The organism is Gallibacterium genomosp. 2 (assembly GCF_000771895.1).
GTDB lineage: Bacteria > Pseudomonadota > Gammaproteobacteria > Enterobacterales > Pasteurellaceae > Gallibacterium.
Map to the genome: position 1 here is coordinate 1 of NZ_JPXY01000033.1, position 95,479 is coordinate 95,479.

Genomic DNA, 95,479 nt, shown 5'->3' on the forward strand with positions numbered 1-95,479 from the left:
CCTATATGCCATTAAGCAAGATATTTTTCTTTTAGCTCTTTCGCAAATGCGATTTTTTCCGGAGTTAATTCTTTGGTCATCGGTTCACGGCAATAACCGGCATCCACGCCGTCCAATTTCAACAACTCTTTAATGGTGAGATAAAGTCCATTAGATAAAATGCCTTCGATCAAGTCGTTGGTAACGTGTTGAATTTGACGAGCTTCTTCGATCTTACCTTGTTGAGCCAATTCAAAAATTTGTCTTGCACGCACACCATTGACATTGAAGGTACTACCGATTGCACCGTCCACGCCTAATACTGCCGCTGAAAGCATCATTTCATCAAAACCAGCCCAGATAAGGTGGTTCGGATAAGCTTTACGAACGCGTTCCAATAAATAAAAATCACCAGCTGTGAATTTTACACCGATAATTTTAGGATTTTTATAAAGTTCACCAAACTGTTCCACGCCGATATTCACGCCGGTTAAGAACGGAATCGAGTAAACAATCATATTATTACCAGTTTCAGCCACAATGGTGTCGTAATAGTTTTTGATTTCAGCAAAACTAAATTTGTAATAGAAAGGTGTTACCGCAGAAAGCGAATCGTAACCCAATTCAGTTGCATATTTACCTAATTCAACCGCTTCTTGTAAATTAACGCTACCAACTTGTGCGATTAATGCTACCTCATCTTTCGCTTCATCTTTGGCGATGCGGAAAATCTCTTTTTTCTCAGCTGTTGAAAGCATAAAGTTTTCGCCGGTGCTGCCACCAACATATAAACCGTTCACTTTCATTTTATCAATGTTGTAACGGATAATTTCTCGCAAACCTTTTTCGTTGATTGAGCCGTCCACATTAAAAGAAACTAATAATGCACTGAAGATACCTTTTAAATTTTTCATAAAATTTTCCTTTATTAACAGAGTTATTTAATTCGTTGTTCCAAAATAACATTAATGGTTTTCTGTTTCGCTTTAATCGCTTTTTGTTCTTCTTTACGCACCAATAATGCATAAATCAAATCCATTACAAATAATTGCGCAATTTTTGTGCCAATTGAATCTCCTTGCATTTGTCCCTGGCGATTACCGTTAATCAAGACATAATCTGCCTCTTCAGTAATTGGAGAACGTAAATTGTGCGTTAAAGCTACCGTTTTTGCACCAGCTTTCTTAGCGATGCGTAATGAGCGGATAATCTCTTCTGAATAACCGGAGTGACTAATACCTATTACAACATCTCCTGCTTTCATAAGAGATGCTTGCATGTACATAAAATGGTTATTCGTGGTTGCATCCACCTGCAATCCGATACGCATTAATTTATGTTTTACATCTTCAGCGGTAATGCCTGATGAACCGACACCGAACAAAAAAATACGTTTGGCTTTATGAAGCTCATTAACCACTTGATCCAACTGATCAAAATCAAGCAAATTGATGGTTTCCCCTACTACGTTTACTAATGCAGTTTGTAATTTTTTGGCAATTTCAAATGCATTATCCTCTTCCGATACTTCTGTATCCAACAAGGTTTGGTTCTGTTTTTCTTGTGTTGCCAATTCAATGGCAAGCTCTAATTTGAAATCGGTATAACCTTTAAACCCGAGTGTGCGACAAAATCGAATAAAAGTTGCTTCACCCACATTGAGTTGTTCTGAAACCTCCGACAAGGAGGACTGGCTTAATAAGTTAGGTGAAGCCAAAATCGCTGCTGCAATTCGCTTTTCCGTTTTAGTTAAACTGGTTTGCAATGCACCAATCGTATCAAGAATTTTTCCGCTTTCAGACATAATAACTCTCTTTACTTTAAAGCAAGGTAACTGGAATTTTTACCACCAATTTTTTCAAATGTTGCACTTTACCTTCGACATTACAGCCCGGTTTATGTGGTTCATAAGGAAGAAAAATTGCAAACATTTTCGGACGCAACACAATTTCACTTTTAGCGTCAATATCCGGTGTTAATTGGTAATCATCTTTTTCATCATATTCGCTATAAAGTGATAAATCAGGATAAACAGGGCTACATTGAATTGCCTCTTTACCGCTAATTAAAACTTGAATATCTAAATATTGACGATGAATTTCCGCTTGTTTACTGCTAGCATCGGTAGTATCAAACTCCATTACATTCATATAAATTTGATCGGTAATATGATGTTTACCCAATTCCAAACCTGCTAAATCAAGTGTCTGCAAATGATCCAAAGCCTCTGCAATCACTTTTGGCAAACTCAATTTATATTCCGCTTTTGTTAAATCTCCAATAAACATATCTGTTCCTTATTTTAATGTTGTTAAATTCTGCTCAACCCACCACGCTGCACCGATCAAACCGGCATCCTGTCCGTGAAATGCCTGTTCAACCGCACATTGATAAAATTTAGGTTGTTGTTGTAAATAGTTTTTCACCAGTGGTAAATAACCCTCTGCCAAGCCGACACTACCACCGATAACTACTTTTTGAATATCTAGCCCAATGACTAAATCAGCGATCAAATTAGCAATAGTTTTCGCTGATCGATGTACTACAGCTGTGGCTTTCTCATCTTGTTGACGAAAACGTTCAAACACCTCTTTGGGTGAGCAAGGGCGTTCCCAAACGCTTGTAGCTGCTTCAATTGCTCGTCCGGAAGCAATTGCCTCCACGCAACCTTGTCTGCCACAACCACAAATCGGTCCATTCGGGTCAGCCAATGTATGACCAATATGACCAGCTATACCATTCGGTTCCGTTAATAAATGTCGTTGTAAAATAATGCCACCACCAACGCCGGTAGAAACGGTAATAAAGACAAAATTTTCCACTTGATCAGCATTCTGTTCTTTATATTCGGCACAAGCCGCCGCCTGTACATCATTTAATAAACCGATCGGTTTATCGGTATGACGCGCAATGCTCTCTTTTAATGGAAACTCTGCCAATCCGCCTAAATTTTTCGGATTTAATGCCGTTAAGATGCCATTATTAATAATGCCGGTGGAAGCAACCGCCACGCAGTCAAATTGCCCTTGATACTGCTGTACAATCTCCGCCAAGACCTTATGCATCTCATCAACCACATTTTGTGTCGGTGTTGCGATTTGACGGCGACAAGTTACCGTCCCATTATTAACCAACGCTGTTGCAATTTTGGTGCCACCGATATCTAACGCTAAAACTTGCATAGGTTTCTCCCTATTTTGCTGATTTGACTGCATCCGCAAACCAGCTGACAATATGTTCCAAACGAGTCAATGCTGATCCGACCGTAACTGAATGCGCGCCGATTTCAATCGCTTTTTTCGCCAATTCAGGTGTGTTGTAACGCCCTTCCGCCATCACGCGGCAACCGGCTTTTGTCAGATCAATCACTAATTGATAATCCGGCTCTGACGGCACGGCACCACCGGTATAACCGGACATTGTGCTACCAATCAAATCAACACCTAATTTTTGGCAGAATATCCCCTCATCAAAAGTAGAGCAATCTGCCATTGAAAGTTTGCCCAATGCTTTAATTCTTTTCACAGTTTCTTCAATCGTTGTCGGGCGAGTACGAAAGGTGCCGTCAAAAGCGATGATATCTGCTCCTGCTGCTGCAAGTTCTTCAATATCGTCTAAAAATGGCGTAATCCGCACCGGACTGTCTGGCAAATCGCGTTTAACAATGCCAATAATTGGTACATTGACGGTTGGTCTTGTTGCTTTTAAATTATCAATCCCCTCAATACGTAAACCAGCGGCACCGCCAATCACTGAAGCCTGCGCCATTGCAGCGACAATTTCAGGATGATCCATTGGACCATCATCGACCGGTTGACAAGAAGCAATTAAACCGTGCTTAATTGCTGCCAAAATTTCTTGTTGATTTAAATTTGACATATAAACTCCAGTAATTTTATTAAAATAGAAGTTAGACTTCATAATGGGTGTAATTTACTCTTATGTCATCTTAAGAACAAGCAAAATAATTTTTTTTTGAGATCAAGATCTCACTTTTTTGCAAAAATGGAGGGATTTTACAATCAAATGGAGGAGAAAATTAAAAAATTATGCAGAGTAAAATTCTCTGCATAATTTGCTGCTATAAGATTTAAAGATATTCCAACTCAACGTCATCAAACATTTTGCGAATCATATCATTATCACGAATCTGTTCAGCAGTTTCCACTTGGGAGCGTGTTAGATGTGGTGCAAAAATATTAATAAAGTCATAAGTATAACGGCGTAAAAATGAGCCTTTTTTGAATGCAATTTGCGTCATACTGGCTTTGAAAAGATGGCTGGCATCAATTGCAACCAAATCGCTATCCTGATCGCTATAAGCCATCGATGCCATAATGCCAACACCCAAACCAAGACGTACATAGGTTTTGATCACGTCTGCGTCTGTTGCTGTAAAAACAGTATTTGGCAAAATACCCTCACGATTAAAGGCATAATCAAGATCGGAACGCCCAGTAAAACCGAAGATATAGGTAACGAGCGGATATTTCCCCAACTCTTCTATGGTTAAATGTTCAACTTCCACTAATGGATGGTCTTTCTTTACAATCACAGAACGATTCCACATATAACAAGGCAACAAAATCGCATCTTCAAATAGATATTGCGCTTCAGTAATAATCGCCAAATCAATTTCACCTGAAAGCAACAACTCATAAATTTGTTGCGGTGAACCTTGATGAATATGCAAACTCACATCCGGATAACGTTTGACAAACTTTTTCACCACCTCCGGCAATTTATAGCGCGCTTGCGTATTGGTGGTGGCGATACGCAAAGTACCGACATCCGGACGTTTATGCTCATCGGCAATCGCTTTAATGCTCTGCTCTTTCACCAATAATTCACGAGCAATCGCAATAATTTTTTCTCCGGTCGGCGTTAAACTCTGAATATGTTTACCGTTACGCTCAAAAATTGGCAATCCCAGCTCATCTTCTAACAATTTAACCTGTTTACTAATACCGGGTTGGGAAGTATAAAGTGACTTTGCCGCATCAGTAATGTTTAAATTATTATTTGCAATTTCAACAATATAACGTAATTGCTGTAACTTCATTCTTCCTCCCTTAATACTGCTTTAACGTGTTTGATAACGTTTTTTAAGTGAATGTTGTTTAACCGCTTTACGAATTTGGTTTGATTTGAATGAACGTGAATTTTTAGTATCCACTTTGCTTTCCGTTTCGAGCGGTAAATCAACTAATTGACGCAAATAGTTCACTTTTTCTAACGGTAATTCAATCCAACCGCCACGCGGCAAACCTTTCATCAAATCAATGTTGCCGTAACGGGTACGAATTAATCGGCTCACCTGAATACCTTGCGACTCCCATAAACGGCGCACTTCACGATTCCGCCCTTCCGTTAAGGTTACAGAAAACCATTGATTCATTCCTTGCCCACCTTGTGCGGAAATCTTTTTAAAACTTGCCGGACCGTCTTCCAACTGCACACCTTTACGCAGTTTTGCCAACATTTGCTCTGTCACGTGACCAAATACACGCACTGAATATTCACGTTCAACTTCTTTGCTCGGATGCATTAAACGATTAGCCAATTCGCCATCGGTAGTAAACAATAATAAGCCTGAAGTATTAATATCCAAACGTCCAACCGACACCCAACGAGCATTGCTGATTTGTGGCAAACGCTCAAAAACGGTCGCACGCCCTTCCGGATCGTGACGAGTACAAAGTTCTCCTTCCGGTTTGTAATACATCAACACGCGACAAATATCTTTGCGCGCAGCAATTAATGAAACCAGCTCACCATCGACACGAATTTTGGTATAGTTTTTCACTTCGACACGATCGCCTAGTGAGGCAATTTTACCGTTCACACTCACACGCCCGGCGGCAATAATCGTTTCCACCTCACGGCGCGATCCGACTCCGGCACGAGCCAATACTTTTTGTAATTTTTCACCGACAATTTTGCCTGTGTTTTTTTTCTCATCTTGCTTGAGTTGCATAAATCTCCTTGTCGTCTTCACAGACGTCTAATGATTAAATAAAAGGTTCAATGCTGCCGCTGCCTTCTCTTAAAATCACCGGCGGCTCAACTGTTAAATCAACTACTGTGGTCGGATCTTGTCCAAGATAACCGCCGTGAATAATTAAATCCACTTGATTTTCCAACAAATTACGAATTTCTTCCGGATCGGATAAGGTGAAATACTCCTCGCCCGGCAGCATCAATGAACAGGAAAGAATCGGCTCACCTAATGTTTTCAATAATGCCAACGCAATATTATTATCCGGCACACGAATACCAATCGTCTTACGTTTGGATGTCATTAAACGTCTTGGTAACTCTTTAGTTGCCGTTAAAATAAAGGTATAACGTCCCGGCGTATTATTTTTGATCAAACGATAAATGGTATTGGTCACCAATGAATAATTGGATAACTCCGACAGATCACTGCACACCAAAGTAAAATTATGCCCTTCCGGCAATTTACGAATGCGAATAATGCGATCCATTGCGTGTTTATCACCGAGCATACAACCTAACGCATAGCCGGAATCCGTTGGATAAACGATGACACCGCCGTCACGCAAAATATCGACAGCCTGATTGATCAAACGTTGTTGAGGATTGTCCGGATGGATATAGAAAAACTGGCTCATAACACTCTCCTGTATTGTGACAACAAAAACGGCTTATTATATAACGCATTCAATCTTAAAATCACAAAAGATTTACACTATCGTTGCCAAACCGTTTTAACATTTTCAGGAATAGTTAAGTTTTTGCCTAATTCAATCCAACCGCACGGATAATGAAAGTCTGAACCGACAGAAGCAGACAGTGATAACTTGTCCAACCACTGAATTAACATTTTTTGCTGATTGTGATCAACACCACCGGCAATTTCGACCGCATCACCGCCCCACTGTTGGAAATCCTCAATCAGCGTGCGGATTTTATTATTCGTCATCTGATAACGCATCGGATGTGCCACCACCGCAATACCGCCGGCTTGATGGATAACCTCTATCGCGGTCGGAATATCACACCAATTTGCTTTGACATAGCAAGGTTTTCCTTGTGAAAGATAACGCTTAAAGGCTTGTCCTTCATTGCTTACCATACCGATATTGACTAAATAACGTGCATAATGCGCTCGTGTTACTTCACCACTGGTCAAAGCCTGCGCTTCGGCAAAAGCATTTTCCAATCCAAATTTTTTAAACCTTTCGCCAATTTCCACCGCTCTGGCATAGCGCAACTGCGCTTGTCGCTGTAACAACTCCGTCATTGCCGGATCTGTCTCATCAAAATCAAGTCCGACAATATGAATGGTTTTGCCTTGCCACACGGTCGAAATTTCAACGCCGCTGATTAAGGTAATCTGTTGCTGTTGAGCTGCCGTTTTTGCTTCGGCAATGCCGTCCACCGTATCGTGATCGGTCAATGCCAACACTTCAACGCCTTGTTCTTTGGCGCGTGAAATGAGTGCTGTCGGCGACAATACGCCATCTGAAGCATTGCTGTGGGAATGAAGATCAATTTTTGTTGCAGAAATTTGTGATAACTTTTGCATTATGCTCTTAATTTAATTATGCGTACTGTTGGAATATTGCTTGCGGTGCGGAAACTTCAATCATCAGCGATTCAAGTCGATTAATATTAATCCGGAAAACATCACCGAACTGAAGTTGAGAATGCGGTAATTTTATCTGTTCATCTAAAACAATCACGCTGGCAATATTTTCTTCAATATCGGCAACTAACAAGGTTGCCCACATCTGACTTTGCGAAATCAGACATTTTGCCAAACCAATGTCTGTCGGCATTTGAGATTGTTCAAGTAAACTAAAAAACCAATTTTGTTGCTGTTTAGGTAATAAAAAATGGCGACAGGCAACGGCACTATAAGCTAATTGATGACAAATATCTTCCGATAATTGCAATGGCGCTAGAACATCAATAAAGCGATTGACCAAATCAAAGTCATCCACTTCAAAGCTAGTGCTTCCCATTCCATCTCTATTCAACACCTCTTTATTCAGCGTTGTTTCAATAATCGTATAATTAGGCAGTATCGCAGTGAGACGATCACGTTCACTGTCATAGCTCCATTTACACTTATTATTGAATGCCATAGAAATAACTTACCTAAAAATAAAATAATAATGCTGTTGATTATATGATAAAAAAAGAGAAAAGTGCGATTTAAATAACACTTTTCTCTAAAATTTCTTTTATTATGCAATATTTTTTACTAATTCCTGCACCAATTTTGGTCCGTGATAAATTAAACCGGAATAAATTTGCAATAATTCTGCACCTGCCGCTATTTTTTGCTGTGCATTTTCCACACTATCAATACCGCCACTGCCAATAATTGGAATATCACCTTTTAATTCTTGATATAAACGCGCAATAATTTTTGTGCTTAAATCTTGTAACGGTTTACCGCTTAATCCGCCCTGTTGATCGGCATTTGCTAAACCGACGACCGTATCTCTTGATAAAGTAGTATTGGTCGCAATCACGCCATCAAATTGATGTCGGCGCAAACTGTCTGCAATCGCTACCAACTCTTCTTCTGTTAAATCTGGTGCAATTTTTAAAGCTATCGGAACATATTTATTTTGTTGTGCTGCTAATATTTTTTGTTTCTGTTTTAATGCGCCTAATAAATCTTCCAATAACTCGCCATATTGTAATTGACGCAATCCCGGAGAGTTCGGTGATGAAATATTGACAGTAATATAATCAGCATATGGATATACTTTTTCTAAACAGAGCAAATAATCATCTCGTCCTTTTTCTACAGGTGTAAAAGTATTTTTACCAATATTAATTCCCAATACGCCGTCATAGCGAGATCTCTTAATATTTTCGATTACCTTATCCACGCCATCGTTATTAAAACCGTTTCGATTAATTATTCCTTCTGCAGAAATTAAACGAAATTGTCGAGGTTTTGCATTACCGGGTTGAGGTAATGGCGTTACCGTTCCCACCTCAATAAAACCAAAACCTAATGTGCCGAAACCGTCAATTGCTTCAGCGTTTTTATCTGCACCTGCTGCTAATCCAATCGGATTTTTAAAAGTAATTCCCATACATTGTTTTGGTGTTCCTGTAACTTGAAAATATTTCTCAAGCAAACATTTTGCCGGACTGCGACCGACCATCCCCAATAAATGAATTGTTAATTCGTGGGCTTTTTCCGCATCTAATGAAAATAGGGCTTTGCGGATTATTTGATACATACTCGTACACCTCGCTGGATAGTTAACTGTAATATTTTAATAGAAAAAGAGAGGCTAGTGCCTCTCTTTTAGTTTATTGTAATGCCTTGTCTATTTTCTCAAATAAATCACGAGAAAGATTTTCTACTTCTCTCAAACGTTCCAAACCGCGCTTCATCAAGGTTTGTCGCTGATTGTCATATCGTGACAAACGAATTAATGGTTCAATTAAACGTGCTGCCACCTGTGGATTTGAACTATTTAAACGAATCAAAACATCAACTAAGAAACGATAGCCTGAACCATCAATTGCGTGGAATGCACTTGGATTTTGTGAACAAAAACTACCTACTAATGCACGTAACCGATTCGGATTATTAAAATTAAAACTTGGATGTTTCATCAAATTCTGCACAATTTCTAACACATCCTCATCCGGACGAGTTGCCTGCAACGCAAACCATTTATCCATCACTAATCCATCGTGTTGCCATTTTTGCTCAAAATCTGTCAATAACTCATCACGGCAAGCTAGTTGTGCTTGAGTTGACATAGATAATGCCGCCAAAGTATCAGTCATATTATTAGTGTGGGTATAATGTTTATACACTAACGTATTACCTAATTCGGTAAAGGCTAAATAACTTAAACAGACATTATTGAAGCTACGTAAAGCGATACTCTTCTGATCAATATGATATTCATCTTGCTGTGTAAAGTTATATAAACGCAATAGTTGATCTTTCAAGGTAGAAGCAATCTCTTTCTGCATAAAACTATGCACTGCACGAATACCTGATGGATCAATGGTTTTGAATAACTCTGCAAACTCAGTTTCTTTCGGCAATGCCAAAATTAATGCTGTCAATTCAATATCTTGATTATAATTATCCAGCAAATAGTGCAGTGCCTGAATAAATTCCTCCGAAAGTTGCATTGTTTCATTTTGTTGATAATGCTGTAAATTTTGGCGTAATTCATTAGCCAATAACATCTGGCTAGCATCCCAACGAATAAAACCGTTTTCCGCAAATTTCATTAAGGTAATCAACTGTTGTTTACTATAAGGAAATTCTAATTTGACCGGCGCAGAAAATTCGTTTAATAATGCTGGAACCGGTTTTTTGTATACTGGTGAAAATTCAAAAGTCTGTTCATATTGTGTAATATTCAGCACATCGGAACTTAATTCAACACCTTGCACTTTCAATGGCCACACTTGTCCTGCTTCGTCATACAGGGAAACACGAACTGGAATATGTAGATTGACTTTATCCATTTGATCCAAAGTTGGCGGAGTCATTTGATTGATATGCAGGCGATAGGTCAAAGTATTGGTATCATATTCATCTGTTATGTTTAATTCCGGCGTACCAGATTGACTATACCAACGACGGAATTGAGTTAAATCGACCCCAGAAGCACGTTCCATTGCAGAAACAAAATCCTCACAAGTTGCTGCTGTTCCATCATTTTCTGCAATATACAATTTCATTCCTGCTTGGAATTTTTCTTCTCCTAGAAGCGTATGAATCATACGAATTACTTCCGCCCCTTTTTCATAAACAGTAACAGTATAAAAATTGTTCATTTCAATTACTTTTTCCGGACGAATCGGATGTGCCATCGGACTGGCATCTTCAGCAAATTGCACTGCACGTAGGAATTTGACATTATTAATGCGATTTACAGTACGAGAACCGGTATCGGATGAAAACTCTTGATCACGGAAAACGGTCAAGCCCTCTTTTAAACTAAGTTGGAACCAATCACGACAAGTAACACGGTTACCTGTCCAGTTATGGAAATATTCGTGGGCAATCACTCTTTCAACATCAAGATAATCATTGTCGGTTGCAGTTTGTGGGTTCGCCAATACAAATTTAGAGTTAAAGATATTTAAACCTTTATTCTCCATTGCGCCCATATTGAAGAAATCAACAGCGACAATCATATAAATATCAAGATCGTATTCGAGATCAAAGCGATCTTCATCCCATTTCATTGCTTTCTTCAAACTGACCATTGCCCAATCAGCACGATTTAAATTACCTTTATCAACATAAAGTTCCAATGCCACTTCGCGTCCGCTACGTGTGGTGAAAGTATCACGCAATACATCGAAATCACCTGCCACCAATGCAAAAAGATAGCTTGGTTTCGGGAAAGGATCTTGCCATTCTACCCAATGAAAACCATTATCCAAATCCCCTTGACGAACACGGTTACCATTAGAAAGTAATATTGGATATTGAGTTTTATCAGCGATAATACGTGTGCTGTAACGTGCCAACACATCAGGACGATCCAACATATAAGTAATTTGACGGAAACCTTCCGCTTCGCATTGTGTACAAAGAGCTTCTCCGGATTGATACAACCCCTGTAACGATGTATTTTTCGCTGGAGAAATTAAGGTAACAATCTCTAATTCAAATTTGTCACGTACAATCGTTTCTAAATCTAAAATCAAACCATCATTTACTTTTTCATATTGAGAAAATGGTTCATCGTTCAGTTTGATTGAAACTAAATCTAAGCTTTGTCCATCAAGATGTAATTTGGTCGCTTCTGGATTTAATTTATGCACCAAGCTCTTTGCCGTGACTTTAGTTTGTTGTGCATCGAGTTGAAATTCAAGAAAAATATCACTAATTGTGTAATCAGGCTTTTTATAATCTTTCCGATATTTAGCTTTTGGTAACATAAATCTTCCATCCATAAAAACATAAAAAAACGTGTGCTAGGATAAAGTTTTATTCCTCAAGTTGCAATCTGATTTCAAGGATTTTCAATGGTTTCTTCCTATCGTCGCTATCTTTGATTTTAATTCAAATAAGATTGTCATATTTCACTGCTTATCAATAAATGCTATCCTTATACCCTCAAATTCACTACTAGGAAATTATGTTATGCCTCAAACTGAAATTGCGATTGTAATGGGTTCCAAAAGTGACTGGAATACAATGCAAGAAGCCGCCAATATTCTCGATCAATTACAAATTCCTTATCACGTTGAAATCGTTTCTGCTCATCGTACCCCCGATAAATTATTCCAATTTGCTGAAACTGCTGCTGAAAATGGCTATAAAGTTATTATTGCTGGAGCTGGCGGTGCGGCGCATTTGCCTGGAATGTTAGCAGCTAAAACTCTTGTTCCTGTACTTGGCGTGCCAGTAAAAAGCTCAATGTTGAGTGGTGTAGATAGTTTATATTCTATTGTACAGATGCCAAAAGGCATTCCGGTCGGCACATTAGCTATTGGCCCAGCCGGTGCAGCAAACGCCGGTTTGCTTGCAGCACAAATTCTTGCCGTTTTTAATGCTGATTTAAGCAATCGTTTACGTCAATTTCGCCAACAACAAACCGATGATGTATTAAATCATCCCGATCCACGAGTTATAGATCAATAATTATGCAAAAAAGTTCTCTTTATCCAACAATTTACGTTTTAGGTAATGGACAATTAGGTCGAATGTTACGTTATGCCGGTGCGCCTTTAGATATTAATGTTGTACCTCTTGCATTCCAACAAGCTCTGTTTGAATTGGAGCAACAAGCGTTGATAACAGCCGAAATTGAACGTTGGGAGCAAACACCATTAACCGAACAGCTTTCTTCTCACCCAAATTTCATTAATAAAAATATTTTTGCTTATCTTGCAGATCGCCTTACCCAGAAACAATTGCTTGATCAGCTTGAACTTGCTACTTCTCCTTGGCTACATTTAACGGCACAAACCTCGTGGCAACAGGTTTGGCAAAGTATTGGTGAAAAAGTGGTAGTGAAACGTCGTACCGGAGGTTATGATGGTCGAGGTCAATGGATTGTTGATCAACATAACACTGATGTTATTACGAAAGAATTATTCGATCAAACTATCGCTGAAGCTTTTATCCCTTTTGATAGCGAAGTTTCTTTGGTTGGAGCTAGATTCGCCGATGGTCGTACCTATTTTTATCCAATAACACAAAATTTACAGCAACAAGGTATTCTACGTTACAGTGTAATATCATCAACCAAGCTGCACCCGATGCAGACTGAAGCGGAATATATGCTCGGTAAAATTATGCAACATCTGGATTATGTTGGCGTAATGGCGATGGAATGTTTTGTTGTCGGTGATAAATTGTTGATCAATGAACTCGCGCCACGTGTCCACAATAGCGGACACTGGACACAGTTAGGAGCAAATATTAGTCAATTTGAATTACATCTACGTGCATTATTGAATTTACCAACTCCGCCATTAGTCGTAAGAATGCCAACCGTGATGGTCAATATTATCGGCACTGAACATCACAAAGAGTGGTTGGCATTGCCTTATTCTCAACTACACTGGTATGGAAAAGAGGTGAGGGCCGGCAGAAAATTGGGTCATATCAATATTGCACACCCTGATAATATGCAGCTGATAAAGATTTTAAACCAACTTGAACCGTTACTGCCGGATGATTACCAATCCGGTTTAGCTTGGGCAAAACAGCAATTACGAATTGCATAAAATGAAATTAAATCGCTAGAAACACTTGTCAAAGTCAACGCTTTAACGGTATAACTAGCACACTGTTAACGCAACAATTATGTAGAAGGAAAATCTGATGTTTGAACATATTGAAGCCGCTCCGGCCGATCCAATTCTTGGTTTAGGTGAAGCATTTAAAGCTGATTCACGTAGTAATAAAGTCAATCTTGGTATTGGTGTTTATAAAGATGCTAACGGACAAACTCCTATCATCAAAGCGGTAAAAGAGGCTGAAAAACGCCTACTTGCTAACGAAAATACCAAAAATTATCTCGGCATTGACGGTTTAGCTGATTTTAATCGCCAAACGCAAATTTTATTATTTGGTGCTGATCACGATATTGTAAAAAATAAACGTGCTAAAACAGCACAAAGCCTTGGCGGTACTGGTGCATTACGCATTGCAGCTGAATTTATTAAACGTCAAACTTCTGCAAAAAATGTCTGGATCAGTGCGCCAACCTGGCCAAACCATAACGCCATTTTTAAAGCGGTCGGAATGAATATCTGTGATTATCGCTATTATGATAAAGTTACTCACGGCTTGGATTGGGAAGGAATGATTGCTGATTTAGAAAATGCACAAGCAGGTGATGTAGTATTATTCCACGGTTGTTGCCACAACCCGACCGGTATCGATCCTACACCGGAACAATGGGCAACATTAGCAAAAATGTCGGCTGAAAAAGGCTGGTTGCCGTTATTCGATTTTGCTTATCAAGGATTTGCTAACGGTTTGGAAGAAGATGCGGTCGGCTTACGCACTTTTGCCGCAAACCATCAAGAATTGTTAGTAGCCAGTTCTTATTCCAAAAACTTCGGTTTATACAACGAACGTGTCGGCGCATTCACACTTGTTGCTGCTAATGAAGAAATTGCTACTAAAGCATTTAGCCAAATTAAAGTTATCATTCGTACACTTTATTCTAACCCATCATCTCACGGTGCGAGCGCAGTTGCGACCGTTTTAAATGATGAACAACTAAAAGCGGAATGGATTGCTGAATTGGATGAAATGCGTGGCAGAATCAAAGCAATGCGTCAAAAATTTGTGGAATTGCTGGCTAAACACGGTGCAAAACAGAATTTCGATTTTATTATTCAACAAAACGGGATGTTCTCTTTTAGTGGATTAAGCCCTGAACAGGTTGATCGCTTAAAAGAAGAATTTGCCATTTATGCTGTTCGTTCCGGTCGTATCAATGTCGCTGGCATCACCGAACAAAATATCGACTATTTATGTGAAAGTATTGTGAAAGTACTTTAATCACTGATTAGATCAAGTCGCTCCTCATCGAGCGACTTTTTTATGACATAGCAGCATATAAAATTTACAATTCAACCGAGTCAAAACTCATCCACCACAAACTCAAACCAATCAATCACATCCTGTTCGTGAATGCCGTTTGTGATCATCACTTTGGCTTTATGCATTTCAGATTGATTCCCCACTAACAGCGGATGCCATTCCGGTAAAGGTTTGCCCTCATACAGTAATCGATAAGCACAGGTTTTCGGCAACCACGTGAAATCAGGTAAATTTTTCTTGGTTAATTTAGTACAGTCCGGCATCAATTTAAAACGTTGGCTATAATTTTGACAGCGCCCAGTTTCTAAATCCAACAAATCACAAGCAATACGGGTAAAATAGAACCGTTGCCGTTTACCTCTTCCTTCAATAAACTTTCGATAACAGCATTTACCACAACCATCACATAACGCTTCCCATTCTTCGTCACTCATTTCCAATAAACTTTTTTGTTGCCAAAACTGTTCACTTAGTGCCATTTTTCAACCACTCCGTTTTTATCTTAATCTCCACTAAAATTGCAATTTTTATAAAATTATGTCTAAAAAAAGAAACCATTTATTAAAAATAATCTAACAAATAAATTTTTTTATTAAATAAATTAATTATCGTTTAACCTTATTCTCCTTTTTTTGTTATATCTACAACGATGGAAAGTGAAATGAGGTACAACAATGATCGAACAATATTCCGCAATGCGCAACAATATCAATATGCTTGGACATCTACTTGGTGAAACTATCAGCGATGCTCAAGGAAATGATATTCTTCAACTTATTGAAAAAATAAGAATTTTATCAAAAAGTTCTCGTTCCGGCGATGAACAGGCACGCCAACAGCTGTTACAAACATTAGAAAATATCTCACCTGATAATATCATTCCGGTGGCTCGTGCTTTCAGTCAATTTTTAAACCTCACGAATATTGCCGAACAATACCAAACTATTTCTCGTCACCATACTGATGAGGTAATGTCGGAACGTTCTATCGCCGCCTTGCTTGACCGTTTAAAACAGGATAGCAGCATTTCAAAACAGCAGATAATTGAAGCCATTCAACAACTGTTGGTTGAACTAGTATTAACCGCACATCCGACCGAAGTCACTCGCCGTTCTTTAGTGCATAAATATGTCGAAATCAATAACTGTCTGCGTAAATTGGAAAATGCCGATTTAACCGCTCTTGAACGCCAACAAATTGAACGCCGTCTATTGCAATTAATCGCTCAGGCTTGGCACACCAATGAAATTCGTACGCAACGCCCTACTCCATTTGAAGAAGCTAAATGGGGATTTGCCGTTATTGAAAATAGCTTATGGTCTGCTGTGCCACAATTTTTGCGTCAATTAAATCAGAATTTGGAACAACATCTACAATTTCAATTACCTGTTGATTTAGCCCCTGTTCGTTTCTCCTCTTGGATGGGTGGCGACCGTGACGGCAATCCATTTGTTACAGCTGAAGTTACGCAAAAAGTTTTATATTTGGCTCGTTGGAAAGCGGCAGAACTATTCCTCACTGATATTCAGCAGCTTTCTGATGAACTCTCTATGATTGAATGCTCTCCTGAATTTATACAAAAATATGGTGATCACGAGGAACCATACCGAACAGTAGTAAAAGATCTTCGTGTTCGTCTTAACAACACCCTAAATTATTTTGATGATAAATTGGCTAACCGTACACCAACAATTCATCTGGAACAGATTATTACTACTGATGAACAATTATGGCAGCCACTATACGACTGCTATCAATCACTATGTGCTTGCGGAATGCGGATTATTGCTAACGGCTTATTACTTGACTGCTTACGCCGTATTCGTTGTTTTGGTGTTACTCTCTCTCGTTTGGATATTCGTCAAGAAAGTTCTCGCCACGAACAAGCTATTGCTGAAATTACTCGATACATCGGTCTAGGCGACTATTCACAATGGAGTGAAGATGATAAACAGGCATTCCTGATTCGTGAATTAAGTTCTCGCCGCCCATTAATTCCACAAGATTGGCATCCTTCGGCAGAAACAAAAGAAATTTTAGATACCTGCAAAATTGTGGCACAACAACCACACGGTATTATTTCTTGCTACATTATTTCAATGGCACGCACAGCTTCTGATGTATTGGCTGTTCACCTTCTGCTAAAAGAAGCTGGCATTAAACGTGCATTGCCGGTAGTACCACTATTTGAAACTTTGGATGATTTGGATAATGCTGAAACTGTAATGCAGCAATTATTTGATATTGGCTGGTATCGGGGCATTATAAATAATAAACAGATGATTATGATCGGCTATTCCGATTCTGCCAAAGATGCCGGAATGATGGCTGCTTCTTGGGCGCAATATCGCGCTCAAGAAGCATTGGTCAATCTTTGTGAAGATCGCGGTATCGAGTTAACACTGTTCCACGGACGTGGCGGTACTATCGGTCGTGGTGGAGCTCCAGCTCACGCTGCGCTGCTCTCTCAACCACCTAAATCTTTAAAAAATGGTTTACGCGTAACCGAACAAGGTGAAATGATTCGTTTCAAATTGGGGTTGCCGGAAGTGGCTGTACAAAGCTTAGATCTTTATGCTAGTGCTGTTTTAGAAGCCAATCTATTACCACCACCAAACCCAAAACAGGGTTGGCGTGAAATTATGAATGAACTTTCCGACACTTCTTGTAAAATTTATAGACAAGTGGTTCGTAGTAATGCCAACTTTGTACCCTATTTCCGTGCAGCAACACCAGAACAAGAACTTTCAAGATTACCTCTTGGTTCTCGTCCCGCAAAAAGAAACCCAACCGGTGGTGTCGAAAGTTTACGAGCTATTCCTTGGATTTTTGCTTGGATGCAAAATCGCTTAATGCTACCAGCGTGGCTTGGCGTAGGTGCATCATTACGCACGTTATTTGAACAAGGTAAAAGAGAAACCATTGAAGAGATGTGTAAGTCCTGGCCATTTTTTTCTACTCGTATCGGAATGGTCGAAATGGTATTCAGTAAAACCGACTTATGGTTAGCTGAATATTATGATCAACGCTTAGTACCGGAAAATCTGTGGTACTTAGGAGAATCATTACGTGAACAACTGAAAGCTGATCTTCAAACCTTGCTTTCACTTTCACACGAAGACCGTTTAATGGCGGATCTACCGTGGATTGCTGAATCGATTAAATTGCGCAATATTTATACCGATCCTCTCAATCTGTTGCAGGTGGAATTATTGCATCGATTACGTAGTGGTGAAAATAACCACGCTTTAGAACAAGCTTTGATGATTACCATTACCGGTATTGCTGCCGGAATGCGTAATACAGGATAATTTTAGCAAAACAAATAAAACGGTGGTGAATTTTACTACCGTTTTTTAACTATATAAATCTGCCTAAATTCAGTAAAATATCGCCATTCTTATTTATCCTAAACAGTTATGGCGTTATCTCATACAATACTTTCAATTTTGGCACATCAAGCTGCCACCGGTTATGATATCAGTAAAAAATTTTCACAAACTTATGGATTAATCTGGCAAGCAACTCATCAGCAGGTATATCGAGAATTAAATTTATTAGAAAAACAGGGGTTAATCTCTTTTTCATTGCATTTCCAACAAGGGAAACCTGATCGCAAAGAGTATCAATTAACCGATCAGGGTGAACAACAGCTGAAAAAATGGCTATTGGAAAGCACGCTAACAAACGGAATTTTACGAGATGAGTTTATCTCTCGCATTTTGGCAGCATTGAAATGTCATCCGCAAATGGCATTCAGCGCAGTAAAAAAACGACAGCTTGCTCATCAGCAAAATATCCAAAATATGCAAAAATTGATGCAGGAATTAGAACTGCTTGAGGAAAAAACACTTTATGATACGTTAATGATTCTGTTGCTAAAGCGTAGCATTCGCCAAGAATATGTCAATCTACAATGGTTGGAACAGGATCTATTGCCTATGCTACAGTTGTTGCAACAGAAATAATAAAAGGAGAAAAAGATGCCTATTACGATTATTAGACCAGCACAACAGCAGGATTTACTAGCATTACTAGACATTTATAATCACGAAATCATTAATGGTGTTGCCACCTTTGATTTACAGCCTAAGTCACTTATGGAAAGACAAAGTTGGTTTGATGAACACAACAAAAATAATCATCCACTATTGATTGCCGAACGTGACGGTGAAGTGCTTGGTTATGCCTCACTCTCTCGCTATGCGGAAAAAGCAGCATACAATTCAACAGTTGAACTTTCTGTTTATATTGCACCATCGGCAAGACGGCAAGGTATCGCCTCACAATTAATGAGTGCCATTATTGAGCTGGCTAAAAAAAATTCCGCCACCCATTTAATCGTATCATTAATTACAGGAACCAATTTAGCAAGTATTACTTTACACCAAAAATTCGGTTTTAATAAAGTCGGAACACTGCATCAGGTCGGCTACAAACACGAACAATTTTTAGATGTTCATATTTATGAGCTATTAGTTTAATTTCACTTACACAGGTATTTTTATGACTGAAATTCAAAAACTCGATCCGGATACAGCAATCGATATCGCCTATGATATTTTTCTTGAAATGGCGCCAGAAAATCTTGATCCTGCTGATATTATATTGTTTAACCTTCAATTTGAGCAACGTGGTGCAGTTGAAATGGTTGAAACCAGTGATAATTGGGACAATGAAATCGGTGTATTGATTGATCCTGATGAATTTGCTGAAGTCTGGGTTGGATTAATTAATGATAATGATGAAATGGATGATATTTTTGCCAAAATTTTGATTTCACATCAAGAACAGGATCGTCAATATCACATTATTTGGAAAGAATAATATAAATAAAAATCTGCCTAACTGTTAACCGTTAGACAGATTTTTGTTGACTATTGTTGTGCAATACGCACTTCAACTGAATCATCCTGTTTAATCTTTTGATCAATCCGTGCAGTTTCTACACAAAGCATTGTGCGGTATCCATATTCGTTCATCGCACTGGTCGCTTTATGCCACGGATTCCATACCACAACATTGCTCGCATTATGATGTTCCACCTCAATAAAACGCGCATTTGCCTTATCTTCAATATGATTAATACGGTTTTCACCAGAATATATATAATCAGTATGTTGATGAATAGACAATGGTGATGCCACATCAATCTCCTCTTTGGCGGCAGAATCAAAGCAATGTTTAGGTAGCCCAAAAATTGTGGTTTTCTCAATATCACCAATATTAAAATAAGTATGCAATGCCACTTGTGCTTCGCTGTTATCCAATTGGGTGAATTTAACACGGCAGTCTTCAGAAAATGCCATTCTTACTCGCGCAATCGCAATATTATTTTCGGAATATAGCCCAAAAATTAACTTCACTTCGTGTTCGGATACTTGCCAATCACTCAACACCCATTGCCGCAAGCGCGCAAAACCGTGTGCCGGTTCGCCATTTGCACCAAACCACGGATAACAGATCGGTATACCACCACGAATTGCAATTCCTTGTTTAAAAGGTTCTGCATCACTCAACCATAATATATCCTGCGCCGCATACTTAGGTTGCCAGCTTAATAATTGCGCCCCCTGCAACGAAACAATCGCCCGACCGGTTTCGTGTTCCACCACAATCATCGAAATTTCATTATAGCGTTGCAGAGAAATATTGGGATGAATCTGTTCAATAAACTGCATTTTGTTTAACAGCGAAAATGTCATTATTTATACCTCAAAAAATAATCGGAAAATATTGGTGCTAGCATAGATCGATTAGTGCGTGAAAAAAAGTTATAATCTGAAAATTCTCCCATTTATTGAGATAGTTAAAACTTTTCTAAAAAATTACTGGTAAAAATGTCAAAAATCCAACAACTACAACAAATTTTCTCCACTGATGGCTTACTCAGTAAATCTATCGCCAAATTTCAACCTCGCCTTGAACAGCTTGAGATGGCAACAGCCGTATTAAATACAATAGAAAAACAATCACAACTCATTGTTGAAGCCGGCACAGGCACAGGCAAAACTTTCGCCTATTTAATTCCAGCACTGCTCAATAAAGAAAAAACCATTATTTCCACCGGTTCTAAAAATTTGCAAGATCAGCTGTTTCAGCGTGATCTCCCCACTATTATTAAGGCTATGAAGTTTGATGGTAAAATCGCTCTACTTAAAGGAAGAGCAAATTATCTCTGTTTAGATCGGTTGGATAAAATCTACCATCGCGGTATTTTAGGTGATCGTTCGCTATTAAAAGATTTAAAAGCGGTGCAAAAATGGCGCAATGCAACAAAATCCGGCGATTTAAGCGAGTGTAATGCACTGCCGGAAGACAGTGCCATTATTCCACAACTGACTAGCACTACAGAAAGCTGCCTTGGTGCGGATTGCCCGTTTTATAAAGATTGTTTTGTGTTAAAAGCTCGTCAAAAAGCGATTGAAGCCGATTTAGTCGTCATCAATCATCATCTCTTTTTCGCTGATATGGCGATTAAGGAGAACGGTTTCGGAGAACTCATTCCCAATGCCGATGTTATTATTTTTGATGAAGCTCACCAATTGCCTACTGTCGCCTGCCAATATTTTGGTGAAACTCTCAGTTCTCGCCAAATTTTTGAACTTTGTCGTGATGTGAATCTAGTTTACCGCTCTGAACTGAAAGATATGACGCAATTAGGCAAAGCAAGTGATTTATTGGAAAAAATTACTCAAGATTTCCGTTTAACTTTTGGATTGGATAACCAACGTGGTGATTTACGGCAACTCTTTGCCAAAGATGAAATTGTCAAAGCTTTTCAGCAACTACAAGATAAATTGAAATTTCTACTGGAAGTAGCAAAAAAAGGAGAAAAGCGTAACGAAACATTAGATCGCATTATCGAACGCATTGAAGATTTAATAAAATTAAGCGACCGTTTAGCACAGGTACAACAAGTTGGTTACTGTTACTGGTTTGAAACGTTTGGCAAACAATTCAGTCTACACATCACACCATTGACTATTGCCGATAAATTTCAGCTACAACTGGAAAAACAGCAAGCAGCGTGGATTTTCACTTCTGCCACACTAGATTCCGGCGATAATTTTTCCCATTTCGCTGCCGAGTTAGGCATTATCAACGCACAGAAGAAAATTTTGCATAGCCCGTTCAATTATGAACAACAGGCACTGCTCTGCATTCCACGTTTTCTGCCGGCAAGCAACCGTGGCAACACGCTACAACAATTAGCCCAAATACTGTTACCGATTATTGAAGCTAATCAAGGAAATTGTTTTGTGCTTTGCACCTCAATTTTTATGATGAAAGGCTTTGCCGATTACTTTCGCCAACACAGTCAGTTAAATGTGTTATTGCAAGGCGAAACCAATAAAAGCAAATTATTGCAACAATTCACACAAAACAAGCACAGCGTGCTGGTCGCAACCCAAAGTTTTTGGGAAGGCATTGATGTTCGTGGCGATGCACTTTCTTTGGTAATTATTGACAAATTGCCATTTGCTTCACCGGACGAACCGCTACTAAAAGCACGAATTGAAGATTGTCGTTTACAAGGCGGTGATCCGTTTAATGATATTCAAATTCCTGAAACCATTATTACTTTAAAACAGGGTGTAGGGCGTTTAATTCGCGATATTAATGATCGCGGTGCAATCATCATTTGTGATTCTCGTATTGTAACACGCCCTTATGGCCAGCAATTTTTACAAAGCCTGCCACCGGCGAAACGCACTCGGGATTTAACTAAAGTCATCAATTTTTTGCAAAAAATTAAGGATAAAACAGAATGAAACCAACTTTACTCGCATTGGACACTTCAACCGAAGCCTGTTCCGTTGCACTACTCTTTAACGATGAAATCACCTTTTTCGATGAAATCGCACAACGCACACATACACAACGTATTTTGCCGATGATAGATCAATTACTGCAACAATCCGGAATCAAATTAACGCAAGTTGATGGTATTGTATTAGGGCGTGGTCCCGGCAGTTTTACCGGTGTACGTGTTGGCGTTTCTGTTGCGCAAGGGTTGGCGTTGGGTGCAGATTTACCGCTCTACCCTGTCTCAACATTAACCGCTATGGCACAAGCCGCTTATGAGCAACAACAAGCAAAAAGCGTGTTAAGTGCTATTGATGCCAGAATGAATGAAGTCTATTTTTCACAACTGCAATATCAGGCAGTTATTTTGGACGGCGTACAATATGATCATTGGCAAACTATTATTGAAGAACAGGTTATTGCTCCGCAAAATTTGTTTTTACAATTAACAGGAGATTATAAGAACACCCTTAAAGTTGGTAGCGGTTGGTCAGCATATCCTGCTCTTTCCGTTGTTTCCGCAAAGGAAAGCGACATCATATTACCTTCTGCTAAATATATGTTATCTATAGCAAAATTATTATATGCAAAAAATGAGTCCATATCTGCCACCGCACTAGAGCCGGTCTATTTACGCAATGAAGTCACTTGGAAAAAACTTCCGGGAAGAGAATAATTAAAAAAATGATGGTTGCTAATTTACATACCATCATTTTTTGAATTTTAAGAGACTTATTTGCTCACCGGAGAATGAAAATTCATCTAAATGTTCTTTATTCTTTCTATAAAACTTCATACATTTTGATATTTAACAAACTAACCATCAAACAATAAATACTGATTAGAAAAGACTAAAAGAACAGCTAACCCTACCATAAAGAGCGAGGTTTTAAATTGTATTCAGAAAAAATTCGGGGTGAAATATTTCACCCCGTATTACCTCATATTTTGAAAATAACTAAGCAAGTTTTGCACGTCTAGCTTTCACGGCTTCGGCAAGATCATATAACAATTTTTCGGTATCTTCCCAGCCAATGCAAGCATCAGTGACGCTTTGCCCATAAACCAATGAGTTTTTACCATCAATAATATCCTGACGACCTTCAACAAGGTTGCTTTCAATCATTACCCCGAAAATATGGGTTGAACCTTCGCTTAATTGACGACAAACATCATCACACACTTCAAGTTGTTTTTTGAACTGTTTTGAACTGTTTGCGTGGCTAAAATCGATCATTACGTGTGGGATTCTGCCACTTTTTTCAATGTCATTCGCCACTTTTAAGACGTGTTCTTTTGAGTAATTCGGACCTTTATCGCCACCACGTAAAATAATATGACAATCATTGTTTCCTTTTGTAGCCACAATCGCAGAATGACCAAATTTGGTAACAGACAAGAAATAGTGTCCTGATTCTGCTGCACCAATAGCATCTAACGCAATTTTTACACCACCGTTAGTACCGTTTTTGAAACCAACCGCACAAGATAAACCAGAGGCTAATTCACGATGCACTTGAGATTCAGTGGTTCTTGCGCCGATTGCCCCCCAGCTCATAAAATCAGCAATATATTGTGGTGTGATCATATCTAAAAACTCACCGGCTGATGGCACTTCAAGATCATTAATATCTGATAATAATTTACGTGCCATTCTTAAGCCATCATTAAGAGCATAAGTGTGATCTAGATGAGGATCGTTAATTAAACCTTTCCAACCCACAGTTGTGCGTGGTTTTTCAAAATAGACACGCATAATCACTTCCAGTTCACCTTTCAATTCTTCACGCAACACTTTTAAACGTTTCGCATAATCCAATGCTGCTTCAGGATCGTGAATTGAACAAGGCCCAATAACAACCAATAAGCGATCATCTTCTTTGTGTAAAATATTATGTACTGCTTGGCGAGCCTGTTTAACGGTTTTTGCTGCGACTTTACTTGCCGGATATTTTTCCAATAATGCAATCGGGGGAAGAAGTTGCTCTACTTTTGCAATACGAACATCATCGTTTTCAATACGAATATCTTTTTTAATCACTGCCATTTAAATACTCTCTTGTTTTTATGTACTACTAAACTAGTGCAAATACTAGCATATAATGTTTTATTTTCAACACTTTTCTAATGATTATTTAAAACTTTCGCCGGTTGTAATTTTGCTGCACGAATTGCCGGATAAAGTGAGGCAAGCAAACTTAATAGCAAAGTAGCAACAAATACCAAACCAACATCACTGAAATGCAATTCACTCGGCATAAAATCAATAAAATAAACGCCATCCGATAAAATTTTAGTATGGAGAATTTTCTCAATAGTGTAAATAATCTCGGTTAAATTCAGTGCAACCACAATACCCAAAATAATTCCCAATAAGCAGCCTTTCATTCCGGAAAATAAGCCATACCAGAGGAAAATTCGGCGTATAAAACCACTGTTAGCACCTAATGTACGCAAAATGGCAATGTCCCCCTGTTTGTCTTTCACAGACATAATTAAGGTAGAAATAATATTAAAACAAGCAATACCAATCACCAACACCATTGCAAGATACATCACGGTTTTGATTAGCGAAATATCACGATACATATAACCGAAACGCTCTATCCAGCTGTGTGCTGTTAACACTTGTGGATAATCTGCTAGTGAGGAAAAATCAAAATTATTGACAGCAAAAGGTGAATAAACTGCGACCTCAACACCACTTACCTGTGTAGGTTGATAATCAAGATATTGTTGCGCCAATGCTAATGGAATAAACGCATAGCTGTGATCTAGCTGTCCGTCTAAACGCAAAATTCCAGCAACCTGCAAACGGTGGCGTTGAGGTTGTGTCATTTTGTTAAGTTCTTGCTGATTTTGATTAGATACCAATAACGACACCCAATCACCGACATTAACATTGAGATCTTTAGCAATGCCATAACCTAATATAATTCCTTGATTTTTTTCGGAAAAAGTTTGCCAATGCCCATCCAACACAAATTGCCCAACTGCACTCACTTGTTGCAATAATTTAGGCTCAATGCCTTTCACCTGAATCACTTTCAATTTACCGCCAGCTTCCGCCAAAGTAGTGAAAGTTACATAAGGCGAAATGCCTTTAATCTCTCTGTTCGTATGCAATGCTTGTACTAATTTTTGCCAATTTTGAATCGGCTCTTGCTGATAACCACTAATATCAATATGTGGCACAACCGCCAAAATGCGTTGATCCAATTCTCGTTGAAAGCCGTTCATTGCACTTAAGCCAATAATTAAAACAGCAACACCTAACGCAATGCCTAAGGTTGAAAACCACGAAATCAATGAAACCAAGCGATTTTTCTGTTTCGCTCGCTGATAACGCCAGCTGATAAAAAACGGCGTACTCATCATAAACATTCCTCTATGCTAAGTGTCCCGTCACGCATAAGATATCTTTTCTGTAATTTTGCCGCTAATGATAGATCGTGTGTCACTAATAAAAATGCAATGTTTTTTTCTTGATTAAGTTGTTGAATTAATTCAAAAATATTTTCTGTTGTTTTTTGATCAAGATTACCAGTTGGTTCATCCGCCAACACTAAGTCAGGATTATTCACCAATGCTCTGGCGATAGCAACTCGTTGTCGTTCACCGCCAGATAGTGCCGAAGGACGATGATTAATGCGATGCGTCAAACCCACTGCTGTTAACATAACCTCCGCCTGTTGGTAAGCTTCTCGGCGATCTTTTCCAGCAATCAATATTGGCATTGCCACATTTTCTAATGCAGTGAAATCTGCCATTAAATGGTGAAATTGATAGACGAATCCTAAATGGCGATTGCGTAGCTGTGCGACCTGACGGTCAGAAAGTGTAGATAATTGTTTACCGTTCAAAAAAACCTCACCCGAAGAGGGTTTATCCAATCCGCCCAACAGATGCAATAACGTACTTTTCCCTGATCCGGAACTGCCGACAATGGCGGTTAAATCGCCTCGATATAACTGAAAAGAGATATTCTGTAACACAGTCGTTGCCTTGTCGCCCTCTTGATAAGTCTTAGAAAGCTGCCGGCACGCCAACAAAGGTTGTATCTGATTAGTGGTATCTGTCATAAATTTACTCATAGCGTAACGCCTCCGCCGGTTCAATTTTTGCAGCTCGATATGCCGGATAAAGCGTTGAAATAAAAGATAAAGTTAATGAAAATAAAATGATCACGATAATCTGTTCCGGATCTATTACGGTTGGTAACGGAAAACTTAACGAATCAAACCAGCTAAGAACAGGTGTGAGGTAATTGGCGGATAATATGCCCAATATTGCTCCAATAAGAGTGCTTAAAAACCCAATCAACATCCCTTGATAGATAAAAATCGCCATCACCTGCAAACGGGTAAAACCTTGCGTTTGTAAAATGGCAATTTCACTCTGTTTGTCCAATACCATTAAGCTTAATGACGTTACAATATTGGCAATCGCCACCAAAATAATAAGACCGACCAACAGCGACATCATATTTTTTTCCATTTTCACCGACTGGAAAAATTCCCCTTTTTGACTGCGCCAATCATCGATCTGCCATTTATCACGTGGGAAATAGTGCGGTAATTCAGTAATTAAGAAAGGGTCTTGTAAAAACAGACGTTGCCCCTGCACTTGATCCGGCTTTAAACGTAATAATCTACCCACATCCTGCAAAGCAGCAAAGATCTGATTATCTGCACTCCAGTCAGGATAAATCGCTGCCACTGTGAACAGACGCTGCATCGGCATACGCCCTAACGGCGTATAAACACTGTTTTCCGGAATCAATAACCGTACTTTATCGCCGACAACCAATTTATTTTGACGCGCAAGTTGTGCTCCGATGATCAGATTAAACTCCCCCGGTGGTATCAGTGTTGCCAATTTCTCATCAACACCGCTTAATAACGGGTCATCCTGACGCTGTTGTACCCCAATTAATTGCGCTGCACTTAAACCATCACTGCTTTGCATAATCACATTTGCTCGATTAATCGGCACAACTTTAGTAACAAAATCTGGTAATTTCGGTAGTTGATCTTGCGTTAAAGAGAATGGCGACTGTTGTGGGGTAATGATCGCTTGCGGAATATTCTCCAGTACATTCTGTTTCTGGTAATCTTCTAATCCGTTCATTACCGATAATACAATAATTAATGCCATAACGCCTAAGGTAATTCCGACACCTGCCAAACGTGTAACTAAGCGACCAAAACGATCACCACTTTTGGATCGCCAATAACGTAATGCCACCATTAATGGGACGTTTACCGACATAATTTTCCTTATTTTTTACCCTAAATAGCTCTTTTGTTTAAATTTAATAAAAATTATGGGTGCAAAAACACACCCATTATTTCATTCGTATCTGTTATAGTGTCAATACTCATTTACCTGTTGCGACAAACTCTTCAATATTTTGTGTAACTTTATTCACCAAAGTGGTTACCGCAGAATCTGATGCCCACGCAATATGTGGAGTAATCAATAAATTTGGTAAACGTTTCGCCGCCTCCATTAAAACATTGCCTTTTTCCGGTGGCTCTTGACGCATCACATCCAATGCGGCACCTGACAATTTTCCGGAAGATAGTGCTTCAAACACTGCCTGTTCATCCACCAACGGACCACGACCGGTATTGATCAATAAAGCACCATCCTTACAAAGTGCCAATGTTTCACGATTGATTAAATTTTGTGTGGTTTCAGTCAATGGACAATGCAAGGTAATAATATCGGCTTGAGCCAAAACATCTTCAAATTTGGTATAGCCTTCACGGATAGTTTCTGCACCTCGATGTTCAGCGAACAATACTTTCATTCCGAGCAGTTCTGCCAAACGTCCGACTTCACAACCTAAATTACCACGACCCAAAATACCTAATACTGAGCCTTTTACATCTTTTATCGGATAATCAAAATAACAAAATTGCTTACAGTCCACCCATTTATCGCTGAGCTGATCGCGATACCACCCCATCAAACTGTGGCGTAAAGCATAAATCATACCAAGAACGTGTTCAGGTACGGTAACAGAAGAATATCCGCTAACATTTTTAACGGTAATACCCAATTCTTTTGCTGCATTAAGATCAACATTATTAGTTCCGGTCGCTGTGATAGCAATCAGTTTCAATTTTGGCAATTGCTGCATCACTTCTCGACTAAAAATCACCTTACTGGTGACTGCGATTTCCGCATTTTGCATTCGTTCAATCACCTGATCTGCCGAAGTATATTCATATTCCACCCATTCGTGTTCAAACTTAGGACGAGGAATCGGGATATGCTTAGGAATAGCGGTACTGTCTAAAAATACAATTTTCATATTCGGCTCCTTATATTAGTCAGAAATGATACACTTTTTATTTAACGTTACTAGTAAACGTAAACGCATTTCTATCGCATTGATCGCAAATTGTCTTAATTTGAAGTATCTAACTCCGCAAAACTTTTCACTAAATCATCCACCGCTTTCATTTGCGCTACAAACGGTTCAAGTTTATCTAAAGGCAATGCGGAAGGCCCATCACATTTTGCTTTTGCTGGTTCTGGATGAGCCTCCAAAAACAATCCTGCCAAACCAACTGCCAAACCAGATCTTGCTAATTCAGTAACCTGTGCGCGACGACCGCCTGATGCTGCACCAAATGGATCTCTGCACTGTAAAGAATGCGTTACATCAAAAATAACAGGGCAACCTTTCGACACCTGTTTCATAATACTGAAACCTAACATATCTACCACTAAATTGTCGTAACCAAAATTAGTACCTCGATCACACAAAATCACTTTATCATTGCCACACTCTTTAATTTTTTCAACGATATTTCCCATTTGCCCCGGACTTAAAAACTGCGGTTTTTTCACATTAATCACAGCATCGGTGCGTGCCATTGCTTCTACTAAATCGGTCTGGCGAGCTAAAAACGCCGGCAATTGAATAATATCCACCACTTCAGCAACCGGTTGACATTGATAAACTTCGTGAACATCGGTAATGATGTTAACACCGAAAGTTTGCTTTAATTCTTCAAAAATTTTTAAACCTTCTTCCATTCCAGGGCCACGATAAGAATGGATTGAAGAACGGTTCGCTTTATCAAAAGAGGCTTTAAAAATATACGGCACGTTTAACTTGTCTGTCACTTTAACATATTGTTCACAAACTTGCATCGCCATATCACGACTTTCCAACACATTCATACCGCCGAACAGCACAAACGGTTTGTCATTCGCAATTTCTATATTACCTACTTGTATAATCTTATTTTGCATAAATATTTCCTATAACTTATTGAAATGAATAAGGAATATGTTTTAAATCCTGTAATTGTAATCTGATTAACGGAGCTACCGGATCTTGTGGACATTGCTCAATGAAATAGGTTAAATCCGGCACTGCCAAATGAAAACATTCCATATTGCCATAAACCACCCCTCGATCTCGAATTTCATAAGGATCATCTGGCGTTTCCGATAAACGATGTTCAATCAATGCTAACGCCTGTTCATTACGTCCTTCCCGAATTAAGGCGCTTTTTAGCACTTGATACATTCTATCTTCCAAATCAATTAAATCACCTACACCAACATACTCTTCCGATAACGGTGTGCCAAAGCCAAGATAGCCTTCCAACCACGTTTGAATGGTTTCCTGAGAAACATATTTACCGTTCCAAGGGTCGATAAAAGCAACTTCATCATCCACATCCACCCGCAATAAAAATTGTGTTGGGAAATTCACACCACGTATCGGCAAATGAAAATTAGCGGCAATAAAAAGTAATATTGACCCTAACACTGCCGGCGTTCCCTCTTTGGTGGCAAAGACGTGGGGCAACATCAGATTGGAGGCGTGAAAATAGGTTTCACGATCACAAAAAAAGCCTTTTTCTCCATAGAAAAACTGAAGCAACAGATGTACTCGCATTTTGACATCTGTTTCCCCTTCAATAAATTTGCCAAATTCACGAATCAAATGCCCTAATCTGGAATAGATACTGCTTTTCTTGAAATCGGCATCAATAATTTGGTTAAAAGAGATAAGTTGATTTAATAAATATTTCCCTGCTTTTTCTCTTTCTAAAGCGATTCTAAGCGCCTCATCATTATCTATTATTCTATTTTTTTCCATACTACCTATCCCACTTTGCATAGGTGACACGCTGATTGCCACCATAATCTAAAACGGTTTTTACTGCACACCAATTATAACGTTTAAACAGTGCCTGCACTGCATCCGCCTGCTGCCAACCGTGCTCAATCAACAAATATCCGCCGGTATTCATAAAGGCAGTTGCTTGCTCAATAATTCGTTCAATATCCGCTAATCCTTCCTTTTTTGCTACCAGTGCGGATAACGGCTCAAAACGCACATCCCCTTGTTTAAGATGAGGATCATTTTCGGCAATATAAGGTGGATTACTGACAATAAAATCAAATTTTTGTGTTGACAAGGATGAAAACCAGTCACTTTGCATAAACTCAACATTGGTTAAATGGTTACGTTGCCTATTTTGTTTTGCCAACAGCACTGATTCTGCCACACGATCTACGCCAATAATGCGATAATCTCGCTTTTGTTGGGTTAATTCAGATGCCAACGCTAGCGCAATCGCCCCAGTTCCTGTGCCTAAATCTAAAATTGATAACGCCACTTCGCTTGAATAGAGCTGCAATAGCGATAACGCTGTTTCCACCAAACATTCGGTATCGGCTCTTGGAATCAGCGTTACCGGCGAAACCAATAAATCCAAACTCCAAAATCCTTTTTCACCAAGAATATAGGCGATCGGCTCCCCTTGCAGACGGCGTTGCAGCAACAGATCTAATCGCTGCTGCTGTTCTTCACTTAATAGCGTTTCCGCAAATGCCATAATTTGAGCTTTGCTTTTCCCAGTCACAAAACACAATAATGCGTTTGCATCTATCTTCGCTCCCTCACTACTCTGCTCTGCTCTTAATTGAGCTGACGCTCGCTGTAGCCACTGTTGATAACTCAGCCGTGAATTACTCATTTTCAGATAAAGCAGCAAGCTGTTCCGCTTGATATTCGGTGATAATAGGTTGAATTAAATCATCAATTTTGCCATTCATAATCTCATCCAAACGGTATAAGGTTAAATTGATGCGATGATCGGTAACACGCCCTTGTGGATAGTTGTATGTACGAATTTTATCGGAACGATCACCCGATCCCAACAAACTACGGCGTGTATCTGCCTGCTCTGCGGCTTTACGTTCCTCTTCCGCCTGCACTAATCGGGATGCCAACACCGACATCGCTTTCGCTTTATTTTTATGTTGTGAACGTTCATCCTGACATTCCACCACAATACCGGTTGGAATATGGGTAATACGCACCGCCGAATCGGTCGTATTAACGTGCTGACCACCGGCACCGGATGAACGATAAGTATCAATACGCAAATCGGCAGGATTAATTTCCGGCAAGGCAGATTCCGGCAATTCCGGCATTACCGCTACAGTACAGGCTGAAGTATGAATTCGACCTTGAGATTCCGTTTTCGGCACACGCTGCACGCGATGACCGCCGGATTCAAATTTTAATTGACCATAAACATTTTCGCCGCTGATTTTGACGATAATCTCTTTATATCCGCCCTGCTCGCTCTCATTCGCGCTCAGCACTTCTGTGCGCCAACGCTTGCTTTCCGCATAACGGCTATACATTCTGAACAAATCGCCGGCAAAAATACCGGCTTCATCGCCACCGGTTCCGGCACGAATTTCTAAATAACAGTTATATTCATCATTCGGATCTTTTGGCAACAATAGGATCTGTAACTGTTGTTCGCTCTCTTCGATGCCTTGAGTACAATGGGCGATTTCCTCTTCCGCCATCTCTTTCATACTCGGGTCATCAAGTAGAATTTGTGCCTCTTGCAAATCACTATTAAGCTGTTTCCAGCGAGCAAAACATTTCACCACCTCTTCCAATTGTGAATACTCTTTTGAATATGCTCTGAATTTCTCCTGATCATTGATTACTGAAGGATCGCCAAGCAATGCCTGCAACTCTTCATAACGCTCATCTAATGTTTCTAATTTACTGATAATAGAGGCTTTCATCATTCACCTTTTATAAATGTTATAACTTGAACTGAAAAATCTGCTTATTCTAACGAATAATCATAATGATGAACAGGTAAATCACATCATTCTTTTCGCTAGTTTCGTCCCGATTTTTGTTACAAAAAGAATAAAAAATAAGCTATTAAAACAATGAAAATCGGAAACTGTAAAAAATAGATTACATTGTAAACCTTTTTATATACAATCAAGGCTCTCATCCACTCTCAAAGAGACTTTATTATGAAAAATAAAACGTTAGGTAGTGCTTTAATCGTTGCCGGAACTACCATCGGGGCAGGAATGTTGGCTATGCCAATTACATCCGCTGAGATGGGTTTTGGTTATACTTTATTATTACTTTTTATCCTCTGGGCTTTGCTTTCTTACAGTGCGTTATTGTTTGTTGAGGTTTATCAAAAAGCGGAACGCAAAGATGCTGGAATAGCCACTTTGGCTGAACAACATTTTGGTATGGTTGGTAGGGTTTTAGCAACCTTATCTCTTGTGATTTTTATGTATGCTATCTTAACCGTCTATTCTTTGGGCGGTGGTGATCTTTTCGCACCATTTTTAACTATTTTCGGTGAACACGCTTCCACTGCGGCGATTATTGGTTTCGTGGTAATTTTGGCGATCGCAGTAACTATCGGTACAAACGCCGTTGATGGTTTTACCCGTTTATTATTCCTGATTAAACTTGTTGCGTTTGCTTTAGTGTTGTTTTTAATGTTGCCAAAAGTAACAGCGGAAAATTTAGGTGCTTTACCGCTTAATTACTTTTTAATTATCTCCGCCAGCCCGGTCTTTTTCACTTCATTCGGTTTCCACGTCGTTATTCCAAGTATCAACAATTATCTGGATGGTGATATTCGCCGTTTACGCATTGCCATTATCGGCGGAACCGCCATTCCATTGGTGGCATATATTGTGTGGCAGATGGCAACTCACGGTGTTTTTGAACAATCACAATTTGTGCAAATTATTCGTGATGATCCAACATTAAACGGCTTGGTTAACGCTACTTACAAAGCAACTGGTAGTGATTTAATCAGTGGTGCGGTGCGTACCTTCTCAACTTTAGCATTAATCACCTCTTTCCTAGGTGTATCGTTAGCATTAGTTGACTGTTTAGATGATTTGTTAAAACGCGTTCACATTACAGCAAACCGCTTCACTTTAAGCCTATTAACCTTTGTCCCGACGCTGTTATTTGCATTGTTCTATCGCGATTTCTTAGCGGTATTAACTTATGCTGGTCAAATGTTCACATTCTATGGTTTGGTGTTACCAGTTGGTATGGTGTGGATGTTAAGACGCAAATATCCAGATTTACCATATCGCGTTATCGGTGGTAATATCGGTTTATTGGTAGCGTTGGTATTAGGATTATTAATCATCAATGTACCATTCTTAATTGATGCTGGTTATTTACCGAAAGTTGCCGGTTAACGACTTTCCTCAAATAAATGACACAAAGACCGCAGAACATTGCGGTCTTTGTTTTTTATGCAGCATCTGCTTTTCGTGTGGTTTTCACTGCACAATTTCCACTAACTTTTCAAAACTCTCTACCACATCATATTGCACCTTTTCAGGTGTAAAACGGCGATTCATTTCGGCAAAGAATTTTTTAGCACATTCGATTTTGCTCTGCTCAATAGTGCGCAAATCCATACTCGACATCGATCCCTTCGTTTCAGCGACAAAATAGACGTGTTTCACTGCTCCTTCTTTAAAAGCGATTGCCCAATCGGGGTTGTAATCACCTACCGGCGTAGGGATAAAGAAGCCACGTGGCAATTTGGCATAAACCACAACTTCGGCACTGGTTTCCAAATGTTGGGCAAATTCACGTTCAATTTTGGAATCAGTAACTACATAATCATAAATATGATGTCTTGGCGTAGCAAGCGCATTTTGCAGTTTGGACGCATTTTGCCCTAAGGTAAAAATGCTTGGATCAAATTTTTCTTCAATCGTGTCATAGGCAAGATGCTCAATAATCGTCGTGGATTTTTGTTCATTAATCAGGCGAATCGCTTCGGTAATGAATTGCTCGGGATTGATTGCAAACTTCGCCAATGCGATCTTTTTCATTCCCATCAGCATCTTTGCTACCGTTTGTCGTGTCAACTGCGTACCTTCAGTGATTTTACCAATCAAATCATAACGCACGGCAGAATACGCTGAATGATAGCTCTCTTGTGGTGTGCTTTCTTTGAGCTGAAAACTTCTGCCGCCTTGCAGGTCTTCATAAGCGATCTGTGCTTTTTGTTCACCCTTTTCCACGCGGTATTGCAACGGTGCAACGTGTAAACTATTTAATGCTCCAATCGCTTTTTCAACCAACTCATTAGAATCAAAATGCACAGTATAGACAGCTTTATGATTGATACGCTGCCACAATGCTTTAAAGGCTTGTTTGTTAAAATTTTCATTAAGTGCATTAAGTTTTGGTGCACGGTCATCATCCACCAAAGCACTCAAGGCTTCGGCATTATAGAGGTTGTCAATCAGATGGCGAATACTCGGCGCATAAGGCTGTAAATCTTCAGGCAGAGACGCAAAGTTTCCAGCTTTTTTCGCTGAATGATATTGCTCGGTGATTTGATCATTTTCATCGACATAATCATTCTTAACCAAATACTGATAGATTTTTTTCGCCATTCTTTCATCCACTTTGATTTTTTCGCCTCGTACATTTTCAATGGTTTTACCGGTGAAATAAGCTATTTCGGCTTTTTGTGGACGAGCGGAAAGCGATTCGCTGATGTCTTTTTGCAAGCCTTTGACAAAATCTTGATAACTCTCATTCGCCACTACAGTCAGCACATTAATATCATACACAGTGGCAGGATTATCCATACGTTCACCCGTTTGATTGACCGCAAGGCGCAAACCACGCCCCACTTCCTGGCGGCGAGAGATGGTGTTATCACTATGTTTCAGTGTACAAATCACGAAAACATTTGGGTTATCCCAACCCTCACGCAACGCGGAATGCGAAAAAATAAAGCGCACAGGTTCTTCAAAAGAGAGCAAGCGTTCTTTATCTTTTAAAATCAGATCATAGGCATCAACATCATCGGCTTCATTCCCATTGTTCTTTTTCACTTTGGGATCAATCAAACGCTTGTTCTTATCAATAGAAAAATAGCCGTTATGCGTTTTTTCGCTAGAAATACCTTTTAAATAATCGCCGTAATCGCCTAGTTCCAGCCACGGCAATTCATTTAAACAGGCTTTGTACTCTTCTTCAAAAATGCGAGCGTATTCACCTTTTTCGTCAGGTTGATCATAATCACGATATTTCGCCACTTCATCAATAAAAAACAGCGATAGCACTTTAATTCCACGTACAAACAACTGATGCTCTTTCTCAAAATGGGCGGCAATCGCTTCACGGATTTGAATACGGCGCAACACCGTTTCATTGATATCGCCGATCGCCTCGCCTGTTTTTAATTCCATACCATTGAGAAAACTGACACTATCGATATTGGCGTTGATGTCTGAAACAACAAAGCCCGTACGGTATTGTTCCAAACCACCTGAAAGATCAAACAAATTGTCGCCTTTCTTGAATTTTCGGCGAATGCGTTTGATATTGCCTGAAGCATTTTTTTGCTCAAATTCGATCACCGCTTCCGGCGGTTTTTTCGGGGAAATCTCAATTTTTTCTAAATACAAATAGCCTGATGTGCCAGCCAAGCCTTTGACACTGATGCCACGCACGGCAATTTTTTTCACCAATTTTTGGTTATAGGCATCCAATGCATCCAGCCGGAAAATCTTGTTGTAAGTGGTTTTATGGGTGGCAGAATAACGCAGCACCATCAATGCCTTAAACTGTTCCAAAGATTTCAGCGTTTTATCACCTTCCATCTTTTGCGGTTCATCCAAAATCAAAATAGGACGATTGGCACTGATCACCTCAATCGGACGGCGTGATTGAAAGTCGTCCAATTCCTCATAAATCCGGCGATTGTCTTTCCCGGTGGCATTAAACGCTTGCACGTTAATCACCATTACGTTAATGCCTGCATCACTGGAAAAACTCTCTAAATGGTGCAGCTGCTTGGAATCATACACAAAAAATTTTGCTTTTTTGCCGTAAGTTTCTTGAAAATGATCGGCGGTAATTTCCAGCGTTTTTTTCACGCCTTCACGAATGGCAATGCTTGGCACCACAATAATAAACTTACACCAGCCATATCGCCGATTCAGCTCAAACATCGTTTTAATATAACAATAAGTTTTGCCTGTGCCGGTTTCCATTTCAATATCTAAATTGATAGGGGCAATTTTATTTTTCACCAACTTTTCGGAAACAGGCAAATTTTGCCGCTGCTGTACATTTTGCACATTGTCCAATAATTGTTCAGGAAGGATTTCAATGTCGGCGTTGCGGTAGGCAGCACTGTTATTGTTATCGTTAAAATTCATCGCAAGTTGCGAATTTTCGGCACGTTTCTTCTTACCCAAATCCATACGGTAATGAAAGTTGGTTTCGCCATATTGCGGTTGATGAGCAAAACAATCCACCACTGCTTTCACCGCTTCGCTTTGATAGGCTTGAATTTTGAATTTCAGTTTCATCGCAATTCCTTAAATGGTCTTCACTTCCGTGCTTTTGGAATATTGTTGGAAAATTTGGCTGGCATTAATTTTTGCCGCATCGTCTTTAAAGCTGTCATCTCGAAAGACGACACGCAACGGTTGGTATTTAGTCAATTCGGTGATGAAATCATTATCCACTGCTTGTTTATCAAAACAGGCGATCAGCGTATTTTTGTCCACAAAAAAGACGGTACGCCCCATAATTTGTTTCACCTCAATCGGCGAAGCCAAATCCACACCCCAATCGAGCATCACTTGGAATAATAAATCTTCAGGTGTGCGGTCGGGCTTGATATTGTCGCTCACTTGATTCAACCAATCCTGTTGAAATTGTTGCATTTTTTTGAGAGTTTCTTCAGGGGTGTAATATACATCTGCCATATTGGAAGTATCGATTTTCAGCACCCGAAAACCGCCATCCCAGTTTTCAGGCAACTTATCAGCAAAATCGCTGCGGATTTTGTCAGCGGCACGGCGAATGCGTTCTTTGGTAATTTCAGCAATGGTGGTAAACCCTGCTTTAAAGGCTTCAGATTTTTCCTCTGTTTTTTCAGGCAACTGCACACAAATAAAACGGCGATTGCCTCCGTCTTCGGCATTGAGCTGCATTACAGCGTGGGAGGTTGTGCCGCTGCCTGCGAAAAAGTCTAGGATTAGACCATCAGCCGAAGCTATTTTTATCAAAATTTTTATCAAATTAGTTGGTTTTGGATAGTCAAAATATGCACTTCCATCAAATAAAGTCTTTAATTCTTTTGTGCCATATGCTGTATTTTTTGGGGAATCTTTTTCTAAAATATTCTTAAATTCTTCTTCTAATTCATCTTGTAACCAAGCACTATAAAGTTGAGTACGAAACTCTCCTTCTTCTGGTTTATAAATTTTTTCGTAAGCCTCCCAAACTCCGTCTTCTCTCTGTTTAAACTCAACATCTTTATTTTTTATTGCAACATCCATTCTTGCCTTAGACCATCTCCAACATCCATCTGAACCATCTGGTAATTGAGGCGTTATTTCAATTCCATCATATGTGGTAATTGGATAATATAAATTTGGACGCGCTTCTCTAGTTGAGTTACTTCCCCACTTTCTTGCTAATTGTGTTTTATAAAATCTTTTCTTTTCTTCATCAAATTTTGGAAACTTTTCTCCTTCCTTTATTTTTCTTCCGACCGTAAATTGCTCTTTGCTTTTTGTATACATCAGAATATATTCATGATTTTGCAATAAATTTTTATCATCAGCACCGCCCCCTCTGCCTTTCCATGGCAATTCCGCCACAAAATTCTTTTCCCCAAAAACCTCATCACACAATCTTTTTAAATTTGCCTGTTCATTATCATCAATCGAGATAAAAATCACGCCATCATCTGTCAACAGATTTCTCGCCAGTTTTAATCTCGGATACATCATTGACAGCCAGTCGGAATGAAAACGCCCGTTGCTTTCACTGTTGACTTCCATACGGTTGCCGTCTTCATCTTTTTGGTTGGAACGACGCAGATAATCTTCAGTGTTTTCGGCAAAATCATCGGCATAAACGAAATCTTTGCCGGTGTTATAAGGTGGGTCGATATAAATCATTTTAACTTTGCCAAGATATGTTTCTTGCAAAAGTTTGAGGGCATCTAGGTTGTCGCCTTCGATAAAGAGGTTTTCAGTGGTGTCAAAATGTACGCTTTCATCACGCACAGGACGCAGGGTTTTAGCGATGGGTGCGTTGGCAGTCAAAAGTGCTTCGTGCTTACCGGGCCAGTTAAGCTGATAACGTTCTACCCCCCCCCCGACCAGACTGCCGGAAAGTTCTTGTTGCAACAGTTCAAAATCAATGGCTATTTTGGGTTTACCATTTTCATCTAAAACTTCAGTGGTGCAGTTAGGGAAAATTTCGGCGATTTTTGCAATGTTTTTGTCCGTCAGATTAGGGCTGTGCATTTTTAGCTTATCTATATTGTTCATTTGTTAATTCCTTGATAACCATAAAAATCTGCACCTTACTCAGTTGGCTAATTAATCCAACTTTTGGGATGCAGATCAAAGCGTATTTTTAAATCTTAAATAAAACGAAACTATTTTTTCTCTAAACTCAACACATCATCTGTGGTTAGTTCAGTATTACCATCAATCTTCATTGTATCTTTCAAACACTGCTGACGGATTTGTTGAGCTGCGGTCATATCATTTGCTTTCTCAGCCAAATAAGCCGCAACAGTATAATCTTGAACTTCAATATCGGCTTTATCTTCTGTTGCTAAAATTTTTGCAAACGCCTGTCGAGCTTTATCAAATTCATTAGCACGTAATGAAAGATAACCAATTGCTCGGACAAAAGCACAATTCAATTTAGCATCAGTCTGCAATTTAGCCGATTTTTCTAACCACTTCAGTATTTTGCTGCTGTTAGCCACTTGCAAGCGAGCAATTTGCGTGACAAAAGCCAACATTTCGCTGCTTTCAATACGTTTAAATGAATCTAATGTCAATCGATAAGCTGAATCGTGATCATCACTATCAATTAAACGACGGATCATACCAACAATTGCATAGCTGTTTTGACGACGTGAACGCGGTTGTTCTTCCCACCATTTCAATAAACCGTCGACACCTTCTTCATTCATTTTTTCATCAAGCAGACCATCAACAACCTGATGTTGTAATTGCATAAATTCAGCTTCAGCATATAAACCGCTTTTACCAATCTTCGGTAATAGATTATCCAACGCCAAATAAGCGTGAGAACGAAGATAAATTTCCACCGCCAAACGCAACACTTCGACATTTTTCGGCGCCAACACTAGCAAACTGTCCACCGCTGTTCTTGCCGTCGGTAATTTATTCTGTTGTAACAGGATACGAGTACGTGCCAATTCAACAATTAAATTATCTGAACCAGCAAGCTCTGTCGCTTCAATTAAGTATTTATTAGCGCTGAATTCATCACCACGTTGTTGCGCGGCTTCCGCTGCTTTAACAAAATTCAAAATTGGTTCGGATGAATGTTTCGCATTTTTACCAATCAATTTTTCGGCTTTAGCGTAATTTCCTTCATCCATCTTCACAAACCCTTGCAGAATCTGTTGCTGAGCTTTACGACGCTTTCTCGCAGAGAACCAATTATAAGTACCGCTACTTAACCGGAAAAATCGGGAAATCACCCATTCAATACCATAAACAAGCGCCAATGCAACAACAAAAAATATCACCAGCATTGTAATGCTCATCTCAATACTGTGAGATTCAGTCAAAATACGCACATAACCCTGTTTACCCGAAATATAAGGCCCACCAATAAAACCAACCAGCAGGATAGTCATTAAGAATAATACTCTGAACATATCGTATCTCTCCCACTATTCTGTTTTTTCCGGAATTTGTTCTGTATTCGGATTTTCCGACACAGGTTGTTGTGCTTCAGGTACTTTATCATCCACAACCGATTCAGAGCCAACCTCTGTTGTAACTTTCTCTTCCTCTTTATTTTCTTCTAGAATTTGTGAATTCGCTTTCAAATCAACTTTCTCAATTTGATGTGACTGTTTATGTAGTATTTCATCAAGAATAGTCAAACTTTCAAAGGTATTCGGCGCATCAACGTAAATAGACTGTTCTGATAACTCATCTAGCTGTTGTAAGAATTTTTGTGTTAAAGCACTATCAACATTAAAGTAACTTCTTACCCAGCTAGTAACAGCTTCAAGTGAACTTTTATAAAGCTCATTCTGCTGGCGAGGCACAGCTAGGATAGCAATCTGCAATCGTAAACGAATATTTTCACGTAAATAGATATCCTGATTTGGAGCAAGCAGTGCTTTTTCAACCGGATCTCGTGGTTGAATGCGGATAAAATGATTTAAGAAAGAATTGGCAGATTTTTCAATATTACTTTTCCAATCACTAATAGAGTTTGAAGGTTCATCACTATTTTCACTATCACTGTTACTAGCAGATAAATCCAATAATTCCAAATCATCAATAGAATTAGCCAATTGTGATAATTTTTGCATAATAGCATTTTGATCAACATCATTCACATTTGCTAACCGTTTTAAATCTTGTGCAATTGCGGTACGCACGGTAATTGCACGAGGATCGGTAACATCATTGAGTACTAAATCAGCCTCTTTTAATAATGAAATAGCCGTTCCTAAATCATTATCTATGATCAATTTACGCTGTGCATTACTCAATAGAAAATCCGCTTCCGACATTAGCCACTCATTTGGCTGAGTTTGTGATCTTTCTGCCATAGTTTTATTAAGCTGCGTCTGTAATGCAATAATCTGCTGTTCGGTAATACCTTTATTTTGTTGTAACACATCTAATGTTAATTTGGTTGCATTCAGCTCCTGTTCAGTTTTCGTTAATGCTTCTTTTAATGAGTTGACTTCTGTCATATCGACACTATTTGACGATGCTGCTTTTATCGCTACTTGCTGACTGGATTCCAATGCTGAAACCTGTTGTTGCAAGTTAGATAGCTGTTGCTGCCCAAGATAATAGCCTCCGGCACCGACACCCAAAGCGACCAATAATGCCAACAAAGCTAATCCTTTGCCGCCACTGGATTTTTGTTTATTTTCTGTTGTTTTCATTGCTTTTTCCGCTTGTGTTGAAGTTGAATTAACCGAAGTTTTATCCTCTTCCACAGTGGTATCCACTTCCACTCTTTTATCTAATTTATCCTCTTTCTTATTTGCAGAAGCCTTTTTCTCATCAGTAACAACAATTTTTTCTGCCGTTTTTTCTGCTTCCACCGCTTGAGAATCTACCTGCTCCCTTTTATCAGGATCCTTACTGCTATTCTCATCTGTAGTCAACGACGCGCCTTCGTTTATTTCCGCACTGGTTTGAATATCAGTTTCGTTATGTTGTTTTTTCATCACTACACACCTTATCTATTATTTATCTCAAGAATGGGGATAAAAGGATAATATTGTTTTTAATAAACTAAGATTATCTGCCTTTTCAGAGAGAATAATCTTATCTGGTTGCCAACCTGCATCCAACGCAAGCAGTTTCAGGCGATCACTAATCACCACCAACTTACAACTCATTAACCAATTATGTTCACTTTTGGGAATAAAATCCAGCAAATACCGCAAAATTTCACCACTGGTCACCACAATTGTATCAATACCAGCACGAGAAAAAAATTTCAATTCAGCTTCACTTAACTGCTGTGTTCGGCGACAATAACACGCCACTGTTTCCACAACTGCACCACGTTCCGGTAACTGATGCGGTAACAATTCTCGACCAGCTTGCCCTCTCAGTATAATAACACGTCGACCATTACAATTTTGCATTTGTGGCAATGCTAATAAACCCTCACTATTCTCATTAGCAAAGGGATAATGCACAGGTTGTTGTGTCGCCTCACTTAACAAAGCGGCAGTTTTTCGCCCTACTGCAAAATAATGCACATCTTTACGCCACCCGAAACCAGTATTTTGTAACACTTGATGAACATATTGTACCGCATATTGCGAAACACATATTACATAATCATCGGCAGCAAGTTGTTGCAATTTTTGTGGCACATCATTTAATTGTTCACCTGTTTCAATTTTAATGAAAGGCGCATAAATTGCCGCTACTCCCTCTTTATTTAACATCTCCATTAGATGCTGACCAGCATCTTCCGGTCTTGTGACTAAAATACCCATTTATGATTTCATCGCTTGTAATAATAAAGCTTCTGCACCTTGTTCTAACAACAACTCCGCCACTTGTACACCCAGCTGATCCGCTTGTGTCCGAGCTGCAGTTGCTTCAGCTCTTAATACCTTGCTACCATCAATCGAACCAACCAATGCACGCAAAAAGAGTTGATCACCATCCAAAATCGCATAACCGGCAATCGGCACTTGACAACCACCCTGTAACCTATTGTTCATTGCCCTTTCTGCAATAACACGATCCCAAGTTGCTTGATGTAACAACGGTTTTAATAATTGATTCACCCATTCATCATCCTGACGACACTCTACACCAACCGCACCTTGTCCGACCGCTGGCAAAGAAACTTCTGGCTCAATAAAACTACGAATACGTTGCTGTTCCCCTAAACGGATTAATCCGGCTGAAGCTAAAATAATCGCATCATATTCACCCTCATCCAATTTACGCAATCTTGTGCCTACATTGCCTCGTAATGTTTTTAACTGAATATCAGGGCGAAGTGCTTTCAACTGACATTGACGTCTTAAACTTGATGTTCCCACTACTGCATTTCGTGGCAATTCATCCAAACCGGCATATTGATTAGAAACAAAAGCATCACGCGCATCTTCACGTTCGCAAATGACACTAAGGTGTAGTCCTTGTGGAAATTGCATAGGTACATCTTTCATAGAGTGAACAGCAATATCAGCTCTCCCCTCCAGTAATGCCAATTCCAACTCTTTTACAAATAGCCCTTTACCACCAATTTTTGCTAATGGTGTATCTAAAAGCACATCACCTTTGGTCACCATTGTAACCAATTCCACTTTTAATTCAGGGTATAAAACTTGCAGTTTATGTTTAATATAATTGGCTTGCCATAATGCCAAAGGGCTTTGACGCGTTGCAATTCGGAGAACATTTTTTTGCATAATTAACTCTTTTTCTTCAAATTATTATTTACTCTATATCCTACCATTGTTGCCCGACATTGTCAGTGTTTCCCCTTGGCAACTTCATTGAGATTTATCAAAAACTATGCATCTGTGATAGGTCTACTATTTACCAATAAAGGTTAAAGTGTTAAAGTTTTTGTCAAATTATGTATTGAGATCATTTATCATAAGAGATAATAGGCCGTTGATGAACAATCTGGATGTCGCCAAAAAGAAAGTTGAACAGCTAGATAAACTACGTTTAGAACGGGCGCTTGCTGGAGCACCAAACGAGTTTCAGTATGTTCTAAATTTAGTTTGTGTTTTATTGCATCATAATATTCCCGAGCTACCGGGATATGTAGAAGATGCCCCTTTCGGTATTGTTAATTTTTCTTTCAACCGTTATCAAGAAAATTATCTTTCTTCAACACTATCCAATTTAGAACGTTATAGCCTTAATCATAACAACACTCATAAAGCCGATATTTGTGGTGTTTATGCAATGGGTAGCTTAGGATCAATTACACAAACTTCTCGCTCAGATCTAGATTTGTGGGTTTGTGCCACTCGTAGCTTAACCCTAATTCAACAACAAAAATTACAACAAAAATTTTCTCTTATTTGTCAATGGGCACATAACGTTGGCGTGGAATTAAATCTGTTTTTAGTCGATCAGGATCGGTTTCGTTATAAACAAACTGCCGATCCACTTTCTGCCGATAATTGCGGTTCAAGTCAATATATGTTATTGCTAGATGAATTTTATCGTTCTGCCATTCGACTTGCGGGTCGCCCTTTATTGTGGCTACATTTAGCAGTCGAAGATGAATCAAAATACGATGAAACCGTGCGTCAACTTATAAATAACGGTCAATTAAACCCAAATGAGTGGGTAGACTTCGGTGGTTTAGGTAATCTTTCTGCTAATGAATATTTCGGCGCAACCTTATGGAATCTCTATAAAGGCATTGATTCACCTTATAAAGCGGTTATCAAAATTTTATTACTTGAATGCTATTCGTGGGAGTTTCCTAACACTAAACTAATTTCACACCAATTTAAACTAGACTTATTACTAGATCGCAATGTCATTCATCATTTTGACCCTTATATGGCAATGTTGGACAAAGTAACCGACTATCTGTTACGCATCAATGATCTGGAACGCCTTGATAATGTACGCCGCTGTTTTTATATCAAATCAATTGAAGACATTGATAATAATGAATTAACCGGTAATTGGCGCATTACCCTATTAATGAGACTAGCACGTCAGTGGCAATGGAATAATGATACCATTCAAGAATTAAATCAGAAAAAATATTGGCGGATCAAACAGATAAGAAAAAGTTACAACAGCCTTGTTAATTTATTAATGTGTAGTTATCGCCAATTAATGGAGTTTGCTCGTAAATATAATATTTCCGGAGTAGGCATTATTCCTGAAGATATCAGTATCTTAACTCGAAAACTTTACGCTGCATTTGAAGAGTTACCAGGCAAAGTAACCTTGTTTAACCCTAATATTTCCACCAATATTGCGGAAAAAGAACTCACTTTTGTTGAAACCGATGGCAATTCAGCAATGAGCAAAGGTTGGTATCTGTTAAATCAAGCACCGAAAATTTCTTCATTATCAAAATATCGCCACGTTGAGTACAATCCACAGCTCAATAAACTGGTCTGTTGGGCTTATTTTAATGGTGTATTAACTGAAGAGACAGAGTTTAACATTATCAGCAAAAACGTCTCATTGGAAACTTTAAAACAATTCATTACAGATTTAAGAAACACCTTCCCGGTACAAGTTAAACCTGCAACCAATGCCGATTTGTATCAACCTTGCGAAATTCGCAATTTAGCAGTTATCGTCAATTTAGTGAACGATCCTACAGAAGAAGCCTCACTACTCGATCACCATTTCCGTTTACAGCCTAAACATCTGTTCAATAATTTAAGTAGTAAACAGACAAAATTAATTGGCAGTATTGATTTTACTTATCGTAATTTATGGAATGAGATCAGAACACTGCATTTTGAAGGCCCAAGCGCTATTTTTCGTGCATTAAAAGTATTATCTAACAAAATTTATCGAAGTTCCGTACCGATCAACTCTGTCAGTGTATTCTGTTATAGCAGACATTATCGGAATATTCTTAGTCGTTTTGTAAGTGAACTGATAGAGCGTTGCATTAACATTCAAACCAGTAATTTAATCAATAGCAATCAGCTTAATACTCTGCACGTTGCTAGCGAAGCGTGGAATCATTTTTTTCATAAAAATGAATTCAATATTACAGAAGAAATTCTGAATGAAAACCAACATAAAAATATCGCCATTGCTCAAAAACCGCACGCAGGAGGTGAATTAAAATATCCTCAAGCAATAGAGTTCTATTCAAATGAAGGCTTTCTTCAATTCTTTTTTGAAGATAATAATGACAATACGTTTAATATTTATATTCTTGATGAAAGCAATCAGCTCGAAGCTTATTATCATTGTGACGGTGTTAAAAGTCAGAAAATTGAAGAAATCAATCAAATCTATCGTACCGCTTCAAACGGAGATAATAATACACCATTCCAAATTTCAAAAAATAAATTTAATTACCCACAGTTTTATCAAATTAATCATCTACAAGGAAAAACAACAATCACTCCATATCATTCAGAGTAGTTTCTCTCCCCCCCCCCCTAAATGACGGCAATTTCGCTAAGACAGGGAAAGGTTTTATTTAACCTAAATCAATATTTATCTTCATTAAGATAAAATTTCCCCAGCAAAATAACACTCTTCATATTCATCTTGTGATAGTATGTATCGTATTTTTGAAAAAATGGGGTTATTTTAGATGAAGAAAACAACAGTTTTAGTGATTGATGATCACCCATTAATGCGTCGAGGCATTACTCAACTCTTACAATTAGATGATTCTTTTGAAATATTAGCTGAAGCTAGTAATGGCACTGAAGGGTTAGCATTAGCCAAACAATTCTCACCGGATATGATTATTCTAGACCTCAATATGAAAGGGATGTCCGGTTTAGATGTGTTAAAAGCGTTACGACTTGATGATATTGATGCTCGTATTGCCGTCTTAACTGTCTCTGATGCTCGTTCTGATATTTTTGCACTGATAGAAGCCGGCGCTGATGGTTATCTATTAAAAGACACCGAACCGGACACTTTATTAATACAGTTGAAAAAAATTGCTGAAGGACAGGTTGTGTTAAGCGATGCTGTTAAACAACGCCTGTTAGACAATCACTCCGCTAATGATCCATTACAACTATTGACCGAACGTGAAATGGATGTATTAAAACTTATCGCTACCGGTTTATCTAATAAACAGATTGCTAATCAATTATTTATTTCTGAAGAAACTGTTAAAGTACATATCCGAAATCTATTACGCAAACTGAATGTACATTCTCGTGTTGCCGCCACAGTACTCTATCTGGAACACCGGCATTTAGATTAAAACTTAATTGACGGGCTAAATGGGTTACTTTCGATAAAAATTAGACAAATTCACTGTAACCCTGATTACGCTTTACAAATTCTTGATATAATAGCTCGCCATATAACACCACACATCGAAAGATTAGGTAAATAAATGAAGTTATTCTCTTTCTGCTTTTTTAGTCTACTGTTGCTTTTATATACCACTACTGCCAATGCTAATTGGAAACAGGTTGGTAAAGCTGAATATAACTGGGGACCATTCCATATTTATACCGTTTCTCTATTCACTGAAAACGGTACTTACAGCAGTGAACAACGCCCACTTATGTTAAGAATTAAATTTGCCAAACCTGTTGAAGGAAAAAACTTTGCAATTTCTCTCTTCAAAGAGATGGCATTGGATAAAATGCCAACTGATCAAGCAGAAAATTTAAGAAAACGCCTTATAAAGAATTTTCCCGATTTTAAACCTGACGACGTGTTGAATTATATTGCCTTGGATAACGAAGGTTATTTTGTTTTAAATGACACTATTTTAACTGAACGATTTGATCCCACATTTAATCGAGAATTTATTGCCATTTGGTTGGATTCTCCAAGCAGTTTCAAGCAGTTACAACCGCGTTTATTAGGTGAAAAGAAAGAAGAACAGACGGCAACAACCGTAACAGAAAATGCCGATGCAACCAAAGCAAATTCAAGCACACAAACTGCTGATAGCAATTCTACCGAAAATACACAACAATCTGCTAAAACACCTGAAACAGAGGAAAAAGTAAAAGCGGATAACTCCAGTGTAAACAGTACTCACAGTTCAAGTACAAAAGAAGAAAAACCAACTAAAGCTAACGGTAGCGACAAATCAGCAGTAGAAACTAATAAGGTTAGAAAACAAGATAATAGTGCGGTAGAACAAACAACGAGCGATGTCGAGAGTAAAATTAAGTCATCGCAACCACGAACCTCTTCAACGCAAGAGATAACTAAAAAGAGTGCCGATGCAAATCAGGCATCAAAAATGAAGGAATCCGATATGAAAACCCAATCTGTTAGCGCAGACACCAAAACTGTTAACACAGACACAAAATCAACAGCAACAAACACGCAAACAGACGATAAAAACGCTGTGAATGAAGAAAAGACGAACACAACAACGGATAGCAAAAAATCACAGCAGGAAGATTCAGACACTGAACAATCAAAAGCGCAAGAGCCAGATGCTGAAGAACCAATCGAACCGGCAATTGAATGTGATCCAATTTTGCCATTCTTAAAACAATATCATTGCTAATATGAATAATTTAGAAATTAAGCGTATTTATCAACCCATCGATCAAAACGATGGGTTTCGTATTTTAGTGGATAGACTGTGGCCTCGTGGCATAAAAAAAGCCGAAGCGGAAATTAATTTATGGGCAAAAGAGATTACGCCTTCACCGCAATTACGCAAATGGTTCAATCACGAAGCTGATAAATTTGAACAGTTCAAGCAGAACTATCTCGTTGAATTAAATAATAATCCTTATGGTGTTAAATTTGTAGAGATATGCAAACAACAAATATCACAGCAAAATGTTACGCTACTCTATGCAGCTAAAGATCCTCTATATAATCACGCATTGGTATTAAAACAGTGGTTATTGACTCAATTAAAATGAAATTGATCTAAATTCAAGTTTATACTTTCTGCCAACTCTCTGATTTTTGATATATTTCAAAAGTTCCACATTAATTAAAAATTCATTGATATTTATCAAAAAAACACCTACTAAAAAGAGGTATCTTTGTTTTCGTCATTAAGACAGTGTCTCAGATACCTATTTTCAAGGAGGGTTTTATGAAAAAATTAGCACTAGCACTTGCAACTTCCGCTGCATTATTAGCAGCTTCTTCCGCAGCAATGGCTCACCAAGCCGGTGAATTCTTTGTTCGTGGTGGTCCAATTTTAGCTGTTCCAAATACCGATACTCACAACTATAAAAGTGATCTTCCATTATCTTATGATTTTGATGTAAACAGTAATGCACAACTTGGTTTAACCGGTACTTATATGATTACCGATAACCTTGGGGTAGAATTATTGGCAGCATCTCCATTTAGCCACGAAATTAAATTAAATACACTTTCTGTAGGTAATAATGATATTAAAGATGTCGGTACTATTGCGAAAACCAAACATTTACCACCTAGTCTCTATTTACAATACTATTTCTTAGATGCAAATTCTCCGGCTCGCCCATATGTCGGTGCAGGTATTAATTATACTCATTTCTTTGATACTCACTTTAATTCAACAATCGACAATGCGGGATTAGGTGTTACTGCACATAATCTTAAATTGAAGGATTCTTGGGGTCCAGTTGTAAATGCTGGTATTGATATCAATATTACCGATAAATTATTCTTCAACACCTCTGTATGGTGGGCTAAAATTAAGACCAAAGCGACTTTCGATTTGAAAGAGGCTAATGGTAAAATGCACTCTCAAGAAGCACGTGTTACTCTTGACCCAACCATCTTCTTCGTTGGTTTAGGTTATCGTTTCTAATTTACTGTTAATCGTTAAACAGTAACATTCCAATTAAAGCCATAGCAAAAATTGCTATGGCTTTTTGCTTGATCCCATTCTCAATGTGCGTATAGTAATGCGTTTGTTTTTAGCTAAAATATAAGGAATTGCGATGCAAAATATTCTTTTTGTCAGTGGTATTGATACCGAAATTGGAAAATCCGTAGCCACAGGTGTTTATGCCAAAAATTTAATGGCTCAAGGTTTTTCTGTTATCACGCAAAAAATGATACAAACTGGTTGTGATAACATTTCAGACGATATTTTAGTTCATCGCAAAATTCAGGGAATTGGACTAACCGAAGACGATTTAAACGGTAACACCTGCCCTTATCTTTTTCATTATCCTTGCTCTCCACATTTAGCAGCAAAAATAGAAAATCGCCAGATTGATGCTTCAATTATTGATGAAAAAACAAAATTATTAGCACAGCGATATGATTATGTCTTGCTCGAAGGAGCTGGAGGATTAGCCGTTCCTTATCAAACAGATAAAACCACACTTGACTTTATCGCTGAACGCCAATATCCATTGATTTTAGTCACATCAGGTAAATTAGGTAGCCTCAATCATACTTTGTTGAGTCTGATGGTTTGTCAACAACATAACATTGAAGTAAAGGCATTGGTCTATAATCGTTTCCCTGAAAAAGATAAATTAATTGAACAGGATAGCCAACAATATTTACAACAATATTTACAACAACATTCACCACAAACTGAATTTATTTTGTTAGAAAAGTTTAATTTTTAAAATTTTATTTGACAATTCTCGCATTAACAGGTATTTCTATACAGGCTTGTAGCTTCGGCTACGCAGGAGAGGCGCGGAACTCAGGTCGTTATTTTTAGGTCTGGCACCAAAGAGAAATAATCAGGGGAGTTTCGCCGAGATAAACAACACTACCAGGGTTTTGTTTATCGGCTATTAGGGCTGAATCCCTAAGGCTGTCATCGGTAAACGATGGAGAGCTTCTGAACAAGTCAAGTTTCATCTCTTCCAAGTTTTCCTTAACCTTCTGCAAATTTAATTTTACTCACAATATCATTATTTAAGGAAAAACTATGTCACATTTATCTGTTGCTAAATTTGGTGGTACTAGCGTTGCCAACTATTCTGCAATGCAGTCTTGCGCAAAAATTGTTATTTCTGATCCGAAAACTCGTGTTGTCGTGTTGTCAGCTTCTGCTGGCGTCACCAATTTATTAGTAGCTCTTGCTAATGGGTGTGAAAAAACAGAACGTGAAAACTTACTCAATCAAGTTCGACAAATCCAATATAATATTTTAGATGAGCTTAAAGATGCGGCAGTATTACGAGAAGAAATTGATCGTTTATTAGATAATATTGAATCACTTTCCGATGCAGCAGCCCTAGCTACTTCACCGGCATTAATTGATGAAATCATCAGCCACGGCGAAATGATGTCTACATTAATTTTCGTAGAAGTCTTACGTGAGCTAGGTGCAAGTGCCACTTGGATTGATGTTCGCACTTTGGTGGCAACCAACGATCATTATGGCAAAGCAGCGCCAAATGATGAATTAACTCAACAAAACTGTGATCGAGTATTAAAACCTTTAATTGATCGTGGTGATCTTATTATTACTCAAGGCTTTATCGGTCGTGCGCCAAATGGCAAAACAACGACTTTAGGTCGTGGTGGTAGTGATTACTCTGCTGCACTATTAGCGGAAGTCTTGGATGCCAATGATGTATTAATCTGGACTGACGTTGCCGGCATTTATACCACTGATCCTCGTATTGCACCAGCAGCACAAAAAATTGATACTATGAGCTTCTCTGAAGCGGCGGAAATGGCAACTTTCGGTGCGAAAGTACTTCATCCAGCAACTTTATTACCAGCCGTGCGTAGCAATATCCCTGTTTTTGTCGGCTCAAGTAAAGCACCAGAACAAGGTGGAACTTGGGTAACTCGTGATCCGCAACCTCGTCCGTTATTCCGTGCGATCGCATTGCGCCGTGATCAAACACTAGTCACTTTATCCAGTTTAAGTATGTTGCACGCACAAGGCTTTTTAGCAAATGTCTTTAATATCCTAGCAAAATACAAAATCTCTGTAGATACTATTACCACTTCAGAAGTCAGCATAGCCTTAACATTGGATAAAACCGGTTCTGCCTCTTCCGGAGCGGAATTGCTTTCTAATGAGCTTTTAACTGAATTAAGTGAGACTTCTTCTGTTAAAGTGGACACTGGTTTAGCGTTAGTTGCTTTAATCAGCAACAATTTGCATAACACCGCCGGCGTAGCAAAACGTTTATTCAACACCATTGCCGACTACAATGTGCGTATGATCAGCTATGGCGCCAGCAATAACAACGTTTGTCTGTTAGTAAAAAGTGAAAATGCGGACGATGTCGTTCGTAAATTACACAAAGAACTTTTTGAATAATTTTGGATATCAAACGAGAGCCTTTGCCAATGCAAAGGCTTTTTTTTGCTCAAAACTACAACAAATATGCTAAATTTTTTGTAATTTTTGTGATTTATCTCTCAGTAATGAAATATTACTTCATTTATAATAAAAAAATGATTTATAGCAATCATAAAAGAAACGAGCATCGTCTACTTTTGTACGATCTGCTACTTTCACCCAACTATCTAACTCTATAGGAGAAACGCAATGAAATTTAACAAATTATTACTTGCCACACTATGTATGGGACTTTCTGCAACCGCATTTTCCGCAGAATATGACTTAAAAATGGGCTTAGTAGCTGGTCCAACATCAAATGAATACAAAGCTGCTGAATTTTTTGCTAAAGAAGTTAAAGCAAATTCTAACGGCAAAATTGAGATTTCACTTTATCCAAGCGCACAACTTGGTGACGACCGCTCAATGATTAAACAACTTGGTGATGGTGCATTAGATTTCACTTTCGGTGAATCTGCCCGTTTCCAATTATTCTACCCATCAGCAGAAGTGTTTGCACTTCCTTATATGATTCCGAATTTCAAAGTAGCAAAAGAAGCATTGTTTGATACTAAATATGGTCAAAATTTAGTAAAAAAAATCCACGATGAATTGGGCATCACCATTTTAGCCGATGCTTATAACGGTACTCGCCAAACCACTTCTAACCGAGCCATTAACAGCATCAAAGATATGAAAGGCTTAAAACTTCGTGTACCAAATGCCGCAACTAACCTTGCATATGCAAAATATTCCGGTGCTGCACCTACCCCAATGGCATTTTCTGAAGTTTATTTAGCACTTCAAACCAATTCTGTAGATGGTCAGGAAAATCCATTGCCAACCATTCAGGCACAAAAGTTTGAAGAAGTTCAAAAATATTTAGCTTTGACCAACCATATTCTTAATGACCAACTTTATTTAGTCAGTAATGCAACTCTTGAAGATTTGCCTGAAGATCTGCAAAAAGTAGTTAAAGATGCCGCTGAAAAAGCCGCTGATTACCATACAAAACTATTTGAAGATGGTGAAAAAAATCTTATTGCTTACTTTGAGAGCAAAGGTATGACAGTTACTAAACCGGATCTTGCCCCATTCAAAGAAGCAATGAAACCTTACTATGAAGAATACATTAAGAAAAATGGTAAAGAAAGTGAAGAGGCAATTGCTGAAATCAATGCTTTGACTAAATAATCCTACAAACCTTAGCGTCATACGACGCTAAGGATTTTCTAACCTAAGATGTATGGGGTTATATTTATGAAATATTTTAATAAACTCGAAGAGTGGCTAGGTGGTGTGCTTTTTTTGATTATATTTGTTGTTCTTATTGCACAAATCTTAGCACGACAAGTTTTTAATGATCCTTTAATCTGGAGTGAAGAGTTAGCTAGATTGTTATTTGTTTACGTTGGAATGCTTGGCATTTCAATGGGTATTCGGACACAACAACACGTCTTTATTGACTTTCTAACTAATATGATGTCTGAAAAAATGCGAAAAGCAGCAGTTTCTTTTTCTCAGTTGTTAATTTTCATCTCGCTTATTTTATTTATCCATTTTGGAATTAAACTCTACAATGGAGCTACTTTTGAGATTGTTTCATTGGGTATCTCTGAAAAATGGCTTTACGCTGCATTGCCGTTATTATCCGTGTTAATGTTAATCCGTTTCTTACAGGCACAAGTTGAGAACTATCGTAATAACTTGAGTTATTTTCCTACTGTATTCTTTCTTATTAGTGCGATTTTATTGATTTCATTAATTTTAGTTCATCCGGATATATTTAAAATTCTACGTGTAACCAACTATGTAAAATTCGGCAGCGAATCCGTTTATATTGTTCTGTTAGTTTGGTTAGTCATTATGTTTATTGGTACACCTGTCGGTTGGTCGCTCTTTATTGCCACTATTCTCTACTTCACAATGACGCGTTGGAATGTGGTCAATGCTGCATCTTCAAAACTAGTAGACAGCTTAAACAGCTTCTCTTTATTAAGTGTGCCATTCTTTATTCTTACCGGAATTTTGATGAACACTGGTGGTATTACCACTAAAATTTTCGATTTCGCAAAAGCATTACTCGGACACTATCGTGGCGGTATGGGGAACGTCAATATCGGTGCCAGTTTGATTTTCTCCGGAATGTCAGGTTCTGCTCTAGCTGATGCGGGTGGTTTAGGTCAGTTAGAAATTAAAGCAATGCGTGATGCCGGTTATGATGACGATATGTGTGGTGGCATTACAGCAGCCTCTTGTATTATAGGACCATTAGTACCACCAAGCATTGCAATGATTATTTATGGTGTGATTTCCAATCAATCTATCGCAAAATTATTTGTTGCCGGCTTTGTGCCGGGTGTATTAGTTACTATTGCGTTAATGGTAATGAATTATTTTATTGCTAAAAAACGTAATTATCCACGTACGCCAAAAGCTTCGTTAGACGTGCTTTGCCGTGAATTTAAAGGTGCTATCTGGGCATTATTGACACCAATTCTTATCATCGTTGGTATATTTTCAGGTTTATTTACGCCAACAGAAGCTGCTGTTATTGCCGCTCTTTATTCTATTGTTGTCGGTAAATTCGTTTATAAAGAACTCACTTTGCAAAGTTTATTCAAAAGTTGTGTAGAGGCAGTAGCGATTACTGGTGTAACCGTGTTGATGGTAATGACCGTAACTTTTTTTGGCGATATGATCGCACGTGAACAGGTTGCAATGAAAATTGCAAAAGTTTTTATTACTTTTGCTGATTCACCATTGATGGTTTTAGTGATGATCAACTTATTGTTGTTATTCTTAGGAATGTTTATCGATGCTTTAGCATTACAATTCCTGGTATTGCCAATGTTGATCCCTATTGCAGTACACTTCAATATTGACCTAATCTTCTTTGGTGTAATGACAACCTTAAATATGATGATAGGTATTTTAACACCACCTATGGGAATGGCATTATTTGTGGTAGCTCGAGTCGGCAATATGCCAGTCAGTACGGTTACTAAAGGAGTACTACCGTTCTTAATTCCAATCTTCACGACACTGGTTTTAATTACGATTTTCCCTCAAATTATTACCTTTATTCCTAATCTGCTATTACCAGGTTAATCTAATTCCTGAAGAAAAACCCATCAGTTGTAAAACTGATGGGTTTATTTTTTACAAAGGTTAAGAAAAAATCTTTATCACAATTAAAAATAAATCAAATAACAACGGTGCACATAATGAGGTAATCACACCACATAATACTAACGAAATAGAACTGAATGTACCTGCTTTTTTATCTACATCCATACAGGCTGCAGTTCCTAATGCGTGGGATGCCGCACCAATAGATAAACCTATTGCTTCACTGCGCTTTAATTTTAACAATTTAACAATACTGTAACCAAATACCGAACCGACCAATCCAGCAATAATCACCAGCACAACAGTAATGGTCGGTACACCACCGATAGTATGAGATACTGCCATTGCCAATGGTGTGGTAATTGATTTAGCAAATAATGTCGCCATTACTTGATTGTTCGCACCTAATAAAAATGCAATAAAAGCTCCACTAAACATCGCAAATACAGAAGAAAATGTGGTAATAAATAAAATACTACGCCATGATTTTTTAATCTGTGGCAATTGCTCATATAAAGGCAACGCCAAGGCAACAATAGATGGCGCCAACAGCATATTCAACGGTTTATTACCGGCGATATAACTATGATAAGGAATGTGAAAAATCAATAAAATGGCAACTAATGCACAAACCGTTAAAACGAACGAGTTAAAAACGATAGATTTTAATTTCTTATTAATGGTTACCGCAATGGCAAACACGACGATGGTTAATACGGAATAGAGATAAATCATTTTGTAACCCTCACTGCCCGTTTTTCCGCTTTTTTTCTCAATCTAGCAAAAGAGCGGTATGAATACAGATATTCAGCCAACAAACCGGTCATCACAATGACCAAACAGGTACTGACCACTGTCGGGATCAATAACGATACCGCCTGTTCTGTCAATATATCAAAATAATCTATGATACCCACGCTGAGAGGAATAAAAAGCAACGCCATATAGCGAATTAATAATGCTCCGCTCGGCAATAACCACTCTTTTTTTATCAATTTCAGCACTAAACAGATAAATAACAGTAACAATCCCCATATGCTGGAAGGAATACCTATCGGAAACAGATAATTAATCGCTTCTCCCAAGTACAACATCACGTACAGAATTGCAATAGAACGAAATAATTGAAAAATTTTATAAAACATTTTTTATCGAAATATGCCATAATAAGTCACTATTTTACTCCTATTTTGTGATCTATGTCACACTTTAATCGATGAAATTATGATGAAAAAACTATTAATTATCTTATTTTTTTCACTATTTACTTTGAACAGTATTGCCGCTCGAGAAATCAACTGCCAAGTAGTATCAATTAGTGATGGTGATACTTTTACCTGTTTATTAGCCAACAATAAAACAATTAAAGTTCGTCTTGCCCAAGTGGATGCTCCGGAAAAAAAACAACCTTACGGTGATCGTTCCCGTCAATTGTTATCACAATTAATTTTTAAAAAACAGGTGCGTTTAAGTTCAAGCGAATACGATCAATATCATCGTGTTCTTGCAGAAGTATTTGATTCACAAGGGAGAAATATCAATCTTATAATGGTACAACAAGGGTTAGCTTGGGCTTATCGTCAATATATGCACGATAAACAATATTTAGCTGCCGAAGTGCAAGCCAGACAACAACGTCGTGGTTTATGGCAAGATGATAATCCAATTTACCCAAGTAATTGGCGAAAACATAGTAAAAATCCTAGTTTAAAGTTAGATAATCCACCAGTACCAACACTAGGTAATGTCGATATAAGAACAAAACAACAAAAAACCGTAACTACTCCTGCAAATTGTCAGCAACATCGTAGTTGTAAAAGTTTTAATTCTTGTGCAGAAGCGACTGCATTTTTTAAACAGTGCAATGCTACTTATCTTGATGGCAATCATGACGGAATTCCTTGTAACTCTTTGTGTCGTTAAGGATAACAATGCAATCTTTCACCATTGAACAGTTTCGTAAAGACTTTCCTTTTTTTCAAACAAAAAATGCTGCCGTTTACTTGGATTCAGCGGCAACAACATTACGACCACAAACATTGATTGATACCACAGTTGAATTTTATCGTTCCGCCGGCTCAGTGCATCGTAGCCAATACGATTGGCAACAAACACAGCATTTTGAACAAGCACGACAACTAGCAGCTAACTTTATCGGTGCAGAAGATAGAGATTGCATTGTTTGGACTTCCGGTACAACACACAGTCTTAATGCTATTGCCTATGGTTTAGATCATTTTCTACAGGCAGGCGATCAAATCATCATTAGTGAGGCGGAACATCACGCTAATTTTGTTATTTGGCAACAACTGGCATTGCAGAAACAGTTGCAATTAACGGTATTACCGTTACAGGCAGATTATAAAATTGATGAAAAGGCATTAGTACAGGCATTATCCTCTAATACCAAAATTGTTGCACTAAATTGGGTATCAAACATCACCGGCTATAGCCAACCGATTGAAAAATTCTGCACACTAATTCGTCAACTGGCAGAGAATGCATTTATTATTGTTGACGCGGCACAAGCTGTTTTACATCATAAAATTAATTTACAAGCATTAGACATTGATTTTATTGCTTTTTCCGCGCATAAATTGTTTGGTCCAACTGGGCTAGGCATATTAAGTGGTAAAAAATCTGCTCTCACTCAGTTACAACCACTCTTTTATGGAGGCAAAATGGTGGAGAATGTTACGTTACAACACAGTACTTTCCAACCATTACCTTATCGTTTAGAAGCAGGAACACCTAACATTGCCGCAGTTATCGGGTTTGGAGCAGTATTGGCTTGGTTACAACAATATCATTACGCCACATTAGCTCATCATACATTAATGTTAGCTAGCCTTACACGTCAACGCTTAACACAATATCCACATTGTCGAGTATTCAGTGCAAATGATGGGCATATTATTAGCTTTGTATTTGATAATATTGAAAATAGCGATTTATCCACACTGTTAAGCGAACAACAGATCGCTTTGCGTACCGGTCAACATTGTGCCCAACCCTATTTACATTTTCTGCACCAATATGGCACTTTACGCCTCTCCTTTGCGCCTTATAATAATCAACAGGATATTGAGCGCTTTTTTGATGCTTTAAATAATGCGCTCGCCATTTTGGAGGAGCAATGACATTTACAGAAATTCAGCAACTTTTTGCTCAAACTCAAACTTGGGAACAGCGTTATCGACAATTAATTTTTCTAGCTAAACAATTAGAAAAACCTGATGATGAAACTCTCGCAAACACACCGCTGATTGAAGGCTGTGAAAGCCGATTATGGTTTAAACTTGATGACGATCGCTGTATCGCCTATAGTGATGCTCGTATTTTAAACGGCATTTTGTTTATCATTAAAACTGTTCTTTCGGAAACTCCGATAACACAGCGTTCCAGTTTGCAAATCACACCGTTATTGCAACAACTCAAAATTGATCAGCGTTTAAGCGAAACTAGGCTAAATGGACTAAAAAAGATTGAACAGCTAATCCAAAACGCATAATTCATAGATTCTTATCTTGACGTCCTCCCGTCCTAAAGGATGGGGATTCCTACCAGTGCTCATATAAAAAAGCGACCATTCGGTCGCTTTTCAATTCTGAATCCCTATTACTCTTCACCAAGAAGTTTTAAATCACGATTTCTTACTTGATTTTTCAAGATCTCGGTAAACTCTTCCACACTGAAAGTACCCAAATCCGCACCTTTACGTGTACGAACTGCCACTTTGCCTTCAGCAATCTCTTTATCACCGCAAACCAACATATAAGGCACACGTTTTAAGGTATGTTCACGGATTTTGAAACCGATTTTTTCATTGCGTAAATCTGATTTTACGCGTAATCCAGCATCAGATAAGATTTTAACAACCTTTTGTACATAATCCGCTTGGCTATCGGTAATATTCATTACTACTGCTTGAGTCGGTGCTAACCACGCTGGGAAGAAACCTGCATACTCTTCGGTAATAATACCGATGAAGCGCTCAATTGAACCTAGAATAGCGCGGTGAATCATAACCGGAGTTTTACGTTCATTATCTTCCGCCACATAAGAAGCATTTAAACGCCCCGGTAACGCAAAGTCTAACTGAACAGTGCCACATTGCCATTCACGACCAATACTATCTCGTAAAGCAAACTCCAATTTCGGACCATAGAATGCACCCTCTCCCGGCTGCACTTCATATTCTAAACCATTATGTTCAAGTGCTTTTGCCAAATCCGCTTCAGCACGATCCCACATTTCATCAGAACCGATACGATGTTCCGGACGAGTTGAAAGTTTGACATAAATATCAGTAAAGCCAAATGTACTATAAATGTCATAAACCATTTTAATACAGGAAGTTACTTCGCTTTCAATCTGATTTTCAGTACAGAAAATATGTGCATCATCTTGAGTGAAACCACGAACACGCATTAAGCCGTGCAAAGAACCTGAAGGTTCATTACGGTGGCAAGAACCAAACTCCGCCATACGCAATGGTAAATCACGGTAAGATTTCAAACCTTGATTAAAAATTTGCACGTGTCCAGGACAGTTCATCGGCTTAATCGCATACTCACGGTTTTCTGATGAAGTAGTGAACATTAAATCACCATAGTTCTGCCAGTGACCGGTTTTTTCCCAAAGCACACGATCCATCATAAATGGACCTTTGACTTCTTGATAATCATACTGTTTTAATTTAGTGCGAACAAAAGTTTCCAATTCACGGAAAATTGTCCAACCATCATTATGCCAGAACACCATTCCCGGCGCTTCTTCCTGCATATGGTATAAATCCAGCGCTTTACCGATTTTACGGTGATCACGTTTTGCCGCTTCTTCAAGGCGTTTCAAATATTCGGCAAGCTGTTTCTTATCTGCCCAAGCAGTACCATAAATACGTTGCAACATCTTATTATTGCTGTCACCTCGCCAATAAGCACCCGCCACTTTTTGCAATTTAAAGTGATGACAGAAACGCATATTTGGTACGTGTGGACCACGACACATATCAATATATTCCAAGTGATGATAAAGTGCCGGTGTCGCGGTTTTTTCAATATTTTCTTCTAAGATTGCCATTTTATACGGCTCGCCACGTTGTTCGAACACATCGTGTGCTTTTTGCCAAGAAACCGGCTCTTTGATCACGTCGTAATTGGTTTTCGCCAATTCCAACATTCTTTTTTCAATTTTCTCTAAATCTTCTGCTGTTAAAGAATGGTCAAGATCAATGTCATAATAGAAGCCGTTTTCAATCGTTGGCCCAATCGCCATTTTGGCATTCGGATAGAGTTGTTTTAGCGCGTGGCCTAATAAGTGTGCGCAGGAGTGGCGAATAATTTCTAAACCGTCTTCATCTTTCGCGGTAATAATTTCAACATTTGCATCTTCGTTGATTAAATCGCAAGCGTCTTTACGCACGCCGTTCACACGACCGGCAATACACGCTTTGGCTAGACCGGCACCAATGCTTTGTGCCACTTCAAGCACAGTAACTGGTTGTTCAAATTGACGTTGAGATCCGTCAGGTAATGTAATAATTGGCATAATAAAAATCCTTACAGTGGTAACCCATACGAGAGGTTACTTGTGTTAATGTTTATTTTCGAACTTTATTGCTATTTCTACTTCAATAGCGAAACGAAACACTATTTGATTTGATAGCAAAAATTGCAATAAAATACCCGCAAGTTATTGCGGGCGAAAGTATATCACAGCATCAATAGCAATAAAATTTTAAAATTTAAACTATTTTGATATCAATGACAAAAATTCCTGTTTAGTCGCTCGATCCTGACTGAAAATGCCGCCATAAGCGGAGGTCACAGTAAAGCTATTTGCATCGCGAACTCCTCGACATTTCACACAAAAGTGAGTTGCTCTAACATACACTGCCACATCATCCGTTTCTAAAATGGTTTGAAATGCGGTTAAAATCTGTTCAGTTAATCTTTCCTGAACTTGCGGACGTTGTGCAAAAAAATCGACAACACGATTAATTTTTGATAACCCGATCACCCATTTTTTAGGATAATAAGCCACTGACACTTTACCTGAAAAAGTTACAAAATGATGTTCACAGGTGCTGGTTAAATTAATATCATTCACCAACACCATTTCGCTGACATTCATTCTGTTTTCAATCCGAGTAATTTTCGGGAAATTATGGTAATCCAAACCGCTAAAAATTTCGTCAAGATACATTTTTGCCAAACGTTTAGGTGTCTCTTCTAAACTGTCGTCTCTTAAATCTAAACCAAGAATCGTCATTACCTCTTTCATATGCTGTTCAATTTTTTGACGACGTTCATCCTGAGTTCCCACGCGCGGCACCATTGGCGTTTCCAAACCTTTTGCCGATAAAGCAGCTCTAACTTGTTGAGCTTCCAATGAAATTGTGTTCATCTACCTCTCCTTATTATGTAGGCGCTATTTTAACAATGACGATACATTTGTGAAAGAGGGATTTAAAATTCACGGAAATAGAGGAAAATGCTATCTCTAAAATTGTGCAGCCTTTATTGCCTTTGATCTGTATTTCTAAAACAAAAATGCTATGATTAGCAGCATTAAATTTTGGAGAAAAAAATGATAAACAGACGAGAATTGTTACTGCAAGAAATGGGCATTACCCTTTGGCAATTAGTACATCCTGAAGTGTTACAGGGTGTAGGTATCATTAATGTACCGGCTAACATTCATACCATTATTCTGTCAGAACAGCACTCAATAACAGCGTCACAGTTAATCCAAGATTTATTACGTGCGGCAGAAACAACTGTTGATAAAGCCTTAATTATAAACAGTCAACAATTACAACGTTTAGAGAGCGATCATCCACTGCTTGTGTTTTGTGTTGAAGATTGTTTACCACAATTTCAAAACTCAGCATTAGCCAAAATTGCCACACAAATCATTTCATTAAATTCAACATTAACCTTGTCCGTTCAACAAAAACGCACAATTTGGCAACAAATCCGGCACTTTTTACAAAATGAAAACACAATTTCAAACCATCACTGATCACGATTTCACGCAACTATTTCAGATTGAACAAGCGGCACATAGTGTGCCTTGGAGTTTAGCTACACTCAAAAATAATCAGGGTGATAATTACCTTAATTTTAAGGTTTTATATCAAAATAGCATTATTGGATTTTGTATCTGTCAAACTGTTCTTGATGAGGCAACACTATTTAATATTGCAATTGATCCGCAATTTCAAGGAAACGGTTTCGGCAAAGCGCTATTACAACATTTGATGAATGAATTAATAACAAAAGGGATTACAACCTTGTGGTTAGAAGTAAGAGAATCCAACCAAAAAGCAAGAAAATTGTATGAAAATCTCGGCTTTAATGAAGTTACCGTACGAAAAAATTATTATCCTGTTGTCAGTGGTGGACGTGAAAACGCTGTAATTATGGCGTGTTACCTATAGTCTTTAAAATAAACAACACGCCATTTAGCTTATTTAATATACACTAATTTAACATCATCACCGATTAAGCTAACATCACTTAACCGCCATTGTGGTGCATCCTTCAGATGTTGCAATTGCGGCAAATGACAAAGCCCTTTTGCCTGATCACCTAACAATTTCGGTGCAATATAGACAATTAATTCATCTACCAAACCGGCTTCAATTAGCGCTCCGGCTAAAGTTGCACCTGCCTCCACCCAAACTGAGTTTATTTGCTGCTTGCCAAGCAAATGAAGCAAATCTGTCAAATAATAAGGGCTTTCTGGTAATTGCTGCTGCTGACAAAATGCCGGGAAATGTTCCATATTACGTGCGCTCGGACTTACCAATAAAATTGAGCTTTCGCTTTCAAACAAACGTCCTCTAGGCTCGATTTGATGTTGAGAATCTAAAATAACTCGCAGTGGTTGTCGTAATTTTTCTTGCGGATAAATAGATTGCACATCAAGCGGTAATTGTTGCCAACGCACATTTAAAGCGGCATTATCAATCAGCACTGTCTTACTGCTGGATAAAATTGCAGATGCCATTGCTCGATATTGCTGCACATCCTGTCGTGCCGCTTCACCTGTAATCCATTGGCTTTCGCCATTCGCCATCGCAGTACGACCGTCAATGCTGATCGCCATTTTAAGTTGCACGTAAGGGAAGCCAGTGCGCATTCTTTTTAAAAAACCTTTGTTCAACTGTTCCGCTTGCTGTTGTAATAAACCAACTGCTGTTTCTATGCCGGCATCCGCCAGCATTTTTAAACCACGCCCAGCAACTTGAGGATTCGGATCTTGCATTGCTGCCACCATGCGCTCAACCCCCGCCTCAATTAAACCTTTAGCACAAGGTGGTGTTCTGCCGTAATGCGAACAAGGTTCAAGTGTCACATAAGCTGTAGCACCGCTCGCTTTCTCTCCTGCTTCTCGCATCGCCATCACTTCTGCGTGAGGTTCGCCTGCTTTTTCGTGATATCCTTTACCGACAATCTCACCATTCTTAACCAATACACAACCGACGGCTGGATTAGGTGTGCAGGTAAAACGCCCTTTTTTTGCCAATTCTATCGCCAATGCCATAAATTGGTGATCTTGCTGTGAAAATTTAAAATTTTGCATTACTCTTTATTCAACTTATCTATTTCTTCACTGAACTGTTTAATATCATCAAAACTGAGATAAACCGATGCAAAGCGGATATAGGCGACTTTATCCATTTTTTTCAACTCATTCATTACCAATGTACCAACCATTTTACTTGGTACCTCTCGTTCTCCGGTTGCTTGTAATGTATGCATTATTCGGTTAACTGCCGCCTCAATCTGCATTTCACTGACCGGTCGTTTCTCCAATGCGTGATAAATCCCTGCGCGCAATTTCTCCTCATTAAAAGGTTCACGATTGCCGTTATTCTTAATAATACGAGGAATAACTAATTCCGCAGATTCAAAAGTAGTAAAGCGTTCTTTACATTGAGTACACTCACGGCGACGTCTGACTTGATAACCTTCAGAAACAAGGCGACTATCAATCACTTTCGTTTCCGGAGCTGAACAAAACGGACAATGCATATTGCCTCCTTCATAAGTTATATTCACTCCTCTATACTACCCTATACAAACTAGATAGAAAGAGGGCAAATAAAATATTTAATTGCAAAACGGTTATGAAAAATCAACCTAACTGCTGCAACAAGTTTAAAATACGCTTATCAGAAATCGGATAAGCGGTTTTTAACTGCTGTGCAAATAAACTGACACGTAACTCCTCAATCATATAACGAACTTCCAAAATTTCATCACTAATCGGTTTAGATTTTGGCAATTTATTCAATAGTTGTTGATAAGCCTGTTGCACACTTTCTATTTTCAACATTAATGCACGATCACGATTAACATCCTGTGCCACTTTATCAAGCCGTTTATCAATCGCCTGAAGATAACGTAATAAATCTGCTAAGCGTTTATAACCACTATTTTCAACAAATCCCGGATAAATCAGTTGATTAAGTTGAGACTTAATGTCAGATAAAGCAAACGCCAAATTAAAATCTAGACGTCCTTTCATCCGTTTATTAATTTCATATGCCAATGTTAAAATCTGCTCAACTTTTTGTGCAATATCCACAGTAGCATCATTTAAATTTTCACGAACAAAATCTCGCAACTGCTCAAATTTCTGTTCCTGCCAAACCACACCACCAAAATCACCGATTAATTTATCAACAGCACAAGCTATACAGTCATCAATAAGTTGCAATACTGTACCGAACGGCGTGAAATAGAGTCCTAATTTTGCTTTATTCGGTAATTTTTCGTGTAAATACTTTATTGGTGAAGGTACATTCAACAATAACAAACGACGTAATCCTTGACGCATTGCACGTTGCTGTTCAAATTCAGTTTCAAACAATTTAATACCAACCGATTCTTTTTCATCCACAATTGCCGGATATGCTTTAATACTGAAACCTCGTCTTTTTTGTTCATAAAACTGAGGCAAAGTATCAAAATTCCAAATATGAATACCACTTTGCTCAATGCCATCATCTGCCACTTCAGCAATACTTTGCTGTACCTGATTTTTTAAAGAGACTTTTAAAGCATCAAGATCATTACTTTCTGCAATTTTACGACCTTTTTCATCAATCACTCGAAATGTCATTTTCAGATGTGATGGAACTTGCGACCAATTCCATTCTGTCGGTTCAACCCAAACACCCGTCATTTTGCGTAGTTGTTCACTTAAACTTTCCAATAACGGTTTTTCCAATGCCGTGGTTCGAGCTAGAAACGCTTCGGCATAATTTGGTGCCGGTACAAAATTACGGCGCAATGCTTTCGGCAATGATTTAATCAATGCCACCACCAACTCCTGACGCAATCCTGGAATTTGCCATTCAAATCCATTTAATTCGATCTGGTTAAGTAACGGCAATGGAATATGCACGGTTACGCCATCCGCATCCGTTCCTGGCTCAAACTGATAACTTAGTTTCAGTTTTAAATCGCCTTGATGCCAAAAATTAGGGAAATCTAAGGCACTGACCGATGTTTCATCATTCAACAGGAATGATTTTTCAAAACTCAGTAATTCTGCATCTTTCTTCTGTGCTTGTTGCCACCAACGGTCAAAATGGCGTTGCGATACCACTTCCGCTGGAATACGTTGATCATAAAAATCAAACAGTGCCTGCTCGCTGACTAAAATATCACGACGACGTGTTTTATGTTCCAACTCTTCCACTTCTTTGATAAGCTTCTGATTTTCAAAGAAGAATTTATGTTTAGTGTGCCAATCTCCCTCCACTAATGCAGAACGAATAAAAATCTCACGACAAATCATTGGATCAATGGCACTATAATTAACCGTTCTTGCTTGTACGATCGGTACACCGTACAGTGTTACTTTTTCACTAGCTAAAACAGCTCCCTGTTTTTTCGACCAATGTGGCTCGTGATAACTTTTTTTCACCAAATGCTGTGCCAACGGTTCAATCCATTCCGCTTCAATCGTCGCAACAACTCTACCCCATAATTTAGACGTTTCGACTAATTCTGCTGCCATACACCATCGAGGTTGTTTTTTAAACAATGTGGAAGCTGGAAAAATTGAAAAATGGGCATTCCTTGCGCCAAGGTATTGCTGTTTTTCCGTCTCTTTACTACCAATATGTGAGAGCAATCCGGCTAATAGTGCAGTGTGAATCGGCATATATTCTGCTGCTTCAGTATTGATCGCAAGCCCCATTTCCCGAACACTTAAACGTAACTGATGATAAATTTCCTGCCATTCACGAATTCGTAAATAATTGAGGTAATCTTTTTGACACAAACGTCTAAATTGATTTCGAGAAAGCTGTTTCTGCTGTTCCTGAATATAACGCCACAAATTTACGAAAACCAAGAAATCCGAATGTTTATCCGCAAAACGGCGATGCTTATCATCTGCTGATTGCTGTTTATCAAGTGGTCTTTCTCTCGGATCTTGAATCGACAATGCGGCAACAATTACCAACACTTCACGCAGGCTACCGTTACTTGCTGCCATCAACACCATTTTTGCCAAACGAGGATCTACCGGCAGACGTGCGAGTTGTCGTCCACTTTCCGTTAAAATCCGTTTGTCACCATAACGCCCTTTCACCATTTTGAAGGCCTGCAACTCATCCAATAAACGTAATCCATCTTGAATTTGGCGACGATCCGGTGCATCAACAAACGGAAATGATTCAATATCATCCAGACCTAATGCGGTCATTTGCAAAATGACCGATGCAAGATTGGTACGCAAAATCTCCGGATCAGTGAATTGCGGTCTACTATTAAAATCCTCTTCAGAATAAAGACGAATACAAATCCCTTCACTAACACGTCCGCAACGCCCTTTACGTTGATTTGCCGAAGCTTGTGAAATCGGCTCAATCGGCAATCGCTGTACTTTGGTGCGATAACTGTAACGTGAAATTCTTGCTGTGCCGGGATCAATCACATATTTAATTCCGGGAACAGTCAAAGAAGTTTCCGCAACATTGGTGGCTAAAATAATGCGATTTAAAGCTCCCGGATGGAAAATGCGATTCTGTTCCTGTGCCGATAAACGAGCATAAAGCGGCAAAATTTCAGTATGGCGTAAATCCCTTTTTTCTAAGGCTTCTGCGGTATCACGAATTTCACGTTCACCATTCATAAAAATTAAAATATCACCTCGCCCCTCCGCCTGTAATTCATCTACCGCATCAAAGATCACCTGCAACTGATCTTGATCTTCACTCTCCGCAACGGGTCGATACCTCACCTCAACTGGATAAGTTCGCCCCGAAACCTCTATAATCGGTGCATTATTAAAATGTTTAGCAAAACGCTCAACATCAATGGTCGCTGAGGTAATGATCACTTTTAAATCCGGTCTTCGCGGCAATAACTGCTTTAAATAGCCCAAAATAAAATCATTATTCAGACTACGCTCGTGGGCTTCATCAATAATCAACACTTCATACTGATTTAAATAACGATCTGACTGAATTTCCGCCAATAAAATACCATCGGTCATCAATTTTATCTGTGTATTTTCACTGACTTGATCATTAAAACGCACCTTATAACCGACAAGATCACCAAGCTCGGTTTGCAACTCTTCTGCAATTCTGGTGGCGACGGAACGTGCGGCAATACGGCGAGGTTGCGTATGCCCGATAAATCCCTTTTTGCCTAATCCCAAGGCTAAACACATTTTAGGAATCTGCGTGGTTTTGCCCGATCCGGTTTCTCCGGCAATCACCACCACCTGATGCGTCGCAATGGCACGCATAATCTCTTCGCTACGTTGGCTCACCGGTAAATCTTGCGGAAAAGCGATTTGTAACGGACGCTGTTGTCGTTGCAATAATTTTTGCTTCGCTGTTTCAACCGCATCGGTTAATAAAGCCTGTAATTCCGCTTTTGCCTGTACCGGTGCTTTTTTTATTCTCGCCGCTAACAAATATTTATCCGCCAACATCACCTGATCCAGTTCGGATAATAATTGTTTTTGCCACGCTGCCAATGGTGCCCTGTTTACGTTTTTATGCTTCACATTGCGCTGAGATTTTGTTGCTGTTTTTGTTTGAAATTCCGACATATTTTTTAACTATTCTTCGATTTGATACTCTGCTTTTAAGGCTGACAATAACCCTGAAATTAATTGCGCCAGTTCAGTTTCACTAATAATAAATGGCGGCATCACATAAACCAGTTTGCCGAATGGACGCAACCAAACCCCTTGCTCAACGAATTTAGGCTGTAAGGTTGCCATATTCACCGCTTGTTTCATTTCAATCACCCCAATTGCGCCCAACACTCTTACTTCCTGCACACAATCCCATCGTGCTGCTTCCGCCAAGCCCTGTTTTAATTGCTGTTCAATTCGTTTTATCCGTGCCTGCCAATCACTCTGTAATAATAATTTAATTGAGGCATTTGCCACTGCACAAGCTAATGGATTTCCCATAAAAGTCGGGCCGTGCATAAAACATTTTGCCTCACCGGCACAGATGGTTTCTGCCACCTGTTTGGAAGTGATCGTTGCTGACAAGGTCATATAACCGCCGGTTAACGCCTTACCAATACAGATAATATCCGGAATCACATTGGCGTGCTGATAGGCAAATAATTTCCCGGTTCGTCCGAAACCGGTTGCAATTTCATCAAAAATAAGCAAAACACCATACTGCTCGCATAGTGCTTTAGCTTTCTGTAAATAAACAGGGGAATAAAAATACATTCCGCCCGCACCTTGCACAATCGGCTCAAGAATCAAACCAGCAATGGTTTGATGATGTTTTTCCAACAAATCCTGTAACGGTAAAATGGCTTGCTCCTGCCACGCCTGATCAAATTTTATCGGTGGCTGCGGCAAGAAATATTGAATCGGCAAACTTTTACTAAAAAGTGAATGCATTCCGGTAACCGGATCGCAAACTGACATTGCGTGCCAAGTATCGCCGTGATAACCGGAACGAATGGTAGCAAACTGATAACGATTACTTTCACCTTTCGCCTGTTGATATTGAATTGCCATTTTCATTGCCACTTCAACTGCCACTGAACCGCTATCAGCAAAGAAAATCTTATCCAGTGATGGCGGCAAAATAGAAAGCAGTGTTTGTGCCAATTCTACCGCCGGTTCGTGAGTAAAACCGCCAAACATAATATGGCCCATTTTACTGATTTGTTGTTGCACCGCCTGATTCAGCTCCGGATGATTATATCCGTGCAACGCCGCCCACCACGAAGACATTCCATCAATCAATTTGCGCCCATCTTTTAACGTAATAATGACACCGTCTGCCCGCTCCACCGGATACACTGCTGCCGGTTCAAGCATAGACGTATAAGGATGCCAAATATGTTCGCGATCAAGAGAAATAAGTTGCTGTAAATCCATTCTGCTCTCCTAAAAATATCGCCTCACGAGGAAACCCTAATGAGGCGCTATTTTGGTGTTAATTATTCAATCAACCGTCATTTATTCTTGCAGCTGATCCAACATTTCCTGATTAATTTCAATTTTTGCTTTTTCACGCAAAGCCTTCAATAATGTTGCCTGTAAGTCATTCACACGGAACTGCATTAATTGTGAAACAAATGCTTTTTGTTGTTCGGCTGACAGTTGACCATCTTCAACTTTATCCAACGCAATCGCAACAATATCCCCATTTTGATCGACACCGACGTGATAGCTTGGTTTACCTGCTGTCGGTAACGGCATTGCAAAAATCTGTTTATCCAACGCCGGATTTTTGCTTTCCGCATAAACTGTTGTCAAGTTTTGTTTGAATTCAACCGCACTATTATCTCCGGCTTGTAATTTAGCAACCAATGCTTTAACACGATCCAACTCAATATTTTCTGCTTTTTCACGCTGTAATAAGGTAGTAATTTGTGTTTTTGCTTCTGCTAAAGGCTTAGTTCCTGCCGCTTTATAGTCGACCACGCGGAAAATGACACTGTGATTTTCACCAACACTAATCATTTGTGAGTTCATTCCGCCTTGCACCAATTCCGGACTGAACATTTCGCTAATCACATTGCTAAAATTCAATGCTGCCGGCACATCATCACGCGCAAAATAACCGGTTTCTTCAACGGTTAAATTGCCCTCTTTGGCAGCTGTCGCTAAACCGCTTTGATCTTCAAAGGCTTTATCCGCAACCGCTTTTTCAACACTGAAATATTTACGTTCCGCTAAATCCTGACGCACAAGATCGGTAATTCGGCTTTTGACCTCTTCTAATGGTAATACAGTCGCTTCATTGCGCGCCAACACTTTAATAATGTGATATTTATCATCCACTTTTGTCGGTTTGCTATAAGCACCGACTGCGGTGTTGTCAGCTGCTGTTTCAAACGCTTTCGGTAACTGTCCGGCAACCACCCAACTTAAATCACCGCCGTTAACTGCTGTTAAGCGGTCAATAGAATATTTTTTCGCTAACTCGGCAAAATCTGCACCCTGTTGCAATTTGTTGTAAATATCATCCGCTTCCGCCTGTGTATTTACTTGAATATGCGCAATATGCTGTTTTGCCTGCCCCATAAATTGAGATTTATTATCTTGATAATATTGAGCAACTTCAACATCACTCACCTGCAGATCTTTTGCCAATTTATCTTTATTGACATCAATATATTGCACTTTAACCAATTCAGGTGTGGCAAAAGCTGCTTTATGATCATTGTAATATTTCTCAATTTCCTGATCTGAAATGGTCTGTTTAGCTGCTAAATCCGCTACCGGGAAAGTTGCTAAACGAACACTTCTCTTCTGAAAGAACAATTTTACAAATTGTTGTTGCTGTGCTTCAGTTAAGAAATCACTCGCCAATAAAGAGCCCATTAATTGTGATAACACTAAATCCTGACGCACAATTTCCGCATATTGATCCGGTGTGAGATTATTATTAGCTAACAATTGTTGATAAACTGCGTTATCGAACTGACCATCTTTTTGGAATGCCGGATTCATTACGATCGCCTGCTTAATCGCTTCATCGCCGACACCCAATCCTAACTCTTTGCTGTATTGGCGTAACAACTCATCATCAATTAAACGATCCAATACGGAATGACGCAAACCGTTGGTAAATTCGGCAGAATCCGCCACTGCTGCAAATTTATCCCCCATCTGCATCGCCAACTGTTGATATTGGCTTTGATATTGTTGTTGGAAAAGACGTTGGGAAATTTCAACACCATTTACGGTTGCCGCCGAGGTGTTTTGACGAGAAATTAAATAACCGGCAACACCACTCAACACAAATGAAATAGCAATGACCGACATTAATACTTTCCAGACCATACTATGTGTATAGCCACGCAGTTTCTCCATCATAATGAGAGCTTCCTTATAATAAAAACAATAATGGACAAAATTATATAGAAAAGTTGGGTTGGCTGCACCTACTAAAAAGCCGGTCATCTTATTTTGACCGGCTTTTTGCTGATTAATTGACAGTTGATGTCATATTTTTACTGCTACGTTTTTTCGGAGCGGCTAAATTTTTCACCACCTCAATTCCGACCGGCGGTTTTTCCAGTGCCAATGCCAAAACTTCATCAATAGTTTCGACCGGACGAATATCCAACGTAGATTTTGCATTTTCCGGAATTTCCTCAAGATCTTTGACATTGTCTTTCGGAATTAAGACCCGTTTAATGCCGCCACGATGTGCCGCTAATAATTTCTCTTTCAAACCACCGATTGGCAACACTTTACCGCGTAAAGTAATTTCGCCTGTCATTGCCACATCGGCACGTACCGGATTACCGGTTAAGCAAGAAACCAATGCGGTGCACATTGCAATCCCTGCACTCGGACCATCTTTCGGTGTCGCGCCTTCAGGCACGTGAATGTGAATATCCCGTTTTTCATAGAAATCGGTATTAATGCCCAACTGTTCCGCTCTGGCACGAACTACCGTCATCGCCGCCTGAATGGACTCTTTCATTACATCGCCTAACGAACCGGTGTAATTTAATTTACCTTTGCCCGACACTGAAGCCGCTTCAATGGTTAATAAATCACCGCCGACTTCTGTCCACGCCAAACCGGTCACTTCACCAACGCGGTTTTGATTATCCGCTTTGCCGTATTCAAAACGTCTGACACCAAGATAATCGTGTAGATTACTACTATCCACAACCACCTGTTTCAATGATTTATCCAATAATAGATTCTTCACCGCTTTACGACAGATTTTAGAAATTTCACGTTCCAAATTACGTACACCGGCTTCACGAGTGTAATAACGGATAATATCTAAAATGGCTTCTTCTTTGATGGTTAATTCTTTCGCTTTCAAACCGTTACGCTCCATCTGTTTATTCAACAAATGACGCATCGCAATGTTCAGTTTTTCATCTTCGGTATAACCTGAAAGACGAATGACTTCCATACGATCAAGTAACGGACCCGGAATATTCATTGAGTTGGAAGTGGCGACAAACATCACATCGGAAAGATCATAATCTACCTCAAGATAATGATCGCTGAAGGTGTTGTTCTGTTCCGGATCTAACACTTCCAATAATGCTGATGCCGGATCGCCACGCATATCCGCACCCAATTTATCAATTTCATCCAACAAGAATAATGGGTTTTTCACACCCACTTTCGCCATATTTTGGATAAGTTTACCCGGCAACGCACCGATATAAGTACGGCGATGCCCACGAATTTCGGCTTCATCACGCACGCCGCCTAACGCCATTCGCACATATTTACGACCGGTCGCCTGCGCAATAGATTGCCCCAATGAGGTTTTACCTACCCCCGGCGGCCCTACCAAACATAAAATCGGCCCACGAATTTGGTTAGTACGAGTTTGCACCGCTAAATATTCTAAAATGCGTTCTTTGACACGCTCCAAGCCGTAATGGTCGTTATTTAAAATGGCTTCCGCCTGTTTTAAATCTTTTTTCACTTTAGTACGTTTGTGCCACGGCACTTGTACCATCCAGTCAATATATGTACGAACCACTGTCGCTTCCGCAGACATCGGCGACATCATTTTTAATTTTTGCAATTCCGATTCTGCTTTTTCTTGAACCTCTTTCGGCATTTTTGCATCGGCAATTTTTTTCTTTAATTGCTGTACTTCATTTTCGACAGTTTCCGCTTCACCAAGCTCTTTCTGGATGGCTTTAATCTGTTCATTCAAATAGTAATCGCGTTGATTCTTTTCCATCTGTTTTTTTACACGATCACGAATTTTCTTATCCAAGCTGCTGATTTCCATTTCCGCTTGAATCAAGCCTAATAATGTTTCAAAACGGGCGAAAACATTTTCCTGTTCTAATAATGCCTGTTTTTTATCCAATGCTAACGGCATATTGCCTGCCAAGGTATCAACCAATTTTTTCGGATCGTGGATATCCTTCAATGCAGTTAATACTTCAGGCTTAACTTTATTATGTTGTTGATGTGCAAATTTATCCAATTCAGTTAATACTGTTGTTTGAATAACATCCAACTCAACATCATTATCCACGATTTCAGTAATTTTACTTATCTCGGCAGAATAATATTCATCACTCTCAAATGAGAGCACTTTTGCTCTTGATTTCCCTTCAACAAGTACCTTTACCGTGCCGTCCGGTAATTTCAATAATTGAATAATAGTAGCAACTGTCCCTACTTGATAAATATCTTTCTCTGTCGGCTCTTCCAAATTAGCCTCTTTTTGAGTGACTAATAAAATGTCTTTGCCGCTATCCATTGCTTCATCAAGACTACGGATAGACTTTGTTCTTCCTACATATAGTGGCATTACGATATGTGGAAACACGACAACATCTCGTAACGGTAAGACAGGAATTTGTTTTGTTGGTAACTCTTTGCTCATAATTATTGTTCTCTTGTCTATTTCTATAGTTTGAGGTATATGGGGGAACTTTTTTTGATATCAAGGGCAATAAGCCTTTTTCATCTAAATAAGTAAAAAATCTGCACTCCGACTTTCAGTCAAGGTGCAGATTTTAGATTGTAGTATGAATTTAATAATTTCTTAACAAATTATTTTTTCTTTTTCGCTTTTGCGTTCGGTAAATCAGTTACTGTACCTTCAAACACTTCCGCCGCCAAGCCGACAGATTCGTGTAATGTAGGGTGTGCGTGAATAGTTAATGCTAAATCTTCCGCATCGCAACCCATTTCGATTGCAAGACCGATTTCACCTAATAATTCACCGCCGTTGGTTCCGACAATCGCACCACCAATCACACGGTGTGTATTCTTATCAAAAATAAGTTTAGTCATACCGTCTGAACAGTCTGATGCAATCGCACGACCTGATGCCGCCCAAGGGAAAGTTGCCACTTCATAAGAAATGCCTTCAGCTTTACATTCTTTTTCTGTTTTACCAACCCAAGCCACTTCAGGTTCAGTATAGGCAATAGATGGGATCACTTTCGGATCGAAATAGTGTTTTTGTCCGGCAATCACTTCTGCCGCAACGTGACCTTCGTGAACACCTTTGTGAGCCAACATTGGTTGACCGACAATATCACCAATCGCAAAGATATGAGGAACATTAGTACGCATCTGTTTGTCGGTACGGATAAAGCCACGTTCATCCACTTCAACGCCTGCCACTTGTGCATCGATTAATTTACCGTTCGGTGTACGACCGATAGCCACTAACACGGCATCATAACGGCGAGTTTCATTTGCGCCTTTTCCTTCCATAGAAACATAAATACCGTCTTCTTTCGCTTCTACCGCAGTAACTTTAGTTTCTAACAAGAGGTTGAATTTTTTCTCGATGCGTTTAGTAAAGATTTTAACCACATCTTTATCCGCTGCCGGAATAACCTGATCAAACATTTCCACAACATCAATTTGTGAACCTAGTGCGTGGTAAACGGTCCCCATTTCAAGACCAATAATACCACCACCCATAATCAATAATTTTTCAGGTACTTCTTTAAGTTTTAATGCATCTGTTGAATCCCAAACACGCGGATCATCGTGTGGAATAAACGGTAATTGAATTGGACGAGAACCCGCAGCAATAATTGCGTTATCAAATGTAATTTTAGTTTCGCCTTCTTCTCCGGCAACAATAATGCTGTTTGCACTGGCAAATTTTCCATAACCGTTTACGATTTGAACTTTACGCATTTTTGCCATACCAGCTAAACCACCGGTTAATTGACTGATAACTTTCTCTTTCCAACCACGAATTTTTTCAATATCGGTTTTTGGTTCACCGAAAACAATACCGTGCTCAGCTAAAGATTTAGCTTCTTCAATCACTTTAGCAACGTGCAATAATGCTTTAGACGGAATACAACCTACGTTTAAGCATACCCCACCAAGAGTTGAAAAACGTTCAATAATAACGGTTTCCAACCCTAAATCTGCACAACGGAATGCCGCTGAATATCCTGCAGGACCAGCACCTAAAACAACTACTTGTGTTTTAATTTCTTTATTCATGTTAAGCCTCTTGATTTTTTCTCTAACAAAATGTTAGGACGGCAATTAAATTAATTATAACAAAAGCCTGATCAACTCAGGCTTTCGTTTCCATTACTACATGACTAAGCGGCGTAAATCCGACAACACACCACTAATATAGGTAATAAAGCGTGCACCGTCCGCTCCATCAATCACTCGGTGATCGTAAGACAATGACAATGGTAACATCAAGCGTGGTGTAAATTCTTTACCATTCCACACCGGTGTCATCTCTGAACGAGAAACCCCTAAAATTGCCACTTCCGGTGCATTAACGATAGGGGTAAAGTGAGTACCACCGATACCACCTAAACTTGAGATAGTAAAGCATCCGCCTTGCATATCTGAAGCTGTTAATTTACCTGCACGCGCTTTCTTCGACATTGCTGCCAATTCACGAGAAAGTTCAATAACACCTTTCTTATTAACATCTTTAAACACCGGTACAACCAAACCGTTTGGTGTATCTACCGCCACACCGATATTGATGTATTTCTTCAAGATCAGACGTTGTGCATCTTCAGTAATTGAACTATTGAAGTTTGGATAAGCTTCCAACGCTTTTGCTACCGCTTTCATAATAAAGACAAGCGGAGTAATTTTAACATCAAGTTTCTGTTTTTCAGCTAATACATTTTGCTCTTTTCTAAATTTTTCTAGCTCAGTAATATCTGCTTTATCCCATTGTGTTACGTGAGGGATCATTACCCAGTTACGGTGTAAGTTAGCTCCTGAAATTTTCTTAATGCGTCCCAATTCAACTTCTTCAGTTTCACCGAATTTGCTGAAATCAACTTTCGGCCACGGCAACAATCCTAAACCTGATCCGACATTACCTCCAGCAGCCGATGTAGAAACAGAGCCACTTTCAACCGCTTTAATAGCCGCTTTAACATAAGCTTGAACGTCTTCTTTTAAGATACGACCTTTACGACCTGTACCTTTCACTTTATCAAGATTCACACCAAATTCACGCGCTAAACGACGAACAACCGGAGTTGCGTGAGCGAAACTTGCGCTCTTAGTCACATCTTCATTAGAAGCTGCTGGAGCAGGCGCTGCTGCTGTCGCTTGAGGAGCAGGCGCTGTTGCAGGTTGTTGTGCTGGAGCTGTCGCCGGCGCTGCACCAGCCACTTCAAAGCGCATAATTAATGAACCGGTAGAAACCTTATCTCCTGATTTAATTAAAATTTCTTTTACTACACCGGCAAAAGGAGCAGGCACTTCCATCGAAGCCTTATCACCTTCAACCGTAATTAATGATTGTTCTTCAGCAACACTGTCACCTACTGCTACCATAATTTCGGTCACATTCACTTCATCTCCGCCAATATCCGGAACGTGAACGTCCTGAACACCTCCACTAACCGCAGGCGCTACCACCTGAGTCGCTTCCGCTGCAGGAGAAGGTGCTGCTGCAGCTGCCGCACCGGCAACTTCAAAACGCATAATCAATGAACCGGTAGAAACTTTGTCACCTGATTTAACTAAAATTTCTTTTACCACACCAGCAAATGGCGCAGGCACCTCCATTGAAGCTTTATCGCCTTCAACGGTGATTAATGACTGTTCTTCGCTAACAGTATCGCCTACTGCAACCATAATTTCAGTAACGTTAACTTCATCTCCGCCGATATCCGGAACCTGAACATCAACAACAGAAGCTGCTGCAGTCGGTGCTGCCGCTGGAGATGGCACTGTTTCCGCTGCAGGAGCAGGTGCTGACGCACCCGCTGCTTCTAATACTAACATAGGAGTACCAGTAGAGACTTTATCACCTACTTTTACCAATACTTCTTTTACCACACCTGCTTCCGGTGCTGGTACTTCCATTGAGGCTTTATCACCTTCAACATTGATCACACTTTGATCAACATCAATGGTGTCACCAACTTTAACCATAACTTCTGTTACAGTAACTTCATCACCACCGATATCTGGAATAGCAATTTGTTTTGACATAATTTATATCCTTTGTGATTGTTACAGTTAATTATGCGTGTAAAGAGTACGCTTTATCGGTATCAATACCATATTTCTTAATGGCTTCAACTAACACTTTCTTATCTAAAGTGCCGGCTTTCACTAATTGAGATAATGCTGCTACCACAACGTGATGTGCATCAACTTCAAAGTGAGAACGTAAATTTTCACGGCTGTCTGAGCGACCGAAACCATCAGTACCTAACACCAAATAGCTGCTTGCCGGAACATACGCACGAACTTGGTCAGCAAATAAACGCATATAGTCGGTTGCCGCAATTGCCGGCGCATCATTCATAACTTTAGCAATATATGGCACTTTTGCTTCTTCTTCCGGATGCAACGTGTTGTAACGTTCAATTTCGTTACCTTCTCTTGCTAACTCAGTAAAGGAAGTTACGCTATAAACATCTGAAGATACACCAAAGTCATTTGCCAATAATTGTGCTGCCTCGCGTACGTGACGAAGAATGGCACCTGAACCTAGTAACTGAACCTTACCTTTACCTTGACCGGTTACGGTTTCAAATTTATAGATACCTTTACGAATACCCTCTTCCGCACCTTTCGGCATTGCCGGTTGATCATAGGTTTCGTTTAATGTAGTGATATAGTAATAAACATCTTCTTGATCCGGGCCATACATACGGCGTACACCGTCTTGGATAATAACTGGTACTTCAAATGCAAATGCAGGGTCATAAGAAACACAACTTGGAATGGTTAATGATTGAATGTGACTATGTCCGTCTTCGTGTTGTAAACCTTCACCATTCAAGGTTGTACGACCAGATGTACCACCAATCATAAAGCCACGCGCACGTTGGTCTCCTGCCAACCACATTAAATCACCAACACGTTGGAAACCAAACATTGAGTAATAAACGAAGAATGGAATCATCGGTAAATCGTTAGTGCTATATGAAGTCGCTGCTGCTAACCAAGATGCAGTTGCACCCTGTTCATTGATACCTTCCTGTAAGACTTGTCCATCAGTCGCTTCACGATAATATGCAACCTGTTCACGATCTTGTGGAACATAGTGCTGACCGTGCGGATTGTAGATACCGATTTGACGGAATAAACCTTCCATACCGAAAGTACGCGCTTCATCGGCTACGATTGGAACGATATGTTTACCAATAGATTTATCTTTCAACAATATATTTAATGTACGTACAAATGCCATTGTGGTTGAAATAGGACGTGCTTGAGCTTCAAATAATTGAGAAAACTCTTCAATTCCAGGCACTTTAAATTCTTGAGTAAAACGTGATAAACGAGTCGGTAAATAGCCTTGTAATGCTTGACGGCGTTCGTGAAGATATTTGTACTCATCTGAACCTTCAGCGAAAGTCACATATGGAAGTTTTTCAAGATCCGCATCGGAAACAGGCACATTAAATTGATCACGAACGTGTTTAACGCCGGAAAGATCCATTTTCTTAACTTGGTGAGCGATGTTTTTACCTTCCGCTGCATCCCCCATACCATAACCTTTGATCGTTTTAACAAGGATAACAACCGGTTTGCCTTTAACTTGTTTCGCTTTATTGAATGCAGCAAATACTTTAATCGGATCGTGACCACCACGGTTCAATGCCCAGATTTCATCATCTGTCATATCTTTAACTAATTCCGCCGTTTCTGGATAACGCCCAAAGAAGTGTTCACGAACATAAGCACCATCTTTAGATTTGAAGTTTTGATAATCGCCATCAACCACTTCCATCATCAATTGAAGCAATTTGCCGGAGGTATCTTTCTGCAATAAACGATCCCAACGACGTCCCCAAATCACTTTAATTACTTCCCAACCAGCACCCTTAAAGTTGCTTTCCAATTCTTGGATAATTTTACCGTTACCAGTTACCGGGCCATCCAAACGTTGCAAGTTACAGTTGATAACAAAGATTAAGTTATCCAATTTTTCACGTGCAGCAAATGCAATCGCACCGCGTGATTCAACTTCATCCATTTCACCGTCACCAAGAAATGCATAAACAGTTTGATCTGAAGTATCTTTCAAGCCACGATTTTGTAAATATTTTAAGAAACGTGCTTGATAAATTGCATTTAATGGACCTAGCCCCATAGAAACAGTAGGGAATTGCCAAAATTCCGGTAATAAGCGAGGATGAGGATAAGAAGGAATACCTTTTCCGTGAACTTCTTGACGGAAATTATCCATTTGTTCTTCGGTCAAACGCCCTTCAACAAATGCACGTGCATAAATTCCCGGTGCAATATGTCCTTGGAAGAACACTAAATCACCACCATTTTTTTCGTTACGAGCCTTAAAGAAGTGGTTGAAACAAACTTCATATAATGTTGCGGAGGATTGGAATGATGCCATATGTCCGCCTAATTCAAGATCCTTTTTAGAGGCACGTAATACTGCCATAATCGCATTCCAACGAATTACACTGCGAATGCGACGTTCAAGATCTAAATTACCCGGATAATTAGGTTCTTCACTAACTGGAATGGTATTAATATAGTCTGTTGTTATTCCAGTAGGAAGTGAAACGTCATTAGCTCTTGCACGTTGAATGAGTTGTTCAATGATATATTGCGCTCTTTCAACACCTTCTTCACGAATTACTGAATCGATTGCCAACATCCAATCGTTGGTTTCAATCGGATCCACGTCATTTTTTACCATATCCGACATGGGCTATTCCTTTTATCTTATTGTGGTTAAAAAAATGTGTGACGCACAAAACTGCCAACTATGCATCACCCAGCTGAAAAAGTTGTTAATTAACATTTGCGTTGCTTTCGGAGCTTCACAATTTATTAACTAATTTTAGAAATTTTATTAGATTTTTTGAAATAAAGATAGAAAAAATTTGTCTTACCATAGCAAAACCAGCTGATTTTGTCTATTTTTTTACCATCCATTTTGGGACGTAACCACAAAGGATTACCTATTTAGAACAAAGTGTTACTTCTAATTGCTCTGATAAAAATTCGCTTTCTATCGACAAATTCTGTACAATTCGCCACCTACTAAAATTCCATTACAAAATAGATAACAAAATTATGACAATAACAACTCCAAATATTGGCTTTTTGAGCCTTGGTTGCCCTAAAAATTTAGTGGATTCCGAACGTATTTTAACCGAGCTACGAGCAGAGGGTTATAACATTGTACCAAGTTATGACAATGCCGATTTAGTGATAGTCAATACCTGCGGTTTTATCGACAGTGCTGTTCAAGAATCATTAGAAGCTATTGGCGAAGCCTTGGAAGAAAACGGCAAAGTTATCGTTACCGGTTGTTTAGGTGCTAAAGAAAATCAAATTAGAGAAGTACATCCTAAAGTGCTTGAAATTACTGGCCCACACAGTTATGAAGCGGTGATGACACACGTCCACAAATATGCCCCGAAACCGGAATATAACCCTTATCTCAATGTGGTGCCGAAACAAGGGGTAAAATTAACGCCTAAACACTATGCTTACGTTAAAATTTCAGAAGGCTGCGATCACCGTTGCACTTTCTGCATTATTCCATCTATGCGCGGTGATCTTGACAGCAGACCGATCAACACCATTTTGGATGAAGCAAAACGTTTAGTTGATGCCGGCGTTAAAGAGTTGTTGATCGTTTCTCAAGATACTTCCGCTTATGCGTTGGATAAAAATCAAAAAGAACAAAAAAGCAAAACTGTTTTCTGGAATGGAATGCCGATTAAAAATGATTTAATTACGCTTTGCGAACAGCTTGGAACATTAGGCGTTTGGGTACGTCTACATTATGTTTACCCTTATCCGCACGTTGATAAGCTGATTCCTTTGATGGCGCAAGGCAAAATTTTACCTTATTTAGATATTCCGTTACAACACGCCAGTCCGAAAATTCTAAAAGCAATGAAACGTCCGGGTTCAATCGAACGTACATTGGAACGTATTAAACAGTGGCGTGAAATCTGTCCGGAACTGACATTACGATCAACATTTATTGTCGGTTTTCCAGGTGAAACTGAAGAAGATTTCCAAATGTTATTAGATTTTATTCAAGAAGCACAACTGGATCGTGTCGGCTGTTTCAAATTCAGTCCGGTTGAAGGTGCGGTAGCCACAGAAATGGCAGAACAAGTGCCAGAAGAGGTGAAAGAAGAACGCTTCCACCGGTTTATGCAATTACAGCAACAAATTTCCGCCCAACGCTTACAACAAAAAATCGGTAAAACCTTGCCTGTAATGATCGATGAAATTGATGAAGAAGGTATTATCGGGCGTTCAATGGCAGATGCACCTGAGATTGACGGTGTCGTTTATATTGATAATATCAGTGAACAACAAGTCAAGATTGGCGATATAGTGATGGCTACCATTCATAATGCCGATGAATATGATTTATGGGCAACAATCTAATTGTGGCTTCATTTAGTAGATAAAATTCCTATAATCGGATGTTAACCCATAAAATCAACACGTAATATATTACTCAGCAAATGAAAACATCTTTATTTTGTGAGGTAAAAAATGACAGAACAGAATAATATTCAGCCCTGCGAGATTTATCTTGCCGGCGGCTGTTTTTGGGGATTAGAAGCCTACTTTTCCGCTATCGGTGGAGTGTTGGATGCCGAATCAGGTTATGCCAATGGTAACAGTGAAAATCCAAGCTATCAGCAAGTTTGTAATGGTAGTGGACACGCTGAAACAGTCAAAGTCTGTTATGATACTGCTCAAATCAATTTATCAACATTGCTTGAGTACTATTTCCGTGTCATCGATCCAACCACTTTAAACCGACAAGGGAATGATTTGGGTATCCAATATCGTACCGGCATTTATTATACTGATGATCGACAAAAACCGATTATTGATGCGGCAATGGCACGCGAACAGCAAAAATGGCAACAACCTTTGCTAGTTGAGGTGCAACCTTTGCGAAACTACTATCCTGCAGAAGAGTATCACCAACGTTATTTAGAAAAAAATCCGAGTGGCTACTGTCATATTGATCTGAGAAAAGCGGATAATGTCATTATTGATGCCGACAAATACCATAAACCTACTTTAGCAGAAATCGAACAAAATTTAAGTAAAGAATCATTTGCTGTTACACAGCTAAATGCCACCGAACACCCTTTTTCAAATCGTTACTGGGATTTTTTTGAAAAAGGTTTATATGTCGATATAATCAGTGGCGAGCCACTTTTTGCCTCTTCTGATAAATTTCCGTCACAATGTGGTTGGCCAAGTTTCAGCAAACCGATTTCATCCGATGTGGTTACATATCAGCGTGATACCAACCACGGAATGATCCGTACCGAAGTGCGTTCTCGTATTGCCAATGCACATTTAGGACACGTTTTTGAAGATGGTCCTCTCGAAACCGGTGGCTTGCGTTACTGCATCAACAGTGCGACTTTACGTTTTATTCCTTTTGCGGAGTTGGTACAAAATGGCTATGGCTACCTGCAAAAACGGATTAAATAACAACCGCTTAAAATAACAAAGCGGTGTAGATCTTAAGCCTCCACACCGCTTTTTATTTGAAGTTACCTCTGATATTAAATATCAAATTTAACATTAGCGCGATTCAATAAGAACTGCACCAATAATGAAACCGGACGACCGGTTGCACCTTTGTCAGCTCCCTGTTTCCACGCTGTACCTGCAATATCCAAATGCACCCAATTATATTTTTTGGTAAAATTCGCTAAGAAACAAGCAGCGGTAATCGCACCACCCCAACGCCCACCGACATTTGCTAAGTCAGCAAAATTAGATTTCAATAAATCATTATACTCATCATTCATCGGCAAACGCCAAGCTTTGTCATTAGACTGATCAGCCGCATTTTGCAACTCATTGGCTAGATTATTTAACGGCGAAAATAATCCACTATTGACTCCCGCTAATGCCACCACACAAGCGCCTGTCAACGTTGCAATATCAATCACTACTTCCGGCTCAAAACGCTCAACATAAGTTAACGCATCACAAAGCACTAAACGCCCTTCAGCATCGGTATTCAACACTTCTACAGTTAAGCCTGACATTGTGGTTAAAATATCTCCGGGACGATAAGCATTACCGCCAGGCAAGTTTTCACAGCCTGCCAACACACCAATCACATTTAACGGTAAATTTAATTCAGCAACAGCTTTCATCACACCATAAACGGTTGCTGCACCACACATATCATACTTCATCTCATCCATACCAGCACCCGGCTTCAATGAAATACCGCCAGAATCAAAAGTTAGCCCTTTTCCGACCAAAACGATTGGTTTTGCATCAGGATCAGGATTATTTTTAAATTCAATGATCGACATAAACGCTTCATTACGCGATCCTTGTGAAACTGCCAAATAGGATTTCATTCCCAATTTTTCCATCTGCTGCTCATCAACAACGTGGCTATTTAGAGTGTCATAAGCCTGTGCTAATTCAATCGATTTATCAGCTAAATAACGTGGTGTGCAAATATTCGGCGGCATATTGGCTAGATCTTTCGTTTCTTTAATGCCGCTACTGATCGCCATTGCGTGTTGAATTGCAGACTCAGCTAGCGGTAATTCACGGCGCATCGGAACATTGAATACTATTTTACGTAATTCACGTCTAATTTCCGTTTTCACCCGCTTAAATTGAGTAAAGCTATATAATGATTCCTGAGCTGCTTCCACCGCCAAACGTACATTCCAATAAACATTACGCCCCTTAATGTGCAAACCTGTCAAATAACATATAGCTTCCATTGAACCAGTTTCATTCAAAACTTTTACCATTTTTTGAATAATCTGTTTATATTGTCTTTCATCCAATTCACGTTCTTTACCGCAACCAACCAATAAAATTCTATCTGCCGGAATATTAGGAACGTGATGCAATAACAATGTCTGCCCAACTTTTCCTTCAATATCACCACGTCTCAATAATGCACTAATATAACCTTTACTGATATTATCCAACTGCTCTGCCGATGCAGATAAGCGACGCGGCTCGAAAACACCCACCACTAAACACGCAGTACGTTGTTTTTCAACACTGCCGTTTTTGACACTAAATTCCATATTGATATTCCTTCATTATGATTTCTATTGTTGTTAGGCCCTGAAACAAGGTATTATATGCGCCTGAATTTATGTTTTTGAAAAAACTTGAAAACAGATCTACTTGTGAGAACGATTGATTAAAGTATCGTTTTTTATAAAAAAATCAAGCAAAAATAAAGAGAAAACACAGGTCAGCTGCCGTGATTTTGACAAAATATCTAATCAAAGAAACATTAAAAAGCCAACTGGCTATTTTATTTATTTTACTCGTCATTTTTTTAGCACAACAACTTGTCCGCGTTTTGGGCTCTGCCGTCAATGGTAATGTTCCTGTTGATGTCATCTTACCGCTGCTTGGATTAGGAATGCCGACAATGGCACAACTGATGTTGCCACTTAGCCTATTTTTAGCACTTTTACTTACTTTGGGAAGATTATACAGCGAAAGTGAAATTACTGTGATGCAAGCGTGTGGCATCGGCCCCAATGCCCTTGTAAAAGTGGGATTGATTCTTTCTATTGTAACTGCCGTAATTGCTGCTTATAACTCCCTTTATCTCACACCGTGGGCATTAAAAAAACAGGTAGAAGTGGTAGAAAATGCAAAAGCTAATCCAAGTGCATCTGCGATTACTCCTGGACAATTTATCTCCTCCAATAACGGCAATTTTGTGCTGTTTGTTGATAAAGTAAAAGGCAATCAACTTTCCGATATCTATCTGTTCCAAACTAAACAGGTCGGCAAAGTGAAACCATCTGTAATCGTTGCCGAACAGGGAAGTTTCTCCACAGCAGAAGATGGTAGCCAAACATTAACATTAAAAAACGGAGAACGCTTTGAAGGAAGTGCAGTTCTGCCGGAATTTCGTATCACCCAGTTTCAGGATTACTTGGCATTTCTAGCATTTAATGCGGCAAAAACAGAAGAAAACGATCTTGATATGCAAGATAGTAATGCTTTATTGAGAAGTAATTCCGCTAATGCCAAAGCTGAATTTCAATGGCGCATCAGCCTGTTTTTAGCAGTGCCATTGATGATGTTGCTCGCAATTCCATTGAGCAAGGTTAATCCTCGACAAGGTCGTTTTGCCAAAATCATACCTGCATTATTGCTCTATTTAATCTATTTTTTATTGCAAAGTTCACTCAAAACGGCGGGAATCAATGGAAAAATTGAGTCTCACTATTGGATGATTTTAATCAATATCCTGTTTTTACTCTTAGGCATCATCCTCAATTCTGAGATTATCCAGAGTAAATTCATCCAACTTTTTAAACGAGCAAGAGGTTAATCTATGTTTAATACCTTAGATCGTTATATCGGTAAAACAATTTTAGCGACTATTTTTGTTGTTTTATTTTTATTAGTCGGGCTTTCTGCCATTATCAAGTTTGTTGAACAGTTCCGTGCTATCGGCGAAGGAAATTATGACACGGCTAAAGCCATCGCCTACACCCTGCTCACTATTCCGAAAGATATTGAGACTTTTTTCCCAATGGCGGCATTGCTAGGAGCGTTAATCGGTTTAGGCTCTTTAGCTTCAAACAGTGAGCTAGTCGTAATGCAAGCTTCCGGTTTTTCACGTTTTCAAATCGGCTTATCGGTTATGAAAGTTGCTATTCCATTGGTTATTCTTAATATGGCATTGGGTGAATGGGGAATCCCACAGACGGAGCAGTTTGCAAGAGAAATGCGTTATAAATCGCTTACTGGTGGCTCACTGCTTTCGGTTAAAGGTTCAGTATGGGCGAAAGATGGTAACAGTTTTGTTTATATTCAACATATTCCAAAAGAAAATCAGTTAAACGGCATTTATATCTATCAATTTGATCAACATCGTAATTTACAAAAAATGAGTCAAGCTAATCGGGCAACTTATGCAAATAACGAATGGCGTTTTAATCAAATTTCAGAATCGGAGATAAACGGTGATCATATCACTAACCAAAAATATCTAAATAAAGTTTGGGAAACTAGCATTACTCCAGATAAATTAGGGATGGTGTCATTAAGACCTAGTATGCTATCAATTACAGGGTTATCAGACTATATCCAATTCTTAAAAAATACCGGACAAGATACCAAAACGTTTGAACTCACCTATTGGAGAAAATTATTACAACCAATTTCTATCAGCGTGATGATGCTTTTGGCACTGTCATTTATTTTCGGTCCATTACGTAGTGTTACTTCCGGCGTACGTGTGGTAACAGGAATCTGTTGTGGTTTTGCTTTTTATGTTTTGGATCAAGTCTTCGGGCCATTAAGTTTAGTCTATAATATTCCACCATTTATCGGTGCATTAGCGCCAAGCATCTTCTTTGCAGCCATTATTTGGTGGTTAATGGCTCATAAACGGCATTAATTCCCCAATGTTTAATCAAACAAAAAGTGAGATCAAAATAACGATCTCACTTTTTGTAGCTACTACTAATTACCACTTTCATTATCGCTTAAAACGCCGGCGTTGTTGATGAAATGCTTTGGAACGCTGTTGATTTTCTTGTACCTTTCTTAATATTCTCATCGGCACTAATTTAATTTTTCTGCGTCGAAAAAAATGGTGAAAACTGCTGGCAATCACAGCCCCTACCAATAAAATAACAATCACTTCAGCATATAAATAACGAAACTGTTGATTAATCTTACTCTCACTAGTTTGCCCGTATTGCCCATCAAAAGTTACTCGTAAAAAGCCAATCACACTGTTTCCATCAAAAATCGGTTCAACAATCTGTTGTGTCTGTTGCAATGATTTTTCCCCTTCTAAACCTAACTGTTGCCGCAAATTGAGCGCATTGCGACTTTGAGCCAACAACTCACCATTGCCACTATAAACCGAAGCGTCTAGCACAAATTTTTCTCGACTTAGTGTCGTTAGTTGATCCGCCAGTTTCTCTACAGAAACATTATTATTTAATAAAGACGAAAATAGATTAGCCTGCTGTCTTACCAAAATATGCGACAAATTAGACACCTGATTAATACTCGCCAATTGCGAACCGAATTTAAACTGATTTATGCCAAATAAAATAGTCACAATTGTAAAACCACTAACAAGCAAAATAGCGATCAGTAGCAAAATTTTGACACTCTTCTCTCTTACTGTATGCAAGTTATTACCTTTATATTTCTATTCTGAGCAATTTGTGATTAAATGCGGATTGTAGCTTTTCTTTTCATTCTAAAAAAGGTTTTTTTATATGCAAACTCTCGTTCCCGTAATCAATAAACCGGATAATTATCGTGCCGATCAGCAGCAATTTTTACTCTATTGCCAAAATTTCGATATTAACAAATTAGCTCAATTCAGCGCTCAAACTACCGATATTTCGCTACTTGCCGAATGGGATATTTTTGATTATCACTGTGTAATGATGCAACACGACCAACCACAAAATTATATTGAGCTTGCACACCAATACGGTTTTGATCTTTTTGTGATCAGCGGCTATCCATTGCTTGAAAAAGCCGGTTTACTGGTGATGGATATGGACTCCACCGCCATTCAAATTGAATGTATTGATGAAGTGGCAAAATTAGCCGGAACTGGAGAAATGGTTGCCTCAATTACAGAAAGTGCAATGCGTGGTGAACTTGATTTCAAACAGAGTTTACGCAAACGTGTAGGCACCTTAAAAGGCGCTCCAGCAACCATTTTAGATCAAGTACGCAATAATTTACCGATTATGCCCGGTTTAGAGCAGACAATCTCCGAATTACAGAAACTCGGTTGGAAAGTGGCTATCGCTTCCGGTGGCTTTACCTATTTTGCCGAAGTGTTACAAAAAAAATTCAGTTTAGTTGCTGTTTGTGCCAATCGTTTTGAAATTGAAAACGGCATTTTAACCGGCAAAGTAGAGGGAGAAATCGTTGATGCACAATATAAAGCCAATGTATTACAGCAATTAACAGAACAATACCAAATTGAAGCAACACAAACTATCGCCATCGGTGACGGTGCAAACGATCTATTAATGATGCAAAGCGCAGCTCTTGGCGTTGCTTACCACGCCAAACCAAAAGTACAACAACAGGCACAAACTATGGTAAACTTCGCAGACTTAACCGCGTTGTTGTGTATTTTGAGTGCCAATCAACAACAATATAACTTTCAACAACAAAAATAATGAGGAAATAAAATGCCTTCTTTTGATATTGTTTCAGAAATTACTATGCACGAAGTTAAAAATGCGGTGGACAATGCCAATCGTGATTTAAGCAATCGCTGGGATTTCCGCAATGTAACCGCATCAATTGAATTAAATGAAAAAAATGAAACCATCAAGGTTGCCACTGAATCCGATTTTCAGGTAGAACAATTAATTGATATTTTGCGTAATGCGATGCAAAAACGGAATATTGAACCAAGCGCATTGGAAATTCCGGAAAATTACGAGCATAGCGGTAAAACCTATGCCAAAGAAATTAAAGTTAAGCAGGGAATTGAGACCGATCTTGCAAAGAAAATCAGCAAAATGATCAAAGATTCCAAATTAAAAGTTCAAACCCAAATTCAAGGTGATAAAATTCGTGTTACCGGAAAATCCCGTGATGATTTACAAAGTGTAATTCAATTAGTCAAATCCGCTGAATTGGGACAACCTTTCCAATTTAATAACTTCCGCGATTAACGCTGAATAAGGAGGAACACTATGCCACAAAGTGAAAAGAAACCGAGTATTTTTAAACAATGGTTAAAAAAATATGATGATTTCTGTCGTGAACTTGGCATTGATCAAGGTGCTTGCCGAAGTTGTGTTCCTATCTATAAACAAGATCCGGAAACGGAAAAACCGGCAGAGAAAAAAGCCAGTTAATTCATCACTCACACTTAATTCATTACAGTTAATCGGTTGTTACCGATTAACTTTTTTATTTCAAATTTTACAGTAATGCACATTATGAACACCCTTCAACAACAGATTGAACAACTAAGAAATGATCTTCGTTACCACGAATATCAATATCACGTTCTCGACAATCCGATAATTCCGGATGCAGAATATGATCGAATGATGAACCAATTAAAACGTATAGAAGCTGAACATCCCGAATTGATCACGGACGACTCCCCGACACAACGTGTTGGAGCAAAACCGGCAAACGGTTTTCAACAAATTCGTCACGAATTACCAATGTTATCACTTGATAACGCATCCTCAGACGAAGAGTTTTTTGCATTTATTCACCGCATTGAAGATCGACTCGGTGTATTGCCTGATCCATTCACATTCTGCTGTGAACCAAAATTAGACGGTTTGGCAGTCAGCATTCTTTATATCAACGGAAAATTAACGCAGGCGGCAACACGTGGTGATGGCATTACCGGTGAAGATATTACCGCCAATATCCGCACTATTCGCAACATTCCACTACAACTACGCACCGCTACACCACCAGCTCGTTTAGAAGTGCGTGGTGAAGTCTTTATGCCTCACGACGGTTTTGAACGTTTAAACAATCACGCACTGGAACACGGCGAAAAAACCTTTGCCAATCCGCGTAATGCTGCTGCCGGTTCACTACGACAACTCGATCCGCAAGTCACTTATCATCGTCCGTTAATGTTAAATGCTTACGGTATCGGCATTGCAGAAGGCATTGAATTACCGAATACTCATTATGATCGTTTACAATGGCTGAAAAGCATCGGCATTCCGGTTAATAAAGAAATCCGTCTTTGTAACGGCACACAAGAAGTTTTAAGTTTCTACCATTCTATTGCTGAAAAACGTAGCCAACTTGGTTACGATATTGATGGAACCGTGCTAAAAGTGAATAGCATCGCATTACAAGAGCAACTTGGTTTTATTTCTCGCGCACCACGTTGGGCGATTGCCTATAAATTTCCGGCACAAGAAGAATTAACTATCCTAAATGATGTTGAATTTCAGGTAGGACGCACTGGAGCGATCACACCGGTAGCGAAACTTGAACCTGTTTATGTTGCCGGTGTAACTGTCAGCAATGCAACACTGCACAACGGAGATGAAATTGCTCGTTTAGATATTGCAATCGGCGATACCGTTATTATCCGCCGTGCCGGTGATGTGATTCCGCAAATTATCGGTGTGGTTCACAATCGCCGTCCACCAGATGCTAAACCGATAATTTTCCCAACTCGCTGTCCGGTTTGTGATTCAGCAATTGTACGTATTGACGGCGAAGCAGTTGCCCGTTGTACCGGTGGATTGGTATGCGAAGCACAACGGAAAGAGGGCTTAAAACATTTCGTTTCACGCAAAGCAATGGATATTGACGGTGTCGGCGATAAGTTAATCGAACAATTGGTAGATCGTGAATATCTACATACGCCTGCTGATCTCTTCACCTTAAGCAAAGAAACCTTAATGGGGTTAGAGCGTATGGGGGCAAAATCAGCAGAAAAAGCGCTTGCCAGTATCGAAAAAGCAAAAAAAACCACCCTTGCCCGTTTCCTTTTTGCGTTGGGTATCCGTGAAGTTGGAGAAGCAACTGCACGCAATTTGGCAAACCATTTTCATACTTTGGAAAACATTAAAAACGCCACCTTTGAACAGTTACAGCAGGTGCAAGATATCGGCGAAGTTGTCGCTAACCGCATTATTCTGTTCTGGCAAGAAGAGCATAACCGCAACGTAGTAGAAAAATTGATTGAACAGGGAGTAACTTGGGATGATGTCGCTATCAAAGAAATTTCTGATAATCCACTTAAAGAAAAAACCGTAGTACTTACCGGCACATTAACACAAATGACGCGCGATCAGGCGAAAGCGTTGTTATTGCAGTTAGGCTGTAAAGTTACCGGCAGTGTTTCCAGCAAAACCGATTTTGTTATTGCCGGCGATAACGCAGGTTCAAAATTGCAGAAAGCCGAAAGTTTGGGCATAAAAGTCTTAACCGAACAGCAATTTTTAGACTTAATTCCGCAAGATTAACTTTCGCTATATCATCATAGCCCTCTGTGAAAGAGGGCTTTGTTATCGAGATTAAACGCGCCTTTTAGCTCATCACATTTTCAACCGGTACAGATTTGCTAAAAACCCCATAAACATCCGCAGATGATTGACATCAGATTAAAAAATGACACAATAACGTATCACTAAATGATACATCAACCAACGAACATAGGGAGATATCTGATGAATATGAGATTACAAATAAAACAATGGGGAAATAGTAAAGCCATTCGCCTACCAAAAGAGCTTACTAATTCTATGAACCTTGATATGGGTGATTTTTTAGAATTAGAACAAATTGATGATAATACACTTAGAGTAGTCGTTGTGTCTCATAAAAAAACAACAAAAAGATTAACATTAAACGAACGCATCGCAATGACTGCATCTAAAGAGTTACCTACCATCAAAGAATGGGATGATCTACAACCGACAGGAAGCGAAATTTAATGGCAAAATCTGCAATAAAAAGAGGCGATATCATCACAGTTTGCTTAAACCCAGTGGTTGGCAAAGAGTTGCAAGGTGAAAGACGCCCAGCATTAGTATTAAGCGATAAAACGTTTCATAATTTAGGCTTTATGATGATTGCGCCTATTACACAAGGAAATGCCGCACTTGCCAGAGATAACGGTTTTGCCGTCACCCTAAGTGGAACCGGTTGTAAAACACAAGGAGTTATTGTTGCATACCAAGCCAGAATAATCGATTTTAGAGGCAGAAATGCCCAAAAAGTTGAATCTGTACCTAATTATATTTTGTCTGAAGTACAAGATATTGTTGAAGCAATTTTAAGAGATTAATTTTTAACGACAAACAGTCAATACTGTCCGATGCCCGACCAAGAGATAATCGCTAAAAAATCTTAGCCCTCTGTGAAAAGAGGGCTATCTTTTGAACTCATCACAATTTCAACATTAATAATCTGTCATCAATAGGAGAGGGTTGAAACCCATAATTTAAATAAAATCGCCTTGCATTATCGTTAAGTGCGTGTACCAACAAGGCTTTCACGCCGACTTGTTCTGCTACAATTTTTGCTCGTAATACCGCATCTTTAAGCAAAGCAGCACCTAATTTTTGTCCTTGATATTTCACGTCTATGGCGAGTCTGCCTAACACAATAACGGGAATCGGTTCGGGCATATTACGTTTTAATGCACCGGATACAAACTGATGCGTTACTGATCCTGCGGCTAAAGCATAAAAACCGACAACAACATTTTCGTTGCAAATCACAAATGTTCTACTTGCTTGATTTTGCTGATTTTTCAAGGCATTACGCTTAAGCCACAAATTTAGCACCTCTTCACCGCAATCGAACAAGCTCAAATGATGATGGGACTTCAATAATTCAGGTGCGGAATACATTTTTACTCCCACGGTGATTTAATATTCATTAATTTTTCTAGACCGGCATTTGTTGAATGAGGTTGCTCCAATATCTCAATAAAACGATTAAATTTTTCATCATTTAATTGGAATACTGTTCTATCTAAAATCACATTTTGAGCATAGATGCAGGCGGCATCCAGCATAAAATCGGACCGCGTTTTACCAAGCAAAGACGCAGCATAATCAATTAAATCACGCTGACTGGGTTCGGCTCGTAAGTTAATCGCTGCAGTACGCATAATTCTCTCCATTATCTACTAATACACAATCAATATACAAATTGTATTGTGTATTGATTGTATATGCAACATTATTGCGTAATGGATTTAATTAATTATAAAAAAACCCCGAGAAAATTCTCGGGGTTATAGAGGTACGTTTATCGATAACGATTAGAAGTAAACGCGGAAGCCTACGCCAACTCTATTATCATTATATTTTTCACTAGCTTGGTTTTTATACTTAAATGTACCAGCTTCTAAGTAAGTGACTACAGATTTAGTAAACCAATAATCTGTACCTAAGATATAGGCATTAAGCTTAGTATATTTTTCACCATCTGCTGAAGTTGCTTTACCATTAATATATTCACCATAAAGAGAAGCATTGTCTAAGTATTTATATTTAGCACCCACTTCTAATGCACGCAATTTATTAAATGGAATTGCTTCGGCATGTAGTTCTTTATCAAATTTGTAGCCGATTCCATCAAAATCATCTGTTGCTTTTTTCTGTGAATAGTCAACACCAAGAGAGAATGGACCAGATACCAATTCAGCGCCTACTAAGAAAGCATTTACTTTATGTTCTTTAATAGGAGCATTTTTATATTCATCCACTTTGACTTGTGAAAAACCTGCTTCAAAGTTTAATTTAGTATCAGCTGCAAATTCTGGTGTAGTATAAAATGCAGATACGCCAAATCCTGAGCCGTTGTTAAATTCATCTTTATTTTTTTCACCAAAGAGATAATCTAGACCGAAGCTAAAGCCGGCAAAATCTGCAGAACGGAATTTCGCCACTTTATCGCCATCAGTTTTAGTTTGTTTTATACCACCCAAATCATAGGTATAGTCTGAAACAGCAACATCATCAAGATTGGTTGGTTGTTTACCAAAGGTTAAAGTACCTACACCCTCTTTTGCAAAACCGGCATAAACACGTTTCGCTTCAATATCACCAAATGATTTTTTATCATTGGCATCAAAACGAATTTCTAAATTAGCTAATGCACTGTAACCATCACCTAAATCTTGAGTTCCTTTAATAATGACACGAGAACCTGCATTTTTAAGATCTGCACGTTCTCCGGTATTTTTAGAGAGAAGTACACGGAAAGATCCGGCAACTTCAACCTTAGTACCATCCTGGTTATAAACTACGGCTGCGTTTGCGGAAGTGGCTGCTACTGCTGCAACTGCCAATGCGACTAATGTTTTTTTCATAATTGACACCTCTGTGTTAATTGTTACTTTGCTTATCGCTCCGTAACAGTGTTTGCTTTGATAATCTATGATTATCGACCATTTAAATTCTGTATAGATACTACACCCAGTTTATTATCTGTCAAATTTTTTTCATTTTTAGGGAACTTTTTAAAAAACATTTAAAAATCAATAACTTGAAAAAATCTCCAAAATTTTATTATAAAATAATAATAACTTCAAAAATAGTAAAATAAGAAATTATATTTTTTATCTATTTGAAAAATAAAGAATAAATTTATATTTTTATGGTTATTTATTGCTATTTATAAAAAGTTTCGATTTTTTAAAGATTTTTTCAATAATGTGATTTAAATCACAGGAAAAAAATTTTTTTGATTAAAAAATCAACTTGTTTTTTCTAAAAATTTGTTTTTATCTTGCTTTTTAAAAAAAGCTATGCGCAAAAAAAATCACATCTACTAAG

Annotated in this window: 81 protein-coding genes and 1 riboswitch; of the genes, 34 read left to right on the top strand and 47 right to left on the bottom strand. The window is 38.9% G+C overall.

Going from position 1 to position 95,479, the window contains the following annotated elements:
- Positions 1 to 11: 11 nt before the first annotated feature.
- The 12 genes from nanA to pepN form a co-directional block, all read right to left on the bottom strand.
- A complete protein-coding gene (gene nanA, locus P375_RS07245; protein ID WP_039135793.1) occupies positions 12 to 893 on the bottom strand; it encodes an N-acetylneuraminate lyase in 882 nt (293 codons plus the stop codon).
- A gap of 23 nt (positions 894 to 916) precedes the next feature.
- Positions 917 to 1,783 carry a MurR/RpiR family transcriptional regulator gene (locus tag P375_RS07250; RefSeq protein ID WP_039090359.1) on the bottom strand — a complete coding sequence of 289 codons (867 nt, stop codon included), beginning with the start codon at positions 1,781 to 1,783 and terminating at the stop codon, positions 917 to 919.
- A gap of 16 nt (positions 1,784 to 1,799) precedes the next feature.
- Entirely contained in the window at positions 1,800 to 2,267 is a 468-nt protein-coding gene (gene nanQ / locus P375_RS07255) for an N-acetylneuraminate anomerase (RefSeq protein WP_039135794.1), read from the bottom strand.
- Between the two features lie 9 nt (positions 2,268 to 2,276).
- On the bottom strand, positions 2,277 to 3,161 hold the full coding sequence (locus P375_RS07260) for an N-acetylmannosamine kinase (RefSeq protein WP_039135795.1): 885 nt from the start codon (positions 3,159 to 3,161) through the stop codon (positions 2,277 to 2,279).
- Between the two features lie 10 nt (positions 3,162 to 3,171).
- Positions 3,172 to 3,858: an N-acetylmannosamine-6-phosphate 2-epimerase gene (locus tag P375_RS07265; RefSeq protein ID WP_039135796.1), complete on the bottom strand. Its 687-nt coding sequence runs from the start codon at positions 3,856 to 3,858 to the stop codon at positions 3,172 to 3,174.
- Positions 3,859 to 4,069: 211 nt separating this feature from the next.
- The gene (cysB, locus tag P375_RS07270) at positions 4,070 to 5,041 is read right to left on the bottom strand and encodes an HTH-type transcriptional regulator CysB (protein ID WP_039135797.1); all 972 of its coding nucleotides are present in this window, start codon (positions 5,039 to 5,041) and stop codon (positions 4,070 to 4,072) included.
- A gap of 21 nt (positions 5,042 to 5,062) precedes the next feature.
- Positions 5,063 to 5,956, bottom strand: a complete 894-nt coding sequence (gene rluB, locus P375_RS07275) for a 23S rRNA pseudouridine(2605) synthase RluB (protein ID WP_039135798.1) — start codon at positions 5,954 to 5,956, stop codon at positions 5,063 to 5,065.
- A gap of 34 nt (positions 5,957 to 5,990) precedes the next feature.
- Positions 5,991 to 6,614, bottom strand: a complete 624-nt coding sequence (locus P375_RS07280; protein ID WP_013747022.1) for an L-threonylcarbamoyladenylate synthase — start codon at positions 6,612 to 6,614, stop codon at positions 5,991 to 5,993.
- Between the two features lie 77 nt (positions 6,615 to 6,691).
- Positions 6,692 to 7,531 (bottom strand): PHP domain-containing protein, encoded by an 840-nt coding sequence (locus tag P375_RS07285; protein WP_039135799.1) that lies wholly within the window; start codon positions 7,529 to 7,531, stop codon positions 6,692 to 6,694.
- Positions 7,532 to 7,547: 16 nt separating this feature from the next.
- Entirely contained in the window at positions 7,548 to 8,093 is a 546-nt protein-coding gene (locus P375_RS07290; protein WP_039135800.1) for a cell division protein ZapC domain-containing protein, read from the bottom strand.
- 102 nt (positions 8,094 to 8,195) lie between these two features.
- The gene (gene pyrD, locus P375_RS07295) at positions 8,196 to 9,212 is read right to left on the bottom strand and encodes a quinone-dependent dihydroorotate dehydrogenase (RefSeq protein WP_039135801.1); all 1,017 of its coding nucleotides are present in this window, start codon (positions 9,210 to 9,212) and stop codon (positions 8,196 to 8,198) included.
- A gap of 73 nt (positions 9,213 to 9,285) precedes the next feature.
- Positions 9,286 to 11,898 (bottom strand): aminopeptidase N, encoded by a 2,613-nt coding sequence (gene pepN / locus P375_RS07300; protein WP_039135802.1) that lies wholly within the window; start codon positions 11,896 to 11,898, stop codon positions 9,286 to 9,288.
- Positions 11,899 to 12,103: 205 nt separating this feature from the next.
- Between pepN and purE the strand changes: the two genes are divergently transcribed.
- From purE to P375_RS07315, 3 genes are all read left to right on the top strand, one after another.
- A complete protein-coding gene (purE, locus tag P375_RS07305; RefSeq protein WP_039135803.1) occupies positions 12,104 to 12,604 on the top strand; it encodes a 5-(carboxyamino)imidazole ribonucleotide mutase in 501 nt (166 codons plus the stop codon).
- 2 nt (positions 12,605 to 12,606) lie between these two features.
- Positions 12,607 to 13,695, top strand: a complete 1,089-nt coding sequence (gene purK / locus P375_RS07310) for a 5-(carboxyamino)imidazole ribonucleotide synthase (protein ID WP_039135804.1) — start codon at positions 12,607 to 12,609, stop codon at positions 13,693 to 13,695.
- 97 nt (positions 13,696 to 13,792) lie between these two features.
- The gene (locus P375_RS07315) at positions 13,793 to 14,983 is read left to right on the top strand and encodes an amino acid aminotransferase (RefSeq protein ID WP_039135805.1); all 1,191 of its coding nucleotides are present in this window, start codon (positions 13,793 to 13,795) and stop codon (positions 14,981 to 14,983) included.
- Positions 14,984 to 15,063: 80 nt separating this feature from the next.
- On the opposite strand, the gene P375_RS07320 is transcribed toward P375_RS07315, so the two are convergent.
- Positions 15,064 to 15,504, bottom strand: coding sequence for a YcgN family cysteine cluster protein (locus tag P375_RS07320; RefSeq protein WP_039135806.1), 441 nt, complete (start codon positions 15,502 to 15,504; stop codon positions 15,064 to 15,066).
- Between the two features lie 195 nt (positions 15,505 to 15,699).
- Here P375_RS07320 and ppc point away from each other — a divergent pair, with 195 nt between their 5' ends.
- The 4 genes from ppc to P375_RS07340 all read left to right on the top strand — a co-directional run bounded on the left by ppc (position 15,700) and on the right by P375_RS07340 (position 19,852).
- Positions 15,700 to 18,336, top strand: coding sequence for a phosphoenolpyruvate carboxylase (ppc, locus tag P375_RS07325; protein ID WP_039135807.1), 2,637 nt, complete (start codon positions 15,700 to 15,702; stop codon positions 18,334 to 18,336).
- A gap of 108 nt (positions 18,337 to 18,444) precedes the next feature.
- Entirely contained in the window at positions 18,445 to 18,993 is a 549-nt protein-coding gene (locus P375_RS07330) for a PadR family transcriptional regulator (RefSeq protein WP_039135808.1), read from the top strand.
- Positions 18,994 to 19,008: 15 nt separating this feature from the next.
- Positions 19,009 to 19,509, top strand: coding sequence for a GNAT family N-acetyltransferase (locus P375_RS07335; RefSeq protein ID WP_039135809.1), 501 nt, complete (start codon positions 19,009 to 19,011; stop codon positions 19,507 to 19,509).
- Between the two features lie 22 nt (positions 19,510 to 19,531).
- The gene (locus P375_RS07340) at positions 19,532 to 19,852 is read left to right on the top strand and encodes an HI1450 family dsDNA-mimic protein (protein WP_039135810.1); all 321 of its coding nucleotides are present in this window, start codon (positions 19,532 to 19,534) and stop codon (positions 19,850 to 19,852) included.
- 50 nt (positions 19,853 to 19,902) lie between these two features.
- On the opposite strand, the gene P375_RS07345 is transcribed toward P375_RS07340, so the two are convergent.
- The gene (locus tag P375_RS07345; RefSeq protein WP_039135811.1) at positions 19,903 to 20,730 is read right to left on the bottom strand and encodes a D-hexose-6-phosphate mutarotase; all 828 of its coding nucleotides are present in this window, start codon (positions 20,728 to 20,730) and stop codon (positions 19,903 to 19,905) included.
- A 135-nt stretch (positions 20,731 to 20,865) separates the two neighbouring features.
- Here P375_RS07345 and P375_RS07350 point away from each other — a divergent pair, with 135 nt between their 5' ends.
- Together P375_RS07350 and tsaB are read left to right on the top strand one after the other, a co-directional pair.
- Positions 20,866 to 22,800 carry an ATP-dependent DNA helicase gene (locus tag P375_RS07350; RefSeq protein WP_039135812.1) on the top strand — a complete coding sequence of 645 codons (1,935 nt, stop codon included), beginning with the start codon at positions 20,866 to 20,868 and terminating at the stop codon, positions 22,798 to 22,800.
- Positions 22,797 to 23,510 carry a tRNA (adenosine(37)-N6)-threonylcarbamoyltransferase complex dimerization subunit type 1 TsaB gene (gene tsaB / locus P375_RS07355; RefSeq protein ID WP_039135813.1) on the top strand — a complete coding sequence of 238 codons (714 nt, stop codon included), beginning with the start codon at positions 22,797 to 22,799 and terminating at the stop codon, positions 23,508 to 23,510. Before P375_RS07350 ends, tsaB begins: the two co-directional genes overlap by 4 nt.
- Before the next feature lie 282 nt (positions 23,511 to 23,792).
- Here the strand turns inward: tsaB and aroG are convergent, their stop codons facing one another.
- The 9 genes from aroG to prfA all read right to left on the bottom strand — a co-directional run bounded on the left by aroG (position 23,793) and on the right by prfA (position 32,923).
- Positions 23,793 to 24,881: a 3-deoxy-7-phosphoheptulonate synthase AroG gene (gene aroG / locus P375_RS07360; protein WP_039135814.1), complete on the bottom strand. Its 1,089-nt coding sequence runs from the start codon at positions 24,879 to 24,881 to the stop codon at positions 23,793 to 23,795.
- 77 nt (positions 24,882 to 24,958) lie between these two features.
- The gene (lolE, locus tag P375_RS07365; protein ID WP_039135862.1) at positions 24,959 to 26,209 is read right to left on the bottom strand and encodes a lipoprotein-releasing ABC transporter permease subunit LolE; all 1,251 of its coding nucleotides are present in this window, start codon (positions 26,207 to 26,209) and stop codon (positions 24,959 to 24,961) included.
- Positions 26,209 to 26,928, bottom strand: a complete 720-nt coding sequence (lolD, locus tag P375_RS07370) for a lipoprotein-releasing ABC transporter ATP-binding protein LolD (protein ID WP_084598500.1) — start codon at positions 26,926 to 26,928, stop codon at positions 26,209 to 26,211. The genes lolE and lolD overlap by 1 nt, the downstream gene beginning before the upstream one ends.
- The gene (locus P375_RS07375) at positions 26,921 to 28,105 is read right to left on the bottom strand and encodes a lipoprotein-releasing ABC transporter permease subunit (protein WP_039135815.1); all 1,185 of its coding nucleotides are present in this window, start codon (positions 28,103 to 28,105) and stop codon (positions 26,921 to 26,923) included. Before P375_RS07375 ends, lolD begins: the two co-directional genes overlap by 8 nt.
- Before the next feature lie 109 nt (positions 28,106 to 28,214).
- Positions 28,215 to 29,156 (bottom strand): 2-hydroxyacid dehydrogenase, encoded by a 942-nt coding sequence (locus P375_RS07380; RefSeq protein ID WP_039135816.1) that lies wholly within the window; start codon positions 29,154 to 29,156, stop codon positions 28,215 to 28,217.
- A 95-nt stretch (positions 29,157 to 29,251) separates the two neighbouring features.
- Complete coding sequence (gene kdsA, locus P375_RS07385) at positions 29,252 to 30,106, bottom strand: 3-deoxy-8-phosphooctulonate synthase (RefSeq protein WP_039135817.1); 855 nt, start codon at positions 30,104 to 30,106, stop codon at positions 29,252 to 29,254.
- A gap of 16 nt (positions 30,107 to 30,122) precedes the next feature.
- Positions 30,123 to 30,965 carry a SirB1 family protein gene (locus tag P375_RS07390; protein WP_039090390.1) on the bottom strand — a complete coding sequence of 281 codons (843 nt, stop codon included), beginning with the start codon at positions 30,963 to 30,965 and terminating at the stop codon, positions 30,123 to 30,125.
- A gap of 1 nt (position 30,966) precedes the next feature.
- Positions 30,967 to 31,833 (bottom strand): peptide chain release factor N(5)-glutamine methyltransferase, encoded by an 867-nt coding sequence (gene prmC / locus P375_RS07395; protein WP_039135864.1) that lies wholly within the window; start codon positions 31,831 to 31,833, stop codon positions 30,967 to 30,969.
- A gap of 7 nt (positions 31,834 to 31,840) precedes the next feature.
- On the bottom strand, positions 31,841 to 32,923 hold the full coding sequence (gene prfA, locus P375_RS07400) for a peptide chain release factor 1 (protein ID WP_039135818.1): 1,083 nt from the start codon (positions 32,921 to 32,923) through the stop codon (positions 31,841 to 31,843).
- A 243-nt stretch (positions 32,924 to 33,166) separates the two neighbouring features.
- Between prfA and P375_RS07405 the strand changes: the two genes are divergently transcribed.
- Positions 33,167 to 34,375, top strand: a complete 1,209-nt coding sequence (locus tag P375_RS07405) for an aromatic amino acid transporter (protein WP_039135819.1) — start codon at positions 33,167 to 33,169, stop codon at positions 34,373 to 34,375.
- An 84-nt stretch (positions 34,376 to 34,459) separates the two neighbouring features.
- On the opposite strand, the gene P375_RS07410 is transcribed toward P375_RS07405, so the two are convergent.
- The 6 genes from P375_RS07410 to hemC all read right to left on the bottom strand — a co-directional run bounded on the left by P375_RS07410 (position 34,460) and on the right by hemC (position 44,142).
- Complete coding sequence (locus P375_RS07410; RefSeq protein WP_039135820.1) at positions 34,460 to 37,525, bottom strand: type III restriction-modification system endonuclease; 3,066 nt, start codon at positions 37,523 to 37,525, stop codon at positions 34,460 to 34,462.
- Between the two features lie 9 nt (positions 37,526 to 37,534).
- Positions 37,535 to 39,505, bottom strand: a complete 1,971-nt coding sequence (locus tag P375_RS07415) for a site-specific DNA-methyltransferase (RefSeq protein WP_245176439.1) — start codon at positions 39,503 to 39,505, stop codon at positions 37,535 to 37,537.
- A gap of 110 nt (positions 39,506 to 39,615) precedes the next feature.
- Positions 39,616 to 40,881, bottom strand: a complete 1,266-nt coding sequence (locus P375_RS07420; RefSeq protein ID WP_039135821.1) for a heme biosynthesis protein HemY — start codon at positions 40,879 to 40,881, stop codon at positions 39,616 to 39,618.
- A 15-nt stretch (positions 40,882 to 40,896) separates the two neighbouring features.
- Positions 40,897 to 42,426 (bottom strand): uroporphyrinogen-III C-methyltransferase, encoded by a 1,530-nt coding sequence (locus P375_RS07425; RefSeq protein ID WP_039135822.1) that lies wholly within the window; start codon positions 42,424 to 42,426, stop codon positions 40,897 to 40,899.
- Positions 42,427 to 42,453: 27 nt separating this feature from the next.
- Entirely contained in the window at positions 42,454 to 43,212 is a 759-nt protein-coding gene (locus P375_RS07430) for a uroporphyrinogen-III synthase (protein WP_039135823.1), read from the bottom strand.
- Positions 43,213 to 44,142, bottom strand: coding sequence for a hydroxymethylbilane synthase (gene hemC / locus P375_RS07435; RefSeq protein WP_039135824.1), 930 nt, complete (start codon positions 44,140 to 44,142; stop codon positions 43,213 to 43,215).
- A gap of 211 nt (positions 44,143 to 44,353) precedes the next feature.
- Between hemC and P375_RS07440 the strand changes: the two genes are divergently transcribed.
- From P375_RS07440 to P375_RS07480, 9 genes are all read left to right on the top strand, one after another.
- Positions 44,354 to 46,825 carry a class I adenylate cyclase gene (locus P375_RS07440; protein WP_039135825.1) on the top strand — a complete coding sequence of 824 codons (2,472 nt, stop codon included), beginning with the start codon at positions 44,354 to 44,356 and terminating at the stop codon, positions 46,823 to 46,825.
- Positions 46,826 to 47,000: 175 nt separating this feature from the next.
- Positions 47,001 to 47,630 carry a response regulator gene (locus P375_RS07445; RefSeq protein WP_039135826.1) on the top strand — a complete coding sequence of 210 codons (630 nt, stop codon included), beginning with the start codon at positions 47,001 to 47,003 and terminating at the stop codon, positions 47,628 to 47,630.
- Between the two features lie 135 nt (positions 47,631 to 47,765).
- Entirely contained in the window at positions 47,766 to 48,905 is a 1,140-nt protein-coding gene (locus P375_RS07450) for a hypothetical protein (RefSeq protein WP_039135827.1), read from the top strand.
- Between the two features lies 1 nt (position 48,906).
- Entirely contained in the window at positions 48,907 to 49,272 is a 366-nt protein-coding gene (locus P375_RS07455) for a DUF488 domain-containing protein (RefSeq protein WP_039135828.1), read from the top strand.
- Positions 49,273 to 49,451: 179 nt separating this feature from the next.
- Entirely contained in the window at positions 49,452 to 50,162 is a 711-nt protein-coding gene (locus P375_RS07460; protein WP_039135829.1) for an OmpW family outer membrane protein, read from the top strand.
- Positions 50,163 to 50,295: 133 nt separating this feature from the next.
- Complete coding sequence (gene bioD, locus P375_RS07465; RefSeq protein WP_039135830.1) at positions 50,296 to 50,937, top strand: dethiobiotin synthase; 642 nt, start codon at positions 50,296 to 50,298, stop codon at positions 50,935 to 50,937.
- Between the two features lie 58 nt (positions 50,938 to 50,995).
- Positions 50,996 to 51,166: riboswitch (Lysine riboswitch) on the top strand.
- 82 nt (positions 51,167 to 51,248) lie between these two features.
- Positions 51,249 to 52,601 carry a lysine-sensitive aspartokinase 3 gene (gene lysC / locus P375_RS07470; protein WP_039135831.1) on the top strand — a complete coding sequence of 451 codons (1,353 nt, stop codon included), beginning with the start codon at positions 51,249 to 51,251 and terminating at the stop codon, positions 52,599 to 52,601.
- Positions 52,602 to 52,832: 231 nt separating this feature from the next.
- Positions 52,833 to 53,816: a sialic acid TRAP transporter substrate-binding protein SiaP gene (locus P375_RS07475; RefSeq protein ID WP_039135832.1), complete on the top strand. Its 984-nt coding sequence runs from the start codon at positions 52,833 to 52,835 to the stop codon at positions 53,814 to 53,816.
- 66 nt (positions 53,817 to 53,882) lie between these two features.
- On the top strand, positions 53,883 to 55,733 hold the full coding sequence (locus tag P375_RS07480; protein WP_039135833.1) for a TRAP transporter large permease subunit: 1,851 nt from the start codon (positions 53,883 to 53,885) through the stop codon (positions 55,731 to 55,733).
- Between the two features lie 60 nt (positions 55,734 to 55,793).
- Here the strand turns inward: P375_RS07480 and P375_RS07485 are convergent, their stop codons facing one another.
- Positions 55,794 to 56,489: a CidB/LrgB family autolysis modulator gene (locus P375_RS07485; protein WP_039135834.1), complete on the bottom strand. Its 696-nt coding sequence runs from the start codon at positions 56,487 to 56,489 to the stop codon at positions 55,794 to 55,796.
- A complete protein-coding gene (locus P375_RS07490; RefSeq protein ID WP_039135835.1) occupies positions 56,486 to 56,899 on the bottom strand; it encodes a CidA/LrgA family protein in 414 nt (137 codons plus the stop codon). Before P375_RS07490 ends, P375_RS07485 begins: the two co-directional genes overlap by 4 nt.
- 82 nt (positions 56,900 to 56,981) lie before the next feature.
- On the opposite strand from P375_RS07490, the gene P375_RS07495 reads away from it, so the two are divergent.
- From P375_RS07495 to P375_RS07505, 3 genes are read left to right on the top strand one after another with little or no spacing between them, the layout of a single operon-like run.
- Positions 56,982 to 57,677 carry a thermonuclease family protein gene (locus tag P375_RS07495; RefSeq protein WP_039135836.1) on the top strand — a complete coding sequence of 232 codons (696 nt, stop codon included), beginning with the start codon at positions 56,982 to 56,984 and terminating at the stop codon, positions 57,675 to 57,677.
- Between the two features lie 8 nt (positions 57,678 to 57,685).
- On the top strand, positions 57,686 to 58,894 hold the full coding sequence (locus tag P375_RS07500; protein WP_039135837.1) for an aminotransferase class V-fold PLP-dependent enzyme: 1,209 nt from the start codon (positions 57,686 to 57,688) through the stop codon (positions 58,892 to 58,894).
- The gene (locus tag P375_RS07505) at positions 58,891 to 59,265 is read left to right on the top strand and encodes a SufE family protein (RefSeq protein ID WP_039135838.1); all 375 of its coding nucleotides are present in this window, start codon (positions 58,891 to 58,893) and stop codon (positions 59,263 to 59,265) included. Before P375_RS07500 ends, P375_RS07505 begins: the two co-directional genes overlap by 4 nt.
- A gap of 107 nt (positions 59,266 to 59,372) precedes the next feature.
- Here P375_RS07505 and thrS read toward each other — a convergent pair whose 3' ends face one another.
- Both thrS and folE read right to left on the bottom strand, forming a co-directional pair.
- Positions 59,373 to 61,304 (bottom strand): threonine--tRNA ligase, encoded by a 1,932-nt coding sequence (gene thrS, locus P375_RS07510; RefSeq protein ID WP_039135839.1) that lies wholly within the window; start codon positions 61,302 to 61,304, stop codon positions 59,373 to 59,375.
- 201 nt (positions 61,305 to 61,505) lie between these two features.
- Positions 61,506 to 62,162, bottom strand: coding sequence for a GTP cyclohydrolase I FolE (folE, locus tag P375_RS07515; RefSeq protein WP_018345741.1), 657 nt, complete (start codon positions 62,160 to 62,162; stop codon positions 61,506 to 61,508).
- A gap of 183 nt (positions 62,163 to 62,345) precedes the next feature.
- Here folE and P375_RS07520 point away from each other — a divergent pair, with 183 nt between their 5' ends.
- Positions 62,346 to 62,780, top strand: coding sequence for a DNA polymerase III subunit psi (locus P375_RS07520; RefSeq protein ID WP_039135840.1), 435 nt, complete (start codon positions 62,346 to 62,348; stop codon positions 62,778 to 62,780).
- Positions 62,752 to 63,198, top strand: a complete 447-nt coding sequence (rimI, locus tag P375_RS07525) for a ribosomal protein S18-alanine N-acetyltransferase (protein ID WP_039135841.1) — start codon at positions 62,752 to 62,754, stop codon at positions 63,196 to 63,198. Before P375_RS07520 ends, rimI begins: the two co-directional genes overlap by 29 nt.
- Positions 63,199 to 63,227: 29 nt before the next feature.
- Here the strand turns inward: rimI and ribD are convergent, their stop codons facing one another.
- From ribD to aceE, 9 genes are all read right to left on the bottom strand, one after another.
- Positions 63,228 to 64,346 carry a bifunctional diaminohydroxyphosphoribosylaminopyrimidine deaminase/5-amino-6-(5-phosphoribosylamino)uracil reductase RibD gene (gene ribD, locus P375_RS07530; RefSeq protein WP_039135842.1) on the bottom strand — a complete coding sequence of 373 codons (1,119 nt, stop codon included), beginning with the start codon at positions 64,344 to 64,346 and terminating at the stop codon, positions 63,228 to 63,230.
- Positions 64,346 to 64,798 (bottom strand): transcriptional regulator NrdR, encoded by a 453-nt coding sequence (gene nrdR / locus P375_RS07535; protein ID WP_013746959.1) that lies wholly within the window; start codon positions 64,796 to 64,798, stop codon positions 64,346 to 64,348. Before nrdR ends, ribD begins: the two co-directional genes overlap by 1 nt.
- A 103-nt stretch (positions 64,799 to 64,901) precedes the next feature.
- On the bottom strand, positions 64,902 to 68,846 hold the full coding sequence (gene hrpA, locus P375_RS07540) for an ATP-dependent RNA helicase HrpA (protein ID WP_039135843.1): 3,945 nt from the start codon (positions 68,844 to 68,846) through the stop codon (positions 64,902 to 64,904).
- A gap of 9 nt (positions 68,847 to 68,855) precedes the next feature.
- Complete coding sequence (gene bioA, locus P375_RS07545; RefSeq protein WP_039135844.1) at positions 68,856 to 70,151, bottom strand: adenosylmethionine--8-amino-7-oxononanoate transaminase; 1,296 nt, start codon at positions 70,149 to 70,151, stop codon at positions 68,856 to 68,858.
- An 81-nt stretch (positions 70,152 to 70,232) separates the two neighbouring features.
- On the bottom strand, positions 70,233 to 72,098 hold the full coding sequence (gene ppiD, locus P375_RS07550; protein WP_039135845.1) for a peptidylprolyl isomerase: 1,866 nt from the start codon (positions 72,096 to 72,098) through the stop codon (positions 70,233 to 70,235).
- Positions 72,099 to 72,210: 112 nt separating this feature from the next.
- Positions 72,211 to 74,610, bottom strand: a complete 2,400-nt coding sequence (gene lon / locus P375_RS07555; RefSeq protein ID WP_039135846.1) for an endopeptidase La — start codon at positions 74,608 to 74,610, stop codon at positions 72,211 to 72,213.
- Between the two features lie 170 nt (positions 74,611 to 74,780).
- The gene (gene lpdA / locus P375_RS07560; protein WP_039135847.1) at positions 74,781 to 76,205 is read right to left on the bottom strand and encodes a dihydrolipoyl dehydrogenase; all 1,425 of its coding nucleotides are present in this window, start codon (positions 76,203 to 76,205) and stop codon (positions 74,781 to 74,783) included.
- Positions 76,206 to 76,301: 96 nt separating this feature from the next.
- Positions 76,302 to 78,188 carry a pyruvate dehydrogenase complex dihydrolipoyllysine-residue acetyltransferase gene (gene aceF, locus P375_RS07565; RefSeq protein ID WP_039135848.1) on the bottom strand — a complete coding sequence of 629 codons (1,887 nt, stop codon included), beginning with the start codon at positions 78,186 to 78,188 and terminating at the stop codon, positions 76,302 to 76,304.
- Between the two features lie 31 nt (positions 78,189 to 78,219).
- On the bottom strand, positions 78,220 to 80,883 hold the full coding sequence (gene aceE / locus P375_RS07570) for a pyruvate dehydrogenase (acetyl-transferring), homodimeric type (protein WP_039135849.1): 2,664 nt from the start codon (positions 80,881 to 80,883) through the stop codon (positions 78,220 to 78,222).
- A gap of 371 nt (positions 80,884 to 81,254) precedes the next feature.
- Between aceE and rimO the strand changes: the two genes are divergently transcribed.
- On the top strand, positions 81,255 to 82,592 hold the full coding sequence (rimO, locus tag P375_RS07575; RefSeq protein WP_039135850.1) for a 30S ribosomal protein S12 methylthiotransferase RimO: 1,338 nt from the start codon (positions 81,255 to 81,257) through the stop codon (positions 82,590 to 82,592).
- Between the two features lie 111 nt (positions 82,593 to 82,703).
- A complete protein-coding gene (msrB, locus tag P375_RS07580; protein ID WP_039135851.1) occupies positions 82,704 to 83,666 on the top strand; it encodes a peptide-methionine (R)-S-oxide reductase MsrB in 963 nt (320 codons plus the stop codon).
- A gap of 74 nt (positions 83,667 to 83,740) precedes the next feature.
- Here msrB and pepA read toward each other — a convergent pair whose 3' ends face one another.
- The gene (pepA, locus tag P375_RS07585) at positions 83,741 to 85,249 is read right to left on the bottom strand and encodes a leucyl aminopeptidase (RefSeq protein WP_039135852.1); all 1,509 of its coding nucleotides are present in this window, start codon (positions 85,247 to 85,249) and stop codon (positions 83,741 to 83,743) included.
- 182 nt (positions 85,250 to 85,431) lie between these two features.
- Between pepA and lptF the strand changes: the two genes are divergently transcribed.
- A complete protein-coding gene (lptF, locus tag P375_RS07590) occupies positions 85,432 to 86,523 on the top strand; it encodes an LPS export ABC transporter permease LptF (RefSeq protein WP_039135853.1) in 1,092 nt (363 codons plus the stop codon).
- Positions 86,524 to 86,526: 3 nt separating this feature from the next.
- A complete protein-coding gene (gene lptG / locus P375_RS07595) occupies positions 86,527 to 87,597 on the top strand; it encodes an LPS export ABC transporter permease LptG (protein WP_039135854.1) in 1,071 nt (356 codons plus the stop codon).
- Between the two features lie 81 nt (positions 87,598 to 87,678).
- Here the strand turns inward: lptG and P375_RS07600 are convergent, their stop codons facing one another.
- The gene (locus P375_RS07600) at positions 87,679 to 88,347 is read right to left on the bottom strand and encodes a YtjB family periplasmic protein (RefSeq protein WP_039135855.1); all 669 of its coding nucleotides are present in this window, start codon (positions 88,345 to 88,347) and stop codon (positions 87,679 to 87,681) included.
- Between the two features lie 88 nt (positions 88,348 to 88,435).
- Between P375_RS07600 and serB the strand changes: the two genes are divergently transcribed.
- The 6 genes from serB to P375_RS07625 all read left to right on the top strand — a co-directional run bounded on the left by serB (position 88,436) and on the right by P375_RS07625 (position 92,976).
- On the top strand, positions 88,436 to 89,362 hold the full coding sequence (gene serB / locus P375_RS07605) for a phosphoserine phosphatase (protein WP_039135856.1): 927 nt from the start codon (positions 88,436 to 88,438) through the stop codon (positions 89,360 to 89,362).
- Between the two features lie 12 nt (positions 89,363 to 89,374).
- Positions 89,375 to 89,866: a YajQ family cyclic di-GMP-binding protein gene (locus P375_RS07610; protein ID WP_039135857.1), complete on the top strand. Its 492-nt coding sequence runs from the start codon at positions 89,375 to 89,377 to the stop codon at positions 89,864 to 89,866.
- A gap of 21 nt (positions 89,867 to 89,887) precedes the next feature.
- Positions 89,888 to 90,052, top strand: a complete 165-nt coding sequence (locus tag P375_RS12565; RefSeq protein WP_167333068.1) for a DUF5363 family protein — start codon at positions 89,888 to 89,890, stop codon at positions 90,050 to 90,052.
- An 84-nt stretch (positions 90,053 to 90,136) separates the two neighbouring features.
- Positions 90,137 to 92,152, top strand: coding sequence for an NAD-dependent DNA ligase LigA (ligA, locus tag P375_RS07615; RefSeq protein ID WP_052121818.1), 2,016 nt, complete (start codon positions 90,137 to 90,139; stop codon positions 92,150 to 92,152).
- 204 nt (positions 92,153 to 92,356) lie between these two features.
- Positions 92,357 to 92,623, top strand: coding sequence for an AbrB/MazE/SpoVT family DNA-binding domain-containing protein (locus P375_RS07620; protein ID WP_039135859.1), 267 nt, complete (start codon positions 92,357 to 92,359; stop codon positions 92,621 to 92,623).
- Positions 92,623 to 92,976, top strand: a complete 354-nt coding sequence (locus P375_RS07625; protein ID WP_039135860.1) for a type II toxin-antitoxin system PemK/MazF family toxin — start codon at positions 92,623 to 92,625, stop codon at positions 92,974 to 92,976. The genes P375_RS07620 and P375_RS07625 overlap by 1 nt, the downstream gene beginning before the upstream one ends.
- A gap of 100 nt (positions 92,977 to 93,076) precedes the next feature.
- Here P375_RS07625 and P375_RS07630 read toward each other — a convergent pair whose 3' ends face one another.
- From P375_RS07630 to P375_RS07640, 3 genes are all read right to left on the bottom strand, one after another.
- Positions 93,077 to 93,544, bottom strand: a complete 468-nt coding sequence (locus tag P375_RS07630) for a GNAT family N-acetyltransferase (RefSeq protein ID WP_018345767.1) — start codon at positions 93,542 to 93,544, stop codon at positions 93,077 to 93,079.
- Positions 93,545 to 93,546: 2 nt separating this feature from the next.
- A complete protein-coding gene (locus P375_RS07635; RefSeq protein ID WP_021462499.1) occupies positions 93,547 to 93,807 on the bottom strand; it encodes a DUF1778 domain-containing protein in 261 nt (86 codons plus the stop codon).
- Positions 93,808 to 93,960: 153 nt separating this feature from the next.
- Complete coding sequence (locus P375_RS07640; protein ID WP_039135861.1) at positions 93,961 to 95,013, bottom strand: porin; 1,053 nt, start codon at positions 95,011 to 95,013, stop codon at positions 93,961 to 93,963.
- Positions 95,014 to 95,479 lie beyond the last annotated feature (466 nt).

What these genes read in the sequence shown, in the direction of transcription:
- pepA (WP_039135852.1), bottom strand. Translation starts at nt 85,249, where the DNA reads ATGGAATTTAGTGTCAAAAACGGCAGTGTTGAAAAACAACGTACTGCG.
- ligA (WP_052121818.1), top strand. Translation starts at nt 90,137, where the DNA reads ATGAACACCCTTCAACAACAGATTGAACAACTAAGAAATGATCTTCGT.
- folE (WP_018345741.1), bottom strand. Translation starts at nt 62,162, where the DNA reads ATGAACACAATTTCATTGGAAGCTCAACAAGTTAGAGCTGCTTTATCG.
- P375_RS07340 (WP_039135810.1), top strand. Translation starts at nt 19,532, where the DNA reads ATGACTGAAATTCAAAAACTCGATCCGGATACAGCAATCGATATCGCC.
- P375_RS07290 (WP_039135800.1), bottom strand. Translation starts at nt 8,093, where the DNA reads ATGGCATTCAATAATAAGTGTAAATGGAGCTATGACAGTGAACGTGAT.
- P375_RS07630 (WP_018345767.1), bottom strand. Translation starts at nt 93,544, where the DNA reads ATGTATTCCGCACCTGAATTATTGAAGTCCCATCATCATTTGAGCTTG.
- P375_RS07260 (WP_039135795.1), bottom strand. Translation starts at nt 3,161, where the DNA reads ATGCAAGTTTTAGCGTTAGATATCGGTGGCACCAAAATTGCAACAGCG.
- rimI (WP_039135841.1), top strand. Translation starts at nt 62,752, where the DNA reads ATGAAAACACAATTTCAAACCATCACTGATCACGATTTCACGCAACTA.
- P375_RS07430 (WP_039135823.1), bottom strand. Translation starts at nt 43,212, where the DNA reads ATGGGTATTTTAGTCACAAGACCGGAAGATGCTGGTCAGCATCTAATG.
- P375_RS07420 (WP_039135821.1), bottom strand. Translation starts at nt 40,881, where the DNA reads ATGTTCAGAGTATTATTCTTAATGACTATCCTGCTGGTTGGTTTTATT.
- P375_RS07500 (WP_039135837.1), top strand. Translation starts at nt 57,686, where the DNA reads ATGCAATCTTTCACCATTGAACAGTTTCGTAAAGACTTTCCTTTTTTT.
- P375_RS07490 (WP_039135835.1), bottom strand. Translation starts at nt 56,899, where the DNA reads ATGTTTTATAAAATTTTTCAATTATTTCGTTCTATTGCAATTCTGTAC.
- P375_RS07350 (WP_039135812.1), top strand. Translation starts at nt 20,866, where the DNA reads ATGTCAAAAATCCAACAACTACAACAAATTTTCTCCACTGATGGCTTA.
- P375_RS12565 (WP_167333068.1), top strand. Translation starts at nt 89,888, where the DNA reads ATGCCACAAAGTGAAAAGAAACCGAGTATTTTTAAACAATGGTTAAAA.
- ppiD (WP_039135845.1), bottom strand. Translation starts at nt 72,098, where the DNA reads ATGATGGAGAAACTGCGTGGCTATACACATAGTATGGTCTGGAAAGTA.
- P375_RS07440 (WP_039135825.1), top strand. Translation starts at nt 44,354, where the DNA reads ATGAACAATCTGGATGTCGCCAAAAAGAAAGTTGAACAGCTAGATAAA.
- P375_RS07390 (WP_039090390.1), bottom strand. Translation starts at nt 30,965, where the DNA reads ATGGAAAAAAATAGAATAATAGATAATGATGAGGCGCTTAGAATCGCT.
- hemC (WP_039135824.1), bottom strand. Translation starts at nt 44,142, where the DNA reads ATGCAAAAAAATGTTCTCCGAATTGCAACGCGTCAAAGCCCTTTGGCA.
- P375_RS07450 (WP_039135827.1), top strand. Translation starts at nt 47,766, where the DNA reads ATGAAGTTATTCTCTTTCTGCTTTTTTAGTCTACTGTTGCTTTTATAT.
- P375_RS07635 (WP_021462499.1), bottom strand. Translation starts at nt 93,807, where the DNA reads ATGCGTACTGCAGCGATTAACTTACGAGCCGAACCCAGTCAGCGTGAT.
- P375_RS07410 (WP_039135820.1), bottom strand. Translation starts at nt 37,525, where the DNA reads ATGAAACTGAAATTCAAAATTCAAGCCTATCAAAGCGAAGCGGTGAAA.
- P375_RS07335 (WP_039135809.1), top strand. Translation starts at nt 19,009, where the DNA reads ATGCCTATTACGATTATTAGACCAGCACAACAGCAGGATTTACTAGCA.
- P375_RS07495 (WP_039135836.1), top strand. Translation starts at nt 56,982, where the DNA reads ATGAAAAAACTATTAATTATCTTATTTTTTTCACTATTTACTTTGAAC.
- nrdR (WP_013746959.1), bottom strand. Translation starts at nt 64,798, where the DNA reads ATGCATTGTCCGTTTTGTTCAGCTCCGGAAACGAAAGTGATTGATAGT.
- pyrD (WP_039135801.1), bottom strand. Translation starts at nt 9,212, where the DNA reads ATGTATCAAATAATCCGCAAAGCCCTATTTTCATTAGATGCGGAAAAA.
- P375_RS07345 (WP_039135811.1), bottom strand. Translation starts at nt 20,730, where the DNA reads ATGACATTTTCGCTGTTAAACAAAATGCAGTTTATTGAACAGATTCAT.
- lolE (WP_039135862.1), bottom strand. Translation starts at nt 26,209, where the DNA reads ATGAGTACGCCGTTTTTTATCAGCTGGCGTTATCAGCGAGCGAAACAG.
- P375_RS07475 (WP_039135832.1), top strand. Translation starts at nt 52,833, where the DNA reads ATGAAATTTAACAAATTATTACTTGCCACACTATGTATGGGACTTTCT.
- P375_RS07485 (WP_039135834.1), bottom strand. Translation starts at nt 56,489, where the DNA reads ATGATTTATCTCTATTCCGTATTAACCATCGTCGTGTTTGCCATTGCG.
- aroG (WP_039135814.1), bottom strand. Translation starts at nt 24,881, where the DNA reads ATGGCAGTGATTAAAAAAGATATTCGTATTGAAAACGATGATGTTCGT.
- P375_RS07445 (WP_039135826.1), top strand. Translation starts at nt 47,001, where the DNA reads ATGAAGAAAACAACAGTTTTAGTGATTGATGATCACCCATTAATGCGT.
- nanQ (WP_039135794.1), bottom strand. Translation starts at nt 2,267, where the DNA reads ATGTTTATTGGAGATTTAACAAAAGCGGAATATAAATTGAGTTTGCCA.
- P375_RS07610 (WP_039135857.1), top strand. Translation starts at nt 89,375, where the DNA reads ATGCCTTCTTTTGATATTGTTTCAGAAATTACTATGCACGAAGTTAAA.
- aceE (WP_039135849.1), bottom strand. Translation starts at nt 80,883, where the DNA reads ATGTCGGATATGGTAAAAAATGACGTGGATCCGATTGAAACCAACGAT.
- P375_RS07280 (WP_013747022.1), bottom strand. Translation starts at nt 6,614, where the DNA reads ATGAGCCAGTTTTTCTATATCCATCCGGACAATCCTCAACAACGTTTG.
- tsaB (WP_039135813.1), top strand. Translation starts at nt 22,797, where the DNA reads ATGAAACCAACTTTACTCGCATTGGACACTTCAACCGAAGCCTGTTCC.
- purE (WP_039135803.1), top strand. Translation starts at nt 12,104, where the DNA reads ATGCCTCAAACTGAAATTGCGATTGTAATGGGTTCCAAAAGTGACTGG.
- P375_RS07480 (WP_039135833.1), top strand. Translation starts at nt 53,883, where the DNA reads ATGAAATATTTTAATAAACTCGAAGAGTGGCTAGGTGGTGTGCTTTTT.
- P375_RS07315 (WP_039135805.1), top strand. Translation starts at nt 13,793, where the DNA reads ATGTTTGAACATATTGAAGCCGCTCCGGCCGATCCAATTCTTGGTTTA.
- ppc (WP_039135807.1), top strand. Translation starts at nt 15,700, where the DNA reads ATGATCGAACAATATTCCGCAATGCGCAACAATATCAATATGCTTGGA.
- P375_RS07455 (WP_039135828.1), top strand. Translation starts at nt 48,907, where the DNA reads ATGAATAATTTAGAAATTAAGCGTATTTATCAACCCATCGATCAAAAC.
- P375_RS07620 (WP_039135859.1), top strand. Translation starts at nt 92,357, where the DNA reads ATGAATATGAGATTACAAATAAAACAATGGGGAAATAGTAAAGCCATT.
- P375_RS07265 (WP_039135796.1), bottom strand. Translation starts at nt 3,858, where the DNA reads ATGTCAAATTTAAATCAACAAGAAATTTTGGCAGCAATTAAGCACGGT.
- P375_RS07380 (WP_039135816.1), bottom strand. Translation starts at nt 29,156, where the DNA reads ATGAAAATTGTATTTTTAGACAGTACCGCTATTCCTAAGCATATCCCG.
- P375_RS07405 (WP_039135819.1), top strand. Translation starts at nt 33,167, where the DNA reads ATGAAAAATAAAACGTTAGGTAGTGCTTTAATCGTTGCCGGAACTACC.
- pepN (WP_039135802.1), bottom strand. Translation starts at nt 11,898, where the DNA reads ATGTTACCAAAAGCTAAATATCGGAAAGATTATAAAAAGCCTGATTAC.
- P375_RS07415 (WP_245176439.1), bottom strand. Translation starts at nt 39,505, where the DNA reads ATGAACAATATAGATAAGCTAAAAATGCACAGCCCTAATCTGACGGAC.
- aceF (WP_039135848.1), bottom strand. Translation starts at nt 78,188, where the DNA reads ATGTCAAAACAAATTGCTATTCCAGATATCGGTGGTGATGAAGTTACT.
- thrS (WP_039135839.1), bottom strand. Translation starts at nt 61,304, where the DNA reads ATGCCAATTATTACATTACCTGACGGATCTCAACGTCAATTTGAACAA.
- purK (WP_039135804.1), top strand. Translation starts at nt 12,607, where the DNA reads ATGCAAAAAAGTTCTCTTTATCCAACAATTTACGTTTTAGGTAATGGA.
- bioA (WP_039135844.1), bottom strand. Translation starts at nt 70,151, where the DNA reads ATGGATTTACAGCAACTTATTTCTCTTGATCGCGAACATATTTGGCAT.
- kdsA (WP_039135817.1), bottom strand. Translation starts at nt 30,106, where the DNA reads ATGCAAAATAAGATTATACAAGTAGGTAATATAGAAATTGCGAATGAC.
- P375_RS07330 (WP_039135808.1), top strand. Translation starts at nt 18,445, where the DNA reads ATGGCGTTATCTCATACAATACTTTCAATTTTGGCACATCAAGCTGCC.
- P375_RS07625 (WP_039135860.1), top strand. Translation starts at nt 92,623, where the DNA reads ATGGCAAAATCTGCAATAAAAAGAGGCGATATCATCACAGTTTGCTTA.
- hrpA (WP_039135843.1), bottom strand. Translation starts at nt 68,846, where the DNA reads ATGTCGGAATTTCAAACAAAAACAGCAACAAAATCTCAGCGCAATGTG.
- prfA (WP_039135818.1), bottom strand. Translation starts at nt 32,923, where the DNA reads ATGAAAGCCTCTATTATCAGTAAATTAGAAACATTAGATGAGCGTTAT.
- P375_RS07505 (WP_039135838.1), top strand. Translation starts at nt 58,891, where the DNA reads ATGACATTTACAGAAATTCAGCAACTTTTTGCTCAAACTCAAACTTGG.
- rimO (WP_039135850.1), top strand. Translation starts at nt 81,255, where the DNA reads ATGACAATAACAACTCCAAATATTGGCTTTTTGAGCCTTGGTTGCCCT.
- cysB (WP_039135797.1), bottom strand. Translation starts at nt 5,041, where the DNA reads ATGAAGTTACAGCAATTACGTTATATTGTTGAAATTGCAAATAATAAT.
- lptG (WP_039135854.1), top strand. Translation starts at nt 86,527, where the DNA reads ATGTTTAATACCTTAGATCGTTATATCGGTAAAACAATTTTAGCGACT.
- lon (WP_039135846.1), bottom strand. Translation starts at nt 74,610, where the DNA reads ATGAGCAAAGAGTTACCAACAAAACAAATTCCTGTCTTACCGTTACGA.
- P375_RS07460 (WP_039135829.1), top strand. Translation starts at nt 49,452, where the DNA reads ATGAAAAAATTAGCACTAGCACTTGCAACTTCCGCTGCATTATTAGCA.
- P375_RS07320 (WP_039135806.1), bottom strand. Translation starts at nt 15,504, where the DNA reads ATGGCACTAAGTGAACAGTTTTGGCAACAAAAAAGTTTATTGGAAATG.
- serB (WP_039135856.1), top strand. Translation starts at nt 88,436, where the DNA reads ATGCAAACTCTCGTTCCCGTAATCAATAAACCGGATAATTATCGTGCC.
- bioD (WP_039135830.1), top strand. Translation starts at nt 50,296, where the DNA reads ATGCAAAATATTCTTTTTGTCAGTGGTATTGATACCGAAATTGGAAAA.
- msrB (WP_039135851.1), top strand. Translation starts at nt 82,704, where the DNA reads ATGACAGAACAGAATAATATTCAGCCCTGCGAGATTTATCTTGCCGGC.
- nanA (WP_039135793.1), bottom strand. Translation starts at nt 893, where the DNA reads ATGAAAAATTTAAAAGGTATCTTCAGTGCATTATTAGTTTCTTTTAAT.
- lpdA (WP_039135847.1), bottom strand. Translation starts at nt 76,205, where the DNA reads ATGAATAAAGAAATTAAAACACAAGTAGTTGTTTTAGGTGCTGGTCCT.
- P375_RS07375 (WP_039135815.1), bottom strand. Translation starts at nt 28,105, where the DNA reads ATGTCGGTAAACGTCCCATTAATGGTGGCATTACGTTATTGGCGATCC.
- P375_RS07250 (WP_039090359.1), bottom strand. Translation starts at nt 1,783, where the DNA reads ATGTCTGAAAGCGGAAAAATTCTTGATACGATTGGTGCATTGCAAACC.
- ribD (WP_039135842.1), bottom strand. Translation starts at nt 64,346, where the DNA reads ATGCAAAATTTTAAATTTTCACAGCAAGATCACCAATTTATGGCATTG.
- lysC (WP_039135831.1), top strand. Translation starts at nt 51,249, where the DNA reads ATGTCACATTTATCTGTTGCTAAATTTGGTGGTACTAGCGTTGCCAAC.
- P375_RS07520 (WP_039135840.1), top strand. Translation starts at nt 62,346, where the DNA reads ATGATAAACAGACGAGAATTGTTACTGCAAGAAATGGGCATTACCCTT.
- P375_RS07640 (WP_039135861.1), bottom strand. Translation starts at nt 95,013, where the DNA reads ATGAAAAAAACATTAGTCGCATTGGCAGTTGCAGCAGTAGCAGCCACT.
- lolD (WP_084598500.1), bottom strand. Translation starts at nt 26,928, where the DNA reads ATGAGTAAATTTATGACAGATACCACTAATCAGATACAACCTTTGTTG.
- rluB (WP_039135798.1), bottom strand. Translation starts at nt 5,956, where the DNA reads ATGCAACTCAAGCAAGATGAGAAAAAAAACACAGGCAAAATTGTCGGT.
- P375_RS07285 (WP_039135799.1), bottom strand. Translation starts at nt 7,531, where the DNA reads ATGCAAAAGTTATCACAAATTTCTGCAACAAAAATTGATCTTCATTCC.
- P375_RS07425 (WP_039135822.1), bottom strand. Translation starts at nt 42,426, where the DNA reads ATGAAAAAACAACATAACGAAACTGATATTCAAACCAGTGCGGAAATA.